Here is a 115,343-nt window from a genome sequence, read left to right as displayed (position 1 = left end):
AATATTTTTTGAATTTTTAAATTGGTTTAGATTAATACTCTTTTCAAGAGTTTTATCTTTTAAATTATAATTGTATGTTTTCATGTAAAATTGTAACATAACTTAATTTTTTTCAAAATTTTTTTCAAATTATTTTTTACGAGAAAATCCCATTTTATAGTTAAAGTAACAATTTTTTAAATTCGCGCTATATTCACGCTATACTCATGCTATATTCACGCTAAACTTTTTTTGTAGAATTTCTTTAAGAGAGAATTAGTACTTTTAATACTGATTTTTTCATAAATTTAATTTACAAAAGGAAAAACATGTCTGCAAAAATTTATGAAAAACCTAAATTTAAACCTCAATATGAGAATTTTATAGGTGGAGAGTGGGTTGCCCCAAAAAGTGGTGAGTATTTTGAAAATATATCTCCTGTTGATGGGGATGTTTTAACAAGAATTCCAAGATCAAATGAAGAAGATGTTGAGTTAGCTATTCAAGCTGCAAAAACAGCTTTTGAATCTTATAAACATACTTCAGTTATCCAAAGAAGTACAATGTTAAATAAAGTAGCTGATGCTATTGAAGCAAATTTAGAAGCATTGGCTCTTGCTGAAACTTTAGATAATGGTAAAACTATTAGAGAGACATTAAATGCTGATGTACCTTTAGTTGTTGACCATTTTAGATATTTTGCATCGGTAATTAGAGCTGAATCAGGAAGTGTTGCTGATCTTGATGAAGATACAGTTTCACAAGAGATTTATGAGCCATATGGTGTTGTAGCTCAAATTATTCCTTGGAATTTCCCACTTTTAATGGCAGCTTGGAAACTTGCACCTGCATTAGCAGCTGGAAATTGTATTGTTATGAAACCAGCAAGTGCAACTCCAAAATCAATTTTAATATTAATGGAAGTGATTCAAAATGTATTACCAAAAGGTGTTGTAAATATTATTAATGGTTCAGGTGGAAAAATTGGTAAATATTTGGCAACTCACCCAGATATCAAAAAAGTTGGATTTACAGGTGAAACTACAACTGGACAGTTGATTATGCAATATGCAACTGAAAATATTATTCCTTCAACTTTAGAGCTTGGTGGTAAATCTCCAAATATATTCTTTGAATCTATTATGGATGCAGATGATGATTTTTTTGATAAAGCAATTGAAGGTTTAGTTCTTTTCGCATTTAACTCAGGTGAAGTTTGTACTTGCCCTTCAAGAGCACTTATTCAAGAATCAATTTATGAGCCATTTATGAAAAGAGTATTAGAAAGAGTAAAAGCTATCAAATTAGGAGATCCACTTGATGTTGAAAATATGATGGGTGCACAATGCTCACTTAACCAAAAAGAGAAAATTTTAGATTATATTAAAATTGGTAAAGAAGAGGGAGCAGAGTGTTTAATTGGTGGAGATGTTTATGAGTCTAAAAAACATCCAAATGGATTCTATATTCAACCAACAATCTTCAAAGGACACAATAAAATGAGAATCTTCCAAGAGGAGATTTTTGGACCAGTACTTGCTGTTACAACTTTTAAAGATGAAGCAGAAGCAATTGAGATTGCAAATGACACTGTATATGGACTTGGTTCTGGTGTTTGGTCAAGAGATGCACACCAATTACATAAAGTATCAAGAGCTATTCAAGCAGGTAGAGTTTGGGTAAACTGCTATCATATGTACCCTTCACATGCCTCTTTTGGTGGATACAAAAAATCAGGAATTGGTAGAGAAACACATATGATGATGTTAAACTCTTATAGACATACAAAAAATATTTTAACTTCTTACAGCAAAAATGCTTTAGGATTTTTTTAATAGATATAGGGCATAGCCCTATATTAAAGGATATTAAAATGGATACAAGAAGAGTAGTTGTAACAGCTGAAGCACAAAAAGTTGTTGAGATGTTAAAAAAAGAGCATGGAGATTTAGTCTTTAACCAAAGTGGCGGTTGTTGTGATGGAACAGCACCTATGTGCTATGAGAAAGGCGATTTTTATGTACCTAGTAGAAATGTAAAACTAGGAGAAATCTGTGGTTGTGAATTTTTTATTGATAAAGATCAGTTTGAGTATTTCAGGCACTCTCAAATCATAATTGATGTAAGAGAGGAGAAAGCTGCCTTTGGAAACTCTTTTTCTTTAGAGATTGACCATGGATATCAATTTATAACAAGGTCTAGAATTTTTAGTGATGAAGAGTATAAAGAGCTTCAAAAACTTGAGGCTTAAAATACTATTTTTTTACAAGTAACATCTTAAATCTATCTCCCATTCCTGTAGGTTCAATTAAGGTTTTCACCTTTTGAGCCTCCCTTAAATAGGTTGTATCATCAACATTTTTTTGTAAAATTTCAAGAAGTTCAGTAATTCCAAACTCTATTAAAGCTTCAACTTGAGTTTTAAACAAAACTTTTTCTACTCCAAGAGCTTTAAAACAGTCAATTAAATGAACAAAAAAGACATCATAAGTAATATCTGCTTTTTTATAATACTTTTCTAAATCTAGCCCTTTTTCAAAGATAGGAAATACTTCATGTTTTGAATATATCCTAGTTGAAAAATCATTTCGTGGAACTCTATCTCCATAATCAAAAGTAAGAAAAACAAAATTATCTATATTTTCATAAAGAGTTTTTGCAAACTCTTCATAACCAACGGCGATTTCCCCTTTTTTGATTTTATATTTCTCACAGTGTTTTTTAATTATCTCATCATTACAAGGCTCAAATGTTATTTTGTGATTTTTTACATAAGCTATTTGAAGTTCTTTCTCTTTTGTAAAAACAAGTTCACAAGCAAAAGCATCAAAAATTTCATTTGCTACAATAAAAGCATTTGGTAATTTAACTTCAGAAATATCATTGTAGTGTTTTAATCTTATGGCATCACCAAAAGAGTCTTGCAAATATTTTTTCTGTTGAGTTTGAAGATTTTCAAATCTTTCAACGATTGCAAAATTTAGTGTTTCTAAAAGTGTTGGTTCTAAAGTATAAATAAATTGTATTATGTCTGCCAATAAATAACCATGATGTGCACCAATTTCCAAGATAGTAGTATCTTTTGGTAATTCTTTATTTTTTATTGTATCAACAATCTTTTTGCCAATGGTTCCACCAAAAAATGCTGAGGTTGAAACAGAGGTATAAAAATCTCCCTCTTTACCTATATTTTTATAGTTTGCATAGTAGCCATCATTGCCATAAAGCCAGTTGTTAAAATAAAAACTAAATTTTTCTCTTTTCATAAATGGAGTTTATCCAAATATATCTTTGTAAATCTATATGCATTTTTCTACCTATAAAACTTTAAAATAGATTTATTTTATAAATTAATATTTTAAATTAAGAATAAAATTTTTTTTAGATTTCTTTCTGATATGATTTTATTATAACAGGAAGAAAGGAGTTGAAGATGATGTTAAAAAACGGAGTTTAAGTATTGTTGACAGCAATGGTAATACTCATAGGAACGAGGTTTAAGAGGAGCAATTTTTTAAGACAAAATAATCTCTCTTAATCTATCAAAAAAGTATTTAGTTTTACTTGTCCATTTTGTTAAAAATATAAAGTATTAATAAAATCAATAATTATACAACTACTTAATAATAGACAAAATATTAACTCTAAAACGAGTGTAAAGAGATATAAGAACTCTCAAAATAATAATGGCAAGATGACAAGGAAGTTGATTATGTGACAGTTGTGACAATTTACTGCACATAAATTATTTTAGTATTAATCAATATAACCTTTTAGTAGGCAGTATAGTTATATTAGATTTACATTTTTTTGTATGATTTTAGGTGGAATCGTCGCTGTAAAAAAACTATCTTAAATTGTATTAAAGATTGTAGGGTTTACTAATTAAAGTTAAGTACTTAAATCCTAAAGAGTTTGTATACAAAAAGTATGGTTAGACCAGATTTACAATTTGGAAATAATGTATTTATTATAGGGAGAAGGTTCCCTATTTTATAAAATAGTTAAATGGAAATATAATGAAAACATTAAAATTATCAATTGTTGCAATTATGGCAATGGGAACATGTTCTTTTGCCTCTGAGTCTCTACAAGAGGCCTTAACAAGTGGTACATATGAAGGTGCTTTAAGAGCTTATTATTTTGATAGAGATATTGGACACGGGACATCAAAAGGTAGCATTATAAATCTAGGAATTGATTTAGATTATGAATCAAATTCATTTTATGGATTTAAAGTAGGATTTGGATTTCAAAGTTCAAATGCAGTAAATGCAGATGATGATGGTAAAAAAGCATTATCATGGGATATGTATGGTAATGGGGCAGTATTATCTCAAGCATATTTGAGTTACACATTAAGTAAAACTACATTAAAAGTTGGTAGACAATATATTCATTTACCATTAATGCAAAGTAGTGGTTCAAGACTTATTAGACAATCATATGAAGGTTCAACTTTAATAAGTAATGATATCCCAGACACAACACTATTTGTGGCATATGTAAATAAATATCAAAACAGAACAGATGGTGCTGGAAAAATTGCAGATTTTGCAGATTTAACAGGTGATTATGCTTATACTACAGGTGTTATAAATAAATCTATTCCAAATACAATTTTAACAGTAGCATATGGTGAATTAGATGAGTCATATGATATGAGCTATTTAGAAGCAAATTATAAAAATAAATATAATGATATCTCTTATGGTCTTTCAGCTCAATATAGTGAAACAGATTATGACAATAGTAACACAAAAGATGGAAATTTTTATGGATTAAAAGCTGATTTTGGTATTGGTGGAGTAAATGCATATGTAGCATATGCTGAAGTTAATGATGGCACCGCTCAATGGGGCGTTCTTGGAGGAGGAGGAAAGGTAGTACTTTATACTTCTTCTATAATTGATGCAGGGATATATTCTGAATCTGAACAATATGCAATAGATGTGAATTATACTTTTCAAGATTTAGGTTTAAAAGTTGGAGCAAGATATATTGATATAGATTTTGCAACTAACTATAGTGCAGATTATAAACTTGCATATACTGATTATAAATTCAAAGGTGCTTTAAAAGGTCTTACTGCATCTTTAGTTTATGAAGAGGAAAATCATGACTTGGACGCGAATGATTTTAAAGAATTATGGGCAAAATTAATATATAAATTTTAAAAAAAATAGAAGCTCATATATTATGTTATGGTAAGGTTCTCTCCTATCCTTGCCATAACAAACCCTAAGCTTTCTAGTAAATATAAATAGAATATTAAAAAATTTGTATGCAGGATTAGAAGCGATAAAATCAGTTCTATAAAATAAAAAAGCTACAGAGAGGCAGCTCTGTAGCTAATTGATTTAAATTTATTTTTTTTAATATAGTTAATGTGTTGTTTTATCGTTCAATAAAATATTTACTAGATAAGCCTAAATACTGAAAACAATTATTACACAAGGGTATAATTATTTAAAGATGTATGGATACTAATTCGTGTCGATGGAGAGAACTTTACCATACATCTTTAAAATAGATTTTATAATAGGGTTAAAAATCTATAAGAAATTGTAAAAAAAAATAGTGTGAAAAAAGTGAAATAAAAAACTCTTTAGAAAATAGTATAAATTATTAAAGAGTTTATATATTTTTTTTTGATAAAATCTTTATAGATATGTAGGAGTTTAATATGTTTGAAAATTTAACAGTTTTATATGCTGAAGATGAAGATTTTATTAGGGAAAATGTTGTTGAAGCATTGGAATTTATGCGTATCAATGTAATTGCAGTTAAAGATGGTTATGAAGCATATGTTGAATATCTAAAACAAAAACCTAATATTATAATTACTGATATAGAGATGCCTGGAATGAATGGTTTAGAACTTGCTGAAAAAATTAGAAAAGTCGATAATAAAACACCAATTGTAATTACCACTGCGTACACTAATGTAGAGTATTTTTTAAAAGCTGTAGAATTGCAGTTAATAAAATATCTTTTAAAGCCTATTACATTAATAGACTTAAAAAACACTCTTAATAAATGTATTGAAAATTTAAAAGACACTACATCTATAATATCTTTAAATAGCTGTTCTACTTATGATTTATATAACCATATTTTAATAGTTGAGGGTAAAGAAAAAAAATTGGATGCACATGAGCGACAACTCCTTGAATTATTATTAAAATATAGAAATCACGTAGTATCTTATGAACAAATTGAAAGTACTATTTGGGAAGATGGAATGAGTAATGCAGCCCTTAGATCTTTAGTTAGGAATCTAAGACAAAAATTACCAGAAGATATTATTTCTAATATCTCAAAAATGGGCTATAGAATTGATATAAAATAAACAATATGAGATTTTTATTATTATTTGTTGTACTATTTTTATTTAATTTAAAAGCTATAGATATTTCACCTTCAACTGTTCCTATTTATAAAGAGATTGGTCTTTCTTATAATATAGAGAATCTTAATGAAGCCTTGAATGATCCTTCTAAGTTTCAAGAGATAAAGAGATTTAGGAGAATCTTACATCGTAATAAAGATAATAATTTGTGGATGAAACTAGATTTAGAAAATAATAGTAGTACTCCTCTTGATAGAATATTTCTTTTTAGATGGGAAAGAGCTTCAATAAATTTTTATGTAGTTCATGGTAGTAAAACTATTTTAAAAGAGAATATTAATAATAATAAGTATATTAAAAAATCATCTATATTTACCATTCCAGCTTATGACAAAGTGACAATCTATATTCATGCTGAGACAAAAAAAATTCTTGATCAGTTTAGTTATATGTATATAATTGATAAAAATAGTGTTGATGATTTTATAATATCAAAAGAGAGGTTATATCATAACGGTTTGTTTTTTGGTATTTTATTAACTATGGCAATGTATAGTTTTTTTATGTATTTATCGATGAAAGATAAAGGGTATCTATATTTAGGTCTATATCAGACATGGGTTATTATTGTAACTTCTGATCTCTTTCAATATTTTTTTATTTTATTGAAAGATTATCCTAATTTAGGAAACTTCTTTTTAAAAGAGATGGTGTCTTATAGTATGATGCTCTTTTCAATAATTTTTACAAAAGAGTTTTTAAATACTAAAAGAGATATGCCAAAATTGAATTTATTTTTAAATTTTACAATGGTTTTATTAATACCACTAACTGAGATACATTCTTCTATTGACTACTCATCATTCCTTTATGTTGTTTATGTAATGGCAGGAATTTATGCCTTTACTCACAAAAACTATTCTGCACTTTTTTATACTTTGGGATTTTTAGGATTTACAATATATTTAATTGTATTAAATATCTCAAAGCTTTTAATGTTAGATTTTTATTTTGAATTTTTGTATGCAAAACAGATTTTTACGTGTATAGAATCTTTTGCTTTAACAATGGCTTTATACCTTAAAATACGTTCTATTATAGAGGAAAGAGAACAAGCAAAACAAGAATATATCAAACAAGAGAAAATAATGCTTACACAATCAAAGTTTGCAACAATGGGTGAAATGATAGCTTCTATTGCTCATCAATGGAGGCAACCCTTAAATCATTTAACCATGATACTTGCAAATCTTCAGTTAGCCTTTGAGACTAACAAATTAACAAATAATTATCTAAACAAGAAAGTTAATGAAGCAAATTTACAACTTAAATATATGTCTAATACTATTGAAGATTTTAGTAGTTTTTTCTCAAAAAAAGGTATAGTAGAACGCTTTAAGCTTGAAGACGTTTGTAAATATTCATTAGATTTGATAGATAATCGTTGTAAAAAGTATTCAATAAAAGTTTTTTTAGATATAAACAACTTTGATTATTATGAAAGCTATAAAAATGAACTAATTCAAATCTTGATTATTGTTTTGAATAATGCAATTGATGCTTTGATGCAAAATAGCGTAGAAAATAGACGAATAGATATAATGATTGAACAGAATAAAATTATAATAAGTGACAATGCTGGAGGTATTCCTGAAAATATTTTGCCCTATATCTTTGATCCATATTTTAGTACAAAAGATAAAAAATTTGGCACAGGACTTGGATTATATACTGCTAAAATACTTGCTAACAATCTTCTCAAAGGTAAAATAACCGTTGAAAATGGCCATGATGGTGCCATCTTTATAATTGAAATATAGCTTTATTTCAAAAATTAAAATTAAAATTTAAGAAAAAATTTTTTTTATATCTTTTTTTGATAAATTTATTACTCCTTTTGTTTATACTTTCATCATAATAGAAAAAAAGGAGTAAAAAATGATGTTAAAAAGAAAAGTAGGAGCATTGCTAATAACAGCAGTAGCACTATTAGGAGCGGATTTTCAAGAGGGAGTAAATTATACTAAATTAGATCAACCTCTAAATGTGGAAAAAAACACAATAGTAAAAGTATTTAGTTTTACTTGTCCGTTTTGTTATAAATATGATAAAGCAGTAACAGAACCAGTAATTACACAAGTACTTAAAGATAAACCAGAGGCAAGCTTTGAAGTATGGCATTTGTATTCAAAAGGTAAATATGGACAACAAGGTTCAAACCTAATGGCAGTAGCACGTGCAAGAGATATAAAAGCAGGAATCACAAGTGTGTTTGATAAACATGGATTACTTAAAAAAATGAAATTTACATACTATAAAGCATACCATGATAAAAATCAAAGATGGGATAGTGGTGAAGATGATTTCTATAAAGCAGGATTTGAGATTTTAGGGATTTCAAGTAAAGCAGATTTTGAGAAAGAAGTTGCATCACCAGAAGTACAAGAGTTACTAAAAAGATGGGAGCCTGCATACCCAATTGCAAAAATCCAAGGGATTCCAGCATTTGTAGTAAATGGTAAATATTTACTAAAAACACAAGCTATAAAATCAAGAGATTATATGGTTGAGTTAGTTGAATATCTTCTAAAAAAATAAGGAGATAAAAGATGAATTGTAAAATAACAGATTTTTGGAGAGATTTAAAAACCTCTCCAATAAATACCATTGCAAGATGGCAAGATGCAAGATTTTTGTGGATAGTTATGGCAGCAGCAGCGATGATGCTTCTTTTAACTGCACATAATCTTTTTCAACACTATGTATATATGGCACCTTGTGAACAATGTGTATATATAAGATTTGCATTTTTTTGTATGGTTTTTGGAGGGATTATTGCATCAATTAAACCTTCTCAAATTGTATTAAAAATAGTAGGTTATATCTTAGGTTTTTGGGGAATTATCCAAGGGATTATGTATAGCATTAAACTAAATACAATCCACCATGCAGCACATGGAGATGATCCATTTGGTGTGCAAGGATGTTCAGCAGAGCCAAGTTTTCCATTGGGATTGCCATTAGATAGTTGGTTTCCTGATTGGTTTTTACCAACTGGAGCTTGTGGATTTGATAATCCAATTCCACCAGAAGGTGTAGAGTTTAGTGCTTTACAACAATGGTTAATAGACTTTTATTCAGAGGGGTGGTATTTAATTCCATCTATGCATTTAGTAAATATGGCTCAAGCTTGTCTTTTTGCTTTTATTGTTTGTTTCATTTTACTTGGTGCTATGTGTATCTCTTGGATTATTAGAGATCTTTTTAGAAAAGATAATAATCAAACTATTGAAGATATAAATTAGTTATTTATATTTTGATTATAGAAATAATATTACAAAACAAAGGATAAAAAATGAAAATTTCAAAAATTGTTTCAAGTCTTGTACTTGCAAGTATGGTTGTAAGCGTTTCTCCAACTTTTAGTATGGCTAAAGGAGATTATGGACTGTATTTTGATGCAGAAAAATCTCAAGGGCAATTGGGAGCTATTATCTCAAATCCTTATGAAATGGCTCCGCAAACAGCTATTATTGGGTTAAATGGAAAAGCAATTACAGATGTTAGTGTTTCAATAGAACCTAAAAACGGAGGAGCGGCTCTTTCGTATAAAGTTCCACAACAAGCAATTAGAACACATGATGGGATTCCAGTATTTGGTCTATATGCTGATTACAATAATAAAATTAATGTAACATATAAATATCAAGGTAAAGAGATTAAAGAGACATATAAACTTTATATTAATCCAATTGTTACATTTCCAGGTGAGTATAGAACAAATAACACAACTACATATACTCCAGTTAAATCATCAAAAGAGTTTAAAGATAGATTATATTTTGTAAACAATATATATTATGAATTTCATCCTGACATTAATTGGAGAAGACCTGGTGGAGCAATGCCTTTCTCTTATCCAAGTACAGCAGAGATTATTGACCAAAATGGTGACATTAGATGGCATCTTGATACAACAAAATTATTTCAAAAAGATAGCTGGAATGTAGATAAATTAGGTTTCAGTATGTCTTATAGACAGCTAAAAAATGGAGATATTCTTTTTATGCAAGGTCAAAGATATATGAGATATGACATCATGGGAAGAAAAGTTTATGACAGAAGATTACCAAGAGGATTTTCAGATGGTGCTCATGAAATTGTAGAAGCATCAAACGGTGATGTATTTATTCGTGTTGGTAAACAAAACTATTTAAGACCAGATGGGAAAATTGTACATACTTTAAAAGATCATATTATTGAAATTGATCAAACAGGACAAGTTGTTGATGTATGGGATTTAAATAAAATTCTTGATAATGGTAGAGATGTTTTATTAAAAGCATTAGATCAAAGAGCTGTTTGTATGAGTGTTGATGAAAATGCAAAACATACTGAAATTGATGATAGTGCACCTTGGGGAGATGTACCTGGTGTAGGTGCTGGAAGAAACTGGGCACATACAAACTCTGTATACTATAATGATAGTGATGATAGTATTGTTGTATCTTTAAGACACCAAGGTATGGCAAAAATCACAAGAGATAAAAAAGTTAAATGGATTTTATCTTCTTTTAATGGATGGAAAGGTGAACTTGCTAAAAAAGTATTAATTCCTGTTGATAAAAATGGGAAAAAACTTGAATGTGGACCTAACTCTTGCGAAAATACAGATTTTGACTGGTCATTTACTCAACATACAGCTTATTTAAATCCTGAATTAGGAAAAGGATATTTGACTGTATTTGATAATGGTGAAGGTAGAGGAAATGAACAACCTGCAATGGTAGAAGATAAATACTCAAGAGCAGTTGCATATAAAATTGATGAAAATAATATGACTGTTAAACAACTTTGGGAATATGGAAAAGATAGAGGATTTGATTGGTTCTCTATTGTAACTGGAAATGTTAATTATGATAAAGAAAAAGATTCATTTCATGTTGCAAGTCTTAATACATATTTGATGAAATTCAACAAAGCAAATGGTGGTTTTATTGATGAAATTAAATTAGATAAAAATGGTAAACCATATTTAGCTAATGAGATTAAAGTTAATTACTCAAGCGCAAAAGAGTTTGGATATAGAACAGGAATTGTTAAACCAGATTTATTATTTGGAAAATAACCAACTTAAAATAGGGAATTAATCCCTATTTTAGAAAAATAATTAAATGGATACATTATGAAAACATTAAAATTATCATTAATTGCAATAGTTGCACTGGGAACTGTAAGTTTTGCATCAGATACTTTGCAAGAGGCTTTAACAACTGGTAAATATGATGGAGCATTAAATGCTTATTATTTTGATAGAGATATAGGGCATGGCACAAAAAAAGGTAGCATTTTAAATTTAGGGATTGATTTAAATTATGAATCAAATTTCTTTTATGGATTTAAACTAGGATTTGGATTTCAAAGTTCTAATGCAGTAAATGCAGATGATGAAGCAAAAAATGCATTTTCTAGTGATATGTATGGTAATGGGGCAGTTTTATCACAAGCATATTTGAGTTATACCTTAAGTAAAACTACATTAAAAGTTGGTAGACAATACATAGCCTTGCCCTTAATGAAAAGTAGTAGTTCAAGACTTATTAAACAATCTTTTGAAGGTTCAACATTAATAAGTAAAGATGTGCCAGATACAACACTTTTTATGGCATATATTGATAAGTTCCAAAACAGAACAGATGGTTTTGGAGATATAGCTGAGTTTAAAGATTTAAAGGGTGATTATGCCTATACTACAGGTATTATAAATCAATCAATTCCAAATACAACATTAACCTTTGCTTACGGTGAAGCTGATTTATCACATGACATGTATTATTTAGAGGCAAATTATAAAAATAAGTATGATGATATTACTTATAATTTAGCAGTTCAATATGGTGACACAGATTACAAAGATAGTGCTACAAAAGATGCGGACTTTTATGGTTTAAAAGCTGGAATTGGTCTAGGTGGACTAAATGCATATGTTGCATATGCAGAAGTTAGAGATGGAACTGCACAATGGGGTGTAGTTGGTGGCGGATCAAGACCAACAATCTTTACTACAGCAATAATCGAATCAGGGACATATTCTGAATCAGATCACTATGCAGTTGATTTAAATTATACTTTTCAAAATGTAGGTTTAAAAATTGGTGCAAGATATATTGATATTGATTATGCAACAAATTATGATGCAAACTTTAAAATCGCATATGCAGATTATAAATTTAATGGTGCATTAAAAGGTCTTAAAGCTTCTTTAGTTTATGAAGAGAGAGATCATGATTTAGATGCAAGTGATTTTAAAGAATTATGGGCAAAATTAGTATATAAATTTTAAAAAATAAAAACTTATGTACTCTGTTATGGTAAGGTTCTCTCCTAGCCTTACCGTATCAGATATAATCTTATTTATCGATTGTAATATATTTTCTATAATATAAAAAGAGATAAAAAAGCTACAGTGGGCAATTCTATAGCTAATCAACTTAAATTTATTTCCTAAAACTTTTTTATTGATTACTGCAAGTATCAATTACTGATTCAGTATTTGGATATAAATATATCTCCACTCTTCTATTTAATGCCATATCCTCTTTTGTTTTATTTGGAACTATTGGTTTGTTGTAAGAACACCCTTTTGAATATATTTGATTTTGGATGCCATTGTTATAAAAAATATCTCCAACACTTTTTGCTCTTTGTTCTGATAGTTTTTGGTTATATTCATAAGTTCCTCTACTATCTGTAAAACCTACAACTTGAACTATTGTATCTGGATATTTTGTTAATACATTAGAGATTTTTTCAATTTTTCTTGCAGCTTCTTGGGTAGGGATTGAAGAGTTTGTATCAAATACCATTTTATCTCTTAGCATGATTTTTACGTACTTTTGGGTATTTGAAATAACTATATCATTATCTGGATTTACCACTGCTTGAGGAGTATTATCAACTTTTTCATCAAGTTCTTTTGCTATTTGCCCAGCTTGTTCATCCATAGAGTAACCAATAGTTCCACCAAGTGCACCACCAACTACGCCACCTATTACAGCTCCTTTTGCGTGATTTCCCCCACTTGCTACTGCTCCAATAAGTGCTCCTAAAAAGGCTCCTATTCCCACACCTTTTTGAGTATTTTCATAGTTATTATATCGTTCAGGATCTTTTTGTGCGCATCCTGTAAATAGAATTGTTGAAGTTAATAAAACTACTGTAGCTTTTTTCATTGTATTTTTTTTCATAAAAAAACTCCTTTAATATTTGCAATTATACAACTGTAATATTAACGAATTGTGTAATTTTATTAAACACCACTGTAACTTTATTGTGGAATATTTTTAGGTATAATAAAAACCATTAAGCAAATAAGGAGAGAAGCCCATGAATAAAAAAACAAAAATAATAGCGACTTTAGGGCCAGCAAGTAATAGTATAGAGATGATAGAAGGGCTTATAAAAGCAGGAGCAAATGTATTTCGACTAAATTTTTCCCATGGAACACATGAATATCATAGTGAAACATTAAAAAATATTAGAATCGCAATGGATAGTTTAAATGCAACAATCTCTGTTTTACAAGATATTTCAGGTCCAAAAGTTAGAATTGGAGACTTAAAAGAGGAGTTTGAACTTTTTAGAGGTGATGAAATAACTTTTGTAAAAGAGGAAATAGTAGGACACAAAGTAGCAGATAAAAAATATATAGTATCTACAAATTACCCAGAACTATTAGATAAAGTAAAAGTTGATGAATATATCTATTTATACGATGGAACAATTAGAGCAAAAGTTATTGAAGTGGGTAAAGAGATTAAAGCACTTGTTGAAAATCAAGGAATTTTGAGTTCAAAAAAAGGTATAAATTTTCCAAATACAGTAATTGATATTGATGTAATAACTCAAAAAGACAAAGATGATATTGCTTGGGGAGTTAAAAATAAAGTTGATTATTTTGCAATCTCATTTGTTCAAAATGCAAAAGATATGCAAAATGCAAGAAAACTATTAGGAAACTATAAAGGGAAACTAATAGCAAAAATTGAAAAATTTGATGCTGTTGAGAATATTGATGAGATAATTGAAGCTAGTGATGGACTTATGGTTGCAAGGGGAGATTTAGGAATTGAAGTGCCATATTATGAGGTTCCTACTATTCAAAAAAGACTTATTAGAAAAGCAAATGAGGCTTGTATCCCTGTAATTACTGCAACTCAAATGCTTCTATCTATGACTCACAATGAAAGAGCAACAAGAGCAGAAATTTCAGACGTTGCAAATGCTGTTTTAGATGGTACTGATGCTGTTATGTTAAGTGAAGAGAGTGCTGTTGGTATTGATCCAGTTAATACAGTAAAAACTATGGCAAACATTATTGCAAAAACTGAAGAGATTTATCCTTTTGATAAACATGAAAAACTATCTTATCATGATCAGTTTGATGTTATTCAAGCAACTGCAACAAAACTTGCAGATGATATTGGTGCAAAAGGGATTATTGCCCTTACAAGTTCAGGATTATCTGGTATGAAAATATCAAGATATAGACCAAAAACAAATATCTTTGTATTTACTCACAAAAGAAGAGTTTTAAATCCAATGTGCGCACTTTGGGGAGTTGTTCCTGTTGCAAAAATAAAAGAAGCAGGAGCTTCAAGAATGATTCAAGTGATGTTAAAACATCTAGAAATTAGAGGGTATTTAGATAAAGAAGCAACATATATTGCAACTTTTGGATATCCAGTTGGTCAACCAGGAAGTACAAATACAATTAAAATATTAACTCCTTCAGAGATGGAGTATTATCTTAATCTATCGGAAACTAAGAAGAAGTAAAACTCTTCTTAGCTGATTTTTGAATAGAGTTCTAAAAGCTCTATTTGTTTTTCTAATTCATAGATTTTTAATTCAATAGATTTTATTTTTTGAGAGTTTTGTAAAATATCAACATCACTTTGTGTTTTTAGTTCTGCATTTTTTTCTTCAACTATGACTTGCAATAAAGAGTCATATAGTTTATAGTCATCTTGAGCAATTTTCTTTTTGTTTTCCAACATTTTAAGTTTAGAGAGTTTTGTTTTATAGTAGTTTTTCTCTTCAAGTTCTGAATTTTTTAGATTTAATTTTGAACTTAAATAGTTAATCTTTTCAACTTCAATATCATTTAAAGCCCTTATATCAAAAGGCATAGATACAGATAATCCATAACTATAGATATTTTCATTTGAAAGTTTCTCTTTTTTGTCTTGGTGATATTGGGTATGGTTTGCCTCAAAACTAACTGTTGGTAGATATTTTGCAACAGTCATATCACTAAAATAGTCATTTTTAGTAACATTTGCTTTTGCTTTTGATAACTCAAGGTTCCTTTTTAAAAAACTTTGTTCATCAACTAGGTTTAAAAATGGTAATTCAAAGCTTGTATATTCACCACTTGCAATATTTTCAAAATTGTTTACAAGTTCATCTTTTTCATAATATAAATCTGCAAGATTGTTTTTTATAACGTTTGCATCCAAAATAGCATTATCTAAAGTTGAAGTATCTATAAAACCATTTAATACTTGTTCTTTTTTTGTAAAAACATCAATTTGGGCATTTTTTAACAAAAGTTCATTTTTTTTGATATTCAAATCCAAAATGTGAAGATTAAAAAGCATTGTTGTTGCCTCTTTTATCAACTCTTTTCTTTGCTGTTCAATATCGTATTTTGTATAATCAAATGTTGCATTTGCATATTTTATAGCACTGTAAATCCCACCACTTTTAAAAATTGGCTGGCTTATATTAATGGCACTTTTTAGTGTGTCATTTGTATCTGATTTACTCTTTTCATATGAAAAAGTAATAGGGTTAATCCAATCTTTTCTTAACTTACTACTACTCTCTTCATTTTGTTTTTTACTATAATCAAATAGTTTTAGCCTATCATCTGAGAGAATCTTTTCATCAACTTTGTTCTCTTGTGAAAAAAGAAATAAAGGGCAAAAGATAGTAAAAAATACTATCTTAGCTGATTTTTGAAAGTGCATTATTTAATCTCTTGAATCCCTCATCAATCTCCTCTTTTGAGATTGTTAAAGGGGGAAGTAATCTTAGGGTATTTCTTCCAGCTTTTAAAACTAAAACACCCTCTTCAAATGCTTTTTTTATTACCTCTTTTAGGTGATCTGCATCTTTTACTCTAAGTCCTCTCATAAGACCAAGACCAACTTGCTCTGTAAAGATATTTTGATTTTTTTCAAAAGTCTCTTTTAATTTTTCACCAAAATAGATAATTGCCTCATCTAATTTTCCTGAATCTTTATAAGCTTCTAGAAGTTCTAAAACTTTGTTTGCACTTGCTGTACAGAGGTAATTTCCTCCAAAAGTTGAACCATGGTCTCCTGCTTCAAAAATATCTTTATGGGTAGTAATAACTGCCCCAATTGGAACACCACCACCTAGACCTTTTGCCATTGTTATAACATCTGGTTCTATCTCATAAAGATTTGAAGCTAAAAACTCACCTGTTCTATAAGCTCCCGTTTGAACTTCATCAATTATTAAAAGAATATCTCTCTCTTTTAAAAATTTTGCTAACTCCTGAACTGCCTCTTTTTTAAAAGGTTGAACTCCACCTTCTCCTTGAACAAGTTCAATCATAACTGCAACTGTTTCGTCATCAATTGAGTTGTAAATATCATCAATTGCTGAGTTATAAGAGAATCCTTCTGGATATGGAGCAAAGTTTGGACTGTGAAAAGAGCTTTGACCCGTTGCTTTAACTGTTGTTATTGTTCTTCCATGAAAAGAGTGCTCTAAAGTTATAACTTTATATCTTTTCCCATCATATTTAGTTTTTCCATATTTTCTTGCAATTTTAATTGCACCCTCATTTGCTTCCGCTCCTGAGTTTGCAAAAAATGTTCTAACATCCATATTAGAGAGTTTTGCTATCTTTTCACCAAGTTTTGCTTGTGGTTCTATTGCATAAAGATTTGAAATGTGCATGATATTTTGAGCTTGTTTGCAAATAGCTTCCGCAACCTCTTTATTACCATGTCCAACAGATACAACTCCAATCCCTGAAGTGAAATCTATATAATCTCTATCTTTATCATCAAAAAGTGTTGCATTTATACCTTTTTTAAAGTTTACATAATTTCTTGCATATGTGTGTAAAACGAACTTTTTGTCTAATTCTTCAATCATTTCATTTCCTAAATTTAAGTGCTAAGATTATATCTAATTTTCTTAAACACTTTATTAATAGATAATCAAAAAAAACAGCAAAAATTAGTTAGTTTTAAAGTGTAAAACTATATAGGCTATAATGTTATATGGAAAAGATGATTAATGAAGATATTAAAGTGCTTATAGTTGAAGATGATGAGATTGCAAGGGAAAATGCAGTTGAATATCTTCAAGACTATTTCTCAAATATTTTTGAGGCTTCAAATGCATTGGATGCTTTAAAAATTTATGAAACAAAAAAACCTGATATTATAATCAGTGATATACAAATGCCAAGATTAAATGGTTTGGAGTTTATTAAAAGGGTTCGTCAAAAAGATAAAAAAGTACAGATTATAGTCTTGACAGCCTTTTGTGACAAAGAGTATCTTTTAAAAGCAATAGAACTGCAACTTGTGAAATATCTAATAAAACCAATAAATGAATATGAGTTTGATATGGCAATTAAAAACTCAATTGAAGCCCTTAAAAATGATGAAACAAATATTATTAAACTTCAAGATGGATTGGTTTTTGATATGTTTAATTTGGTTTTGTTAAAAGATGGTGAGCTTATAAAACTAAGAATAAAAGAGGTTGATTTTATAAAACTTCTGTTAAAAAATAGAGGTAGATATGTTACATATCAAGAGATTGAAAATTTTGTTTGGGATGAACAAGTTATGACAAAAGATGCTTTGAAAACTTTAGTGAAAAACCTTAAGAAAAAGGTATCAAAGGATTTTATTTTGAACCTCTCTGGAATAGGGTATAAACTTGCATTTTAGTTATAATATTCTTTTTTATGGAATGACTTTTGGAATAGTTTTGATGACTATTGTTTACACTTTTATTAGATATGCCTACTCTAAAGAGATATTTTATATTAGTTATTGTTTTATGCAAATTTTTTCACTTCTTTATATTGTTCAATATAGTGGCTTTTGGGATATTAGTCTTCCTTTTAGAGATCTTTTTTTGATTTGTGCCAGTTTAAGTGCCTTTGTTTTTGCAATAAACTTTTTTCAAGGTAAATTTGTACCTATTATGAAAAATTACAAAGAATTGGTTTTTAATACTCTGTTATTAAATATAGTTATTTTAAGTTCATTTTATCACTATATGCTTTTTGAATATCTTCCTTATACTATTATTTATGGAATACTTTTTACCTCTATTATTTTTAATTTAAAGAGTAGTTTTAAACCAACTTTAGTCTATGTTTTAGGCTGGTCAATATTATGTTTACTCCTTTTTATTTTTGATTTTAAATCTTATTATGAACAAAAAAGTTTTATGGATTTGGTTTTACTTGCTTTTGCAATAGAGGCTATTTTGTTTACAGTTTCTGTTTCATATAAATATGATACTTTAAAGCAAGAGAAAAAAGAGTTTGAAAATATGCTTTTTCAGCAATCAAAACTTGCAAAATCAGGGGAAATGATTGCTAATATTACCCATCAATTTAGACAACCATTAAACAATCTTTCATATATCTTGATAAATTTAAAAAAGAGATTTTTAAAAGAGGGGTTAGATAAAGAGTATTTTGAAAAAAAGATTTCACAAGCAAATAACCAAATTGAGTTTTTATCAAAAACTATAAATGATTTCAAAGAGTTTTATTCCCCTTCTAAAAAAAGAGAGATTTTCTCCGTAAAGGAGGCAATCTTAAATGTTCAAACAATTTTACAAGCAGATTTAAAAAAGTACAATATTAGCCTTGATGTATCTTATAAGACAGATGAAAATATAAAAGTTTTTGGAATAAAAAATGAATTATCTCAAGTATTTTTGGCAATTTTATCAAATAGTAAAGATGCTCTTAAAAATGTAGAAGAGCCAAAAATAGAGATAGAAGTAAACTCTTCAAGTGCAGAGGTGACTATTTTAATATCAAATAATGGACCTAAAATAGAAGAAAATAATCTATCAAAACTTTTTAAACCTTATTTTTCAACAAAAGAGGAAGGCACTGGTTTGGGACTTTTTTTATGTAAGCAGATTATAGAAGAGAGTTTTAATGGAAAAATTGAAGTTTTTAACAACAAAAAGAGAGTTGTTTTCTCTCTTCTTATTGAAAAAGCAGTTATTTAAAAAGGCTCTCTCTTGGATAGATAAAAGATAGATCCCAAGTCTGTTTTTTATCTCTGTTTTCATTTGCAAAAATATCTACTTTTAGATTTAAAGCAGTATCTTTTGTATCAGATAAAAAGAGTCTTTTTTTGCTTTTTACCACAACTACTTTTTTTACTCTCTGATTTGGTTTTAATATAAAAGATTCAAATCTTTTAATCTCGAAATCTTTTTTATTTTCCAACTGCATATTTATCAAAAGCTCTTTGTCTTGGCTATTTGAAAAAGTAAAAAGATAGTTGTTTGAAACGGTTTTATCTTCTGCAATTTTATAAAGCTGTGTTGTTTTATTTATATTTACAATAAAATCCTTTTTTTCAACAAGCATTGCTGTTGCAAAAAAAACACAGACCAATAGACTTGCCATATAAGCTAGATTTCGTTTTGAGAATAGTTTTGTTTTAACTTTTTTTATAACACTATTTGTGCTTCCCCAAACAATAAGAGAACTCTTCCCAAGTTTTCCCATAACAGTGCTACAAGCATCAGAACACTCCAAACAGTTTATACACTCAACTTGCAAACCTTTTCTAATATCTATATGTGTAGGACAAACTTTTACGCAGGCTTCACAAGTGGTACACTCTTGATTTGAACTCCACTGTTTTACATCAAAAATAGATTTTTGATTGTTTTTATAAACCTCTCCACCTCTATTTGTATTATAAACAACTTGCACAGTATTATCATCATATAAAACTGATTGAATTCTTGAATAAGGACAAGTATATGTACAGAAATCCTCTTTCCAAAAAACAATATCATAAAAAAGAAAACCAGCAATAGTTATTACAAATAAAATCATAAAACTATGCTCTTTTGGACTTAAAATATAAGTAAAAAAATCTTCAGGAGGAATAAAATACCACATAAAATTAGAAGCAGCAATTAAACATAAAAAAGCCCAAATAATTAGTGCAATATATTTTTTGAATTGATTTGATTTTTTGCTGTAATCAATATCCTTTTGTTTGTTTTTCAATCTTCTTAAACCTAAAAGTTTTGTCTCAATTAAATCTCTAAATACAACTCTGAAAATTGTTTGTGGACATGCCCAACCACACCAAACTCTACCAAAAATTGTAGTAATGGCAAAGATACCAATAAACAAGATTATTAACAAAAATGGCATAATAAAAAGCTCATTAACGTCAAAAACAAATCCCAAAAAATGAAATTTAGAATATTCAAATGATAACATTAGCATATGTTTTCCATCTACTGTTATGTATGGCAAAATTAAAATAAACAGGGTGAAAATCCCATAAGTCAAATATCGTTTTTTTGTATAGCTCATATAAACTCCTTTAATTGATGAAAATATATTTTTAAAAAGTGTCATAAAAGTGTCACACTTAAAAAATTTATTAATTTTTATTTATTCATATTTTTTTATCTTTTTGATGTAGAATTAAAAAATAAAGGATTTGATATGGATATCTCTATTATAAACTCAAATGATGTGAAAGGTTTGGATAAATATATAGGTGATAATATTTTAATAATAGATATTAAATACAAAGAGAATTTACACTTTATTCAAATGAGTTCTGAAACAGAGTGTTTTAGAGGTATTTCAAGTAGTAGGAAAGGTGCTATTGCAAATACTTTAAAGGCAATAAAAAAAGTTTATTCTTAAATATTTTTTCTTCTTTTTTTTCTTCAAAAATTCTATTTTTTTCTTCCCTTACGTAAATAGTTATTAAACTGCATTTAGCTAAAATCAAAATCAAAATTAAAGGAAGAAAATGCAGCATTTGATTACAACAAGTGACTTTACAAAAGAAGAGATTCTTAAAATTTTTGATGATGCTAAAATCTTTTTAGATATGGAAAGTAGCCAAGTTTTAAAGGGTAAAGTTATTGTTAACTTATTCTTTGAAAACTCTACAAGAACAAGAAGTGCTTTTGAAATGGCTGCAAAAAGACTTGGTGCTCAGGTAATTTCATTGGATGTTGGTACAAGTTCAACAAGCAAAGGTGAAACTATTTTTGATACAGTGATGAATATTAATGCAATGGGACCAGATGCTATTGTTATTAGACACTCAGATTGCAACTTCCACAGAACACTAGTTGATTATGTAAACTGCCCAATTATAAATGCAGGTGCAGGTAAAACTGCACACCCAACTCAAGCTTTATTAGATTTATTTACTATAAGAGAACATTTTAATGGCGAAGTTGAAGGGAAAAAAGTTGCAATTATTGGTGATGTAAAATCTTCAAGGGTAGCTGGTTCTAATAAAAAACTTCTTCCTAGATTTGGAATGGAAGTATGTTTTGTAGCTCCTGATTGCTTTAAATATGAAACAGATGAGTTTAAACAATATAATAAAATCTCTGATGTAATAGATGAGGTTGATGTTGTAATGAGTTTAAGAACTCAACTTGAAAGACACAACGAAGTATATTTTCAATCTTTAAATGAGTATGCAGTTGATTATTGTATTACAAAAGAGAATATGCAAGATAGAGATATTATTCTTCTTCATCCAGGTCCAGTTAATAGAAATGTTGATATCTCTGATGAGATGTTATTAGATCCAAGAAGTAAAGTATTAGAACAAGTTAGAAACGGAGTTGCAGTTAGAATGGCAGTTCTTAAAAAACTTGTATTAAAGCAGTAGTTGAATATAGAAAACCTAAAAGAAAAACTAAATTATTATGGCTCTTTAAAAGAGCCATTTTTGTTTATAATCTCCTATGACTTATCAAACTTTTATGTAAAACCTTTAAAAGATTTACCCCCTCAAATAGAGTTTGCAATAGATAGTCAAACAACAAAATCTAAAAGAGAAGAAGAGTTAAAAAAATATCCAATCCCATTTGCAGAGTATAAAAAGAGTTTTGACATTTTACAAGAGCAAATAAGAGAGGGTAACAGTTATCTTCTAAATCTAACAGCAAAAACAAAAATTGAAACTAAACTAACTTTGGATGAGATTTATAAAAATGCAAAAGCAAAATACAAACTAAAATATTTTGATGAGTTTGTCTGTTTTTCCCCTGAAATATTTATTGAAATTAAAGAGAATAAAATCTATACCTATCCCATGAAAGGAACTATAGATAGCAGTATAAAAAATGCCAAAAAGAAAATTTTGGAAAATGAAAAAGAGATGGCAGAACACACTATGGTTGTTGATTTGCTAAGAAATGATTTGGGAATTGTGGCAAAAAATATTAGGGTTGAAGAGTTTAGATATCTTGATAAAATAAATGCAGGAAAAAAAGAGCTTTTACAAGTAAGCTCTAAAATAAGTGGAAAATTAGAATCTACTTGGAGTGAAAGAGTAGGGGATATTTTAGTTTCACTTTTGCCTGCTGGTTCTGTTACAGGAACTCCAAAAAGAAAAACTGTAGAGATTCTAAAAGAAGTAGAGACTTACAACAGAGGTTTTTACACAGGAGTGTTTGGCGTTTTTGACGGGAAAAGTCTGAATAGTGCAGTTATGATAAGATTTATTGAAAAAGAGAATGAAGAGCTGTATTATAAAAGTGGTGGAGGAATAACTTGTGATTCCAATGCTAAACTAGAGTATGAAGAGCTTCTTGATAAAATTTATTTGCCATTTTAATTTATCCCTCTTTTTCCCTTCTATATTTATTTATAATTTTTTAAACAGATAAAAAGGATTATAAATGGAAAAAACAGCACTACTTATTATTGATTTTCAAAATGATTATTTTTCAAGTTTCAAAGGAGCTAAATTTCCTTTGGTTGGATGTGAAGAAGCATCATTAAATGCTGCAAAAATATTAGCAAAGTTTAGAGAAAAGAAGTACAACATTGTTCATATAAGACATGAAAAAGATAGTGAAAATGCGACATTTTTTAAAAAAGATACACAAGGTGCCCTGATTCACAAAAATGTAGCTGCAAGAGAGAAAGAGAAAATTATCACAAAAAATTTTCCAAACTCTTTTTTAAATACTGAGTTAAAAGAGTATTTAGATAAACTAGGTATAAAAAAGTTAATAATAGTTGGGGCAATGTCTCATATGTGTATAGATGCAACAGTAAGAGCAGCAAGTGATTTTGGATATGATTGCACAGTAGTAAGTGATAGTTGTGCAACAAAAAGTTTGCAGTATGATACAGTAGAGATTCCTTCATTGTTTGTTCATGCAACTATAATGGCAGCATTAGAGTTTGCTTATTCAAAAGTGATTAATACTGATAAACTTTTAGAGGAATTGTGATAAATGAAATTAAATAATCTGCTAATACTTTATGTTTATGATAAACAAGGAAGTTGTAGTGAAGTTTTACCAATTTTGAATAATAATTTAAAAAAAGTTTTTACTGCAAATAGTATATCTTTAGCAAAAAAGTTTTATAAAAAATACTCTCCTTGCATAATTTTAGTAGATGATAGTTTTGTAAATAGCGAAGTTGTCTCTTTTTTAAAAGAGATTAGAGCAATTGATATAAAAACGGCAATTATTTTATTAACCAATAATAAAGAAAATAGATACGTTTTAGAGTTAATGGAGCTTTATATTACAAAATATATTTTGAAACCATTAAAAAATGAAGAGCTACTTTTTGCTTTAGAAAAGTGTTTAGAGGTAATAGAAACAAGAATTTATAGTAATGTTAAATTAGGTAAATCAATAATTTTTAATTTTCAAACACAAACCATTACTAAGGATTCTCAATTATTTGTTTTAAACAAAAAAGAGAGTATTCTTATTAATCTTTTTATTCAAAATCCAAATAGAGTTATAACTTATGAGGAGTTGGAATATCATATTTGGGATAATGAAAGCACCCAAGCTGCTTTAAAATCTTTGATTAGAGATTTTAGAAAAAAAACATATAAAACAATACTAAAAAACTATTCAGGGATTGGTTATAAACTTAACTTAGAAACGGAAAATTAGAGAAAGTGAAAGATAATATTTTTTTTGAAACAATAAAGTGTGAAGATTTTGAAGTTTTTAATCTTTTTTACCATGAACAAAGAGTAGCAAAAACTATTGGAATGAATTTAAATTTGCAAGATTATATATATCCCCCTTCAAGTAAACTTTATAGATGCAAAGTTATATATGATGAAAGTGGTATTTTAGATGTAAACTATTTTGTTTATAAAAAAAGAGAGATAAGAAGTTTTAAGATAATAATTGATGAGACAATAGAGTATTCAAAAAAAAGAGTAAACAGAGAAGAGCTAGAAAAACTTTTTGGAAAAAAAGAACTTGCTGATGAGATTATAATTGTAAAAAATGGTATTGTAACAGATACTTCAATAGCTAATATTGCAATTTTTGATGGAAGTAATTGGCTTACTTCAAAAAATTGTCTACTTCAAGGAACAACTAGAGCTAGATGCCTTCAAGAAGGATTTTTGATAGAAAAAGATATAACTTTACAAATGTTAAAAGATGCTAAAAAAATTGCACTTATGAATGCTATGATAGATTTTGATGTTTTAGAAGATTATTCATTTTTATTGTAGACTCTATCCAATAAAAGTTCCCATTTATTGACTTTTCCCCAATCGATTTTTACTCTTTTTTCTATTTTTTTATTTTTTAATTTATAGGCTATATTCTCATTAAAAATAACCTTTGGTTCCAATCTTTTCCTTTTATCAAAAGGGAGTATTTTAAAACTTAGATTATCCATAACAAGAGGCATTGAAGTTTTGTTTTCTATATATAAAAGTACCATATGATAATTTGTTTCACCACGCACTTTAACTATTGAAAAAAAGAGTTTGTCTTTTGGCACACCAACTTCTAAAAGAGTAAAATATTTTGCTATTGCATAATCTTCACAATCTCCATTTCCTTGTATTAAAAACTCTTTTGGAGTTGCCCAGTGGTCATCAACTTTATATTTTTGTGAATCTAAAACAGGAAGTATTCTATTATAAAAAGTGTTAACATAATTTAGTTTTTTTATTAGTTCAAAATCTTTTACTTTTTTCTTTAGTTTTATGTATTCTAAAAGTCTTAAGTAAATAGCTTTTTTATAGTAGCTTTCATTTATATTTTTTACATCATTGGGTGTTAAAATAATGCTTTTTGCACCAAGTAATGAAGATACTAAGAGAATAAGAAGAATTAACTGTTTCATAAGGTATAATACAAAAATCAAAATGAAGCTAGGATTAAATAATGATAAGTAAAATAATTGAAAATAGCGACTATAAAGAGCTAGTTTCTAAGCAAGTGAAAGAGACAATTGAATTTTTGTTAGCAGAAAATCAAGAGTTTGCAATAACTGCCAATATTGACCCTATTAGATTTGAGCCATCTTTGCCTAATACAATTTTTAATCAACTCTCAAAATTTTCGCTTTTTGTTTTAAGTAATTATACATACTCAACAGTTAAGTTAGATGAAGAGTTTATCTATTTTGAAGCTGGATTTGGAAGTGAGAATTTTGGCTCAAATGTAAAAATTCCATTGCACTCTATTTTTCAGATTATTGTGGATGAATCAATCCTTTTTATTAACTCTGTTGCAACAGTTGACAAGTTTAATAAAGATCCAAAATCAAAATCATTTAATGCTTTTAAAAATAACCCAAATAATAAAAATTTATTAAAATAAGAGTTTTTTTTGAAGTATAGTAGAGAGTTAAAAACAGCATTTAAAATATCAATTCCTGTAATGATGGGATATACAGTTTTGGGTTTTGCCTTTGGATTACTTCTTGTATCTTTTGGTTATGATTGGTACTTCGCACCACTTATGTCTTTGTTTATATATGCGGGAGCCTTACAGTTTGTTGCAATAAATTTTTTTAATGTAAAAGCAGGATTAATAGATATTGCAATTGCCTCATGGTTTGTAAATTTAAGACAATCTTTTTATGGGCTGTCTTTACTTAAAAGATTTAAAAAAACAGGTAAATTAAAACCCTATTTGATTTTTGCTTTAACAGATGAAACTTATGCTCTTCTTACAACCATAAAAGATGATGTACAATTAAAAAAGAGATGGTATTACTTTTTTTTATGTGCTTTAAATCAAAGTTATTGGTTTGTTGGTTCAACTTTTGGTGCAATTCTTGGTGCAAATATAAAGTTTGATACAGCAGGATTGGAGTTCTCTCTAACTGCACTATTTGTTGTTTTATGTATTGAGCAGTATAAAAACCTAAAAAATAGAGGTCCTTTTATAATTGGTGCCGTAACTTCAATTTTTGCCTTTTTATTAGTACCTACTGATAAGATGTTAATTACAGCTATAGTTTTATCTTTGATATTACTTTTTATTTTTAAAAGAAAGGTTGAAAATGAGTAATACAGAGATTATGATTGCAATTGCAGTAATGTCTTTGGTAAATTTATTTACAAGAATTTTTCCTTTTTTGTTTTTCAAAAAGGCTGAACTTCCCTCTTCTTTGGAATTTGTAGGAAAATATTTTCCTTCTATAATATTAACAATTCTGATTTTCTATACTTTAAAAGAGATTGATTTTTCCCTTTATCCTTATGGAATAAAAGAGCTAGGAGCAATTTTATTTACTATAGTTTTGCATTTGGGACTAAAAAACTATCTTATCTCTATATTTTTTGGAACAATTTTTTATATGGGATTAGTTCAGTATTTATAAGAAAGAGAGGTCTTATTTTCCCTCTTCTTTATTCCATAGTTTGTAAACTTCCTGAATAGAAGTAATTTCTTCTTTAGAAGGTTTTCTTCTACAAGAAAGATAACCTTTAGAACCATCACAACTTTCAAACGGATATATTGTGGCAAAAACCCAATAATATCCTCCTGATTTAGTAGCATTTTTTACATATCCTGTCCAAACCTCTCCTTTTTGTATTGTATCCCACAAAGATTTAAATGCCTTCTTTGGCATATCTTTATGTCTTACTTTACTATGTGGTTGTCCTATCAATTCATCCAAGCTAAACTCTGCTATTTTACAAAAATCATCATTTGCAAATCTTATTATACCTTTTTCATCTGTCTCACTAACTAAGAATGCGTACTCATCTAAAACTGTCTCTTGTCCTACTGCCATACTTTACTCCTTAGTTAAATTTCTTACTTTTAGCATCATTTACTAACTCTTGAGCTATTGTTGCAACTTCATTTGCAATTTTTTTCACTTGATTCGCTTCATTTGCATTCTCTTGTGTTACTCTATCTAACATTGTTACGGCATGATTTATTTGTTCTATACCACTCATCTGTTCTTTTGATGCCGTACTTACATCTTCTATTATATGTATTGTTTCACTTATATGGGTATTTAACTCTTTATATCCATCTTTCATTTTATCAGAGATTATTTTACCATCATTAGCTTTTTGATTTGCATCTTCTACCAAGGCTTTTATCTCTTTTGCTGCTTGGGCACTTCTACTTGCAAGGTTTCTTACTTCTTGAGCTACAACGGCAAATCCTTTACCTGCTTCACCTGCCGTTGCTGCTTCTACTGCTGCATTTAAAGAAAGGATATTAGTTTGGAAAGCTATTTGATCAATAACATTAATAGCTTCATTAATAGCTGTTACTTTCTCATTTATCTCATCCATTGAGAGGGCTGTTTTAGAAGCCAAATCTTCACCTATTGTAACAGAGCTTCTTACTGTTTTACCTAGGTTTGCCATTTTTGATGCGTTTTCTGCGTTACTTCTTGTTATTGAGGTTATCTCTTCTACTGCTGCTGCTGTCTCTTCTAGGCTTGCTGCTTGATCATTCGCTTTTTTTGCCAAGTTTTCCATTGAGCTTGTCATTATATTTGAGTTCTCTTCTAACACTTGTCCATTCTCTAGGTTTGTTTTTGCGTTCTCACTTAATGAGCTTCCTAATTTGTTAATTGATTCCATAACTGACAACATTGTAGCTTTTAGATCTTTATTAATTTTTACTCTTCTGGTGTAGTCGTGATTTTCATAGGCTTCTAGGCTATTTTTAATATTTTGCATTGTATTATCTAAAACATCTAACATCTTGTTTAAAGATTTTTTTAGTGTCATAATCATAGGATTTTTTGAATCCGAGTGTATTCTACAATTATAGATCCCTTTTTCAATTCTATCAGCTGTAAGTACAACTTCCCCCATAACTCTCATATCATCTTTTAATTTTTTATCAAATTCTATAGCTGTCTCATTTATCATTAAAAGAAGTTCATTTATCTCATCTTTATTTGTAACTGTTGCAGGAGTATATCTATTATTTTCCATACTTACAAATTTTAAAAATTGAGAGAAATACTCTTTAAATATATCTAGGGGTTTTTTCATTAATTGATTAAAAGCAAGTATCATTAGAAAATATGAAAGAACAATAATAGATAGAGTTAATAGGGTTATTTTAATAACTAAACTTTCTATTTTTTCTGAACTTCTTTTTTCCATATCTATTATATTTTTTTCTATATCATCCACATAAGCACCTGTTCCAATAACCCAACCCCAAGGTTCAAATAGAAATACATATGAAAATTTGTTTGTTGCTACTTTTTCTCCCGGTTTTGGAACTTTATATGAGACTATTCCCTCTTTTTTTTCTAATACTAATTTATTCATCTCTTTAAAGATATATAAACCATTTGCATCTTTTAAGTCTGATATATCCTTATTAGTTAAATCTTCCCTTGTTGGGTGCATAACCATTTTAAGATTTAGATCATGTATCCAAAAATATCCTGTATCACCAAATTTAATATTTTTTATCTGTTCAATTGCTTTAATCTTTTTGTCTTCACTATCTTGTTCATTTTTCTTTTCTAAAATACTTTTTATAATATCAGTGTAGTTTTTTAACTCTTTTGCTTTTTGAGATAATGCTTCTTTTTCAATTTGTGTTGTTTGAATTTTTGTTAAGGCATTGGTTTCATAAATTGAAAGAATAAGAATAATTATTGACATTGCAATTATAATTCCAACAATTAGCATAATAGTTTTAAATTTTATAGTGATTGATTTCATGTTTTTCCCTACAGATTAATGTAATATTTTAATTAAAAAATCTTAAATTTAGATTGTATAAAATCCCTAATTTATGCCTATATAAGAATATAAATTCATAATAATATTATTTTTTTAAATCCTTAAAAAGGTAGTTTAAATAAAGACCATAAAAAAGATGTTTTGCAAAGATATGTTTTTTGAGTTTTTAGTTATTTATTATTTTTAGATACTTGTAATTTTAAATTAATAATTAAAAGAATAGTATAAAGAGTTTAGATTATTTCTTAAAAGTATAAAAAGCTATTGCTTTTTTATACTCTATTTTTTAGGTGAAAATGGGAATAGTGCACTTCCCCAAGTAAGTCCTGCACCAAAAGCATCAAAAAGAATATTATCTCCTGCTTTTATTCTACCCTCTTCATAAGCATAATTCATTGCCATAGGTATTGATGCAGCTGAAGTATTACCATATTTATCAACTGTTACAACCGTTTGCTTATCATTTAATTTTAATGCATCACCAACAGCTTTGATAATTCTATAGTTTGCCTGATGTGGTATAAAGTGAGTTATATCTTCATTTGATAGATTATTCTTTGCAAGAAGCTCTTTAACATCTGATGTCAATGTTTTAACAGCAAGTTTGAAAGTTTCATTTCCTTTCATCCTAATACACGCCATTTTATTATCCAGAACCTCTTGTGAACAAGGATTTTTACTTCCTCCCCCTGGAGTTTGTATCAAATCATCGTAATTTCCATCACTATTACAAGATACATCAATTATAGCTTCCTCTTTTTTATCAGTAGCAGAGATAATTGCAGCACCTGCACCATCTCCAAAAATAAAACAAGTTGATCTATCTGTGTAGTCTAAAATAGAGCTATATTTCTCTGCTCCAATTATCAATACACACTTTTTCATACCTGATTCAATAAAAGCTTTTGCAAGTGATGTTGCATATACAAAACCTGTACATGCAGCACTTATATCAAAAGCTTGAACAGGTGGAAGTTCAAGTTTTGAAGCTATTAAGCAAGCTGTTGAAGGCATACATAAGTAGTCTGGTGTTACTGTTGCACAGATAACTAAATCAATCTCTTCTTTTGAAATTCCAGCTCTTTGTATTGCTTGTTCGGCTGCTCTTGCTCCTAAATCTGATGAAGCTTCATTATCCTCTGCCAGTCTTCTCTCTTTGATACCTGTTCTTTTTGTAATCCATTCGTCTGAGGTATCAATGATTTTTTCAAAATCAAAATTAGTCATGATTTTAGGAGGGATATAAGCTCCAATTGATCTAAATGCTGCATATGCCATTAATTTTCCTTAAAAAACAAAAGTCTTATAAACTGTAGTGTTTTAGTTTCTCTTCAATATCATTGTTCAAGTTAGAACTTGCACTATTTATTGCTTGAAAAATTGCGTTTTGAATCGCTTTAGGATTAGATTTTCCATGGGCAATAATAACTGGTGATTTTACTCCTAGAAGTGGAGCTCCACCATATTCTGCGTAGTCAACTTTAACTTTTAAGTTTTTAAAAACTTTTCTCATTAAAACTGCACCAGCAATTGATATTAGAGATCTTTTTAGATTTTTTTTGATTATTTTACCTATTGTATCTGCTACACCTTCTGCAGTTTTAAGTAAAATATTTCCAATAAATCCATCACAAATAACAACATCAACTGTTCCTTTAAATACATCACTTCCCTCAACATTTCCAGCGAAGTTTGGTATTTTTGAAATTAGTTTAAATGCCTCTTTTGTAACTTCATTACCTTTACTTTCCTCTTCACCATTACTAAGTAATCCAACTAAAGGTTCATCAAGTTGTAATACATCTTGTGCATAAACTTGTCCCATAACTGCAAACTCAAAAAGGTTTTTTGCCTCGCAATCAACATTCGCTCCAACATCCATAACCAAAGTATTTTGGTTTTCACTTGTTGGCATAAGTGTTGCAATTGCTGGTCTACTAACACCTTTTATTCTTCCAATTCTAAGTGTTGCTAAAGACATTGAAGCTCCAGAATGTCCTGCAGATACAATAGCATCAGCCTGTCCCTCTTTTACAAGTTCAATAGCTTTAAATATTGTTGATTCTTTTCTTTTTAGCGCATCAGTAGCAGAATCTGACATCTTAATTACATCTGTTGTATGTAAGATTTCAATTCTATTAGCAAGACTGTTTGGGATTAAAGGTTTAAGTTGATTTTCATCACCAACTGCAATAGCAGTGAAAGTATTATTGTTTCTTAGGGCTAGAATTAACCCCTCCATAATAGGTTCGGGACCGAAGTCCCCACCCATTGCGTCAATAGCTATTTTTAGCATTAGTTTTTATATTCACCAGTATTTGGATTAACCATATGAGGCATTTTCCAACTACCGTCACTATCTTTTACAGGTCTTTTTAAAGTAACTTTATAGTGAGTTCTTCTTTTAGCCGATCTAGTATGTGATACTCTTCTCTTAGGTACTGCCATTTTCTCTCCTTATTTAATATTCTTTTTCAACAAAGTCACCATCTTCACATTTTTGACAAATGTAATAGTCACTTTGTATAGATGAAATTTCACTCTCTAAAATTTCATCGAAGTCAATTAGACTCTCTTCAACTTCTATAACTAACTCATCACTATCAGAATTAGATTTATAAATGCCATCACTTAGTAGGAAGTTTAACTCATCATTTAATGATATAGTATGCTCTTCCCCGCATCTTGAGCAAACTATAGGAATCTCTCCTACAAGCTTTGCCTCAATTTTGACTAAAGATGGCGACATTTTACAAAAAGTACCTTCAATTTTAACTGAACTAAATTCATTAATAAACTCTTTAGGAGTTGTTGGTACTTTTTTAAACTCAATCTTCATTATTGAAAATCAAAATTCTTAACAAATTTCTCTATCAGAGAAGAAGAATTTAATTTCAACAGCCGCGTTTTCTAAAGAGTCAGAACCGTGAACTGCATTTGCATCAATAGAATCTGCAAAATCTGCTCTGATTGTTCCAGCAGCAGCTTCTTTTGGATTAGTTGCACCCATTAGCTCTCTATTTTTTGCCATTGCATTTTCACCTTCTAAAACTGAAACTACAACTGGTCCTGAGATCATAAACTCTACTAACTCACCAAAGAAAGGTCTTTGTGCGTGTACTGCATAAAAAGCCTCTGCATCAGCTCTTGATAGTTGAATTTTTTTAGTTGCTGCAATTCTTAATCCAGCTGATTCAAATCTGTCTAAAATTTTACCAACTACATTCTTTGCTACTGCATCTGGTTTGATTATTGATAATGTTTGTTCCATAGGTAAATTCCTCTTTTAATTTTTAAGCCGCGGATTATATCTAAAAAAATAAAAAAAGGCAAGTAGTTTGAAAAATACTACTTGCCTTCTTAAAATTTTAATTATATTTATAGATTAGTCTTCTACTACTGGTTGTCCGTCAACCGCACCATCAGTTGATGGGTTACTCCATACAATACACCCTTCAGTTGGACATGCATCAGCACATGCAGGAGAATCATTATCCCCAACGCACTCTGTACAAGTCTCAGGATTTACATAATAAATATCTTCACCAGTTGGGTTTTCATCATTATCAACGATTGATTCAGTAGGACACTCATCTAAACATGCGTCACAGTTAATACAAATATCAGTAATTCTTACTGCCATTTTTTGACTCCTTGTAAATTTTAGTAAACTTTATCACATAAAAAATTAAATTTTACTTTAAATTGTCCATACATAAGTTAAGTTAATATTAACTATTAACTATAATTAACACTTATTAAAAATTGACACTATTCTAGTAATGGATAATTTTTTTCCAAAAATAAAACATATCTTAAGTTTTGAAACTGGAATAATAAACTCTATTTTTTTTAAATTTATTATATTATAATTATTCCCACAAAACAAATTATAATAAAAGGAAATTACATGTTAGTAACAAAAAAAGCTCCAGATTTTACAGCAACAGCTGTATTAGCAGATGGTTCAATCGTTGAAGATTTTAATTTATATGATAATATTGGTGAAAAAGGTGCTGTACTATTTTTCTACCCACTAGATTTCACATTTGTTTGTCCATCTGAGATTATTGCATTCTCAAAAAGAATTGAAGAATTCTCTTCAAGAGGTATTCAAGTAATTGGTTGTTCAGTTGACTCTCAATTCTCTCACTTTGCTTGGAGAGAAACACCAGTTGAAAATGGTGGTATTGGAAGAGTTAAATTCCCATTAGTTGCAGACCTTTCAAAACAAATTTCAAAAGATTATGATGTATTATTTGGAGAATCAGTTGCTTTAAGAGGATCTTTTTTAATAGACAAAGATGGAACAATTAGACATGCAGTTATCAATGACTTACCATTAGGAAGAAATATTGATGAAATGATTAGAATGGTTGATACTATGATTTTTACTAATGAACATGGTGAAGTTTGTCCTGCTGGTTGGACTAAAGGTGACGAAGGTATGAAAGCTTCTACTGCTGGTGTTGCTGAATACTTAGGAAAACACGAAGCTGATTTATAATAATCTCTCTATAAATTAAACACAAGGTGTCTATTTTTAGACACCTTTTTTTATTTGTTTACTCTTTTTATTGACAAATTTAAAAATAAAGACTAAAATTACGCTACTTAAAAAACACTGAACGTTAACTACATAAAAAACTACATAACTTATATGTAATCTAAAAGGCAAAAAAATCTGATGGAAGAGTCAAAAACTCAAACTAAAACAAAAACTACGAAAGCTGTAAATGGTAGCAAGAAAAGTAGAACTCATGTGCCCGTAGAGGGATATAAGATTGAACAATTAAGAGAACTTCCCCTTGAAGAACTTTTAAAAATAGCAAAAGATTTAGATGTTGAAAACCCACAAGAACTAAAAAGACAAGACCTTATCTTTAATATCTTAAGTTCACAAATAGATCAAGGCGGTTTTATTCTTTTTACAGGTATTTTAGAGATAAAAGATGGTGGATTTGGATTTTTAAGAGCAATAGATGGAAACTTTTCTGATACTTCAAATGACTCTTATGTATCTGCAACACAAATTAGAAAATTTGCATTAAGAACTGGAGATATTGTAACTGGTCAAGTTAGACCTCCAAATAAAGAGAGTGAAAAATATAATGCACTTCTTAAGATTGAAGCGATAAACTATCTTCCTATAAATGAATCAAAAAACAGACCACTTTTTGATAACCTAACTCCACTATATTCAACAGAGAGATTCACTTTTGAATATGAACAAACAAGAATGACAGGTAGAATGCTTGATCTTTTTGCTCCAATGGGTAAAGGACAAAGGGGACTTATAGTTGCACCTCCAAAAACTGGTAAAACAGAACTTTTAAAAGAGTTAGCTCACGGTATTACGAGGAATCATCCAGATACTCACCTTATGGTTTTACTTATTGATGAGAGACCAGAAGAGGTTACAGATATGCAAAGATCTGTTAAAGGGGAAGTTTACTCATCAACATTTGACCTTCCAGCACACAACCATGTAAGAGTTGCAGAGATTGTAATAGAAAAAGCAAAAAGACTTGTAGAGATGAAAAAAGATGTAGTTATATTACTTGACTCTATTACAAGATTGGCAAGAGCATACAATACTGTAACTCCTAGTTCAGGAAAAGTACTAAGTGGTGGAGTTGATGCAAATGCATTACATAAACCAAAAAGATTTTTTGGAGCTGCTAGAAATATAGAAGAGGGTGGTTCTTTAACTATTATTTCAACTGCACTTATTGAAACTGGTTCAAAAATGGATGAAGTTATTTTTGAAGAGTTTAAAGGTACTGGTAACTCTGAGGTTGTACTAAGTAGAAATGCGGCAAATAGAAGAGTATATCCAGCCCTTGACATAATTAAATCAGGTACAAGAAAAGAAGAACTTTTATTAACACCAGATATTTTACAAAAAACTTGGATTTTAAGAAATGCAATTTCTCAAATGGATGAAGTTGAAGCTCTTAAATTCTTATACTCAAAAATGCAAAAAACTAAAAATAATGAGGAGTTTTTTGCTTCTATGAACGAGTAAAAAGCTTGATTTATCAAGCTCTTTTGCTCTTTCTCTTCGTTGAATAAAATTTTTTATTCAGTCACATACTATATGTATGCTCCTTCACAAAAAATTCTCTTCGCCTTGATTTATAACAAAATATCTTAATTCTCAAGCTTTTTAGGCTTTTACCTTTTAAATAGTTGTAAAATATTTTTACAAATCAATCCCTAACAAAAGCACTTACAATTCCACTTAAGATTGTAAATACAACAAGACCACACGCTACAAATATAGCAATCTCTGTAAGAAACATCTTTAGTCCTTTCTTCAAAATTTGTTTAGCTAAAGGAAGTATAAATCATTTTTGATTAGTTTATTTTGAAGTAATTTGAAGATTTTATAAAGATTGATTCTAAGCTATAATTTATAGATTTATATTGATACTTAACATTATCTTTATAAAAAATTTACTACCATAGCGTCCTTAATAAGGATGTTTTATGATAAGTATCAAAAAACTTAATAAATATTATGGAGAGTCAAAAGTTTTAAATGATATCTCTATTGATATAAAAGCTGGGGAAATTTTTGCTATTGTTGGTCATAGTGGAGCAGGTAAATCTACACTTCTTAGGTGCTTAAATGGGCTTGAAGAGTATAGTACAGGTTCTTTAGAAGTTGATTCAAAAGAGATAAAAGAGCTATCAAAAGAGCAGCTAAGAAGTTTTAGAAAAAATATAGGAATGATATTTCAACACTTTTCACTTATTCAAAGAAAGAGTGTGTATGAAAATATTGCACTTCCAATGCAACTTTGGGGTTATGAAAAAAGTGCAATTGAGAGAAAAGTTAGAGAGCTTTTATCTTTAGTTGGATTAGAAGATAAAGAGAAAGCCTATCCAAATCAGTTAAGTGGAGGGCAGAAGCAAAGAGTTGCAATAGCTAGAGCTTTGACTTTAGAACCAAAAATTCTTTTATCTGATGAAGCTACTTCTGCACTTGATCCAAATACAACTATTTCAATTTTAAATCTTTTAAAAAAGATTAATGAGAAGTTAAATATTACAATTGTTTTAGTTACCCATGAGATGGAAGTTGTAAAACAGATTGCAAAAAGAGCTCTTTTATTAGAACATGGAAATGTAATTGGTATTGATGATACTGAGGAACTTTTTTTGAAACCTGATGAAAAAATGAAAGAGTTTTTAGGTGAAGTTGAAGTTGTACCAAAAGAGGGAGTTAATATAAAATTGTATTTTCCTAAAGATAATGTATATCAAGCTTTTATAACCACAATGGCAAGGGAACTTGATATGGACTTTAATATTGTATGGGGAAAACTTGAAGAGATTAACACTCACATTGTTGGAAATATGGTAATAAACATTGATAAAAAGGATAAAGAAAAAGTTACAGAGTATATAAAACAGCATGATATTGTTTGGGAGGTTTTGTAATGGTTGATATTTTATTACCTGCCTTAGTAGAGACAATTTATATGTCATTTGTTTCAACTTTTTTTGCAGTTGTTATTGGATTTATTTTTGCAATAGTTTTAATTCTTACCTCAAAGGGTGGATTAAAAGAGAATTTGAAAATTTACTCAGTGTTAGATGTGATTATAAATACTTTTAGATCGTTCCCTTTTATCATTTTGATGATTGTTCTTTTCCCTTTAACTAAATTTTTAATAGGAAAAAGTATAGGAACAACTGCTGCAATTATACCTCTTACAATTGGTGCGGCACCATTTATCGCTAGACTTATTGAGAGTGCATTAAAAGAGGTGGAAGAGGGAGTAATTGAGGCTGCAAAATCTTTTGGAGCAAGTGATTGGCAGATTATTTTTAAAGTTATGTTAGTTGAAGCACTTCCTAGCATAATCTCTGCTATTACACTAACATTGATTACAGTTATTGGTTTTTCAGCTATGGCTGGAGCCGTTGGTGGTGGAGGTTTAGGAGATGTAGCTATAAAATATGGGTACTACAGATTCCAAACTGACACAATGATTTATACAGTTATTATATTAATAGTTCTTGTCCAGGTGGTTCAAACTTTAGGAGACTATTTATATAAAATTACTAAAAAATAAAGGATATATATGTTTAAAAATCTATTAAAAATCACAGCTGTGGGAGCATTAGCTTTAACTCTTACTGCTTGTTCAAATGAGAAAAAAGAAGAGAATAAAGTGGCTTCAGTTCCAACAAAAACTGTTATAAAAGTTGGAGCAACACCAGTTCCCCATGCGGAAATTTTAGAAGTAATTAAACCTCTTTTAAAAGAGAAAGGGTATGAGTTACAAATAGTTGAGTTTACTGATTATGTTACACCAAATATTGCAGTTGATGAAGGTGAGCTTGATGCAAACTTTTTCCAACATGAACCTTATTTAAATGAATTTAATGCAAATAAAAATACAAGTTTAGTAAAAACAGTTAATGTTCATTTAGAGCCAATGGGAATATATTCTAGAAAAATTACTGCAATTAATGAATTAGCTGATAATGCAGTAATTGCTGTTCCAAATGATCCAACAAATGAGAGTAGAGCTTTAGATATATTAGCTAAACAAGGTCTTTTAACTTTCAAAAATGTTCCTTTTAAAACAGCACTTGATATTGTTGAAAATCCAAAAAATATTACAATCAAAGAGTTAGATGCTCCTCAATTACCAAGAGTTTTAGAAGAGGTTGATGCAGCTGTTATTAATACAAATTATGCACTTCCTGCTGGATTAAATCCTTTAAATGATGCAATAGTACTTGAATCAAAAGATTCTCCTTATGCAAATATTGTTGTAGTAAAAAAAGGGAATGAAGATAAAGATTATATTAAAGCATTAGATGAAGCAATTACTTCAGAAACTGTTAAAAATTTTATTCAAGAAAAGTATAAAGGCGCTATTATAGAGGCTTTTTAATAGCAATAAAAAAAGTCCAGTCAAAAGTGTACGTACGACTGGACTTTAAAGTGGAGTAAAAATGAATTTAATTTAGTCTTGTTTTACAAAAAATGTAATTCCCCAAGAAACTAAAGTAAAAAGAGCCAATCCTGCAACCACGAATAACATTATTTCAGTAACATACATTGTTCTTCTCCTGCATATCTATAAATGAATAATCATTCATAATTTTAATAGAAAAATATTAAAAATATTCTTAAGTCTGATTTCAGTTATAAATTATTGAAGATATTTTTGTATTGATTTACTCTAAAATCAAAGGTTGAGTAGTTTGAATTAATTTTTCTTTTCTCTTTAAACTCTTGTGTTGAGCCAATATATCTATTTGCTGCATTTGAGGGAGAGGTTAGACTAATAGTAGTAATATTTCTATCTAATATAAACATATGTTTTTTAGGTGTTTCTTCTGATATTTTAAGATAAGTGATATTATTTTGTTTAAGTACTTGTCTAAAGAGATATTCAGGTGAATTTTTAGATAAACTTCCTGTAAATATAATTGTTTTTATCTCTTTATATCTGTTTAGAAAACCCAAAATATCTCTAAGCTCTATATCTTTCATTCCTAAATCACTGGCATCAATTTTTTCTCTATAACATGATTCAACAATATCACATATTCCTATTTTTTTCTTTATTAAAAACTCTTTTCTTTGTTCAATCGCTTCTTGTGAATTATCATAAAGAAGATTTAAAGAGTAGATTTCATCAAGAGCTTTCCACAAAAGATTATCTTTTGAACCATAACAAAACAGCACATCTTCCTCTTTATACTCTTTTGTACAAAATCTTGGAGGAGGGAGGGTTCCTACAATAATTGCTTTAGTATCATTATATAAAAATGGCTTATATGGATGGTAGTGGAAAAACAAAAGAATCCTTTTTTAAAAGAGCTTATTTTAACATATTAGTTATAACTTTTTTGATATAATTTTTCAAGTTTATATAAAGGTCTTTTTTTGAGAGTTGGTGTTTTTGATTCTGGACTTGGTGGTCTAACTGTTGTTCAAGCAATTACAAAATCTTTTAAGGGTGCAGATATTTTTTATGTAGCTGACACTAAATTTGCTCCATATGGTGAAAAATCAAAAGAACAGATTTTACAAAGAAGTATTAACATTACTGAATATTTAATTGCAAATTTTAAAATTGAAGTGTTAATTGTTGCTTGTAATACAGCAACTTCCGCAGCTATTAAAGAGTTAAGAGAACTTTTTAAGAATTTAATAGTAATAGGAACTGAACCAGGAATAAAACCAGCAGTAAAAGCAACAAAAAGTAAAAGAATAGGAGTTTTGGCAACTCCTGCGACACTTAGTGGCGATAAATACAAAGAACTTCTTACAAAACTATCATTTGAACATGATTTTTCAGTTTATGAAGTTGCATGTGCAGGTTTAGTTGAACAAATAGAAAATGGAAAAATATTCCATGAAGATACCTACAATATGCTTGAAAAGTGGCTTGGACCAATGAAAAAAAGATGTGTTGATACAATTGTTTTAGGTTGTACTCATTATCCTTTGGTTTCAGAGGTTATTTTACAAATTATGGGCAAAGATACCATTTTAATTGAAACTGGTGAAGCTATTGCTAGAAGATTAGATGAACTATGTAAAAAGAGTGGTTATTGTGATAATAAAGAGATAGAAGTGGAAGTTTATTACACTGGCGAAATAAAAAAAGATATGATTAATGTAATTTTAAATAGATGGAAAGATTGCGGAAAAATCTCAATAAAGGAAGTTAATGAGTGATGAACAAATAGTAGAGAAGAAGGTTTTAGCGCTAAAGTATAGGCCCAAGAGATTTGAAGATTTAGTAGGTCAAGCTACAATTTCTCAAACACTCTCTTTGGCTTTGGATTCTAGTAGATTATCTCATGCTTACCTTTTTTCAGGACTTAGAGGTTCGGGAAAAACAAGTACAGCAAGAATTATGGCAAAAGCTCTTTTATGTTCAAATGGACCCACATCAAAACCTTGTGATGTTTGTGAAAACTGTAAAAGTGCAAATTCAAATAGACATCTTGATATTATAGAGATGGATGCGGCTTCAAATAGAGGTATTGATGACATTAAAGATTTAATAGAACATACAAAATACAAACCAAGCAGTGCAAGATTTAAAGTCTTTATCATTGATGAGGTTCATATGCTTACGCCTCAAGCTTTTAATGCCCTTTTAAAGACTTTAGAAGAACCTCCAGGCTTTGTAAAATTTATTCTTGCAACTACTGATCCTCTAAAACTTCCAGCAACAATTTTAAGTAGAACGCAACATTTTAGATTTAATAAAATTGCACCAAGTGATGTTTTGCACCACCTTTCTCATATTTTACATGAAGAGAATATTGATTTTGAAACTCCTGCTTTAGAGATACTTACAAGAAGTGGACAAGGAAGTTTAAGAGATACTCTAACTCTACTTGATCAAGCTATTATCTTCTCAAAAGGAAAAGTAACTACAACAGCAGTTGTGGATATGCTAGGACTTATTGAACCAAAACTAATGGATGAACTTTTTGATATTATTTTAAAAAAAGGTGACATTTTAAAAGTTGCAAAAGAGTTGGAAAACTATGAGATTTCACAGGTTTGTGACGAAATGACAATCTATTTAAAACAAAAAATGCTTGAAAAAGATGCAAAATTTGATTTACTTTTATTTGATAGATTTTTTAGAATTTTAAGTGATGCAAAACATCTTCTATCAATGAACTCTGATGGAGGGTTTGTTCTTATCTTAACTTTAATGAAAATGGTTGAAGCAACAAATATTAGAACAATTGATGAGATTATTAACCATGTGGAAAACTTAGAAGTCCAAGCGGTTGTAAAAGAGGCTATCTCTGTTGAGAAAGTTATTGAACACTCTCATCATGATGTAAACCATGCCTATGATGATCAAGATGTAGTTTTAAATAAACAATATTTTGAAAATAAAAGAGCTGAAAACCAACCTTTACATGATGAAGTATCTTTGGATATTTTAGAAGGAGCTGTTGAAGTGGTCTCTCCAATTGAAGAGAGTATTGAACCAATAGTTAAAGAAGAAAAAGAAGAAGAGACAAACCAAACTTTACCTTTTCAGACACCTTTTGATGAGATAGCCCAAGAGGATAATTGTTATGTGGAAGAGGTAACAAAACAGCCTAAAGAAGAGGAACTTCAAGAAGTAGAAGATGAGATAGAAGAGGTGATTTATGAACCAATTCCTCAAATAGAAGAACCAAAAGAACAGGTGAAAAAACTTGATGCAAATGAGGTTTTATATAAAAAACTCATTGAAAAAGTGTATGAAAGGGATTATGAGTTAGGAGAGGTTTTTGAAACAAATTTTGTTTATAAAAATTTTGAAGACAAAAAACTTATAATTACTACTTTTGCCCAAGGGGAAGATAGAAAATTTCTTCTTAAACACTATGGGATAATTAAAGTTTTTATCTATGATATTTTTGGCAATGATATTGAAATAGAGTTTGTCAAAGAGGAAGATACTGAAAAAAAGTCTGATATCCAAAACAAAATAAAAGAGGAAGAACCTGCTGTTTTGGAAGAGAATGGAAATGATGAAGCGGGTTCAATGATAGAGGATGTTGAAATTGGTGCTGGTTGTGTTGCTGATATGAATAAAATAAACAATCCAGCACCTTCTCAAAAAGAGTTAGAGTTAAATGATATTCTTAATTCTGCCCAATTAAATGCAGCCAAAGAGCTTCTAAGAGTTAAGAAAATTACGGTTAAGACCAAAACTTAACATTTAAGTCTTTAAACATTATAATTAGCACGAGTTTAGATATGAATGAACTTTCAATGAGGATATTATTATGAAATTAATTAAAAGAGTTTCTATTATCTCTTTTGTTATTACAACAGCAGTTTTTGCAAATAACAGTATTGATAAAAGCGTTATAGAGTTTGAGAAAAGTAGGTTTTCAAAAAATGAGAGAGTTGAAATAAAAAATATCTCAATTAATATGAAAAAAGAGCTGCCTCAAAAGGGTTGGTATGGTTATATTGTTGATTTGGATATTAAATTTGCAGGGAAAGATGTAAAAGCAAAAGATGTAATTTTTTCAGATGGGAATGTTATATCGCCAGAGCTTTTTGATGTAAAAAGTGGAGACTCTTTAAAAGAGTTGATTAGACCTAATTTAAGTTCAAAATATTATGATAGTGGTAAGCTAATTGCAGGAAGTAGCAGTGCAAAAAACAAATTAGTTGTTTTTTCTGATCCTTTATGCCCTTTTTGTATGGATTATGTGCCAGATATTGCAAAATATGCAAATGAGCATAAAGATTCTATAGCACTATATTATTATCATTTCCCACTACTTAGAATTCATCCAGCATCAAATGCCTTAACAAAACTTATGGTTATTGGAAAGAAAAAAGGGATAAAAGATATTGAACTAAAAGTTTATAAAGCTGATTGGGACATCTATTTTGAACCAAAAGAGACAAATCAAAAAAAGATTTTAGATGCCTTTAACAAAGTATTTGAGACAAAAATTACCCTTGAAGAGTTAGATAGCAAAGAGATTTCAGCAGAAGTTGCACAAGATATATCTATGGGTGAAGAGGCTTTAGTTCAAGGAACACCTACAATTTTTGTAAATGGTGAATATGATAAATCAAAATTAAAATATCAAGAGTTAGGAATGTAATAAATGGAAAAACTAGTAATAGCGACAAGAAAAAGTAAATTAGCAATTTGGCAAAGTGAGTATATAAAAGCGGAATTAAACAAACACTATCCAGATTTAGAGATTGAGTTACAAGAGTTTTCTACAAAAGGTGATAAGATTTTAGACGTTCCTTTGGCAAAAATTGGAGGGAAAGGTCTTTTTACAAAAGAGCTTGAGGTTGCAATGTTAAATGGAGAGGCTCATTTAGCGGTTCACTCACTAAAAGATGTTCCTACACAATTTGAAGAGGGTTTACAATTAGCTGCTGTTTCAAAAAGATTTGATGCAAGAGACGCTTTTTTAAGTGATAAATATAGCTCTTTGGATGAGTTACCACAAGGTGCAGTAATAGGAACTACAAGCTTAAGAAGAAGAATGGAACTTAAAATTTTAAGACCAGATATTGAATTAAAAGATTTAAGAGGAAATATCAATACTAGAATTGCAAAGTTAAAAGCAGGTGAATATGATGCAATTATCTTAGCTGCAACGGGAGTTCAGAAACTAAAAATTGAGAATGAAGTAAATAATTTTCTTCCAATATCAACTGATAAAATGATTCCATCAATGGGACAAGCAATTTTAGGAATAGAGACAACTGGTAATAAAGAAGTATTAGAGATAGTTTCAGTTTTAAATGATAACAATGCACATATTGAAGCTACAGTTGAAAGAAGTTTTGTTGATACACTTCAAGGTGGATGTCAAGTTCCAATTGGAGTAAAAGCTACTATTGTGGATGAAAAATCAATTAGAGTTCAAGCAATAGTTGGAATGCCTGACGGTAGTGAATATATAGAAGAAGATATTACTGCAAATATTGAAGAGTATGAAACATTAGGTAAAAGTTTAGCACAAACTTTTATAGATCAAGGTGCAAAAGAGTTACTTGAAAGAGCTGAAAAAGTAGCATTCAAATAGCATTTTTAAGGGAGTTTGCTCCCTTATGAAAAAATCTTAAACAATTTAAAAAAATCACAGATAAATTTATCAATTTTACTAGACATTTTTGTTTTCATTTTGTATCATACATTTATTTCAAGGAGTAAAGTATGATAAAAGTGACTGGTAAAATAAAAGCTGAAGATTGTATTTTTGTACAAGTTGATATTCAAGAGAGACTTTTCCCTCATATATTAAATAATCAAGAGTTGGAAAAAAATCTTATCACTTTGGTAAAAGGGCTTAAACTTCACAATATTCCAATAATAGTAAATGAACAGTATAAAAAAGGTATTGGTGAAACAATTGCAAGTTTAAGAGAGCTTGTTGATGATTATCCTCATTTTGAAAAAACAACATTCTCTTGTTGTGGAAATGATGATGGACTATGCGCAATAAAAAATAGTGGGAAAAAGGTTGTAATACTTGCAGGGATAGAGACCCATGTATGTGTTTTACAAACTGCACTTGATCTTCTTGAAGAGGGATTTCAACCTGTTCTTGTAACAGATTGTGTAAGCTCTAGAAAAGAGAAAGATAGAGATGTGGCAATACAAAGACTTGTACAAGTAGGAGTTATTCCTACAACATATGAATCACTACTTTTTGAACTTACAGTAAATGCAAAAAATCCTGTATTTAAAGAGATATCTCAATTAGTGAAATAACTCTTATATCTTAACATTTAAACTAACTTTAAAGTTAGTTTAAATAATTTTTAATTTAAAAATGTCTTATTTGGAATTATTTTATTATTATATAATTTGATATGAAAAAATTATTTATATTACTATTTTTTGTATTATTATCAATTTTAGAAGCCTCTTCTGATCAAAAAGTTTATAAAGTCGCTATGTTAAAAGATTGGAAGCCATACTACTTTATCAATAAAAATAACAAAGTAGATGGTTATGCAGTAGAACTTTTTGAAAGAATTGCAAAAAATAAAAATATAAAGTATGAGTATGTAATATTGAATAATTTTAAAGAAGCACTTAGATATTTCAAAGAGGGAAAAGTTGATATTATTCCAAATATTGGAATAACCAAAAATAGAGAAGAACTCTTTTTATTTACCCAAACTACAGATACTTTTTTTGTAAATATTTACAAAAGAGAAGATGCTACTTTTATAAATAGAATTGAGGATTTGAAAAACAGAAGAGTTGGAGTAATTGCAACAAATGTTTGTAACAAACTGATAAATAGTGATATAAGTACTAAAAAAGTGCAATTTAATCATTTTTGGGAGTTAGTTTCTGCATTAAAAGCAGAACAAATTGATGCCTTTTGTTATCCTCTTCCACTAGTTCGTTCTCATATAGATGATCCTGAAATAGTACCTCTTAAAATGTCTCTAAAAGAGATTCAAAGGGGTGTTGGAATCTCAAAACAGTATCTTTTTTTATTACCAATTTTAGATGAAGCAATCACGGAATTAAAATTAAGTGGTGAGTTAGAGAAGATATATGATAAGTGGTTTAAAAAAGAGAGTTTTATTCAACTTTCTATGCAAGAGACTATTTTTATTATAGTTACAGTTATGGGTGCATCTTTTTCTATTCTTCTGCTTATCTTCTATTATTTAAGTAAGAAAAAATGGCTTGTGACTAAAGTTATGCTTGAAGAAGAGATTCGAAAAAAAACAAATATATTAAGAATTCAAAATAAGAGATTAAAAGTTATTCATAAAAGATTAAAAGAGCAAACCTATAAAGATGCCCTAACAAAAATATATAACAGAAAGTTTTTTAATGAAAAAATAGTTGAACTCTTCTCTTTTTACAAAAGATATAAATATACTTTCTCTTTTATGATTTTTGATATTGATGATTTTAAAATAGTCAATGATACCTATGGACATGTAATAGGAGACAAAGTATTAATAGAACTTACTAAATTGGTTACAAATAAAATTAGAGTAAATGATTACTTCTTTAGAGTTGGAGGAGAGGAGTTTGTATTGCTTTTATCTGAGACAAATATTGAAGAAGCAAAAGAGGTAGCAGAAAAGATAAGAGAGATTATTGAAACACAATTGAAAATAATCAAAGATAAAAAGATTACTATAAGTATTGGTTTAACAGAAGTTATGGAAAATGATAATAGTGAAACTATTTATAAAAGAGCTGATGAACTTCTTTATTTAGCTAAAAAAAGTGGTAAAAATAGGGTTGTTGATTGTAACTAAAGCATAAATTGCTTTAGTTACGTACTCTTAGTATAGTTTTTCCATATCTTGCAAACCAGAGCAAAAAGAGAATTATCCATAATCCTATACTTATAGATAAAGAAATAGAATATAGATTACTATCATTCATAAAACTAATAGAGACAGCAATTCTACTTAAGATTAATATTTGAGTAAGAGCAAAAAGAAATATAGTGAATTTGTCTGCAATAATAGGTTGAGGTGGAACTGAATGTCCCATTGCAACTCTAGAGCCAAAACCTATTAAAAGAGTTGTTACAAAACCTAATGCAAAGATATGAAGAGAGAGTTTTAAAGTGTAAATATTTAAAAGAGACTCAATAAATAAAATTATAAAACCAAATTCAAACCATAAAAATCCTAAAACCAATATTGATAAAATTGCAGGTGTTTTTTTGAAAAAATCAAGCTTATAAATTGTATAACCAAAAAATGAAGCAGATAAAAATGATGATATTTGAAGTAGAAGTTTAAGCTCAAACTGTAGTGAAATACCTATTGTAAAAAGAAGTATTACAGATAAAGGTTTGATAAACTTAGGTTTTTGCCAAGGGATTTCTTTGGTATAAGTAAAATAGAAAGCAGGAACCATTTTAAGAGCTATTATATAAACCATAGGTAAGATATATGCAAAAAATACTAACATTGATAAGTTATATGAAGTAACACTCTCAACTAAAAGAAAAATAGCACCTAAAAGTAAAATAGAGTTTATATAGATACTATCCTCTTTGATAGCAACTTGACTATTTTTTATTATTTTATAAAATATATAAACAAAGTATATTATTACAGAAGATACAATAAATTTACCCAAACTTACATTTATAAAAAGAGCAGAGAAAACTCCTATTTGATAAAATATCCAAGATAGAATATATTTGTTTGACTCAATTTCTCTTGAACCATTATATTTTGGCATTACTGTTATCAAAAAACCTAAAAAGGCATTTGAAAAAAGAGCAAAATTTAGACCAAAAGAGTGTACCAATACAAAGTCTAAATGACTTGAAAGCAATAAACTATATGCGCTTAGAGCCATAATAAGTAGTGCAAAGAAAATTGCAGAGCTAAAAAACAGCTGATGAGGTTGTGATGTAAATCGACTCAACCAAGGCTTTTTGACAGGTTTTTGGGTAAACGATGTTGAGAACTGCATAAATTATCCTATATTTTTTGCAGATTATGACATATTTGATAATTGTTATCATTGATTGCAATCAATAAATAATTGTTAAATTAGGATATTTTATTAAATTATAAAATTTTATAATTACATAAATAATTTTATTTTTAATATAGATTGTGATACCCTTATAAAGGTTAAAGTCATTAGGAGAAATTATGCATAAAATATTTAAACTATTGTTATTCCTTATATTTCAAGGTGTAGTTTGTGTACAATATTTACAAGCAGAGTTTGTAAATGGTGATGGATTTTATGAAGTAAAGAAAAATCAAAAAATTGAGTTGAATAAATTAAATAATTTATCAACAAAAAAAAAGTTTGATAATGTCACAACTTTTATAATAAAAAAAGATGCCAATGCTTTACAAAAGCAACCAGAAGTTGAGTATCAAGCCTATTTCTTTGATGATAATGAGATAGAGTTAAAGAGCTTACTTCCATCAAATATAAAAAAAATAAAAGGGATAAAGAGTCTAAAATTTAAAAATTTATTGATTATTACTCCCATTAATATGCAAAGTAAAAAACCTGAAATATCTTATAGTGCCACAATAAAAAAAGAGAATATTCCTAAAGATATAATAGATAAATTTGGAAAATGGAAAGATATTAAAGTTTCATCTTCTTCAAATGCAACTTTTAAAGCAATAATTGACAAAAAGATAAATGATGAGTTAGCAAATTTGCTTTCATTAGCAGGAATAGAACTCTCAACTTTTGATGCTACAGGACATTTTGCAATAAATCCTGTAAAAGTAGATGGTTATAAACCACCAACAATGCAGCCAGATGAATATATAAAAGATTTTACTCTTGAGATGGATTTACCAGTTGCAACAATAAAAGGGCTTGATAAATATATAAAATTAGAAGATGTTGTTTTAGGAGTAAATCTTTCTGATTATTCAACTTCTCCTTGGAATAAACTACCAGATAGTTTAAAACTACCAAGTGAATCAGATAGTTTAAACTATATGCTAACTGCAAATGGAAGAGTATCTGTTTTAAATCAAAGTCAAGAATCTGCATTTTTAATTGATTTTGGAAAAGCTGAAACAGATGGAACTTCTACAAAAAAAACACTTAGCCTTTTGAGTATGACTAAAGAGAGTATAGACTTCACAAAAATTGCAAGTTTAGATTTTTTGCCTTTTGCTGATGATTTAAAATCAAAAGTTCAACTAGGCTATCAAATAAAAATAAGTGAAACAAAAGAGGATAAAAAAACAAAAGATGCAAAGATTGATTTATCAGGTTTTGGAGGCATAAATATAAAAGGGAAAGATATAGATTTTATTATAGATTTTCTTTTAAACGGTACTCCTAATAGTTCAAAAACTGTAAAATTCAACTATGTAGAGTTAGATGATAATCTAAAATTTAGTGATATAGTTGGTTCATCAATAGATGGAAAAGAGCTTCCTAAGTTTATAAAAGATTTATCTTTGGAAAAAGTTAAAATTGCAAGTGGTGGCCTTGAAGTTGAGACAAAAATATTTGAGCTAGATTCTACTATGTATCTTTTTAAAGGAAAAGGAAAAGGGGTAAATTTTGCATTTGATTTAAAAGATTTCTCTTTATCTTCTCTTTTGCCTAGCAGTTCATCACTTAAAAATAATAGCCACATAAAAGAGATTACTCTTCCAAAGGCTGCAATAATATATAGTACACATGGTTTAATAGGAACAATAAATGATGTTTCAGCCGTTGCAAAAGATGCTGTAAAAGATGTGTTTGGTAAGAATTCAAATAAAATTAATATTGCAAGTGGACTTAGTCTTGCTGGACAATTCTCTTTGCAAGCTTCTGGAACTTTTGGGAAAAAGATTATAGGGATTGCTACAAAAGGAGTAAACCTTGGTTTTAGTGAAACTGCCTTTGTAATGGGCACTCTCCCTGGAGTTTTAGGAACTGATGGTGATTTTGGTATTAACTTAAATCTATTAATGGATACAAAAGTTGCTATAAAACCTCCCAAAGCTTTTAAACTAAATGCAGATGTTGCCCCTGGCTTTTTTATCAAAATTCAAACGGATGATTTTAAAATTGGAGTTGATTTAGATTTCTCTATTGATGATGGTAAAACAGTTTTAATGGTTGAGGGAGGACTTGGTGTTGGTGTAGATGAAGAGGGGGTTGATTTATTAATTTATGGTATTGTAAATGATAATTGGAAAAATCCTTTTGGTATTTATGAACAGTTAGAAATAGAAAATGTCTCTATTGATGGGATAATAAAAGATGATGGAACTATTCACTTGGGAATAGGTGGGAAAACCTCTATTAGTGATACGGAGCTAACTGTTGGGGCAGCACTAAATTTTAATGTTGTAGAGAGATTGCCAGATGGTGTAGCTTTAAAAGTTGGGCTTGATGATCTGGATTATTTAGGTTACTACTATTTGTATCTATTAGTATCTGGATATGAATCACCTATTAAGCCTTATTGTGCACAATCAACTTGTTCTCGTTACTTTCCTTCTGTAAGTAGTGAAGATGATGGTGATATCTCTGTTTATTACAGTGAAGATTGTGCAAGTGATTATTTAAATAATAAAACAATAAAAACAAAATATAGTTATTCAAAAATCACTTCACAAGAGATATCTTCAAAAGTTGACCAATGTATAAAAGATCAACCAGCAAAAAATGATTCTGCAAAAGGTTGGGCAAAAAAATGGGCAAAAAAAGATGCCAAAGTATTGACTATAAATGATACCTATTTATCTTTTGCAACTCCTGGTGCTGAAGATCCAATTTTAGGTATTGGTTCAGGTGTTAGTTTTGGAGCTGATTTAAATATACATGGAACAGAGCTTGGGAATCCTCATTTTTTTATGAAAAAGAAGTATGTAGATGCTCTATTTGAAAAGGTTAAAAGTGCAAAAAAAGATCTAAATTTACAAGCTACTGCTAATTCTGATATTCATTCACGAAGAGTTTCTACAATAAGAAAAAATTCAAAAGATAGAGAACTTACTTCTAGTTATTCAAAAGCAAAAAGTACAATAGATTTGTCAAAATATAATAAAACTAAAAAGATTAGCGATATCACACAAACTATTAATGATTTTAGTGTTGGTCCTATAACCTTTACAAATAACAAATTACATCAAGATCCTCTTTTAGTTGAGTCTAAAGTAAAACTTTTTGGGAATACTGCTTCACTTGGAGCAATAGTGAAATTAGAAAAAGATAAACTATTTTTCAACTCTACAATAGACTTTGATACAATAGGAAAAGCTGATTTAACCTTTAAATATGATAGTGATCAAAATGACTATTTAATAATTGGGGATTTAACAGAGAATAATGACCTACAAAAATTTCTTAAAAATGAGATTACCCAAGGTGTAAAAGAGATTTCAAATGAGGCTAAAAATCTCTATCCTACTTTACAAAAAGCCTACACTGATGCTAAAAAAGTCTCTGATGAGTTTTATAAGGAGCTTCAAGATGCAAAAAAAAATTATAAAGTTGCTGATGATACTTTAAAAAGATTGGGCTTGAGTCTTAAATCTGATATTCAAAAATTAAAACAAGATGCAGATAATACAAAAAGCAAATATGAAGAGTATAAATCAAAATGTAAAAATACAAGTAAGTATGAACACCCTTATGAAAAAGGCAAATATTGTACCAAAGAAGTTGCATATTATGGTGATTGGCAGATTAAAGAGAAGTCTTATGAAGCGGCAAGAGATGCTCTTACAACTGCACAAAATTTAGATAATAAACTTCAATCATTATTAAATATGTATAATGAAAAGGCAATTATTACAGCTGCAAAAAAAGCTGAAAGTGACACAGTTTCACAAGCTAAAGATATGATTGACAAACAAGCAACTAATTTTATAAATCAGGCTGAAGAAGCTGGAGATATGTTAGAGATTGAGCAAGTATTATTGGTTGGAAGTTACAATGATATAAAAAACAATCTTCCTTTTGTTGTGGATATCTCTTTTAAAATAAAAGATAAAGAGTATAAAAAATATTTTGCTTTTTATCCTGCAAATCCTGCTCAAAATGCAAAAAGCTTTGGTTTGTTACCTGCTTTAGTAATTGATAATCTAATAGAAGAAGAGTTTAAACAAAAATATCCAAAAGTGACAAACTGGATACATGCACATATATTTAAATTGCTTAATAATTTAAAAGAGAAAATGCAAGAGGATCTATCTCAAGAGGAAGAGAAATACAGTAGTATTTTAAAATCAATGGATGAGACTTCAGATCTATATGTTGATGGTTATAATGACGTAACGCAAGAGATTAATAATGCCTTTTCTTCTTATTCAATTGTTGATTTTATGCCTCAAAGTAAACTTTTCAATGATAAATATTTGGTTGTGGGACATAGCTCTTTATGTTTGGGAGTAGCATTAAATGGTGTAGATGTTTACCAAGAGAATTGTCAAGATGTTCAAAGTGAAAGATGGAGTGCAGTTGATGTGGGAAACGGATATATTCAACTAAAAAGTAAAGGTTTATGTCTAAAAGCAAAAACAACAGGAGATGGAACGTTTTCAGAAGAGTTTTTAGCTCTATCAGAGTGTAATGGCAAAGATGAACATGAAAAATGGAAAATTGTCTCTGAAGATGGATATTGGGATAAAATTGTAAATAAATATTCAGAAAAATGTTTGCACTTTGATATAGAAAGTGCCAATCCAAAAACTGCATATGCTACATGGACAGGATGTGTTGGTATGGCAAGTGAAATGTTTAGGGATATTGAAGATACACAACGACCTACTTATCACAATGTAGAAGATTTGATTGATGCTAAAAATGGAACTTGTCTTTCAACTAAAAAATCTTTTGATCAATACTTCTTTGAAGTAAAAAGAGTAGGAAATATATCTATTAAAGTTGAGTCAAAAAAAGGTAACTTGACTACAACAGCAAAAGAGTATGAAAAGATGATATCAAAAGAAGATAATGTTTTAATATCAACCGCTTGTGAGAGTGCTATAGAGGATAAATTTAATTATATTGAAGAGTTAAATGGTGATTTGAAACTAATTCATGCGCAATCTGGTTGGTGTGTTACTCCTAATCCAAAAGATAATAAGAGTTTGGTACTACAACCTTGTAATAAAGAGAAAAATATCCTTTGGACAAATATTCAAGAGGGAAATAGTTTTCAATTAAAAAGTAATGTTAACAATAAATGTATTACATTGGGTGTTGATTTAGATGGAAATAAAATTGGAAAAGCAGAACTTAGTCAGTGTGTTAATTCATCTGGGCAAGATATAGATTTTGTAAAATAAAAAAGGTATAAGCAGTGGGTTTTTATAGAAAAAGAGATATTTTAGGGTTGGCATTTTTTATCTTTGTATTAGGTGGATGTAGTGCACAAAATAGTAGTTTTGTTGAGCCACCAAATATGAAAGTTGCTAATTTGTTAAATGATATTCCTCAAAAAGATAGAATAACTTATGTAATAAAAGAGGGAATAAAAAATATAGAAAATGGTAAATATCAAAATGCTACCAAACTGTTCAATGAAGGCTTAAGACTAAGTCCTGATAATGCAAACTTACATTTTCTAAATGGATTATCTTATCACTTGCAATCTCTAAATGGCAACAGCAAAATGCTTGATTTAGCACAAACAGGTTATACCACTTCTTTAATGCTTGATGATACTAATTACTGGGCATCATACTTCTTGGGAAATATCTATTTTAAGAAAAAAGAGTATAGAAAAGCACAAAATGAGTTTGCCCATGGTCTTTTGTTTGAGGATAAAAATCCTTATCTTTTAAGAGGTTTAGCTGTAGCTTCATACTATTGCAATGATATTGCACTTAACTCTTGGGCTTCACAAAGGGCTTATGAGGTTGATCCCGAAAACTTGGCAAGTTTAAGAAATTTGCTTTTTTCACAAGCTGCATCTGGGAAAAATGAGATTGCAAAAGCGACATTACAACTTTTTAACAAAGTCTTAAATGAGAAGTACAAAGATAAAGACGAATATATGAGAAAACTTAGTTTTGATTTAGTATCAAATAGAGTTAATGATTGGAAAAATTACTATGCTTTAGCTGATAATTATCCAATTTTTGACAATGATGATACATCTACTACAGTTTCACAAGATTTTGATGACTCTTCCTCTTTATCAAGCGAAAATTCATTAAATACAATTGAACAAAAACAAAGTGATAATACTACTACAGTTACAGTAAATAAAAATCTGCCTAAAATGACCCTTGTTGATGTGGCAATAATTCAGACAAATGAAGTTAAATCTCAGTCAAAAGGAATAAACCTATTAGATGGTTTGAAAACAACTTTATCAGGTACAATGTATAGTAGAATCAAAACCACAGGAACAGGTGGAAGTAGTATGGAGATATACTCTCCTGAGTTTAGTTTTATGAATTTGGAGTATAACTTCAATATTTTTAATGATGATAATAATAAAGCTGAAATATTAGCAAGACCTTCTCTTTTGGCAGTTGAGAATAAACCATCAAAATTCTATTCAGGTTCTACTTTGCATGTTCAATTAAGTAGTTCCAATGCAGATGGTTCTATGGAAGATGTTCCAGTTGGATTAAACTTAAATATAATACCAAGGTTTTTAGGGGACGATACCCTTGAAATTTCTGTTGAAGCAAAAAGAGCTTTTTTGGAATCTTTATCTGAAAATGTTGGGTTTACAGCTTTTAGTCAGACTTCTCAAACCTCTGTTGAGGCAACTGCTGTTTTAAAATTTGATGAAACACTAATTTTAAGTGGTTTAACTGAAAGTACTTCTGATGATTCAGAGAGTGGAGTGCCAATATTACAAGATATTCCAGGAGTTCAATATCTATTTTCAAGATCAGAAAAGTCTGAGACAAGAAAATCGATTTTAATCCTTTTAACCCCAAGAAAACCAAGATATTATAATGAAATATTAAGTCATGAACAAGCAATTGAGTTAGAAGAAGAATCAGATAAAAAAGAGACCTATTACACAAAAATATTGATTAATAAAGAGAAAATAACAGTCTCTAATAGTGATGCAATACTTTCACATTTAGGAGAAAGCAAACTCTTTAGTCAGTTTAGAACTGGAGATTTAAAACTTGATGATTGGAATAATGATGATACTTTTGAAGGCTCTGTAAAAAGAGTATTAGGGTTTTTGTATTATTAGATGAAAAGAGTCTTGTTTATATTAATTCTTTTTAGTTTTGCACTTTTTGCTAATAGTATTGATAACTCTATTGCTTTAGTTGTAAATGACTCCAAAATTGGTTCAGGAGTATTAATTTCAAAAGATGCCGAAGTGCTCACAAACTTTCATGTAATTGATGGGAAAAAAAGAGTTAAAGTGGCTTTTAAAGATAATGCCACAAACTTTTATGAAGCAAGAGTTATTAAAGTAGATAAGAAAAAAGATTTAGCTCTATTAAAAATTGAGAACAAAACTTTTTTAAAAAATAAAAAACCGATAGAGTTTGCCTCTATGAGCAAGCTAAATTTGGATGATAAAATATACTATATAGGGCATCAAAATGAAAATTTATGGCAAAAATCAAATGGATATATTTATCAGATTCTAAAAGAGTATAAATGGAAATTTGAAGATAGTTTTGAACATAAACTTTCATATATCCTTGAATTAAAAATAGTAGGGAAAGAGGGAATATCTGGAGCACCAGTTCTTACTCAAAAAGATTTACTTGCAGGGTTAGTCTCTTTTGATAATCCAAAAAAAAGTGATATGGTTTATGCCATATCTATTTATGATATAAAGATGTTTTTAAAAAATAGATAAAAGGAAAGAGGCTCTTTCCTTTTATAAAAAGTAGTTTTATTTCATAGTATCAGCAGGTACATGAACATAACCATCCATGATTACCCTTGCACTTCTACTCATACTAGCTTTATCAACGCTATATTTTCCATTGTTTTGGCTTAGTGTTGCACCAACTTTTAGTGTTCCTGATGGGTGCCCAAAAGTAACTGAATCTTTCTCTCCACCACCAGCAGCAATATTAACCAAAGTTCCAGGAACACAAGCAGCAACTCCAATAGCAACAGAAGCAGTTCCCATCATAGCGTGGTGCAGTTGTCCCATAGATAGAGCTCTTACATTTAAATCAATATCTGAAACTGTAATCTCTTTTCCACTTGATGCAGCATAGTTTTGAGGTTTTGAAACAAAAGCAATTTTTGGAGTGTGAGCTCTTGTTTCAGCCTCTTTTACCTCTTTAATTAGTCCCATTTTAATTGCACCATAGGCTCTAATAGTCTCAAATTTCTCTAAAGCTTTTTTATCTGAGTTAATGTCACCTTGAAGTTCAGTTCCTTTGTATCCTAAATCTTCAGCATTTAAGAAGATTGTAGGAATCCCAGCAGTTATCATAGTAGCTTTAAAAGTTCCAATCCCAGGTACCTCTAAATCATCCACTAAATTTCCTGTAGGAAAAAGCTCTTCACTTGGATCAACTGGCTCTACAAACTCCAATTTAATCTCAGCAGCTTTAAATGCAACTCCATCAATCTCATAGTCACCAATCTCTTGAACTACTCCATTTTTAATTGGAACATAACAAAGAATAGTTTTTTTAATATTTGCTTGCCAAATTCTTACACAACAAATACCATCTTGAGGAACATTGTCAACTAAACCACATTTAATGGCAAAAGGACCAACAGCACTTGATAGGTTTCCGCAGTTTCCTGACCAATCCATAAAAGGTTTATCAATAGAAACCTGACCAAAGTAGTAATCCACATCATGGTTTGCAACTGTGCTTTTACCAACAAGTACAGTTTTAGAAGTACTTGAAGTTGCTCCTCCCATACCATCAATTTGTTTACCATAAACATCTGGGCTTCCAACAACTCTTAAAAGAAGTTTGTCTTTAGCCTCTTGATTTTCTAGTGCCTCTTTTGGTAAATCAGCAATATTAAAAAAAGTACCCTTACTTGTACCACCTCTCATATAGGTGGCTTTTACACTGATTTGTGGTTCGTAACTCATTTTATTCCTTAAAAATTGTCCCAATTTTTGAGGGACCTTAAATTTATATCTTCTTTTTAACGTAAAAAGTAAATTTTTACTAAAAGAAGCCAAATCTAAAGGAGCTGAAGAATCAGCTCTTAGCCTCTCTTATAAAAAGTCTATTTTAGGGCTTTTATACCCTAAAAGAGTTTTAATATTTGCTACTAAGCTTCTGCAACTACATCTTTTGCAAATTTTTGCAATATTCCACCAGCTTTATAAACTTCAACTTCAGCAGAAGTATCCAATCTACAAGTTACAGGAATTTCAACTTGTGCTCCATTAGCTCTTGTCATAACAACAGTTAAATCACATCTTGGAGTAATCTCTCCAACAACTTCAAAAGTCTCTGTTCCATCGATTGCATAGGTGTGTCTAGTCTCACCCTCTTTAAATTGAAGAGGAAGTACACCCATACCAACAAGGTTTGTTCTGTGAATTCTCTCAATTGATTCAGCAATTAAAACTTCAACACCAGCAAGTCTTACACCTTTTGCTGCCCAGTCTCTTGAACTTCCTTGTCCATAGTTTGTTCCAGCAATGATAATCAATGGTTGTTTTCTTTCCCTGTAAGTCTCAATTGCTTCCCACATTCTAGACTCAATTCCATCAGGCATAATTTTAGTTAAACTTCCTTGTTTAACATTTCCATTTTCATCTTTAACCATTTCATTAAATAGTTTTGGATTTGCTAATGTAGCTCTAGAAGCTGTATTATGATCTCCCCTATGGGTTGCATAAGAGTTTAAATCTTCTATTGGAAGTCCCATTTTAATACAATACTCTCCAGAAGCACTATCAGGCAAAATAGCATTTGATGGAGATAGATGGTCTGTTGTGATATTATCAGGGAAAACACCAAGAGGTCTTAGATTTTTAAGAGCTGGCATACTCATAAACTCATCTTCCCAATATGGTGGTTTTTGGATATAAGTTGATTTAGGACTCCATTTATAAAATGGTTCAACTTTAATATCACCTAAAGCACTTCTTGCAAACATAGGTTCATAAATCTCTGTAAACATCTCAGGTTTTAGTGAAGAGTTAAGAACTTCATCAATCTCTTTGTCACTTGGCCACAGATCTTTTAGTTTGATATCATTTCCATTTTTATCTTTTCCTAAAGAGTCATTTTCAATATCAAATCTAATTGAACCTGCAAGAGCATAAGCTATTACAAGAGCAGGACTTGCTAAAAATGCCTCTTTTACATATGGATGAATTCTTCCATCGAAGTTTCTATTTCCTGAAAGTACGGCTGTTGTGTAGATATTATTATCAACTGCCTCTTTTTGAATTTTTGGATCTAAAGCCCCACTCATACCATTACAAGTTGTACAAGCAAAACCAACAATACCAAATCCAAGTTTTTCAAGCTCTGGAAGAAGTCCTGCTTCTTTTAGGTAAACCTCTGCAACTTTTGAACCAGGAGCAAGTGAAGATTTAACCCAAGGTTTTCTTGAAAGTCCTAACTCATTTGCTTTTTTAGCCAATAGTCCAGCTGCAACAACATTTCTAGGGTTTGAAGTATTTGTACATGAAGTAATAGCTGCAATTAAAATTGCACCATCTGGCATTTTATCACCCTCTTGTACAAAATCTTTTACAATTCCCTCAGCTTTTAGTGTTGAAGTTGGAACTAACTTATGTGGTTTAGATGGTCCTGCTAAGCTTCTTGTTACTGTTGTTAAATCAAATTTTAGTGTTCTAGCATATGTTGCATTTGCAAAAGAGTCTGCCCATAGACCATTTGCTTTTGCATAAGCTTCCACAAGTTTTACTTGATTTGCTTCTCTCCCTGTTAGTTTTAGATAATCAATTGTTTGTTCATCAATTGCAAACATAGCTGCACTTGCTCCATACTCAGGAGTCATATTTGAAATAGTTGCTCTATCTCCTAAATTTAGGTATTTAATACCTGAACCATAAAACTCTAAATAAGCTGAAATTACATTGTTTTCTCTTAAAAATGATGTTAAAGAAAGAGCTATATCAGTTGCTGTAATACCTTCAGCTCTTGTTCCAACTATTTCTACTCCAATAATTTCAGGAACTCTCATATAAGATGGGTTTCCAAGCATTACATTTTCAGCTTCTAATCCACCAACACCAACTGCAATTACTCCTAAAGCATCCACATGTGGAGTGTGTGAGTCAGTTCCCACAAGGGTATCAGGACTTGCAATACCATCAATATTATGAACAACTGGAGACATTTTTTCAAGGTTGATTTGGTGCATAATACCATTTCCTGGAGGTATAACATCCACATTGTTAAATGCCTCTTTAGTCCAGTTTATAAAATGGAATCTATCTGCATTTCTTCTATCTTCAATATCTCTATTTTTTTGGAAAGCATCTGGGTCATACCCACCACACTCAACTGCCAAAGAGTGGTCAACTATAAGTTGTGTTGGAACAACAGGGTTTACCTTTTGAGGATCTCCTCCCTCTTTAGCAACAGCTTCTCTTAGCCCTGCAAGGTCAACAAAAGCTGTTAATCCTAGGATATCGTGACAGATTACACGGCTTGGATACCAAGGGAAGTCTTTATCTGTTCTTTTTTCTATTAACTGTATAAGTGAGTCTTTCAAATCTTCACTTGGACACTTTCTTATTAAGTTTTCCGCTAAAACTCTTGAGGTATAGTTAAGTTTTTCAAAAGAGCCTGGAGTAATATCCTCAACTGCACTCTTTACATCATAATATTTAACTTTGTCAACACCATCAAGCTTTTTTAGATATTTTTCGTTTGTCATTGTTTATACCTATTTAAAAATTTCTTTGTAAAAAAAAGCCATCAAAGACTTGATGGCTTTTACATATTGAGTAATAACTCTTACTCTCTCTCTGCTAACGGAACGAATTTTAAGTTTTCAGGACCTGTATAGTTTGCTGATGGTCTAATAATTTTTCCATCTTCTCTTTGCTCAATTGCGTGAGCTCCCCATCCTGTTACCCTTGAAATAATAAAGATTGGAGTAAACATATCTGTCGGAATTCCCATTTGGTTATATGAAACAGCTGAGAACCAGTCAAGATTTGGGAACATTTTTTTCTCTTCCCACATTACTGATTCAATTCTTTCAGCTACATCATACATCAACATATCGTTGTTTTCTTCAGATAGATCTTTTGCAACCTTTTTGATTACTACGTTTCTTGGGTCACAAATAGTATAAACTGGGTGTCCAAATCCAATAATAATCTCTTTTCTTGCCATTCTCTCTTTGATATCTTTTTCTGCTTCATCAGCACTTGAATATCTCTCTTGAATTCTAAATGCTACTTCGTTTGCTCCACCATGTTTTGGACCTCTTAGAGCTCCAATTGCACCAGTGATACAAGAGAACATATCTGAATTTGTTCCAGAGATTACCCTTGAAGTAAATGTAGAAGCATTGAACTCATGTTCTGCATAAAGGATTAGTGATACGTGCATAGCTTTAACCCAAGACTCTCTTGGTTTTTCACCATGTAATAGGTGTAAGAAGTGCCCACCTACTGAGTCATCATCAGTTACTACATCAATTCTTTTTCCATTATAAGCGAAGTGGTACCAGTAAGTTAAAATTGAACCAAAACATGCTAGAAGTTTATCAATAATATTTTGTGCTCCCTCTTTTGGGTGAGACTCATCTTCTGACATAATTGCACCTAAAACTGAACATCCTGTTCTCATAACATCCATTGGGTGAGCTGTTTTTGGAAGTTGCTCAAGGGCAACTTTAACCCCTTGTGGAATATCTCTAAGACTTTTTAGTTTTGCTTTATATGCTGCAAGTTCTGCTTTATTTGGTAATTTTTCATGAACAATTAGGTATGCAATCTCTTCAAACTCTGCTTGATTTGCGAATTCTAAAATATCATAACCTCTATAGTGAAGGTCATTTCCACTTTTACCTACTGTACAAATTGCAGTGTTACCTGCTGCGTGTCCTGACAATGCAACTGATTTTTTTGGTTTAAATCCTGTAGTCGTACTCATAATTTTCTCCTTTTGTAAAGTATTCCCTAGTTTTTACTTTTTTTCAATGTAAATTATAATTTTATAATTAATTATTTTGCTTTTCCCTTAGCAAATAGTTGGTCCATTTTTTGCTCATAATCATGGTATCCTAACATATCATATAGTTCCATTCTTGTTTGCATAGTATCAAGAACACCCTCTTGAGTACCTTTTTCTCTTAACTCTTGATATACATTTAGTGCAGCTTTGTTCATTGCTCTAAATGCTGATAGAGGATAAAGAACCATAGAGATTCCAACTGAACCTAATTCATCTACTGTAAACATTGGAGTAGCTCCAAACTCAGTAATGTTTGCCAACACAGGTACTTTCACAGCTTGAGTAAACTCTTTGTACTCTTTTAGAGTATGAACAGCTTCAGCAAAAATTGCATCTGCTCCTGCTTCAACATAAGCTAAAGCTCTATCAATTGCAGCTTGTTGCCCTTCACTTGCGTGTGCATCTGTTCTAGCAATAATATAAAAATCTGGATCAAGATCCATTTTAGCATCAACAGCAGCTCTGATTCTATCACACATCTCTTCTGTTGATACTAACTCTTTATTTGGTCTATGTCCACATCTTTTTGCAGCAACTTGATCTTCTATATGAAGTCCAGCAGCACCAGATCTAATAAACTCTTTTACAGTTCTAGCAACATTAAAAGCGTGTCCCCAACCTGTATCTGCATCTACAATTAGCGGTGTGTCACAAATAGATGTAACTCTTCTAATATCAATACAAACATCTTCTATCATAGTCATACCTAAATCTGGTAAACCATATGATGCGTTTGCAATCCCTCCACCTGAAAGATAGATTGCTTTGAATCCTACTTTTGTAGCTTGTAATGCTTGATAAGCATTGATTGTTCCTACAATTTGTAGTGGAGATTCTTCTTTAAGTGCTTCTCTAAATCTTTTTCCTGCGCTCATAAAAATCCTTCTTATATTTAATGGATTTAAATTATACTGCATAAAAGTTTTACTACAGTGTATAGTTTCTTTTTTAAAAAAACAACTTTTTGGAAAAAATTATAAAAATGTACAATATCTGTTCTTATGTATTGAAATGGTACAATACATAAATTTTACATAGGATAGGTAGATGACATATAAAAATGGAATAGAAAAATTTATAGAGATTTTTAAACGTTCAAACCTTAGTATATCTAAATTTGCTTCATTAATCCAAAAGGACAGAAGAACTGTTACTTCATGGATAGATAGTGTATCTGATATAGAACCAAATGAAGAGGTAAAAAATAGAATCTGTCAAATCTTTAGGTATCCAGATTTTATTTGGGAAGAGGGTTGTAGTGGAGAAGAATTTATAAAATCAATAACACAAATACCCCAAAAAGAGGTAAGAATTATTGATGAAGATTATCATGGAAGACTTAAATATATAATGGAGCTTGAAAAAAACAGAAGATTTGTTATTCAGTCTCAATTTCCTGGTCCTATGTATAGGGATACAGCAGTAAAAAGAGTATATAGAACAAGAATTTCTAATGATATAGAGGAGTTAAAACAGCTAAGAATTGAGCAGATGCTAAAGTATGATTATGATACAACTGAGTGGTACTCTATTAAATCAGTTCTTAGTTTCTGTTTTGCCTCTATTGGAAACTTCTATACAAAAGAGGAGAAGATAAAGATATTAGAGCTTATTTATGAACTTTTTAATAATAACTACAATAAAAAGCTTTTTTTATTTGACTCTTTTTCAAGGAAAATTTATGGGATGGAGACAACTTATATCTCTATAAATGTAAAACAAAAGATACTCTTTTTTAAATCCCCTATTGAGTCAGTTTTTATTGAGATTAGAAATAAAAATCTAGTTGAAAGGATGCATAAATATTACTCTTCTCCTGTTGAAGCACCAAGTCATGTGAATTTTTTAGAATCAGTTAAGATTATAAAAATTTTACAAGATGCAGTTAAATATAATAACACTTTAGCCCAAGCTTATGAAGAGATAAATAGAACAACTGATTATGGAGAACTTTTTTTTCATAATTTAAGTGTAGAGATGCAAAAACAAGTAACTCAACCAAAGCCAGGACAAAAAAGGAATTAATATGGATAACGCTTTATATTTACATCAATTTATAATATTAGCAGGGGCAATGTTTTTAGCACTTTTATCACCAGGACCTGATTTTGCAATGATTTTAAAACAAAGTGTTACCTATGGAAGAAGAGCTTCAATTTTTACAAGTATAGGTATAGCCATGGGAATCTCTGTACATATTATCTATTCTGTTCTTGGAATAGGGCTTATTATCTCAAAATCTATAATTCTTTTTAATCTTATAAAATTTTTAGGTGCAGCATATTTGATATATATTGGATACCATACCCTAAAAGCAAAACCTATAAAATTTGAAAATAATAAACATCTTATAAATAAACAGATAAGTGATTTTAAAGCTTTTAGATTGGGATTTTTATGTAATGCTTTAAATCCAAAGGCAACAATGTTTTTTTTATCTATGTTTTCTGTTGTAATAAGTGTTGATACACCTTTATATATCCAAAGTTTTTATGGAATTTTTTGTATTTTTGAAACAGCTTTTTGGTTTATCGCTTTATCTTTTATATTAAGTCAAAAAAGTGTTAGAAATTTTTTAAACTCTTTTGGTAAATGGTTTAATAGAGCAATCGGTACAGTTTTAATAGCCCTTGGGTTAAAAGTAGCATTTAGTAAATAAATATGCTTTTGCATATTTATTTATAAGTATCAAATCAACTCCAACTCTTCACTTATATCTTTTATAAGTTTTGAAAGAGGGCGTTTGTGTAAGTCTTCATCTTTTTTATAATTACCAAGTAAATATCTATAAATCTCATCTTCAGCAAAGCCAAAACTTTTTAATTCTTCTATATAACTTTTTGGATAATAGGCTTTTTTTATTAAAAGCTCTAAAACAATATCTTTATGTTGTTTGTATAACTCTTTTAATTTAAATGTTTCTATATTTTTATTTGCTGATACAAAATCTATTTCAAAACTATCAAAATCATATCTTTCCTTTTCAATATTAAAAAAATTAATATCATTTGGTGTGTAAGTTAGTTTAAAATCATTTTCTTTTATTTCATATGGATTAATTAAGTCTAAATCTATTTTTTCTTTTTTTGTATGGTTACAGATAGAACAACTTGGTATAAGATTATAGAAACTCATTGCTAAAAAAGGGTAAATTGACTTTGGATAAAAGTGGTCTATCTCAGGTCTTAACTTTCCATTTTCTTCATCTATTACAAAAGTATAATTTCTATTGCAATAAGGACAAGATTTTAAATTCAAATCTTGAACAAATTTATATGCACCATATGTTGTTCTTTTTGTCCAATTGTCATACTCTTTTCCGAAAATATCATTTCTTAGTATTTTATATATTCTTTTCCAATCTTCTTTTTTTGTATCCTTTTTTCCTATGCTATTAGGAAAATTTTTTTCAAAATATTTTATATATTCTTTCATTTTAGAGTTATTAGCTTCTAAAATATCTTTTAAATTATCTTTTATATAACTTAAGCACTCTTTATCGATTTGTTTTAAATCTGAATCATCTATATTTTCAAATAATTCTTTTATTTTATGCAATGTTTTATCTATATGCATATCAAAAAGTGTTTTATTAAATTTAATTTGAAGCATTTTTTAATCTTTTTATTTCATTTTCTAATTCTTTTATTTTTGCTTCATTAGATTTTGGAAATTTAATTTCATACATTCTTAAAAGTTTTTCTTTTAAAAAATCTTCTCCAATAAACCCAATAATAGGTTTTAAATTTTTTTCAAAAAAGTTATGTTCCACTTTTAGTGGAGGTAAAAATTTAACTTCTAAATCAATAAATTTATTCTCCCCATTTAAAAATTTCAATATTTTTGAAATTTTATTTTTTGCAAACTCACCCATAAGCCCATCTTGCATAAAAAAACCATGGGAAAGTAACGTATGTATATTTGCTCCAAATGGATTTATATCTACATTATTCGTATCATTTATACAGTTTCCATTTTCTTCATCTTTTTTTAAAAATACTACATTATCTTTTGGTAAGTCTGAAAGTATAAATGGAGAGTGTGAAGTAAAAATAATTTGAAAGTTTTTATTCTTAATTTCTTTTAAAAAGTAAACAAGATAACTTACAAAGTATTTTTGCCAATTTGGATGTAATCCAACTTCAAACTCATCTAACAAAATTAAAACCTTTTCAATATGATTAGGTTTGTTATGTCCATCCTCAATAACATCTAATTTTTGTGCATAGTGTAAAATTTTATTTAATTGAATTAAAAGTTGCCTCTCTCCAAAACTTAATGTTTGAAATGATTTTTTACCATCATAAAGTTCTATATCAAAAAGTAGTGTTGGAAAATCATCAATAAAATTATAAATATCTTTAGTTATTTCATCAATATCCCATTCATAAAAAACTCCTGAAGGTATATTTTTATCTTTTAATCCTTTAATGATTTCTTTATGTTTTTCTAACATTTCTTTACATTTATACTTACTTGCTAGATTATCATTATTATAAAAATTACCATTCTTACCAAAACCATTACTAAAATTATGTCCTACTCTTACAAAATCTCTTTTTTGACTCATAAAATTTTCTATATTTTCTATGAATTTTTTATAATTTTTATTTTCTAAATTTTCTTTTATGTCTTCTCTTGTTTTTTTGATTTTTTCTAAACTTTCAGCTGTATAGTTGCCATTTAGATTATATTTATCATTGATTGTTTCATCTTCGTTCAATTTTATGTATTTTAATTTTATTTGTACTTTATTTGGTATAAAAAATTTATTTATACTCCCTTTAAAATATGTATTTTTATCTTCTAAATAATTAGATAGAATTATTTTAGAATTAAAATTAATATCAAGTTTATTATTATCTACAAATAATTGTTTCGGTAAATTTTCTTTTGATTCAAATTCATTATCAACATTATTGATATAGGCACTAATAAAATTAGAAAACTTCTTAAATATATCATTATTAAGATGATGGTAGTTAAACTCATTAGTTTTTTTAACGGTTATTTTATTTTGATATAAATATTTAGTATTGTCATTTTGATATAATAGAAAAAAATTAACATTTAAAGTTGCTTCATTATAGAGAAAATTAAATATAATTTCAAGAACACTACTTTTCCCACTCCCATTTTCACCAATAATAGCAGTAACATTTATATTCTCAGGGAAAATACTTATATAATTTTTATTTTCTTCAATAATTAATTCACAATTGCCTTTTAATCTTCCATTTTCGTCATACTTATCTTTAAATTTACACTCAAATCTAGGAGAAAAATTAAACCCTTGATGATATATATTTTTATACTCTTCAACCCATAAATAAACTAATTCCATAATAACTCTTTAAATATAATATTTGCAAATATATTACAAGAATATTATTTAAATTCTATAATCTTTAATCTAATCTCTTTATTTATATCAACCATGCTATTTGATATCTTTTATTACCGTAATAAAATCTACAATTTTGTTTTATATGTAAATAGGAGTATAATATTTGCACCAAAAGAAGGAGGACGTTATGAAAAGTTTAGTAAAAATATCTGGCTTTTTAATTACGGCATTTAGTTCTTTGTTGATGTTGTCGATATCAGTAAATGCAGCAAATCTACCTGCAAGAGGACCTATTGCTTTTTCAGTATATGATGCAAATGGTGATGGAGTAATCTCTGAACAAGAGTTTTATGATATAAGAGCACAAAGAATTCAACAAAAAGTTGATCAAGGTATGCCAATGAGAAATGTTGGTAATTCTCCTGATTTTAAATACTTTGATACTAATGGTGATGGAAAACTAACTGAAACAGAGTTACTAAAAGGTCAAAATACAATGATGCAAAACAGACCAAATGGCCCAAAAGGTTATGGGAAAGGTATGATGCAACAACAATAAGATATGAGGGGTTTACCTCATATCTCCTCTTCCTGCATTAAAAAATTTAAGTAGAGAGTTATGATTAAAAAGATTTCGAGTTTTTTCCCTATATGGGCTATTTTATTTTCTATTTTTACATATAGTTATCCTAATAGCGTAGTAGATTTAAAAGGTTGGATTATCCCCCTTTTGATTCTAATAATGTTTTGTATGGGAATAACTTTGAAAATTTCTGATTTTAAAAGAGTACTTAAAAGACCAAAGATAGTAGCACTTGCAGTCTCTTTACAGTTTCTAATAATGCCCTTTGCAGCCTTTGTGGTCTCTAAAATCTTTAATCTATCAGAAGAACTTCTAATAGGAATGGTATTAGTTGGTGCTGTTTCAGGAGGAACAGCTTCAAATGTAATCGCATATTTAGCAAAAGCTGATGTTGCTTTATCAATTACAATGACTGTTGTTTCTACTCTTTTATCTATAGTTGTAACTCCTTATTTAACTCTTCTTTATGTTGGACAAACTGTTCCTGTACCTGCTTTGGATATGTTGTATAGTATATTTAAAATAGTATTTTTGCCAGTTGTTGCAGGATTAGTTTTAAATCAAATTTTTGATAAATATATTAAAAAAAGCCACGATATTTTTGCTTTTTTGTCAATTGTTTCAATAGTTTTTATTATAGGAATAATTATAGGAATAAATCAAGAGAAGGTATCTTCAATTGCAAGTTCTTTAATGTTATCAATTATTTTACATAATTTGATAGGATTAGTAAGTGGTTTTTACATAACAAAAAAATTGGGATTTAATCAAATAGAGGCAAAAACGGTTGCAATAGAAGTTGGAATGCAAAATTCTGGATTGGCTGTAGTTTTGGCAATGAAATATTTTACAGCTCTTAGTGCGCTACCAGGCGCGATTTTTAGTATTTGGCACAATATCTCTGGTTCAATTATTGCAGGGTATTGGAGCAAAGAAGAGAAAAAGGATTAATTTTGTTTTATGAAGATATAGATTTTAATGAGTTATACAAAATTCAAAAAGAGATAACCTCATTCAAAGCTAAAAAAAGCAAAGATTGGGATAAAAAAGCACAGAGTATGAATGAAAAAGTTCATAAATCAATCTACAATGATAAGTTTTTAGAGCTAATAAATTTAGATGGCATCTCAACAGTTTTAGATGTTGGATGTGGCGTGGGAAACCTCTCTTTAAAATTTGCAGAAAAAGTAGACAAAGTTTATGCTCTTGATTACTCTGATGCAATGCTTGAACTTCTAAAAGAGAATATGAATAATAAAAATATTACAAATATTGAACTTATAAAAAACTCTTGGTTTGACCCTTGGGATGAGGTGCCAAATGCAGATTTAGTGGTGGCTTCAAGATCTTTGGAAGTAAAAAATATGCAAAAAGCTTTAGCAAAACTAGATGAAAAAGCCAACAAAAAAGTTGTAATTTCATATAGAGTTGGAGGGTATTTTATTCCTGAAGAGATATTAAGAGTACTTAATAGGGAAATAATACAAAAACCAGATTATATATATTTGGTTAATATCCTTTTCCAAATGGGAATAAACGCAAGTGTTAGTTTTATCAAAAGTGAAGGGCAAAATAAATTTTATAGTTCAAAAGAGAAATTTATTGAGTCTGTCTCTTGGAGTTTAGATGGTATAAGTGACGAAGAGAGAGAAAGACTAGAAAAATATTTTGATAGTACTGACTTAACAAAAAAAGAGGATTATAACCTTTGGGCTATAATCTCTTGGGAAAAAGAGCTTTAAGCTCTTTTCCTTTTTAGTTTTTTTATTTTAAATTCACTTACAAAAACACCAAATAAAATTATAAAAGAAGCTAAAAGCTCAACAAAAGAGACTTTTTCATCTAAAATTAGATTTGCCAAAACTAGAGCAAATACAGGAATTAGATATATAAAAATAGCAGCTTTTGAAGCTTCAACTTTTGTTAAAGCATAGTTATAAAGTCCATACCCTGCAAGGGTTACAACAACACCTAAATAAAATAGAGCTAAAACTGAGTTTAGTGTAAAATTAATATCGTTAGTTGAGAACTCATAAATAAAAATTGGGAAAAAGAATATTGTTCCAATAAATACTTGAAAAGCTGTAATAAAAAGAGCAGAAAACTCTTTTGTCAAATATCTTGCAACAATTGTATATCCAGCCCCACATGCCATAGCTAAAAATTCAAGAAAATTACCCAATATTGGGTTTGGTGCACTTTGTGAAGCTGTTGCGTTTGAGCTTAAAATTACAGTTCCTAAAAGAGCAATAAATGAACCCAAAAGCAGTCTAAATGTTATTTTCTCTTTTAAAAAAAATCCAGCAGCTACACCAACAATAATTGGAAGTAATGAGGTAATCATCCCAGCTTGAGAAACAGAAGTTAATTGAAGAGCTTTTGCTTCAAAAATAAAATAGAGACAAGGCTCAAAGAATGCCAACAAAATAAGAAATTTGATATTTCTTTTAGTGAAATTGAACTTCATAAAATCCTTTATAAAGTACAAAAAACACAAAGAAGCAATAAGCATTCTAAAAAATATTACTGAAAAAGCTTGCATATCTATCATCGCTATTTTTAGGGCGATAAAAGAGCTTCCCCATATAAACATTGCAAAGGTTAAAAGTAAAAATCCAACGTAATTCATAGTTATTCTTTAAATAGTGATTGATTTGTTTTTTGAATAAACTTAACAAACAAAAGAGGTGAGATATTGTTATTTGTTGGTAGTCTATTTTAAAACGCAATTATATATGTACTTTGCTAAAAAGTTGTTATTTTCTTGAAACTTTTATAGAAGAAAATCTCTTCTATAAAATATTTAATTGATGGGCTAGGTCTGCTGCAATTCTTTTATAGTTTCTTACATCTAAAAGTCTATTTTGACCATTTATTCCAACTTGCGCAACTTCCTCTTTTGGAAGATCTAAGATATATTCAAGTTTCTCTTTTATGGCATTTTTATTAAATTCACAAAACCAAGCATCTCTATCTTTTTGGAAAATCTCACTATTGTTTGCATTATCTGTCATAATACAAGGAACAGCAGATGAGTAATAATCCATAATTTTAACAGGAGTAGAGGTGTTAAATAGTGGAATATCAGGTAGTATTGAAACTCCAATATCAGCTTTTGCAATTAAATCCAAAAGTTCATCTTTTGTTTTTGCATTTTGAATTTTTACTCTATCTTTTAGATTTTCAAAACTATCTATTACCTCTTTTGCATATTCTGGGTCTTTTGTTGAAATTGTTAAACTCCAATCACTGCTATGCAAAGAGTCAAAAGCCTCTAAAACTGTCTCAAACTCTCGCAACTTATCCAGTGTTCCAGCGTAAAAAAATCTTTTTTCACTGCTTTCATGTTGAATATTTTCATGCAGAATCTCAGGGTCAATCGCTGGAGGACAAATATATGTTCTTGTTTTTACATCAGAAAAATACTCTTCTTGCATCTGCTTAGAGCTTGGAAGAAAAAGGTCACACTGATTTATTAGTTTGGTCTCTGAAAAAGTTGTTAAAGTATTATTTAGATATTTTAAAAATGAGCCTTTGTTATTTGCAGAATCAACTTGCATTTTGGCTCTTCTTTTTGGAAAAGAGAGTCTATATCCAACTTTGTAGTCGTAAACTTTGCTATTAGCTAATACATCTTTTAATATCTCTCCACTATTTCTTACAAATACATAAGAGTAAGAAGAGAGATCAATACCAGAATTTTTTAACTCTTTTATAACTTTTGCTTTACATGCAATTGGTAAAACAAATCTTGTTTCATCTTTTTTTTCAAATTCTGCTTTGAACTGACTAAAATATATGATATTTACATCAAAATGCTCTTGCAGATATTTTTCAAATAAAGGCCCTATAAAACTGTGATCTGTGTACTCATCCTGATCAGTAATATATAAAAATTTTTTCATGCATATCTCCTTGAACAAGGTATGGGAAATTATATACCTTAATCGTTGCAATAAAAAAGCATTTATATTTTTTTTAATATTTTTACAAAAAAATTAGCTATTTAAAAAGAGTATTTAAGTGAGAAGGGATTAATATAAATTATAAATATAAAATAAAGGAATATGTTATGGCTCGTTTTACATTACCAAGAGATATTTATCATGGTGCAGGTTCTTTAGAAGAATTAAAAAATTTAAAAGGTAAAAAAGCAATCTTAATTGTTGGTGGAAATTCAATGAAAAAATTTGGTTTTTTAGATAAAGCAATCTCTTATCTAAAAGAGGCAAATTTAGAAGTTCAAACTATTGAGGGTATTGAACCAGACCCTGGAGTAGATACAGTTATGGATGGTGCAAAAAAAATGCTTGAATTTGAACCAGATATTATAGTATCAATGGGAGGAGGTTCAGCTATTGATGCTGCAAAAGCAATGTGGATTTTTTATGAATATCCAGATTTTACTTTTAAAGAAGCAGTTATCCCTTTTAATCTGCCAACTTTAAGACAAAAAGCTATATTTGTTGCTATCCCTTCTACAAGTGGTACAGCAACGGAAGTTACAGCTTTTTCAGTTATTACAGATTATAAAGAAAAAATTAAATATCCTATGGCAGATTTTAATATCACTCCTGATATTGCAATAGTTGATCCAAATATAGCAAAAACAATGCCTCAAAAATTAGTTGCTCATACGGGAATGGATGCTTTAACCCATGCAACAGAAGCATATGTTGCTGCACTTCATAGTAATTTTTCAGATCCTTTAGCTATAAAATCACTTCAAATGATAAAAGATACATTAATTGATTCTTATAATGGTGATGAAAAAGCAAAAGAGTTGATGCATGAAGCACAATGTTTAGCAGGTATGGCATTTACCAATGCTTTACTTGGAATTACACACTCAATGGCACATAAAGTTGGTGCAGTTTTTGGTATTCCTCATGGTTGTGCGAATGCAATATTTTTACCTTATGTTATCTCTTATAACAGAAAAGCTTGTGAAGATAGATATGCTGATATTGCAAAATCTTTAAAATTGGAAGGTGAAACTTCAAAAGAATTAGTTGATTCTTATATTGATTTTATTGATGGATTGAATGATAAATTAAATATTCCACATTCAATGAAAGAGTATGGAATAGATGAAAAGGAATTTGAAGAACATTTAGATTTTATTGCACATAATGCAGTGCTTGATGCTTGTACGGGATCAAATCCAAGAAAAATAGATGATGCAACAATGAGAGAGTTATTTATTTGCACCTTTACAGGTAAAAAAGTAGATTTTTAAATTTAAAACTAAAATAGATTTTTCTATTTTAGTTTTACTCTTTTTTTAGTTTTATTTCAGCAAGTAATACTGCAATTATAATTAAAGTAGCACCAAAAACTTGTATAGAAGTTAATATTTCATTCCCTACAAAATAGCCATAAACTCCTGCACTTACAGGTTCCATTGCAAAAATAATTGCTGTTTTTGTTGGGGTTGTAAATTGTTGCATATAAGTTTGAATTAAAAAGGCATAAACAGTGGCAAAAATTGAAGTTACAATTACAGCTTTCAAAAATGAGTTGTTTATTGAGATATTAAATGTAACATCATCTAAACTCAAAGAGAAAATCAGTGAATAGATTGTTACAGTTAGAAATTGAAAAAGCACAAGCATAAAAACATTTACTCTTTTTGAGTATTTATCTGTAAAAAGGATTTGTAGTGCAAATAGTGCAGAACAAATTAGTGATAAAAATTCACCATAACCTATGGTTAACTCTCCACTCATTGTTAATAAATATAATCCTACAACAGCAATAATCGAACCTATAAACACCATTCTTCTTACATGATCTTTAAATATTACATAAGCAAAAAAAGGAACTAAGATTACATTTAGTCCTGTTATAAATGCAACAATAGAACTTTTTGTATGAGAAAGTCCAAAAGTTTGTGTTGCAAAAGCAAAAAAGAGAAAACTTCCAAGGATAAAACCATAAAAGATGGTTTGTTTATTGATTTTGTCATAAAACTTGTAAGCAATTATTGCCATTAAAATAGTTGCGAATAAAAACCTATAAAATAAAAAAGCATAGACTGGAACTGTATTGATGGCTTCTTGAACCATTAAAAAAGTAACACCCCAAGCAATAGCAACTGTCAAAAGTAGAAAATCTGCCCTAAATTCAAGTAATTTTTTTCTATTCACCTATCTTCCCTATAATAAATATTGCGAATTATACAGCTTAGTTAATTAAACTTGCTGTTTTTAAAAAATTGTATAATTGTTACACATTTATATACAAGTTTAAATCTATTTATTATATTATAATCGTTTAGACTAAAAAAAGAGAGATAATGGATAGTAGTAGTAATATTATTAATATGAACAAAATTGATAAATTTTATGACGATTTTCACGTTTTAAAAGGTATTAATTTTTATGTAAAAAGAGGTGAAATTGTAGTTGTCTGTGGTCCTTCAGGCTCAGGGAAATCAACACTAATTAGATGTATCAATGGTTTAGAAGATATTGATTCTGGAACAATTATTGTTGATGGAATAGATATTAATGAGAGTAGAAAGAGTCTTCAAGCAATTAGAGGTGAAGTTGGAATGGTATTTCAACACTTCAATCTTTTCCCACATCTTACAATATTAGAAAATATCACATTAGCTCCTGGCTTAGTTAAAAAGGTTAAAAAAGAGGAAGCTAAAAAAATTGCAATGGAACTTCTTAAAAAAGTTAAATTGGAAAACAAAGCAAACGCTTATCCAGCCGATTTAAGTGGTGGACAAAAACAGAGAGTTGCTATTGCAAGAAGTTTAGCTATGAAACCAAAGGTAATCCTTTTTGATGAACCTACATCAGCCCTAGATCCTGAAACTATTGGAGATGTATTATCTGTAATGAAAGACTTAGCACATGAAAAATATACTATTGTTTGTGTAACTCACGAGATGGGTTTTGCTAAAGAAGTTGGTGACAGAATTGTATTTATGGACCATGGTGTAATCGTTGAAGAGAATTCACCAGAAGAGTTCTTTGCAAATCCAAAGAGCCAAAGAGCTAAAAACTTCTTAAAAGAGATTTTAACACATTAGGATAAGATAAAATGATTAAAAAGCTATTTTTACTATTTACATTACTTGTTAGTGTAAATATTTTATTTGCAGATGATATAAATGTTTGGAAAAAGTCTACACTTAACCAAATATTGGAAAGAGGCGAGTTAAGAGTTGGTTTAGAACCAGGTTACATGCCTTTTGAAATGAAAGATAAAAAAGGAAGAGTTATTGGTTATGATGTTGATCTTGCAAAAGAGATGGCAAAAGCAATGGGAGTTCAACTTAAAATAATCCCAACAGCTTTTGATGGAATTATTGCAGGACTATTAACAAATAAATTTGATGTGATTATTGCAGGAATGACAATAACTCAACAAAGAAATTTGAAAATCAATTTTTCAGAGCCATATTTAGTTGTAGGTCAAACAGTTCTTTTAAACAAAAACTATAAAGATGAGATAAAAGAGGCAAAAGATCTTGATAATGCAAAGTATACAATTACTGCAAAATTAGGTCAAACAGGAGAGATAGTTGCAAGGAAGTTCTTTAAAAATGCACAGATAAATACCTTTGATACTGAAGCAGAAGCTGTTGCTGAAGTTTTAAATAAAAAGGCAGTTGCTTTTATAAATGATCAACCTTATAATGCAATGTTTATGGATGCAAAAGGGAAAGATAAACTTATTCATATGGATAAACCTTTAACATATGAACCTTTAGCTTTTGCAATAAAAAAGGGAGACCCTGATTTCTTAAACTGGCTAAATAACTTTTTAAGACAAGTTAAAGAGGATAAAGTTCAAGATACATATCAAAGACTTTATGATAAATGGTTTATAGATACATCTTGGTTAGAAAAAGTACAATAATTAATCTTATAATAGGAGAAAAAATGAAAAAATTAGTTTTAGCGTTTATCGTGTTGTTTACATCAACTCTTTTTGCAGATGATATAAACTTGTGGAAAAAATCTACTCTTAATCAGATTTTAGAGAGAGGTGAACTACAAGTTTGTATGGAACCAGGATATATGCCTTTTGAGATGAAAGATAAAAAAGGAAGAATTATTGGTTATGATGTTGACTTTGCTAAACAAATGGCAAAAGATATGGGAGTTAAGCTAAAACTTCTTCCAACTGCATGGGATGGAATTATTGCAGCATTAGTTACTGGTAAATGTGATATTATCATGTCTGGTATGACAATTACTCAAGAAAGAAACTTAAAAATCAACTTTGCTAACCCATATATTGTTGTAGGTCAAACAATGATGATGAAAAAATCTTTAGAGGGTAAAATTAAAACTGCAAAAGATTTAGATAAACCTGAATATACAATTGTAACAAAACTTGGAGTAACTGGTGAAGTTGCTGCTAGAAAATTTTTCAAAAATGCAAAAATTATAACATTTGAATCTGAAGCGGATGCAGCTTCTGAAGTATTAAACGGTAAAGCAGATGCTATGATTTATGATCAACCTTATAACGTACTATTTATGTCTGACAAAGGGAAAGGTAAACTTATCCATTTAGATGCGCCACTTACTTATGAGCCATTAGGATGGGCTGTTAGAAAAGGTGATCCAGATTTCTTAAACTGGTTAAATAACTTCTTAAGTCAAATGCAAGAGGATAAAGTTGTTGGTTTCTCTGATGAACTTTACAAAAAATGGTTAGTTGATACTGACTGGTTACAAAGAGTTCAATAATAGATGGCTAGAAAAGAATCTTTAGCACAAAACAGAAAGTTAGGGCATCTTATTGCTCTAACTTTTTACCTGTTAGTTGGGTATTTCTTCTACTCTGCTGCTTCAAATATGAATTATGTTTGGAAGTGGAATTCAGTTCCTAAATATTTTGCATATCATGAAATAACAACAATTGAAGCACCTATAAATGGAAAACTACTGTTTGAAAATGATAAATACTATGTTGATGGTGATGAAAAAGTCGAACTTAAAAAATTAGATAGTAGTTTTTCATTTGATTATAAAGTTGGAGAAAAAGTATACGAAGGTGATTATATTGCAACAAAAGATAATCTAAGAGCAGGACCAGTTCTAAATGGACTTTCGACAACACTTAAAATCTCTTTTTTTGCTGCTATATTAACCTTTTTTATAGGTATTATTGTAGCTTTTATGAAACTCTCTTCTTACCAATTCTTAAAAGATATTGCAACTGTTTATATTACAATAGTAAGGGGAACTCCACTTCTTGTTCAAATTTTCCTATTCTATTTTATTATTGCAAATATTTTTGAATTGGACAGATTTGTAGCTGGTGTTCTCTCTCTTGGAATTTTCTTTGGTGCTTATATGGCAGAGATTTTAAGAGGAGCAATCCAATCTATAGACAAGGGTCAACAAGAGGCGGCTTCATCTTTAGGTATTACAAGATTTCAATCTATGAGATATATTATTTTGCCACAAGCTTTTAAAAGAGCTCTTCCAACACTTGTTGGAGAGATGATTGCTTTGGTAAAAGATTCATCTTTAGTTTCAGTGATTTCTATTACAGATTTAACAAAAGTTGGTAAAGAGATTGTTGCAAATACCTTTTCTCCTTTTGAGACTTGGATAGTTGTGGCACTTTTATATTTAACAATTACTTCAACTCTAAGTTTTATTGGGCATAGAATTGAAAAAAGAATGGCAGCAAAAGGTGGAATGAGTTAATTGGAACTTTTTCAAAACTTTCTACAGCAAACAATAACTCTTTTTGCTATTATGGACCCAATAGGAGTTAGTGCAATTGCACTATCTCTTTTAAGTCCAAATATCACTAAATCTCAAATTGCAACTATTGCTAAAAAGAGTACAACAACAATCTTAATAGCTTTTTTTGTTGTTCTAATAACAGGTGATTTAATATTAAAACTTTTTGGTATTCATGAAGATTCTTTAAAAGTTATGGGTGGAATTATTCTTCTTCTTATGGCAATAACAATGGTTAGAGGAATAGGAAGTGAAAAAAGAAGCAAAAATGAGAATAATAAAAATGATGAAGAGTTGGCAATTATTCCAATAGGGATTCCAATTGCTTTTGGAACAGGACTTTTTACTACAATTATCATTTTTAAAAATCAGCTCTCAACAAGTGTTGAGATATTCTCTTTGATAGTATCTTTTTGTATAAATGCACTTCTTTTTTATCTGGTCCTAAAAAACTCAATTTACATAAAAAAATATTTAGGTGTTACAGGACAAAATATTATTACAAAACTTATGGGGCTTATTGTTGGTGCTTTATCGGTACAATTTATAATCTCAGGAATAGTAAATTTAACTAAAAGTTATCTCTAATGGAATTTGAAATCTTTTTAAAAGGCTTCATTATTGCAATTTCTCTAATTGTTGCAATAGGGGCTCAAAATGCATATATTTTAAAACTTGGACTTTTAAGACAACATGTCTCAAAGGCAGTGCTTTTTTGTGTTTTATCTGATATTTTTCTTATTAGTTTGGGAGTTTTAGGGCTTGGTTTTTTTATAAAAGGTGAACAGCTTTTTATAAATGCAATTGCAATTTTTGGTATAGTTTTTTTGTGTTTTTATGCTTACACCTCTTTTAAATCAGCTTTAAATAATCAATCAATGAAGATTGATGATAAGATAAAAACAAACCCTTTAAAACAGGTTTTAACGCTTCTTTTTGTATTTACTTACTTAAATCCACATACTTATTTAGACACTATTCTTCTAATAGGGGGGATTGGTGCAAATATTGAAAGCTTTTATAAAATCTATTTTATATTAGGTTGTGCAACAGCTTCAACTCTTTGGTTTGTTACTTTAGGATATGGAGCAAGGGTTTTAATACCACTATTTAAAAAACCCCTTACTTGGAAAATATTAGATATCTCTATAGGAGTTTTAATGTTATATATTGCATACTCTTTAAAAGATTTAATTATTTTATAAAAAGGTTGGTTTTGGTAGAAAATATTGGATGCTTTAAAACAGTTTTAGACCCATATAATGGAATAACAATAGATTCGAAAGATTTACCAGATGATAAAAAGATATTTGAAGAAAATCTAGAATTATTGATTGAAAAAACTAAAAATAAAAGAAATCTCATTTGGATTTATATGGATATTTCCCAATCTCAGTTAATACCAAGTGCCACAAAAAAAGGTTTTTTCTTTCATACTTGTAGTGAAAAATTTTTACTTCTTGTAAAAAAACTAAAAGCTGATGCTATTATCCCAACTGCTGCAAACCATACTTTAGGTGTTGGAGTTGTAACAATAAATGATAAAAATGAAATTCTTGTAATAAAAGAGAAAATATCAGTTGTTGGATATAAAATCCCTGGGGGTCATATTGATGATGGTGAGATGATATCAACTGCAGCAAAAAGGGAAGTTTTTGAAGAAACTGGAGTTGAAGTTGAATTTGAATCTATTATCTCATTGGGACACTTTTATCCCCATCAGTTTCATAAATCAAATCTATATGTATTGTGTTTAGCAAAACCTTTAAGTAGTAAAATAGATATAAATGATACCCAAGAGATTGAAGATGCTAAATGGGTTGATGTACAAGAGTATCTAAATGATGAGAGTGTATTTCCTTACTCTAAAGAGATTGTTAAAACAGCTTTAGAATTTAAAGGTTTAAAAAGATCAAATCAAGAGATATTAACCCACTTAAAGAAAGATTTTGAGCTTTTTTTTCCAATTAAAAGTTAGATAGCAGTATAATAAATTTTTTAAATTTGAATCAAATATATAAATAAAAAGGGATAAAATGAAAGAGATAATTTCAACAAAAAAAGCGCCAGATGCAATAGGACCATATAATCAAGCAACATCTTTTGATAAGTTAGTATTTACTTCTGGTCAAATTGCCTTAGATCCAGAAACTATGGAAGTTGTATCTGGTGGAGTTAAAGAGCAAACCACAAGGGTAATGGAAAATCTAAAAGCTGTATTAGAAGAGGCTGGAAGCTCTTTTGAAAATGTACTTAAAACAACTTGTTTTTTAGCAGATATGGGTGATTTTGTTGCATTTAATGAAGTTTATGGAACATATTTTAAAGGTGAAACTGCTCCAGCTAGAAGTACGGTTGCAGTTAAAACACTTCCTAAAAATGTACTTGTGGAAGTGGAAGTAATAGCATATAAAAACTAGAAGAACTCTTCTAGTTTTTTAGACTTAAACTAATACGCTGTTTCTCTAAATCAACACCTATTACTTTTATACTCTCTAAATTTTGATTTATACTTAGAACTTCACTTGGATGAGAGACTCTTTTGTCACTTATTTGTGAAATATGAAGTAGGGCATCATTTTTTAAACCAATATCAACAAAAGCTCCAAAGTCTGTAATATTTCTAACTATTCCACTTAAGATATCTCCCTCTTTTAAATCCTCAAGTTTTGTAATAGAGCTTGAAAAGGTTACTTGGTTAAACTCTACTCTTACGTCATAACCTGGATTATTTAACTCGGTGATTATATCTTTTGCTTTTATATTTGAGATATCTAACTTTGAAGAAAGTTCTTCAAAGGTTGAAGTGTTAGGATTTTTTATATCAAAGGTTTTAATCTTTTTTGCTATCTCATAATCTTCTGGGTGAATAGAGGTATTATCAAAAATAGATTTCCCATCTTTTATACGTAAAAATCCAACGCTTTGTTCATAGGCTTTTTCTCCAATACCTTTTACTTTTAAAAGCTCCTCTTTAGTTGAAAACTTCCCTTTTTTTTCCCTTTGTTCAACAATATTAATTGCAAGTTTTTCTGAAATCCCTGAGATAAAAGAGAGTAGTTTAAAAGAGGCAGAGTTTAAATCAACACCTACTTTATTTACCAAATCTATTGTTATATTTTCTAGTTTTTGCGCCAACTCTTTTTGATTTACATCGTGTTGATATTGCCCAATTCCAAGAGATTTTGGATCTATTTTAACAAGGGCTGCCATAGGATCTCGCAGTCTACTTGCTATTGAAATTGCCCCTCTTATTGTAACATCCAAATTTGGATACTCCAAACTTGCTATTTTTGAAGCAGAATAAACGCTAGCTCCAATCTCACTAACAATTGCATACTTTACATCTAAAGAGTTTTTTTCTATCAACTCTCCTATAAAATCTGCACTTTCCCTTGAAGCCGTTCCATTTCCTATTGCAATTGCTGTAATATTATGTTTTTTTATTAAATCTTGTACTATTTTTGAAGAGCCTTCAATGTCCTCTTTTGGTTTAGTTGGATAGATAACAGCACTATCTAAATATTGCCCATCTTTATCAATAACTGCTAACTTACAACCAGTTTTGTAACCTGGATCAAGACCTAAAATAGTTTGATTTACTAAAGGTGCTGTTTGTAAAAGCTCTTTTAGATTTTTCCCAAAAAGTTCAATTGCTTCTTTTGAAGCTCTCTCTTTAAGTGTAGTTAAAACCTCTCTTTTTAAACTTGGAAGAAGAAGCCTTTTTAGTCCATCTTTATAGGCTTCAAAGACAAGTTCTTTTGAAGAGTTAGCACTTGAAGGGATTTTATATTTTTTTATATTTTCTAAAATATTATCTTCATCAATATCAATTTTTACACTTAGTTCTTTTTCATTTACAGCTCTTAAAATTGCCAAAACTCTATGGGACTTTATATATTTTATCTTCTCTTTTTGTCCAACAAAGTTAGCATATAAACCATCTTTTTTAAACTCTTTTGCTTCTTTTATCTCTAAAATCCCCCAGTTTAAAAGAAGATTTCTAACAATCTCTTTTGATTTGAAATCATCGGCATATCTTTGGGCGATAATATCTTTTGCACTAGAGATTGCCTCTTCAATAGTTTTTATATTTTCATTTAAAAAAGATTTTGCTTTTGCTTCAACTTCATTTTTAGAGTATTTCATTGATTGGATAATATTTGCCAAACCTTCAAGATTATTCTCTATTGCAAAAGTTGTTCTTGAAGATTTTTTCTCTTTAAAAGGTGCGTAAATATCTTCCAATGCTTGTAAGGTTGTGGCTTCTTCTAAACTTTTTAAGACTTTTTCATTTAAAAAGTTTTTCTCCTTTAAAAGAGAAATTATCTCCTCTTTTCTTTCAATCATTTTTTTTGAGTAGTTAAAAATCTCTTCAAAAACTCTCAACTCTTCATCTGTTGCACTATTTGTCAAATCTTTTCTATATCTAGCTATAAAAGGGATAGTACACCCTTCATCAAGAAGTTTTATGATATTTTCAATAACTCTTCTTGATAGCTTTGTTTTCTCTTCTAGTAGTTTAAAAAGGTCATTAGTCAAGTACTATTTCCTCAAAATCACTTCTAGTTCCTTTTATAGGTTTGTTGTTTTGTGCTTTTACTGTATAAACAAAAGAGATTTTAGGTTTTTCAGTTTTGTTTTTACTTGCATGGTGCAGAGTTTGACAATGAAATAAAACAATATCACCTTTTTCTAAATTTTGATGAACTCTTTTTTCTATTAGTTTTTTATTCTCTTCATGTTCATCTAAAAAGTTAGAAGCCTCGTCAAATCTGTCCTTTGGAAAGTTCATTTTATGAGTTTTTGGGATAAATTCCAATAGTCCATTTTCTAAATATTCATCACCTAAAGCAAGCCAGACTGAAACTAAATTATCGTTTTCAAAATTCCAATAACGTCTATCTTGATGCCAGAATGTTCTTGTACTTTCAAAAGGCATTTTTGTCATAATAGAGTTGTGGTGAGCAAGGGTTAAAACAGGAGTATCACCTAAAACTTGTTTTAGCATAGGTCTAATCTCTTTATATGTCATCCACTCTTTGAAAATCTCTTCTCTGTTAAAAACTTGTCTTAATCTTCTAACAGTGATTTTGTTTTCATTTAAATTCATATACTCTTGTTCACTCTCTATTGGAGCTTGTTTCTTTTCTAGATGCTTTTTTGCTTTTTCTAAAATTTTATCGCATAACTCTTTTGGTGCGAAATTTTTAATTATTAAAAAGCCATCATGATTGAATTTTTTTAGTTGTTCTTCTGTAAGTTGCATAATTTTTCCATATCATAAATTAGTTTGTAATTCTACTTTAGTTTTAATATTATGAAGATTAATTGTTATTATAATTTTTATAAGAGAAAGTTAGTTAAAAAGAGGGGAAACCTCTTTTTATGGGTGTACCTCTTTTAGTGCTTGAGCAATCTCTGTAATAGTTCTAACTGTTCTAACTCCAGCTCTCTCTAAAGCTGCATATTTCTCTTGGGCTGTACCTTTTCCACCACCATCAATAATAGCTCCAGCATGTCCCATTCTTTTCCCTTTTGGAGCTGTAACTCCAGCAATATAAGATACAACTGGTTTAGTGATATTTGATTTAATAAATTCAGCTGCTGCTTCCTCTTTAGCTCCACCAATCTCACCAATCATAACAATAGCTTTTGTCTCATCATCCTCTTCAAATCTTCTTAGAATATCAATAAAATCTGAACCAGGAACAGGATCTCCACCAATTCCAACACAAGTACTTTGTCCAAATCCAGCCAAAGTTGATTGATTAACCGCTTCATAAGTTAAAGTTCCAGATCTAGAAACTATTCCAACGCTTCCTGGCATATGGATTGATTCAGGCATAATACCCATTTTGCATTGATTTGGTGTTATAATACCAGGACAATTTGGACCAATAAGCGTTGAACCATTTAAATCTACTGCTGCTTTTACATCAAGCATATCAATTGTTGGAATACCCTCTGTTATACAAACAATAATCTCTATCCCATTTTCACTAGCTTCAATAATTGCATCTTTACAAAATGGAGCTGGAACATAAATAATAGAAGCATTTGCTCCTGTTAATCTTTTTGCACACTCAACAGTATTGTAAATAGGCAAATCTAAGTGTCTTTGACCCCTTTTGCCTGGAACAACACCACTTACCACATTTGTTCCGTATGCAAGTGCTCTTTGGGTATGGAAACTAGCTTGTGTTCCTGTTAAACCTTGAACTAACACTTTTGTATTTTTATCAATTAAAATAGCCATTAGTTAGCCCCTTTTGAAAGTTCAATGATTTTTTGTGCGGCTTTATCTAAGTTTGCCTCTTCATAAACTGATACATCTGAATTTCTAATCAACTCTAAGCCCTCTTTTGCATTTGTTCCTTCAAGTCTTACAACAATTGGAACTTTTATCTCCATTTTAGCTGCTGCTGCAATAATACCTGAAGCTATAATATCACATCTTACAATACCACCAAAGATATTTACTAAGATACCTTTTACTTTCTCATCAGAGAGAATTATTTCAAAAGCCTCAATAACTCTTTTTTCATTTACACTTCCACCAACATCAAGGAAGTTTGCAGGTTCTGCTCCATGGGTTTTGATTAAATCCATAGTTGCCATTGCTAAACCTGCTCCATTTACCATACATCCAATAGTTCCATCAAGGGTTACATAGTTAAGATCTAGTTTTTCAGCTTTTAATTCCCTTTCATCTTCTTGGGTTTCATCTCTAATTTCGTTTATTTTTGGTTGTCTGTATAAAGCTGAGTTATCAACAACAACTTTACCATCTAGACAGATAAGTTGCCCTTGTTTTGTTACAACCAAAGGGTTTACTTCAACCAATGAAAGGTCATTTTTTACAAACATTTTATAAATTTTTTGCATTAAATCAATCATTTGTGCACTTAAAGTTTTATCCAAACCTAAGTCATCACAAATCTGTCTACACTGAGCTGGCATAATACCAACAACAGGATTAATTGGATTTCTTAAAATCTTATTTGGATGGTTTTGTGCAACCTCTTCAATCTCTACTCCACCTTCACTTGAGGTAATAATCATAATCCTTTGAGAGGTTCTATCTACAATAAAAGCTAAATATATTTGTTGGATAATATCACAAGGTTGCTCTATGTAGATTGAGTTAACAGGTTGTCCCTCTTTTGTTGTTTGATATGTTACAAGTTTACTTCCAAGTAGTCTTCTAACCTCTTCATTTGCTTCGGCTTTTGAGTCAACTAAAACAACTCCCCCAGCTTTTCCCCTTCCTCCAGCATGAACTTGTGCTTTAATAACCCATCTATCTCCACCAAGTTTTCTTAAAATATCATCTAGTTGAGAAGGGTGTGTTAGAAGTTTTCCATTTGTTGTTGGAATATCAAATTTTCTAAATAAGTTTTTTGCTTGATACTCATGTAAATTCATAATTTTCCTATATTTGTTTTAAAAGTTTTGAATAAAAGCTTATACCAAAATATTGATATAAGTGTGCTTAAGTAAAGTGTAAGTATTAGAGAGAGAAAAGAGAAGGGGGGTGAGCCCTTTCCTTTAAGATATTATAAAATAGAAGATTTGATAACCATCATCTTAACATTAGACATTTCATCCATAACATGAGAGATACCACCAACTCCAATACCACTCTCTTTAGCACCACCAAATGGCATCCAGTCAACTCTAAATGCAGTGTGGTCATTTACCATAACTGCTGTTCCGTTTAACTGTTTAACACATTTTAAACAAGTATCAATGTTTTTACTAAATACAGCTGCTTGAAATGATACAGGAAGAGAGTTAGCTCTAGCAATAGCTTCATCTATGTCAGAATAAGAATAGATACAAACAACAGGACCAAATACCTCTTTTTTAGAAACTAAAGAATCCTCACTAGGATTTAATAATACTGTTGGTTCAAAACAAGATGCTGAGATTCTTTTCCCACCAACTAAAAGTTTAGCACCTTTTTCAACTGCTTCATTAACCCATTGCTCAACTCTGTCAACTTCACCATGATTAATTAGTGGTCCAACTTCTGTTTTAGGATCAAGTTGATTTCCAACAACAAGTTTTGAAGCAACAGCAGCAAGTTTAGAAGAAACTTCATCAACAATAGATTCATGAACATAAACCCTTTGAACAGAAACACAAACTTGACCAGCATGGTAAAAACCACCTTTAGCTAGATCTGGAATCATAGTTTCAATATCAGCATCTTTTGCAACAATAACAGGTGCAACACCACCATGCTCTAAAGCAACTCTTGTTCCTGGTGCAACTTTAGAACTTAAATACCAACCAACAGAAGCAGAACCAATAAATGTTAAGAAAGAAGTTTTAGGTGAAGTAGCTAAATATTCACTACCTTTTCTGTCACAAACAATACCTTGAGCCCAACCATCAGGAAGACCAGCTTCTTTTAACATCTCTACAACTTTAAGTGCAGACATAGGAGTTTGAGTAGCAGGTCTGATAATAACAGGACACCCAACAGCAACAGCAGGGATAACTTGACCAATAGCAAGGTTTAGAGGGTGGTTAAAAGCAGAGATAGCAACAGCAACACCAATAGGTTCTTTGAAAGTGTAAGCCATTCTGTTAACAGAACTAGCAGTTTGACCCATAGCAACCTCTTTACCTTCGTAAACACCTAAATGCTCAATTGCAAGTTTAACACTGTTGATAGCTCTTAAAGCTTCAACTTTAGAGTCCATGTAAGGTTTACCACCTTCGCTTGCACAAAGTTTTGTAAGATCTTCTACTTGAGAAGACATAATTTTAACAAGATTCTCTAATACTTCAATTCTTTTATGTTTAGGTAACCAATTTTTTCTATCTTGGAATTTTTCGTAAGCTAGGTCTAATGCTGCTTCTACTTCTTCCATTGTACTAAAAGGTACGTTTCCTACTACGCTATCATCATATGGTGATGTTACTTCTATTGTGTTCATTTTTTTCCTTATTTTGAAATTTAATTTAAAATTATTTAATCAGTTTTGTTCAAACTCTTTTACATTTAAAGATAAAGCCTCTGGAGATAATCGATAGATTCTTAAACTATCTATGCAATTTGCTCCCAATTTTTCATAAAATTTTATTGCTGGTTTATTCCAATCTAAACAAGCCCACTCTAAATATTCACAACCTATATCTTGAGAATATTTTGTAAGATATTGAAATATAATTTTCCCTAAACCCTTACCTCTTACACAGTCATCTACAAAAAAAGCATCAATATAAAGTCCCTTTCGACCTGTAAAAGCAGAACTCTTTTGGTGAAAATATGCAAAAGCAATAATATCACCTTGGTAGATACCAAAAATTGCTTCCCCTAATTTTTCTTTTAGAAGTTTTTCCATACGAATAGGAGTAGTGGTGATTAGATCTTCCATTTTTTGGTATTTAGCAAGTTTTTTAATGAAAGATACTATTAGATTGGCATCTTTAGGTGTAGCTATTTGTAAACTAAAGTCTGGGTTTTGAGTAGATATAGGAATCTTCATTTGATTATCCTTTTGTAAAATCAAGTTGTATATAAAACGTTTTAATAAAGTGTAAATTTAATTATGAATATTTGAATCTATTCATAAATTTGTTCTAAAATCAGTTAAATAAGTAAAGGGTAGATCCTTTACTTTTTAATTTGATATTAGTTTGTTTTTCGATTTTTATCTAATCTAATAACAAATACAGAGCATTTTGCATGACGAATAACTCTTTCAGCAGTGCTGCTAATAAAATAACTTCCTAATCCAGGTTTTGTTGCCATCATTACAATAGCATCAGCATTAAGTTTTTTTGATTCATTAAGAATCTCATCATGGATAACACCATCTTTTATTTTAAAAGATACTTTATCCAAAGGTAAAGAGTGTATATTTGCAATCTCTTTTAATTTATCCAAGGCTTCATGGTCATATATAGATTGACTATCCTCATATAATGCCATTGAAGAATGGATTTTATTCTGATTTACAAATAACAATGTCATTTTCCCATCATCATCCAATACTTCTAATGCACCTTCAAATAATTTTTTATGATTTTTTGAATATGCAATATGAATTGGTACTAAAATATTTTTAAACATTAAATAACTCCTTTATCCCATAATTAAGTTTGGTAACCAAGTAACAATATCTGGGAAAATCATACAAATAATTAAGACAATCAAATTGATTATAATAAATGGTGTTACTGATTTATAAATCTCACCCATTCCAACATCAGGAGGAGTAATCCCTTTTAGATAAAATAGTGCAAATCCATAAGGTGGTGTTTGTACTGCAACCAAAATATTAATAATCATTAATACCCCAAACCATATTGGATCAAATCCTAAAGATACGGCAATAGGTGTAAATAAAGGAGCACACATTAATACAATTACATAATCATCAAGGATAAAACCTAATAAAATCATTATAACTTGGAACATCATAATTATAACCATTGGTGGCAAATCTAATCCTTGTGCAAAATCAGAAATCATACCTTGAATACCCATAAGCAACTGGAAGTTACTAAATAATGAAGCACCAAAAATAATCAACATTGCAACACTAATTAAAGATGCCGCTTGTAAACCTGCTTTTTTAAAGATCTTAAATTTAAATCTTTTAAAGAACATTGCAAGAATAATAGCTCCACCAACTCCTAAAGCACCAGATTCTGTTGGAGTAGCAATACCTGCGATGATACTTCCTAAAACAACAAAAATTAAACCAATAGAGAATAAACCATCTATTGCAATTTTAAATTTCTCTTTTGTTTTTAAAACTGGTAAACCAATTGTTTCACTTAATAAAGGAGCCCTTTTTGGGTTTAGTTTTGTACTAATTAAAATGTAAATTACAATAAGTGAAATAGTTAATAATGCTGGCATTAAAGCACCAATAAACATTCTTCCAACTGAAGTATGTGTTGAAGCTGCGTACATAACCATTGGAATACTAGGTGGAATAAGGATACCTAAAGCACCCCCAGCCATAATTGTTCCAAGAGCCAATTTCCTATCATATCCAGCATCTAACATTGGTTTTAAAGCAATTGTTCCAGAACTCATAATTCCAGCACCAATAATTCCAACCATTGCACCAATCATTGAACAAATAAATACAACACTGATTGCCAATGAACCTCTAACCTTACCAATCATCAATTGACTAGCTTTAAACATTGCATCACCAATACCAGTGTGTGATAATAGTTGACCCATATAAATATATAAAGGGATAGCTAATAAAATATAACTAAAATATGTCCCTTCAATTGTTGTTGGAATTACATTAAAAATCCCTTCTCCCCATGAAAAATATCCAATTAACATAGCGATACCACCAAGTGCTAACCCTACAGGAGATCCTATTACAAAGGAGAGTAAAAGACAGATTAATAAAATTATAGAAAGGGTTTCAATTCCCATTTATTTGCTCCTTTTCTTCTAGTAATGGTGTTCCAGTAATTAAATAATAAAGATCTGCTAAAAAATCTCTAATTAATTGAACTGTAAAGATTGCACTTGAGATAGTAAACATAAGCCAAAAGTGCGACATTAAAGGAGCCCATTCAGTTTGTCTTCTAAAACCTAATTCATATGCTTCTGTAAATTTTGTATAACAAAGATAAGAAACAACAATAAGAAAAAATATACCTAATGCATATGTTATAAGATTAAATGTAGCTTTAACTTTAGGAGAAACTCTTATATAAAATATATCTACGTTAATATGAGCTCTTTTTTGTTGGGCATAAGCTCCTCCTAAAGCCGCAACATAACCAAATAAAAACAACGCTGTATCAAAAGTCCAGATTGGAGGTGCGTCAAACAAATATCTAGCTACTGTCCCATATATAACAACAAAAGCAAGAATGGGTACCATAATTGATACCCCCTTACCCAACTTCCTTACTACTGTATCAACAGATACACAGAATAGTTGTAAAATTTTTTTAAACATAATAATTCTTATTTAAAATTATTTGTCTTGTGTTTTTCTTAACACGTCAATTAATTGTTTGCTGTATTTATCTTTAGCAGCATATTCGTCCCAAAGACCAGCACCAGCTTTAGCCCAAGCATTTTTGTCAGTTTCAGAAGGCTCAGGAGACCATTGTAAACCTTTAGCTTCCATTTGAGCGATAGCTTCTTGTTCCCATTTTTTAGACATAGTTAACTGAGCATTTGCATGTGCAACAGTAGCGTCATAAACACCTTTTTTCTGTGCATCAGTTAATTTGTTCCAAGCACTTTTGTTAACTAAGATAGGTAAAACTTGAGCACCAGCTAAAGGAAGTCTATACATATATTTAGCAACTTCAACATGGTTTCCATCTCTGTGGTCAATCATATTTGAACCAATAGAACCATCAATAACACCAGTAGCTAAACTAGTATAAATTTCACTCCAAGCTAATGAAACAGGAGAGGCACCTAAGTTTCTTAAAAATTTACCATATGCACCAGGAGCTCTGATTTTAAGACCTTGGAAATCAGCAACTGATTTAATTGGTTTTTTAGTGATAATGTAAACTGGTGGTTGAATATAAGGTTCTAACCATACTAAACCTTGAGAAGCATAAGCTTCTTTAAGAATATCTCCAAAACCCTCTTTATGGAAAATATCATAAAGTTTGTTAGTATCAGCAGTACCACCAGGTAAACCTACTTCTACAACACCAGCTGGGAATTCTCCCGCATGCATTGGTTGGAAAGGTGCAATCATAGTAACTAAACCAGATTTAGCAGCTCCTAATAATCCAGATGTTCCAACACCTTCACCAGAGTAAAGAACTTGAACTTTAACCTCACCATTAGTATTTTTTTCAATATCTTTAGCTAATTGTTCATAAAGTGTACCAAATGCAGTACCTCTACCATAAAGATTTGCAAATCTCCAATGTTGAGCTGCTGAAGCAGTTTCAACAACTGACATAACACCTAGTAGTACAACTATTGCAGTCATTACCACATTTCTTTTAATGTTAGTTAATTTGTTTAACATAATTTTCCCTTCCCTTTTTATTAAGTTAAATAGCCTTAGGTTTTAAGGCTATTTTTTTTTAAGTTCTTGCTACGTTAGCAAAAAGCTCTTGAAATTTATCAAGACCTTCATTTACAATTTCATCACTAATGGTTAAAGCAGGTAAAAATCTAATAACGTTACTATTAAAACCACAAGATAATAAAATTAAACCATATTCAGTAGCTTTTGAAACAATAGCTTTAGTTAATTCAGCATTTGGTTTTTCAAAATCACCATCTTTCATTAACTCTAAAGCTATCATAGCCCCTTTGTTTCTAACATCACAAATTAGATTTGGGAATTGCTCTTTAAGCTCATTTAATCTTCTATTAAATATATCCCCAATTTGATTTGCTCTATTAACTAAATCTTCCTCTTCAATTATCTCTAATACAGCTAATCCAGCTGCACAACCAACAGGTGAACCACCATAAGTTCCACCAAGTCCACCAGGAATAGCAGAATCCATAATTTCAGCTTTTCCAACAACACCAGATAAAGGATAACCTCCAGCAATACCTTTAGCCATTGTCATTAAATCTGGTTCAATCCCAGCATATTCAATGTTGAACATTTTACCTGTTCTAGCAAACCCAGTTTGGATCTCATCAATAACTAATACAATTCCATGTTCATCACAAATTCTTCTAAGTTCTTGTAAAAGTTCAACAGGAGTTTGGTAAAAACCACCTTCCCCTTGGATTGGCTCAATGATAATTGCTGCAACATCTTCTGGTAAAATATCCACTTTAAATAGATTTTTTAATGCAGTTAATGTATCTTTAACGCTAGTTCCATTAAATTTTGTTGGATATGGTAAGTGATAAATCTCAGCTGGAAATGGTCCAAATCCTTTTTTATATGGCATTGTTTTACCTGTTAGAGCCATTGTCATATTAGTTCTTCCATGGAAACCACCATTAAATGCAATAATACCTCTTCTTCCTGTGTGCGCTCTTGCTATTTTCACACAGTTTTCAACAGCTTCTGCACCAGTTGTTACAAAAATAGCTTTTTTTTCAGTTTCACCTGGAGCTACTTTAGTTAATTTTTCTGCTAATTCTACAGCTACTTCATATGGAGTAACTGTAAAACAAGTGTGGCTGAAGTTTTCTATTTGAGCTTTTACTGCTTCAATGATTTTTGGATGAGAGTGTCCTGTATTACATACAGCAATACCTGTTCCAAAGTCAATTAGTCTATTCCCTTCAACATCCCAAACTTCAGAGTTTTTAGCTCTTTTTATATATACAGGATAAGCATTCCCTTGTCCCCTTGCAAATGCTTTATCTTTTCTTTCTTGTAAGTTTTTATTACTTACCACTTCTACTTGTTTATTCATTCTTTGAACCTTTTGTAAATTAGTAAATTATTTGTCTTGTGTTTTTCTTAACACGTCAATTAATTGTTTGCTGTATTTATCTTTAGCAGCATATTCGTCCCAAAGACCAGCACCAGCTTTAGCCCAAGCATTTTTGTCAGTTTCAGAAGGCTCAGGAGACCATTGTAAACCTTTAGCTTCCATTTGAGCGATAGCTTCTTGTTCCCATTTTTTAGACATAGTTAACTGAGCATTTGCATGTGCAACAGTAGCGTCATAAACACCTTTTTTCTGTGCATCAGTTAATTTGTTCCAAGCACTTTTGTTAACTAAGATAGGTAAAACTTGAGCACCAGCTAAAGGAAGTCTATACATATATTTAGCAACTTCAACATGGTTTCCATCTCTGTGGTCAATCATATTTGAACCAATAGAACCATCAATAACACCAGTAGCTAAACTAGTATAAATTTCACTCCAAGCTAATGAAACAGGAGAGGCACCTAAGTTTCTTAAAAATTTACCATATGCACCAGGAGCTCTGATTTTAAGACCTTGGAAATCAGCAACTGATTTAATTGGTTTTTTAGTGATAATGTAAACTGGTGGTTGAATATAAGGTTCTAACCATACTAAACCTTGAGAAGCATAAGCTTCTTTAAGAATATCTCCAAAACCCTCTTTATGGAAAATATCATAAAGTTTGTTAGTATCAGCAGTACCACCAGGTAAACCTACTTCTACAACACCAGCTGGGAATTCTCCCGCATGCATTGGTTGGAAAGGTGCAATCATAGTAACTAAACCAGATTTAGCAGCTCCTAATAATCCAGATGTTCCAACACCTTCACCAGAGTAAAGAACTTGAACTTTAACCTCACCATTAGTATTTTTTTCAATATCTTTAGCTAATTGTTCATAAAGTGTACCAAATGCAGTACCTCTACCATAAAGATTTGCAAATCTCCAATGTTGAGCTGCTGAAGCAGTTTCAACAACTGACATAACACCTAGTAGTACAACTATTGCAGTCATTACCACATTTCTTTTAATGTTAGTTAATTTGTTTAACATAATTTTCCCTTCCCTTTTTATTATTTGACTTTTTGTAAATTGTCCTATCTAAAATATTCTATTAGATTGTTTCTTGCGGAGTTAAAGATAATAAACAAAAAACAAAATATGAATACTTTAGATAATTTTATTATTACTGAAAAGAGTAGTCAAAAAGTAACCGTATGAGCTATTTTTATGTTTTTAAAATCTAAATAGTGTATGGAAAATATACAGAAAATATCTATTTGAAAGATGTAGTGTTTTTTGAAAATAAGTTTATTTTATCGGGATATAAATAGAAAATTCAACCCCTTGATTGTTATTTTTAACAGTTAATTGGCCTTGCATATTTTGTTCAATAATTATTTTACTCATATATAAACCAAGCCCTGTGCCATTGTAACTGTCTTTTGTAGTAAAATAAGGTTCAAACACTTTGTTTATAATAGAGTTACTAATCCCCCCTGCATTGTCTGAAACTAGAATCTTCATATGGGTTTCTATTTTTTTAGTTTTTATTACTATTTTAGGTTCATTGATTTTATTTTCAATAAAAGCATCTTTTGAATTTGTTAGTATATTTAATAGAACTTGGGAAAGTTCACTCTCAAATCCATAAATGATTATATCATTTGCTATTTGACATTCAATTTTTATACTGTTACTTTTAAAACTATCATCTATTAAAAAGATTGTTTTATCTATGGCATCTTTTATTGAAAAATATTGTTTCTCTTTGTTTGGTTTAAAAAAGTTTCTAAAATCATCTATTGTTTTTGACATCTTTTCTGTTAGGGCATTACTTAAAATTCTTTGTTTATCAATATATTCATCATCAAGTTTTTTTAAAGAGTGTCTCAAATGGATATTTTGAATAATAGTTCCTAAGGCACTTAATGGTTGTTTCCATTGGTGGGCAATCATACTAATCATTTCACCCATCTCTGCTAGTTTTGATTGCTGTATTAAAAGTTGTTCTTGTTTTTTTCTGCTGTCTATCTCTTTTTTGATTCTTATATCAAGGGTATTATTAAGGTATTCTAGTTCAGAAGTTTTTAGTTTTAATTCTTTATTTGAAAGCTCTAATTCTTGGGTTCTTTGTTGTACTTTTTCCTCTAGGGTGCTATTTAATAGTTCAATCTCCTCTTTTACTTTTGTTAGTTTTCTAATATATCTTCGTTGTAATATATATGTATAAAGGATCAATAAAAGAATAAAAAATAAAAAGGTGATAATACTCCAAAATAGTTTGTAATCTATACTTTTTTCATATTTGATTGAGACCCATTTATTGATAATACTTTGTTTTGTTTCATCACTTATAGAATCAACAACTTTTTCAAATATATTTAATAGTATCGGATCATCTTTTCTAACTCCAACAGACAAATGCCATTGTTCATCAAATTTACCTGCTATTTGTAAACTTCCATAAAACTCCTCTTGAAAAGCATATGCCACATTTAAATGAGTAGTAACTTGACCAAAAATTTCTCCCCTTTCAACTTTTTTAAGTCCTTCCCTTAAATGATTTACATCCACAATTTGTAGATTAGGGTATTTCCGTCTTATTATCTCATTATATGCAAAGTTTTTTTGTATACCTATCTTTTTATCTTTTAAAGATTGCAAATCATTTATAAAACTTACATTTCTTTTAGTAACCAATACTAAGGGTGTATTTACATAGGCTTTTGTAAAGTTCATATAACCTTGTCTTGATTTAATATTCATAACAAAAGAGAGAACATCACACTTTTTCTCTTTCATATATTCTAAAGATTGAGTCCAATCTTTAGTCTCCACCAATTTTAATGGAACACCGATTTTTTTCTCAAAATCTTTCATATAATCGGCAACTATACCAATATGTTTGTGATTTTCTATTTTTTCATAGGGCATCCAATCTGGATCAACACACAAATTTATATGTGATTTTTTATCTAAATAGTCAATCTCTTTTTTTGTAAATATTATAGGCAGTGTTGCTAAATCTTTTAAAAACCATTTATCAAATAGTTCTTTTTCCTCTTTTATTGAAATAGAATTTAAACCTTTTTCTATAATTGATTGAAGTAGGGGATTTTTTTTATTTGTAAAGATAAACATTTTTGAGGGTTCAAAACTAATTGAGGGGATAGCTTTTAGATCAACTATAAGATTATCTTCAAGGTACTCTTGTATGATTATTGGGGAAGCAATTAAAGCATCAACATCACCAGCAAGAAGCTTTTGCACAGATTCTTTCATATTATTAGTTCGTTCAACTTTTATCTCTAATTGGTTTTTTTTAATATCGGGGATGGCACCTAGTTGATTAACTATTGCAACTTTTTTATTTTTTAAATCATCTAAAGTTTTGATTTTATTTTGTTCTTTTTTAACAAATAAAACCCTTTTTATTTGTAAAATCTCCGATGAATAAACTCCAAGGTTATTTTCAACACTATTTCCTGCTACTAAAGGGGCAATATCTATTTTGTTCTCTTTTATTGCAAGGGGGATGGATGCTTGTTTAACACTTACAACTGTAGTTTTCAAATCATATTTTTTAATTATTAGTTTTAATAGATCACTAACAAATCCATCCATTTGATGATCTTTATTAATGTGCGTAAGGGGATAAAGTTCAGATAATCCTATTCTAATTTTATTGTTTTCTATCCAAGTTTTTTCCTCTTTTGTTAAGTCAGATGTGTCACCATAAAGAATTGAAAATAAGATAAAAACAGCAAAAAGGAATCTCAAATATCTACTCCATAAATTTTCGTAATTATATCATACAGATTCCAAGATTATAGAAAAACAAACACCCCCTTTAGTATTTGATACATATATTTTCCCATTATGATTATTTTCAATTATAATTTTAGACATATAAAGACCAATGCCAGTTCCATTTTTCTCTTTTTTTGTAGAAAAATAAGGTTCAAAAATAAAATCAATATTCTCTTTTTCTATCTCTCCACCATTATCATAAATATCAATTTTTACACTATTATCTAAATCTTGTGTTGATATTTCTATTTTTGCATCATTTGCATTTTTTTCTAAAAATTTGTCTTTTGCATTTTTTAATATATTTATAAATACATGGGTAATCTCATTTTCACATACTCTAATATTTTTTTTACTTTTATGGTTTAAAATAACCTCTATATTATTTGCTTGTAGATCTTTTTGGATTATTTTTAAACTATTTTGTAGAGGTTTTTCAATATTTGTATCAATAAATATTTTATCTGTTTTATAAAAATCTCTAAAATCATCTATTGTAGCTGTTAGATTTTGAACATAAAACTCTATCTCATCTAGTTTATTTGTAAAAAAAGAAGTTTGTTCCTCTCTGCCCTCTTTTGTAGTTAGGTCAAATTTCCCAGATAAAAGTTTATATTTTAAGTTAAAAGAGGCTGTTCCTATAGAAGCTAAAGGTTGTCTCCATTGATGGGCTATCATACTTATCATTTCACCCATTGCTGCAAATCTTGATTGGATCTCCATAACTTTTTGTTTCTCTTCATTCTTTTGAATCTCAATTTGAAGTTTTTTATTTTTTTCTATTAATTGCTCTTTTAAAACTTTTGGTTCAATGGCTTTAATTAAATTATCTTGAAGTTTATATATATCTATTGGTTTTAAAACATAAGCACTAATATTTAGTTCAATTGATTGCATAAGAAAAGTTGTTTCTTGGTGTGCTGTTGTAATAATAACTGGGATATCTTTATCAATCTCTCTTATCTTTTTAATCATCTCCAAACCATCTAGTTTTGGCATCTTAATATCTGTTAAAATAAGATCAATTTTTTTATTAGAGGATTTAAATATAGATAAGCCTTCTTCACCATTTTTTGCACAAATTACATTTAGTTCAAAAAGATTCAGAGTTTCAGTGATTCCATTTTGTATAGCCTCTTCATCTTCCGCATAAAGAACAGTTAGATCTTTTAGAATTTGTTTATCTATCATAGTCCCTCTTTTAGATTTTTCAATAGTATATCTATAAATAGTAGTCAAATAATAACATAGAATCTATGATAATAATTATATAGAAACTTTATTTATTAATATAAGTAACAAAATGATAATATTGCATTATAATAAGAGCCTTGAAAATTAGGATTAAATTTGTTCCTTTTGTGCTCTTAAAATATCAAAATAATTAATTATTTTTAAACTCATGTTTTTATGTTGAAAATGAATAATATACTTTCCTATTTGGTTAATACATAAATGTATAAAGGATTTTAATGGATTATGCAGTATTAAAAAAATATACTAAAAATTTAAATATACTTTTTGTAGAAGATGATACAGATTTTAGAAAAGAGTTTTCAGAATTACTTTTAGATATATTTCCCAATGTAACTACTGCTGTTGATGGGTTAGATGCCTTTAATAAATATAAAGAATTTTATCTAAACAAAAACAAATATTATGATTTGATTATTTCAGATATTAAGATGCCAAATTATGATGGAGTACAATTGGTTGATTCCGTTTATAAAATAAATAAAGACCAATTAGTAATAATCCTTTCTGCTAGAAATGAGTTTGAGTATCTTTTACCTTTGGTAAATTTAGGGATACATCAATTTTTCACTAAACCTATTGATTATAACTATTTCTTAGAAGATATTTATAAGTTATGCAATCAAATCTATCATACAAATCTAAATAAAAATAGTGATCTAATAAGAATCAATGAAACTTTGTTTTGGGATAAAAATAAAAGAAAACTGTTAAGGGAAGAAAAATCAATTGAATTAACTAAAAATGAGATTCGTTTTGTTGCCACTATCTTAAATAACAATGGAACGATTTGTACAGTTGATAAACTTATTGATATTATTTGGGAAGAGGATTTTGATTTAAATCCTGATATTACTCATCTTAAAAGTTTAATATATAGATTAAGAAAAAAAGTTCCAGACTTATATATAAAAAATATTTATGGAATGGGATATATCCATGAGGCTGAATAGTTTAAAAAAATAAGAAGAGAGAAAAGAGAAGGGGGGTGAGCCCTTTCCTTTAAGATATTATAAAATAGAAGATTTGATAACCATCATCTTAACATTAGACATTTCATCCATAACATGAGAGATACCACCAACTCCAATACCACTCTCTTTAGCACCACCAAATGGCATCCAGTCAACTCTAAATGCAGTGTGGTCATTTACCATAACTGCTGTTCCGTTTAACTGTTTAACACATTTTAAACAAGTATCAATGTTTTTACTAAATACAGCTGCTTGAAATGATACAGGAAGAGAGTTAGCTCTAGCAATAGCTTCATCTATGTCAGAATAAGAATAGATACAAACAACAGGACCAAATACCTCTTTTTTAGAAACTAAAGAATCCTCACTAGGATTTAATAATACTGTTGGTTCAAAACAAGATGCTGAGATTCTTTTCCCACCAACTAAAAGTTTAGCACCTTTTTCAACTGCTTCATTAACCCATTGCTCAACTCTGTCAACTTCACCATGATTAATTAGTGGTCCAACTTCTGTTTTAGGATCAAGTTGATTTCCAACAACAAGTTTTGAAGCAACAGCAGCAAGTTTAGAAGAAACTTCATCAACAATAGATTCATGAACATAAACCCTTTGAACAGAAACACAAACTTGACCAGCATGGTAAAAACCACCTTTAGCTAAATCTGGAATCATAGTTTCAATATCAGCATCTTTTGCAACAATAACAGGTGCAACACCACCATGCTCTAAAGCAACTCTTGTTCCTGGTGCAACTTTAGAACTTAAATACCAACCAACAGAAGCAGAACCAATAAATGTTAAGAAAGAAGTTTTAGGTGAAGTAGCTAAATATTCACTACCTTTTCTGTCACAAACAATACCTTGAGCCCAACCATCAGGAAGACCAGCTTCTTTTAACATCTCTACAACTTTAAGTGCAGACATAGGAGTTTGAGTAGCAGGTCTGATAATAACAGGACACCCAACAGCAACAGCAGGGATAACTTGACCAATAGCAAGGTTTAGAGGGTGGTTAAAAGCAGAGATAGCAACAGCAACACCAATAGGTTCTTTGAAAGTGTAAGCCATTCTGTTAACAGAACTAGCAGTTTGACCCATAGCAACCTCTTTACCTTCGTAAACACCTAAATGCTCAATTGCAAGTTTAACACTGTTGATAGCTCTTAAAGCTTCAACTTTAGAGTCCATGTAAGGTTTACCACCTTCGCTTGCACAAAGTTTTGTAAGATCTTCTACTTGAGAAGACATAATTTTAACAAGATTCTCTAATACTTCAATTCTTTTATGTTTAGGTAACCAATTTTTTCTATCTTGGAATTTTTCGTAAGCTAGGTCTAATGCTGCTTCTACTTCTTCCATTGTACTAAAAGGTACGTTTCCTACTACGCTATCATCATATGGTGATGTTACTTCTATTGTTGTACTCATATATACTTCTCCTTAGTAAATTAATTTTTTATTATAATATACATTGTTTTTTAGCTAAAAGTTCATTTAAAATAGAGTGATTTAAAGAATAATCAACTGCTAAATCGATTAAATGAACACCTTTTCCATTTACACATTTTTCAAGTGTTTCAGCGAACTCTTCACAAGATTGTGGTCTATGTCCAGTTGCTCCATAAGCTTCTGCATATTTAACAAAATCTGGATTTTGTAAATCAAGACCAAAGGTATCAAAGCCCATACCTGTTTGTTTCCATTTGATCATTCCATAAGCATTATCATTTAGAATTATAACAGTTAAATCTAAACCAAGTCTTACAGCTGTCTCTAACTCTTGTGAATTCATCATAAATCCACCATCTCCACAAACTGAAACAACTTTTCTATCTGGATTTACCATTTTTGCTGCCATTCCAGAAGGAAGACCAGCACCCATTGTTGCAAGTGCATTATCAAGTAATAGTGTATTTGGTTTTGCACATCTATAGTTTCTTGCAAACCAGATTTTATATACACCATTATCAAGTGTAACAATATCCTCTTCACCTAAAGTTTGTCTAATTGTTCTAACAGCTCTTTGAGGTAAAATTGGGAATCTTGTATCACCAAAATATTTAGAAAGTCTTGTTCTAATCTCATCTGCCACTCTTACATAATAGTCAAAATCCCAATGCTCTTGTTTTGAAATAGCATTTGTGATTTGTTGCATACTTGTAGCAATATCTCCAATTAAATCCATTTGTGGGAAGTAAGTATCATCTACTTCTGATGGGAAAAAATTGATATGTAAAACTTTTGTTGCATCTGGTCTATTTTCCATAAAAAATGGTGGTTTTTCAATTACATCGTGTCCTACATTGATGATTAAGTCAGCTCTTTCAATTGCGCAGTGTACAAAGTCATCTTTTGATAATGCTGCTGTTGAAAGACAAAGTTTATGATTTTCATCAATTACACCTTTACCCATTTGAGTAGAGAAAAAAGGAATTCCTGTCTCATTAACAAAATCAGTTAAAGCATTACCAATTCTTGTTCTATTTGCACCTGCTCCAATTAATAAAAGTGGTCTTGTTGCTTTTTCAATCATTTTTACAGCTTCTAAGATTGCACCTTTATCCGCAGATGGATATTTGAAAGAGTGCACTGGATATACATGCATATTGTCATCAACTTCTTCATCTGCAATATCTTCAGGTAATTCTAAATGAACAGCTCCTGGTCTCTCTGTTGTAGCAATTTTAAAGGCATCTCTTACCATTGAAGGGATGTTATTTCCATTTACAATCTGTTTTGCATATTTTGTCATTGGTTTCATCATACCAACAATATCAACGATTTGGAATCTTCCCTGTTTAGATTTTTTAATTGGTTTTTGCCCTGTAATCATAAGCATAGGCATACCACCAAGTTGAGCATAAGCAGCAGCAGTTGCAAAGTTTGTAGCTCCAGGTCCAAGTGTAGAGATACAAACTCCAACTTTTCCTGTAAGTCTTCCATATGTTGCAGCCATAAAACCTGCACCTTGTTCGTGCCTTGTTAAAATAAGTTTGATTTTTTTAGAATTCCTAAGTGATTCTAAGAAGTCCAGATTCTCTTCACCTGGGATACCAAAAATATATTCAACACCTTCATTTTCTAACGCTTTTATAAATAAGTCAGATGCTTTCATCTTATCTCCATTTTTTTTTTAAATTATACTTGGATTTTCACACAATTTATTTTAAATTGATGTTAAGTATTACAATTATGTTACTACTTTGAGTCAATTTAATTACAAGTGCGAATAATCGACACAATCGATGTTGTAATATTATATTTCCTTTAAATTATCAATCTAAACTTCATATATAATATTGAAAAAATGTTATTTTGCTTTACATATAATTATGGAAAAATTATATGTAAAGTTTTAGTTTTATATCTCTTTTTGAATTAGTTTTATATCTTCAATTTTTTGAATATATTCAAGTTTTTTTGATTTAACAAATTCAATTCTATCTTGGTTGATTTCTAAATATTGATTTTTTGAATACTGAATAATCTTAAATAGATAATTTCTTTTTGAGGTTAAAAAATCCTCTATTTTTTCAAATCCAAAGTTTGCTTTTAATTTTGTAAGAATTTCATCTTCCCTTGGGTGATAGATATTAAATTTTGTTGGTTCTTTTTCATACAATAATACCGATTCAGCTATTTGTTGTTCAAAATGTGCAATAGTTGCTTGTGTTGTTTGGATATATGAATATGATAAAGCTCCATTAAAATATGCAAATTTTTTTCTAAGTGCTGAGATATTCTCTAATATTGCCCTATGAAAACTTCTTAATACATTTTCATAAACTTTTGCTGCAAAGTGTCTAGTAGAAGAGAATTCCAAATCTGAAGAGATTTCCCTATGTTTCTTAATCTGCTCATAGGGTTCTTGCCATCTATGGATTTTTTGTTTAATATTTCTATATACATTTCTATAGGCTTCAGTGCTATCAAGTTCTACTTGTTTTAACTCTTTAATAGCTCTTTTAAACATTTTATCTATTGTTTGGTCATCGTAGAATAGACTTTTATATACATTATCTGAGTCAATCCAATAGGTTTCATACTCTATTTTTTCATAACTATCTTTATGAAGAAAACCTTTTCTCTCTTCAAATCTAGCAGCTTTTTGTCTTTTGATATTTTTAAAAGTATCGTGTGCCATCTTTTCCATAATAGATTCTAAAGAGTTATATACAGAAAATAGCTCTTTTGAGTAGGTTTTATGAATATCTTCAAAGGTTTCTAAAATATCTTGTTCTGCATTTTTTAGAATCTCAATTAAAGAGTCATATACAGCTATGATGGTTTCATACTCTTTTATCAAAATCTCGCAGATTCCTTTTAAATCCTTTTTAATTGCATACTCTTTTGATTCAGCAGCTTGTGGTCTAATGGTATTTTCTATAAACTCTAAAACATCTTGAATATTTGACTCTTCTAAAAGTTTTGTATTTCCAGATGAGTCTGTGTCTCTAATTGTTTTAAGTCTGTTTTTATACTCATTAAAATCTTTTTCAAAGAACTCTAAAGAGTTAACATCATTGTTTTTTAAATCCTCTTTGAATTTTTTAATAAATTTTTCATACTCATCGTGAATTAGAATATCACTATGGGCAGATCTTGACTCTAATGCCATTTTAGCTGATATTGGAACTACTTTTGCAAAATATTTACCAAATTTATCTTGAATATATTTTGTAGTTGTCTCTATTTGTTCTTGTGAGAATTTATCCTTTTGGTTTAAAACACATAAAGATTTGTTTTTGAAGTGTTCCATATACTCTTCTAAAACCTTTGCTTCACTCATTTTCCCTGCATTATCTATTAAAGTAAGCCAGATAATTCCACCCACATCTCTTAAAACTCTTCTTGTGGTGTCTGTATCACTTTGAGATTGTGAGTTAAGTCCTGGAGTATCCACAAAAGATATCTCTTTTAATATATCCATTGGAGCATATAATGTAAGATATTTTATATCACTCATTTCATCTTTTCTTTGATCTGTAAAATCTGCAATTGCTTCAATTGGTGCGTACTCTTGCGCCCCTGAGTAATAAGTGATTTTTAGTTTATACTCTTCCCCATAATTTATAAAGTTTACCTTTGAAGTTACAGGAGTAATACCTGTTGGAAGAATGTTTTTAGATAACAAGGCATTTAAAAAAGTTGATTTTCCAGATGAAAACTGCCCTGTAATTGCAACTTCCATAGGGTATCTTGCTCTTCTTATTTGTTTATCTAAGATATTTCTTAACTGAATTGATGGAAGAAACTTATCATCTAAGAGTTTTGCTCTTACTTTTTTAATATCTCCAACTAATCCCTCTTCAAAAATTTCCTCTTTTTGAGTAAATTTTTCGTTATACTCTCTTACAAAATTACTTAGAATACTCATTATTTAAGTCCTTTTACAATAGCTTCTAATCTTTTTATTTTTTTATGTATATCTATTGTTACAACTTCTTTATTCTTTTCTCTCTCTTCAAAATTCTCTATTCTATCTTCTAATAGTTTTTCATCTTTTTTTAGTTTATGCTCAAAAACCTTTAGTGGTTCTGCAATTGTATTAAAGAAGTTTTCAATCAACAATTCAGAGATTTTTTTTGCCTTTTGTTTGATTGTATTTTCAATTGAAGAGAATTCATCTTTTATAAAGCCTTCTAAATTTCTATCTAGTTCAGGAAGTTTATTTGCTTTACTATCTTCTACTTCATGTATGATTTTACTTATTAGTACTTCATTTGAAGAGGTTAAAAATCCAGATTTAAAGTCATCTTGAAAAAATCCTCTAGCATCAAAGTTGTCATTTTTGTGCCCAATTACAAAACCAAGTTCTTGATATTTTTGCTCACAAATCTCTCCAATATTTTGACTTTTTTTGATAAATTTGTATCTATAATCTCTTATGATATCAATAATTCCATCTTTTATAGCAGTCTCAACAATAGTTTTTATTCTGCTACTTTCAGGTCTCTTTTTTGTCTTTTCAAAAGAGTATTTTACATCATTAAAGACTCTTTGTTTTATTATATTTTGAAGTTCAATAAGTTCTGTTGAAAGAAAAGCCTCTAAAGTTTCTAAGTAGTTTTTTGCATCATTTTTATATAGATTTATATCTTCACTTAATGATGCAAAGATCCTTTTATTTGTATCTTTTTTCTTTGTAAACTCTTCCAAGTCAGCTATTAATTCATCTTTTGATTTTGATAGAAGTACTAACTCATAGTTAAAAGATTTTAGCTCTTTTGAGATAGTTTTTTTCAATTGAGATTTTGCACTTTTTATAATAAGTTCAGATTTAGATGAGTTGCTTCCAAAAAGTGTCTCATTTAGATAATCTTCAATCTCCAAAATTCCTGTATTTTCAATATAAAAACCAGCTTTTATAGCCTCTTCACTTCTTCCAGTTCTGTGTAAAAGTGCCATTCTTCCAGAGATAGGAATAAATTTGATATGCTCTAATATATAGTTTAGTTTATTATCTTTATTTTGAGCTTTTAACTGTTTTTCAATTGAACTTTTTGTGTAATCAATTACCTCTTGAAGTTGTTGTTGTGAAACTGTATCTGCTCTAGTTATTACAATTAAAAGTTTTGTAATATTTTGATAGAGTAGGGCATCAATTATAAACTCTACATCTTTTAACGTTGCACTTTGAGATACATTCATTAAATGGAGCATTAAATCGCATTGGGCTAAATACTCTTTTGTAATCTCTTCCCTTTGAATAACTGGGTCATCAAGTCCTGGAGTGTCAACTATCTCAATACCATCACTTAAAAAATTTAGTTCTGATTTTAGTTCAACATATTTAACTAAGTTACATTTTTTGCCACTAGCTTCAGCTGAAGTATAAGCTGCAAGATTATTTACATCAACATTTTCTGTAAGGGATTCTTCTTTGATTATCTCAGTTAGTTCATCTTTAAAGATACTTTTTGTCTCTTCAACAAACTCTTTAATTGATTCAATCTCTTTTGCACTCTGTTCTATTCTTTCCCACTCTTCTTTATTCCAGTAAAAAACTTTTGCTTCAGGTTTTCCATATTTTACAATGGTTAAGTTCGCTGTTTCAGGTACAACTGCACTTCCAAGTATCTCTTGTCCCATTAAAGCATTTAACATTGTAGATTTACCAGCATTCATAACACCAGTAATACCTATTGAGAATTTTTGATTTGAAAGATAGTTTGAAGTCTCATTAAGCTCTTTTTTGAAATCATCTGTTATAAAAAGCTCTTTTAGCTCATATAATAGTTCATCAAGCTCTGCTTTTGCCTCTTTAAAAGGTTTTTTATCATCAACTTGAAGTTCGTCTTCAACGGCAATTTCATCATCACAAGAGGCTAACTCTTTTGGATCAAAGAGTGAAATTAGTTTATTATATTCAAAGTGCCCAATAATGTTCTCATTTTTAAGATACTCAAAACTTTCATGCATCTTCTCTATATTACAGTTTCTTGTATCATTCTCTATTGCGTTAACTATTGATAGTTGCAGTTGGTACAATTCATCTAATGTATTAACTTTTTTATCACTTATTTTTGAAATAAGTTTTTTAAAACTATCAAGAGATATAAATTTTTCATAATCTTTTCTTGTAGCACTAAGAGCAAGAGCAGCAATATCAAAGTACTCTTCTTTCTCTTTGTTCTCTTCTGTACCATAAGAGATTGTTAATGTAATATCACTGATACCATGGTATAATAAAAAATAATCACCTATTAAACTCAAATTATTAACCTTTCTTTTTTATATCTTATAAATAAAGTCATAACAATATCCTAACTAAATGACTTTAGTAGGGCTTTTTTATTTAAAATGTAAAAATGTTAAAGTAAAGTAAAGTTTTAAAACTAATTTTTTTTTCTCTAAAATAGAAAAAGTCAATTACTTCAACAAGTAATTGACTTTTTTTATTTGGTTTTATAAGAGGGAAAACCCTCTTATATCTATCTAAGTGCTACTAGTTTTCTTCTTAAGTAAGCAATCTTATTTTGTAGTGGTAAATGTTTTGGACAATGGTCTTCACAAGCCATAAGTGACATACAACCAAAAATTCCATCATCATCACCAATTAATTCATAGAAATCATCCGCTGTTCTTTTATCATGTGGGTCAATTTCAAATCTTGCAACTCTATTTAATCCAACAGGACCAACAAAGTTTGGTCTCATAAGCATAGTACCACAAGAAGCAACACAGATACCACACTCAATACATCTATCAAGTTCAAATGTATCATTTGCTACATCTGGGTCAATTCTATCTTCAAGTTTTGAGATATCAACTTGATGATCAGAAATAATCCAAGACTCAACTCTTTTACTCATTCCATCCATCCATTTACCAGTATTTACTGATAAATCTTTGATTAGTTCAAATGCTGGCATTGGAAGTAGTGTTAAAACTCCATCTGGGTAGTTTGCTATAAGTGTTCTACAAGCAAGTGTAGGTTTCCCATTTACAACCATTCCACAGCTACCACAAATACCCGCTCTACAAACGAAGTCAAAAGATAAATCTGCATCTAGATTTTCTCTAATGTATGTTAATGCAATAAAAAGAGTCATACCTGGAGTCTCTTCTAATTTGTACTCTACATAGTGAGGTTTTGACACCTTACTTCTTGGATTAAATTTAAGTACTCTAATTGTAATTTCTCTACCTTTTTGTGTACTCATTACTTATCTCCTGCTCTTTCATTTTTCTCTTTATAATTCATAGGCAAATCAAAATGCATAAGTGCCTCTTGAATCTCAAATCTATCTTTACCTTCAGCTTCCATTTTTTCTCTAATAGAATCAACTTCATTTTGTCTAGTTGCAGATAGTTCATTTTCGATAATCATACCTTTTGCCCCATATCCTCTAAATGCTGGTGGCATCTCCATTTTCATAATATCTAAATCAGCATATTCTAATGTTGGTTCAATATCATCTTTATTTGGCCAAGTACAAAGGGTTCTTTTCATCCAGTTAGCATCATCTCTTTTTAAGAAATCTTCTCTATAGTGTGCCCCTCTACTTTCAGTTCTGTCCCTTGCTCCTTTAGCTACACAAAGTGCAATTTTTAACATTTTTGGAACTCTATAAGCCTCTTCAAGTTCTGGGTTACCAGCTCTCTCTTTAGATTTTACAGTGATATGTTTTGTTTTTTGTAGTAACTCTTTTAACTCTTCAACTGCTTCAGCTAATGGACCACCAGTTCTAAAAATACCAACTTTTTCATCCATTAGAGCTTTCATTCTATTTTTGATTTTGAAAATATCTTCTTTCCCATTGTAAGCTAAAATCTCGTTTAGGTACTGATCTTGTTCATCAACAAATCTTTGAATAGTTGATGTAGGAATAGTAACATCATTTGCTAAACAGTAGTCTGCAAAGTAGTTACCAATAATCATACCAGCAACAACAGTTTCAGAAACTGAGTTTCCTCCAAGTCTGTTAAATCCATGCATATCCCAACAAGCAGCTTCACCACAAGCAAATAGACCAGATAGTCTTGTAGATTCACCAGTTGGTTTCGTTCTAATACCACCCATAGAGTAGTGTTGCATTGGAAGAACTGGAGCCCAACCTTTTGGACCCTCATCTGCTGGATCTATACCGTTGAAAATTTGACAAATCTCTTGAACATCTCTTAAGTTTCTTTCAATATGTTCTCTACCTAAAATAGAGATATCTAACCATACGTGGAAACCATAAGGTGAAGGAACACCTTTTCCATTTCTAATATGTTCAATCATTCTTCTTGAAACAACGTCTCTAGAAGCTAATTCTTTTTTCTCTGGCTCATAATCTGGCATAAATCTATGTCCATCAACATCTCTTAATACTCCACCGTCACCTCTACAACCTTCAGTTAATAGAATTCCTGATGGTACGATTGGTGTTGGGTGAAATTGTACAGCTTCCATATTTGATAGTGTTGCAACTCCAGTTTCAAGAGCAATTGCAGCTCCAATACCTTCACAGATAACTGCGTTTGTTGTTTGTTTAAAGATTCTTCCATATCCACCTGTAGCTATACAAGTTCCTTTTGCAACATAAGCTTCAAGTTCACCAGTGATAAGATCTCTTACAACTGCACCAAAGCATCTTCCATTCTCATGTATAATAGAGATTGCTTCTTTTCTATCTCTAATATCAACATCATGTTTTAAAGCTTCATTTGCAACACCAAATAGCATTGTATGCCCAGTTGCATCAGCTGTATAACATGTTCTCCATTTTTTTGTTCCACCAAAATCTCTTGAAGTGATTAGACCATGTCTATCTTCATCTTCAGTAATAGTTGTTTTTTTAGCATTGATAACTGCTTCATGTGTTCCAGCTTTTACCCTAGACCAAGGCACACCCCAAGATGCTAACTCTCTAATAGCTTTTGGAGCAGTTGTAACGAACATTCTTGCAACCTCTTGGTCACATCCCCAGTCTGAACCTTTTACAGTATCTGCAAAGTGTAAATCTTCATTATCACCATCACTCATTTTAGCGTTACCTAAAGAGGCTTGCATCCCACCTTGTGCAGCAGCACTGTGTGATCTTTTAACAGGAACAAGTGATAAAACGATTGTACTAAGACCTTTTTTTTGTGTAGCAACAGCAGCTCTAAGTCCTGCTAATCCTCCACCAATAACTAATGCATCACAGTAATTAATCTTCATTATGCAACTCTCCCACTATTAATATTATAATCCATCATAATTTGTGCTGTTGGAGTATATCTTTCACCAACTTTGCCAGCTTGTTTATGTTCATAACCAATTTTCATATAAGCTGCAAGTGTAGCAAATCCAAGAATTAGGAAAAACCAAGTTAATGCTTTTTTATACATTTTTAATTTTTTTCTTGTTGCTTTTGGATCACTTCCGTCAAACCATCCCCATTTTACTGCAAGTCTATATAGACCAATTGTTCCATGGAATTCAACAGCTAATAATAAAAGGATATAAAGAGGCCACATCCATGCTGACCAAACTCTATCTGCACTACCATAAGGTCCAATTGTATCTGCATTTGTCATCATAATATATAGGTGAACAGAACCTAAGAAAAACATTGCAAAACCTGTAAAGGCTTGAATAAACCAAAGTTTTGTATCTTCATGCCCCATACTATCCGCATGTGCTTTAATTACTTGGTATTGTTTAAAATTAGAAGGAAGTTTTCTCATTCCCATTGCTGCGTGAACTATAAATACAATAAATACAAATAGTACAATTGCAGAAACAATAATTGGCTCTCCACCATCAAAAATAAAGCTTGCTTCAAAGAATTTTGTAATTGTATACATAAAATCTTTGCTAACTAAAATTGATGAAACAAATAACATATGTCCCCACATAAAAAGACCTAGAAATAATCCAGTTGCACTTTGAATATAATCAAGTTTTGCTGGAACTCTACTCTTTTTTCTCTCTACAGTCTTACCTAAATAACCTTCTATTAGGTCACTCATTTGACATCCTTTCATTATAAATTTATTTAATTTATTCTAAACGTAATCATAGCTTAAATCCCCTTATATAGGCTTATCCAATTATATCAAAGTTATGTACAATTTTTGTACACAATGTACATTCTAAAAAATGGAAAGCCCATTTAAGGGAATTTGGCTAAACCATACATATATGCACAATTTTTAAAAATTATGCATATATGTTACATATTAACACATCACTATTTTATAAATAGTGACTGAATTGAAACCTGAGTTAAGTTTATTAAAGTATCAATATTTAGTACAGGTATAAAGAATACAATTGCACTACCAATACCACCAACAACTGTAATAATTGCTAAAAAAGCAATCGCATAAGTAGAAACTCTTTTATCATTAAAGTCATTTGATACACATTCTCCTTTTGTTGGATAGAAATACATCATAGCTATAAGTTTAAAATAGTAGTAAACAGATACAAAAGTAGCAATAATTGCTAAGATTGCTAAGGCAATATATCCTGCATGTATAGCTTCAGTAAATACATAGAATTTACCCATAAATCCAATTGTTGAAGGGATACCAGCAAGAGAGAACATAAATACCGTCATCATTGCAGCTAAAAATGGTCTTTCGTGAGCTAAACCTTTAAAATCATCATAGGTTACTCTTACTTTTGTTTCAGAGATTATATGTGAAACAAGTCCAAAAGAACCAAGAGCTGATAAAAGATATGCTATAAGATAAAATACTACAGAGTATGCTGCATCCATATTTTGTCCAATCGCAATAAATCCTAATAGTAAGTATCCTGTATGAACTATTGATGAAGCTGCAAGCATTCTTTTAACAAGTTTTTGAGAGACTGCTAACCATGTTCCAAATACTAGAGTTAAGACAATTACAACATAAATTATAGAATCCCAGAAATTTACAATTGCTTGTAGATCTTGTAGCATTGCTCTTAAGAAGAAAGAGAAGATTGCAATTTTAAAAGTAGATGCCATAAATGCAGTAATTATCATAGGTGCTCCCCTATAAACATCTAGTACCCATTGTTGGAATGGGAAAGCAGATATTTTAAATAGGAAAGTAAATAAAATTAGTGTTAATCCTATATATAAAAGTGGTGCATCACTTAAATTTGTTGTTGAGATAAAGTTAGAAATCTCTGTTAAATTTGTAGTTTGAGTAGCTCCATAAACTAAAACAACACCAAGTAGATAGAATGCTCCAATAAATGAACCTAAAACTAAATATTTAAAGATAGCTTCAACTCTTCTTGAATCCTCAGAGTTATAACCAACCATAATATATACAGAAAAAGATGCAATTTCAAGTGCAATATAAGCAGTTATTAGCTCATTTGCATTTGCTAAAATCATCATACCAAATAGTGCAAATAATAAGATTGAGAAAAATTCACCTTTAAAGTAATCTCTATGTTGAAAATAGTGTTCACCAATTAAAAGAGTTAATAGTGTTCCACCAATTAGTAAAACATAAAAGAAGTTTGAAAAAGTATCAAATATTAAAACATTATTAAAAACTGAGTTGTATGGTTTTATTGAAAAAGACTCACCAAAAGGAATAAAAACAAATATTAGTGCAGCAACTAATACTATAGATGAAACACCAATATAAGTTTTAACAGAAAATTTGTCTGTATACATACTCATAAACATCAAAGCAACAGCTGCTATAAGTACTGTTATTACAGGTAATATGTGAATAAATTGACTCATTTTGTTGCTCCAATTTGTAAAATATCATTTAAGTAGTGGGTAACAGTTGGTTCAAATTTATCTATGAAAATTTCTGGATATATACCCATTAAAAATACTAAGATAATCCAAGGAGTTAAACCTAGAATCTCTTTGATTTTTAAATCTCTAAATTTAAGATCTTCTCCAGAAGTTCTTTTAACTAAAATTGCTCTTTGGAACATCCATAACATATATGAAGCTCCAATAATAACTGTTAGAGCTGAGATATAACCTAATGTATGATTAAATTCATAAATCCCAAAAATTATAAGAAGTTCAGACACAAATCCATTTGTTCCAGGAAGTCCCACATTTGCAAAAAGCATAATTGCAAAAATAGTTGTAAAAATTGGAGACTGTTTTGCAAGTCCTCCTAAATCTTTGATTGTTTTAAATCCAGTTTCATCATGGATAATACCAACAAGTAAGAATAGTGCCCCTGTTGCAATTGCGTGAGCAATAATTAAATATAAAGCTCCATTAATACCAAACTCATTTAGAGAGAAGATACCAGCAGCTATAAAACTTAAGTGTGAAGCTGAAGAGTATGCAAACATTCTTTTAATATCATCTTGCATTAGTGCAGCTACACCAAAATATATAAGACCAAATAGTCCAATAAATACAAACCAAGTAGAGAACTCTACATAAATATCAGGGAAAATTGGAATCATAAATCTAACAATTGCGTAAACCCCAAGTTTTGCCATTATTGATGATAGTAAAAATACTGCACCTGTAGGGGCATTTTTATATGTTTCCATAATCCAAGTATGAAGTGGAAAAATTGGAATTTTAATAGCAAATGCTGAAAGAAATGCTAAAAATAACCAAATTTTTTCATTATAACTTAGTGTTGTAATTTGAGTTAGAGAGTCATATTGAAATGACCATTGTCCAAACTCATTAAAGTAACTAACACCAAGGTATAAAATAGCCACAAACATAAGTAATGATCCAAGCATTGTATATACTGTAACTTTAATAGTTGTAAATACTTTTTCACCAAATCCATAAATACCAATCATTAAGAAAACTGGTAAAAGCATAACTTCCCAAAAGAAATAAAACAAAATTACATCTAAAGATAATAAAGCTCCAGTTACACCTGTTTGAACTAAAAGCATATTTATCCAGTAACCTTTTGTTCTTCCTTCCCATAAAAGAAGGTAAGCAGTTGGAATTAATATAGCGATCATCATTAAAATTGTAAGAGAAAAACCATCAACACCTATATAGTAGTTAATACCATATGAACCAATCCAAGGCACATTTGTAACAAACTGCATTCCAGAACTTGGTTCAAAGTCAATATAGATTTTAAGAACAAGTGCTAGTATAACTGTAGTAGTTAAGAAAGCTATGTTTCTTACAGTCTCTACATGTTTTGTTGTAATCATTAAACCAAAGCCAACTATTGCTGGTAAAAAGATAATAAACGATAATATATCTGCACTCATATTACAATCCTAAAGAAATATATAGATAGATAAATACGCAGCTCATACCAATAAGCATAAATCCTGCATAGAATCTAACATTTGCATTTTGAATTGTTGCAACTTTTTTACCTAAGGCAATAAACTGATTACAACCACTCATAATAAGTCCATCGATAATTTTCATATCAATTGTTTTGTCAATAAAAGATGAGATTTTTTTAGCACTTTTTACAAAAACTGCGTCATAGATTTCATCAATATAAAATTTGTTTGCTATTAAACCTTTTTCGTCTTCTGGAGCATAAACATCAAAGTTTGCATACTTTTTGTATGCTACAACAATACCAGAAGCTGCAATAAGAACTGATACAACCATTAGTATATACTCTGTTGTATGAGACATATGAACTTGTGTTGAGTTAGTTTGAGCTAACCAAGTGTCAACCATATGTTCTCCTCCAAGTGCACCTGGAAGGTTTAGAAAACCAGCCCCAACTGCTCCAACTGCTAAAATTAGTAATGGAAGAGTAATTGTTTTTGAAGTATACACATAGTGTTTAGTATGTTTATTTGGTGCAACAAATAGAATAAAATACATTCTAAACATATAAAATGCTGTTAAAAATGCTGTAAACATTCCAATTGCCCAAATTCCATATTGACCCTCTTGGAAAGCTGCAGCTAAAATTGCATCTTTTGAAAAGAATCCAGAAAATGGTGGAATACCAGAGATAGCAATTACACCAATTAAAAAGGTAATCCCTATGATTGGAAGTTGAACTCTGTGTTGAGCCATTTTAAAGATATTTTGCTCATGGTGTAGGGCAATAATCATACCTCCAGCTCCCATGAATAACATAGCTTTAAAGAAAGCGTGAGTTAATACATGAAACAGTCCTGAACTATAAAATCCAAGTCCAACAGCTATAAACATATACCCAAGTTGTGACATTGTTGAATATGCAAGAATCTTTTTAATATCTTGTTGTCTTGTAGCAATAATAGCTGCAAATAGGGCAGAAAATGCACCAATATAAGCTATAAATGTTCCAATCTCTTCAATTCCACTATATAAGAAGTGAAATCTAGATACCATATAAACCCCTGCTGTTACCATCGTTGCAGCATGAATTAAAGCAGAGATTGGTGTTGGTCCTGCCATTGCATCAGGAAGCCAAACATAAAGTGGAATCTGTGCAGATTTACCCATAGCCCCAACAAATAGTAAAAACCCTGATAGTGCTAAAAGTGATGTTGAAGCATTTGAGATATTTGTTTCAAGAGAACCAAAACTTAAATCAACTCCACCTAAAGCAAAGAATAGGGTAACAATACCTAAAATAAATCCAAAGTCTCCAACTCTATTTGCTATAAAAGCTTTATTACCTGCAAGAACATTCTCCTCTTCAGAGTAATAAAAGGCAATTAGTAAATATGAACAAAGTCCAACCCCTTCCCACCCAATAAATAAAATTACTGGGTTATCTGCTAAAACTAAAATAAGCATTGAAGCTAAGAATAGGTTGAAGTATGCAAAAAACTTACCAAAACCTTCATCTTTTGTCATATAACCAATTGCATAAATATGGATTAACCAACCAACAAAAGTTACAAACAATGACATAAAAATTGCTAAATGGTCTCCTAAAAATGCCATTGAGATATTTAGACTTCCAATATTAACCCAAGTAAAAAGCTCTTGTCTAAAAGTTGTATTACCATTAAGCATATCTAAAAATAGACATAGTGTTATTAAAAAAGCAATAAGTGGAGTCATTGTTCCAATTATTGAGAAAACTATTTCAGGAACAGGCTTTCTTTTTATATGGTAGAAATAGAATCCACCATTTAATATAGCACCAAGTAATGGAGCTAAAACAATCCATACAAGAAGTGAAGTATCAACCATTATTTCTCTCCTTGTGTTAGGGTTGTAAAAATATCTGTATCAAGAGATCTTTTTGATCTAAATAATAAAATGATAACTGATAAGAATATCGCTGCTTCCGCTGCAGCAATCGATATAACCATAATTGTAATAATTTGTGGATCCATATTAAAATGGTATCTAGCAAATGTTATAAGGAAAAGGTTAACTCCGTTTAACATCAACTCAATAGACATATAGATTACAAATATATTTCTTCTTGCAATTACACCTATAACTCCAATTGAGAAAAGAATCATAGAGACAAAAGCGTATGATGTTAAACTAATCATGAGTTTTCCTTATTGATTTTTTTTCTTTTTGCTAAAACAATTGAACCAACTAAAGCAACTAAAAGAAGAATAGAGATTAACTCAAATGCCAAAATCCAATCATTATATAGTAGCGTTCCTATTGGTTTAATATCACCAAAACTACTCTCAACTACACTCATATTTGCATTTGGTAAATTTGAAACCGCTTTCAAAATTACAATGTTAAATGGAATCATAATAAGCACACCAAGACCAATCAAAAAGAACTTTTTAGGCTCTTTAGGAAGGTGTTCCTCTTTAATATTAAGAAACATAAGTAAAAAGAGAATTAGTGTCATAATTGCACCAGCGTAAACAATAATTTGTACCATAAATAAAAAAGTTGCATTTAACAAGGCAAAAAGACCAGCAACTGACATAATAGATACAAGTAGTCCTAATGCAGAGTACATAGGATTTTTGTACACTAACATTGCAATAGCACCTGTTATTGCAAAAAAACTAAGTCCTATAAAAATTATTTCATTCATTATCAAAATCCTTTGAACGCTCATGAGACATAAGTCGATCTTTATCTACTACAAAATCTTCTCTTTTACTTGCAGTGAAGCTAAAAATTCCAGTATCCATTCTAATTGCATCACAAGGACAAGCCTCAACACAATATCCACAAAATACACACTCTAAAAGGTCAATTTTAAACTGTTTTGGTCTTTTTTCAGCAACTCCATCAAATCTCTCTTCTGCATCTATAAAGATACATTGAGCAGGACAAGCTGTTGCACACATATAACATGCAACACACTTTTCACTTCCATCTTCCCACTTTGTAAGTCTATGTACACCTCTGTATCTATCAGTAATATCTGTAGGTTGTACTTCAGGATATTGCATCGTTCTTAAGTTTGATACATCACCTAAATTCTTTTTAAAGTGAGAAAATGTAGTCTTCATACCACCAACAATTGCTGGTATATATAGTTTATCTTTTAAAGACTTTCCGTGTCTTTCTACTATTTTAATTCCCATATTAACTTCCTGTTGCTACTACAATAATTGCAGTTATTACAATATTTAATATTGATAATGGAATAAGTACTTTCCATCCAAGCATTTGTAGTTGGTCATATCTAAATCTTAATAGAGTCCATCTAATCCAGATGAATACAAAGTTCATAAATAAAAATTTACCTACAAATACTACAACTTGAATAACTGTTGTTGCTATATTTACACCATTTTCACCAAGACCTGTTGCAATTAAAGCAATTAAAGCTAGTGAAACTATAACGGCAATACCCCAGAATCCTCTAATAAGAATATTTTTTTCTTTTTCTCTTTTATCATTTTTATCTAACCAATTATAATTTCTATTCATCCATTTAGTAAAGAAAAATGCTTTTATAGGGAAAAGAATTATTAGTGCAATTAGTACATAATTGATATTTCCTTGGATTGTTTGTGTATCCATCCAAGGGATTTGATATCCACCTAAAAATAAAGTTACAATAATTGCTGATGATGCTGACATTGCTGCATATTCACCAACTTGGAAAAGACCAAATCTCATTGCAGAGTATTCAGTATGATAACCTGCAACAATTTCTGATTCACCTTCTGCTATATCAAAAGGAGTTCTATTTGACTCTGCAAATGCAGTTACTACAAATATTAGAGCAGCAAGTGGTTGCATAAATAGTCCCCATGCAGGTATTATTCCCCAAAAAGTATCTCCTTGAGCTTGAA

The 115,343-nt window shown here is 29.8% G+C and carries 104 protein-coding genes (2 of these 104 only partly in view); 50 read left to right on the top strand and 54 right to left on the bottom strand.

The annotated features are described in order from the left end of the window. Positions 1–84 carry the 5' end (the start) of an FIST N-terminal domain-containing protein gene (locus AEBR_RS13345; RefSeq protein ID WP_129087451.1) on the bottom strand. 1,812 nt of this gene lie to the left of the window's left edge, so only the first 84 of its 1,896 coding nucleotides appear in the window; it begins with the start codon at positions 82–84; its stop codon lies off the left edge, out of view. Positions 85–308: 224 nt separating this feature from the next. Between AEBR_RS13345 and AEBR_RS13340 the strand changes: the two genes are divergently transcribed. Beyond that, entirely contained in the window at positions 309–1,814 is a 1,506-nt protein-coding gene (locus tag AEBR_RS13340; protein ID WP_129087452.1) for an aldehyde dehydrogenase family protein, read from the top strand. Between the two features lie 38 nt (positions 1,815–1,852). Then, positions 1,853–2,230, top strand: coding sequence for a DUF779 domain-containing protein (locus AEBR_RS13335; protein ID WP_129087453.1), 378 nt, complete (start codon positions 1,853–1,855; stop codon positions 2,228–2,230). Between the two features lie 4 nt (positions 2,231–2,234). On the opposite strand, the gene AEBR_RS13330 is transcribed toward AEBR_RS13335, so the two are convergent. After that, on the bottom strand, positions 2,235–3,245 hold the full coding sequence (locus AEBR_RS13330; RefSeq protein ID WP_129087454.1) for an SAM-dependent methyltransferase: 1,011 nt from the start codon (positions 3,243–3,245) through the stop codon (positions 2,235–2,237). 753 nt (positions 3,246–3,998) lie between these two features. Between AEBR_RS13330 and AEBR_RS13325 the strand changes: the two genes are divergently transcribed. The 7 genes from AEBR_RS13325 (at position 3,999) to AEBR_RS13295 (ending at position 12,674) form a co-directional block, all read left to right on the top strand. Beyond that, positions 3,999–5,156: an OprD family outer membrane porin gene (locus tag AEBR_RS13325; protein WP_129087455.1), complete on the top strand. Its 1,158-nt coding sequence runs from the start codon at positions 3,999–4,001 to the stop codon at positions 5,154–5,156. A gap of 509 nt (positions 5,157–5,665) precedes the next feature. Next, complete coding sequence (locus AEBR_RS13320) at positions 5,666–6,331, top strand: response regulator transcription factor (protein WP_129087456.1); 666 nt, start codon at positions 5,666–5,668, stop codon at positions 6,329–6,331. A gap of 5 nt (positions 6,332–6,336) precedes the next feature. Beyond that, positions 6,337–8,151, top strand: a complete 1,815-nt coding sequence (locus AEBR_RS13315; RefSeq protein ID WP_129087457.1) for a sensor histidine kinase — start codon at positions 6,337–6,339, stop codon at positions 8,149–8,151. 118 nt (positions 8,152–8,269) lie between these two features. Beyond that, positions 8,270–8,929, top strand: a complete 660-nt coding sequence (locus AEBR_RS13310) for a thiol:disulfide interchange protein DsbA/DsbL (RefSeq protein WP_129088460.1) — start codon at positions 8,270–8,272, stop codon at positions 8,927–8,929. Between the two features lie 11 nt (positions 8,930–8,940). After that, complete coding sequence (gene dsbI, locus AEBR_RS13305) at positions 8,941–9,636, top strand: protein-disulfide oxidoreductase DsbI (protein WP_129088412.1); 696 nt, start codon at positions 8,941–8,943, stop codon at positions 9,634–9,636. 50 nt (positions 9,637–9,686) lie between these two features. Then, positions 9,687–11,459, top strand: coding sequence for an aryl-sulfate sulfotransferase (locus AEBR_RS13300; protein ID WP_129088413.1), 1,773 nt, complete (start codon positions 9,687–9,689; stop codon positions 11,457–11,459). 57 nt (positions 11,460–11,516) lie between these two features. Further along, positions 11,517–12,674 (top strand): OprD family outer membrane porin, encoded by a 1,158-nt coding sequence (locus AEBR_RS13295; RefSeq protein WP_129088414.1) that lies wholly within the window; start codon positions 11,517–11,519, stop codon positions 12,672–12,674. 172 nt (positions 12,675–12,846) lie between these two features. Here the strand turns inward: AEBR_RS13295 and AEBR_RS13290 are convergent, their stop codons facing one another. Next, complete coding sequence (locus tag AEBR_RS13290) at positions 12,847–13,578, bottom strand: YiaD family glycine zipper/OmpA-like lipoprotein (RefSeq protein WP_172658909.1); 732 nt, start codon at positions 13,576–13,578, stop codon at positions 12,847–12,849. A gap of 139 nt (positions 13,579–13,717) precedes the next feature. On the opposite strand from AEBR_RS13290, the gene pyk reads away from it, so the two are divergent. Beyond that, on the top strand, positions 13,718–15,169 hold the full coding sequence (gene pyk, locus AEBR_RS13285) for a pyruvate kinase (protein WP_129088415.1): 1,452 nt from the start codon (positions 13,718–13,720) through the stop codon (positions 15,167–15,169). 8 nt (positions 15,170–15,177) lie between these two features. Here the strand turns inward: pyk and AEBR_RS13280 are convergent, their stop codons facing one another. Then, positions 15,178–16,365, bottom strand: coding sequence for a TolC family protein (locus AEBR_RS13280; RefSeq protein WP_129088416.1), 1,188 nt, complete (start codon positions 16,363–16,365; stop codon positions 15,178–15,180). Next, positions 16,343–17,527 carry an aspartate aminotransferase family protein gene (locus tag AEBR_RS13275; RefSeq protein ID WP_128983627.1) on the bottom strand — a complete coding sequence of 395 codons (1,185 nt, stop codon included), beginning with the start codon at positions 17,525–17,527 and terminating at the stop codon, positions 16,343–16,345. Before AEBR_RS13275 ends, AEBR_RS13280 begins: the two co-directional genes overlap by 23 nt. Before the next feature lie 128 nt (positions 17,528–17,655). On the opposite strand from AEBR_RS13275, the gene AEBR_RS13270 reads away from it, so the two are divergent. Continuing rightward, entirely contained in the window at positions 17,656–18,336 is a 681-nt protein-coding gene (locus tag AEBR_RS13270; protein ID WP_129088417.1) for a response regulator transcription factor, read from the top strand. Beyond that, on the top strand, positions 18,326–19,645 hold the full coding sequence (locus tag AEBR_RS13265; RefSeq protein ID WP_228712213.1) for a sensor histidine kinase: 1,320 nt from the start codon (positions 18,326–18,328) through the stop codon (positions 19,643–19,645). Before AEBR_RS13270 ends, AEBR_RS13265 begins: the two co-directional genes overlap by 11 nt. Here the strand turns inward: AEBR_RS13265 and ccoG are convergent. After that, positions 19,638–20,981, bottom strand: a complete 1,344-nt coding sequence (gene ccoG / locus AEBR_RS13260) for a cytochrome c oxidase accessory protein CcoG (RefSeq protein ID WP_129088418.1) — start codon at positions 20,979–20,981, stop codon at positions 19,638–19,640. The two genes, AEBR_RS13265 and ccoG, sit on opposite strands and share 8 nt — an antisense overlap. Positions 20,982–21,116: 135 nt before the next feature. Between ccoG and AEBR_RS13255 the strand changes: the two genes are divergently transcribed. From AEBR_RS13255 to AEBR_RS13230, 6 genes are all read left to right on the top strand, one after another. Continuing rightward, positions 21,117–21,323 (top strand): hypothetical protein, encoded by a 207-nt coding sequence (locus AEBR_RS13255; protein WP_129088419.1) that lies wholly within the window; start codon positions 21,117–21,119, stop codon positions 21,321–21,323. Between the two features lie 109 nt (positions 21,324–21,432). Further along, entirely contained in the window at positions 21,433–22,314 is an 882-nt protein-coding gene (locus AEBR_RS13250) for an aspartate carbamoyltransferase catalytic subunit (RefSeq protein ID WP_129088420.1), read from the top strand. Beyond that, a complete protein-coding gene (locus AEBR_RS13245) occupies positions 22,315–23,265 on the top strand; it encodes an aminodeoxychorismate synthase component I (protein ID WP_129088421.1) in 951 nt (316 codons plus the stop codon). Positions 23,266–23,329: 64 nt separating this feature from the next. Next, positions 23,330–23,890 (top strand): cysteine hydrolase family protein, encoded by a 561-nt coding sequence (locus AEBR_RS13240; RefSeq protein WP_129088422.1) that lies wholly within the window; start codon positions 23,330–23,332, stop codon positions 23,888–23,890. A gap of 3 nt (positions 23,891–23,893) precedes the next feature. Next, on the top strand, positions 23,894–24,574 hold the full coding sequence (locus AEBR_RS13235) for a response regulator transcription factor (protein ID WP_129088423.1): 681 nt from the start codon (positions 23,894–23,896) through the stop codon (positions 24,572–24,574). 5 nt (positions 24,575–24,579) lie between these two features. Then, positions 24,580–25,152: an aminotransferase class IV family protein gene (locus AEBR_RS13230; RefSeq protein ID WP_129088424.1), complete on the top strand. Its 573-nt coding sequence runs from the start codon at positions 24,580–24,582 to the stop codon at positions 25,150–25,152. On the opposite strand, the gene AEBR_RS13225 is transcribed toward AEBR_RS13230, so the two are convergent. Then, positions 25,134–25,775 carry a transglutaminase-like cysteine peptidase gene (locus tag AEBR_RS13225; protein ID WP_129088425.1) on the bottom strand — a complete coding sequence of 214 codons (642 nt, stop codon included), beginning with the start codon at positions 25,773–25,775 and terminating at the stop codon, positions 25,134–25,136. The genes AEBR_RS13230 and AEBR_RS13225 overlap by 19 nt on opposite strands. Positions 25,776–25,816: 41 nt before the next feature. Between AEBR_RS13225 and AEBR_RS13220 the strand changes: the two genes are divergently transcribed. From AEBR_RS13220 to AEBR_RS13210, 3 genes are read left to right on the top strand one after another with little or no spacing between them, the layout of a single operon-like run. Further along, positions 25,817–26,254: a hypothetical protein gene (locus AEBR_RS13220; protein WP_129088426.1), complete on the top strand. Its 438-nt coding sequence runs from the start codon at positions 25,817–25,819 to the stop codon at positions 26,252–26,254. A 9-nt stretch (positions 26,255–26,263) separates the two neighbouring features. Next, the gene (locus AEBR_RS13215) at positions 26,264–26,950 is read left to right on the top strand and encodes an AzlC family ABC transporter permease (protein ID WP_129088427.1); all 687 of its coding nucleotides are present in this window, start codon (positions 26,264–26,266) and stop codon (positions 26,948–26,950) included. Beyond that, the gene (locus tag AEBR_RS13210; RefSeq protein WP_129088428.1) at positions 26,943–27,263 is read left to right on the top strand and encodes a branched-chain amino acid transporter permease; all 321 of its coding nucleotides are present in this window, start codon (positions 26,943–26,945) and stop codon (positions 27,261–27,263) included. Before AEBR_RS13215 ends, AEBR_RS13210 begins: the two co-directional genes overlap by 8 nt. A 12-nt stretch (positions 27,264–27,275) precedes the next feature. Here AEBR_RS13210 and AEBR_RS13205 read toward each other — a convergent pair whose 3' ends face one another. The 8 genes from AEBR_RS13205 to AEBR_RS13170 all read right to left on the bottom strand — a co-directional run bounded on the left by AEBR_RS13205 (position 27,276) and on the right by AEBR_RS13170 (position 33,262). Next, positions 27,276–27,680 carry a PAS domain-containing protein gene (locus AEBR_RS13205; RefSeq protein ID WP_129088459.1) on the bottom strand — a complete coding sequence of 135 codons (405 nt, stop codon included), beginning with the start codon at positions 27,678–27,680 and terminating at the stop codon, positions 27,276–27,278. 10 nt (positions 27,681–27,690) lie between these two features. Continuing rightward, positions 27,691–29,598 (bottom strand): methyl-accepting chemotaxis protein, encoded by a 1,908-nt coding sequence (locus AEBR_RS13200; RefSeq protein ID WP_172658908.1) that lies wholly within the window; start codon positions 29,596–29,598, stop codon positions 27,691–27,693. A gap of 300 nt (positions 29,599–29,898) precedes the next feature. Continuing rightward, positions 29,899–30,897 carry a beta-ketoacyl-ACP synthase III gene (locus AEBR_RS13195; RefSeq protein WP_129088174.1) on the bottom strand — a complete coding sequence of 333 codons (999 nt, stop codon included), beginning with the start codon at positions 30,895–30,897 and terminating at the stop codon, positions 29,899–29,901. 25 nt (positions 30,898–30,922) lie between these two features. Next, positions 30,923–31,915 carry a phosphate acyltransferase PlsX gene (gene plsX, locus AEBR_RS13190; protein ID WP_128983563.1) on the bottom strand — a complete coding sequence of 331 codons (993 nt, stop codon included), beginning with the start codon at positions 31,913–31,915 and terminating at the stop codon, positions 30,923–30,925. Beyond that, the gene (gene rpmF / locus AEBR_RS13185) at positions 31,915–32,067 is read right to left on the bottom strand and encodes a 50S ribosomal protein L32 (RefSeq protein WP_128983565.1); all 153 of its coding nucleotides are present in this window, start codon (positions 32,065–32,067) and stop codon (positions 31,915–31,917) included. Before rpmF ends, plsX begins: the two co-directional genes overlap by 1 nt. 13 nt (positions 32,068–32,080) lie before the next feature. After that, entirely contained in the window at positions 32,081–32,458 is a 378-nt protein-coding gene (locus tag AEBR_RS13180) for a DUF177 domain-containing protein (RefSeq protein WP_129088175.1), read from the bottom strand. Positions 32,459–32,476: 18 nt separating this feature from the next. Then, positions 32,477–32,890, bottom strand: coding sequence for a nucleoside-diphosphate kinase (ndk, locus tag AEBR_RS13175; RefSeq protein WP_128983569.1), 414 nt, complete (start codon positions 32,888–32,890; stop codon positions 32,477–32,479). A gap of 114 nt (positions 32,891–33,004) precedes the next feature. Continuing rightward, positions 33,005–33,262, bottom strand: coding sequence for a 4Fe-4S dicluster domain-containing protein (locus AEBR_RS13170; RefSeq protein WP_128983571.1), 258 nt, complete (start codon positions 33,260–33,262; stop codon positions 33,005–33,007). Between the two features lie 267 nt (positions 33,263–33,529). Here AEBR_RS13170 and AEBR_RS13165 point away from each other — a divergent pair, with 267 nt between their 5' ends. From AEBR_RS13165 to AEBR_RS13145, 5 genes are all read left to right on the top strand, one after another. Then, positions 33,530–34,126: a peroxiredoxin gene (locus AEBR_RS13165; RefSeq protein ID WP_128983573.1), complete on the top strand. Its 597-nt coding sequence runs from the start codon at positions 33,530–33,532 to the stop codon at positions 34,124–34,126. A 180-nt stretch (positions 34,127–34,306) separates the two neighbouring features. After that, positions 34,307–35,647 (top strand): transcription termination factor Rho, encoded by a 1,341-nt coding sequence (gene rho / locus AEBR_RS13160; protein WP_172658907.1) that lies wholly within the window; start codon positions 34,307–34,309, stop codon positions 35,645–35,647. 464 nt (positions 35,648–36,111) lie between these two features. Beyond that, a complete protein-coding gene (locus tag AEBR_RS13155; protein WP_129088177.1) occupies positions 36,112–37,068 on the top strand; it encodes a methionine ABC transporter ATP-binding protein in 957 nt (318 codons plus the stop codon). After that, positions 37,068–37,706, top strand: a complete 639-nt coding sequence (locus AEBR_RS13150; RefSeq protein ID WP_128983579.1) for a methionine ABC transporter permease — start codon at positions 37,068–37,070, stop codon at positions 37,704–37,706. Before AEBR_RS13155 ends, AEBR_RS13150 begins: the two co-directional genes overlap by 1 nt. Positions 37,707–37,715: 9 nt before the next feature. After that, positions 37,716–38,537 (top strand): MetQ/NlpA family ABC transporter substrate-binding protein, encoded by an 822-nt coding sequence (locus tag AEBR_RS13145; protein ID WP_129088178.1) that lies wholly within the window; start codon positions 37,716–37,718, stop codon positions 38,535–38,537. A 254-nt stretch (positions 38,538–38,791) separates the two neighbouring features. Here the strand turns inward: AEBR_RS13145 and AEBR_RS13140 are convergent, their stop codons facing one another. Beyond that, positions 38,792–39,451, bottom strand: a complete 660-nt coding sequence (locus AEBR_RS13140; RefSeq protein WP_129088179.1) for a uracil-DNA glycosylase family protein — start codon at positions 39,449–39,451, stop codon at positions 38,792–38,794. Positions 39,452–39,538: 87 nt separating this feature from the next. Between AEBR_RS13140 and murI the strand changes: the two genes are divergently transcribed. From murI to AEBR_RS13110, 6 genes are all read left to right on the top strand, one after another. After that, complete coding sequence (gene murI, locus AEBR_RS13135) at positions 39,539–40,336, top strand: glutamate racemase (protein WP_129088180.1); 798 nt, start codon at positions 39,539–39,541, stop codon at positions 40,334–40,336. Beyond that, positions 40,329–42,338, top strand: coding sequence for a DNA polymerase III subunit gamma/tau (locus AEBR_RS13130; protein ID WP_129088181.1), 2,010 nt, complete (start codon positions 40,329–40,331; stop codon positions 42,336–42,338). Before murI ends, AEBR_RS13130 begins: the two co-directional genes overlap by 8 nt. A gap of 70 nt (positions 42,339–42,408) precedes the next feature. After that, positions 42,409–43,248 (top strand): DsbA family protein, encoded by an 840-nt coding sequence (locus AEBR_RS13125; protein ID WP_129088182.1) that lies wholly within the window; start codon positions 42,409–42,411, stop codon positions 43,246–43,248. 3 nt (positions 43,249–43,251) lie between these two features. Continuing rightward, positions 43,252–44,190, top strand: a complete 939-nt coding sequence (hemC, locus tag AEBR_RS13120) for a hydroxymethylbilane synthase (RefSeq protein ID WP_129088183.1) — start codon at positions 43,252–43,254, stop codon at positions 44,188–44,190. Between the two features lie 131 nt (positions 44,191–44,321). Continuing rightward, entirely contained in the window at positions 44,322–44,879 is a 558-nt protein-coding gene (locus AEBR_RS13115) for a hydrolase (RefSeq protein WP_129088184.1), read from the top strand. Positions 44,880–44,980: 101 nt separating this feature from the next. Continuing rightward, complete coding sequence (locus tag AEBR_RS13110; protein WP_129088185.1) at positions 44,981–46,402, top strand: GGDEF domain-containing protein; 1,422 nt, start codon at positions 44,981–44,983, stop codon at positions 46,400–46,402. Between the two features lie 13 nt (positions 46,403–46,415). Here the strand turns inward: AEBR_RS13110 and AEBR_RS13105 are convergent, their stop codons facing one another. Continuing rightward, positions 46,416–47,582: an NnrS family protein gene (locus tag AEBR_RS13105; protein WP_129088186.1), complete on the bottom strand. Its 1,167-nt coding sequence runs from the start codon at positions 47,580–47,582 to the stop codon at positions 46,416–46,418. A 185-nt stretch (positions 47,583–47,767) separates the two neighbouring features. Here AEBR_RS13105 and AEBR_RS13100 point away from each other — a divergent pair, with 185 nt between their 5' ends. The 3 genes from AEBR_RS13100 to AEBR_RS13090 are packed head-to-tail and all read left to right on the top strand — an operon-like array spanning position 47,768 to position 55,392. Then, positions 47,768–52,888, top strand: a complete 5,121-nt coding sequence (locus AEBR_RS13100) for a ricin-type beta-trefoil lectin domain protein (RefSeq protein ID WP_129088187.1) — start codon at positions 47,768–47,770, stop codon at positions 52,886–52,888. A gap of 14 nt (positions 52,889–52,902) precedes the next feature. Continuing rightward, positions 52,903–54,768, top strand: a complete 1,866-nt coding sequence (locus tag AEBR_RS13095) for a type II and III secretion system protein (RefSeq protein WP_129088188.1) — start codon at positions 52,903–52,905, stop codon at positions 54,766–54,768. Beyond that, complete coding sequence (locus AEBR_RS13090) at positions 54,769–55,392, top strand: trypsin-like peptidase domain-containing protein (protein ID WP_129088189.1); 624 nt, start codon at positions 54,769–54,771, stop codon at positions 55,390–55,392. It begins immediately after the preceding gene. Positions 55,393–55,428: 36 nt separating this feature from the next. On the opposite strand, the gene prpF is transcribed toward AEBR_RS13090, so the two are convergent. The 4 genes from prpF to prpB form a co-directional block, all read right to left on the bottom strand. Further along, the gene (gene prpF, locus AEBR_RS13085; RefSeq protein WP_129088190.1) at positions 55,429–56,604 is read right to left on the bottom strand and encodes a 2-methylaconitate cis-trans isomerase PrpF; all 1,176 of its coding nucleotides are present in this window, start codon (positions 56,602–56,604) and stop codon (positions 55,429–55,431) included. 185 nt (positions 56,605–56,789) lie between these two features. After that, a complete protein-coding gene (gene acnD / locus AEBR_RS13080; protein WP_129088191.1) occupies positions 56,790–59,384 on the bottom strand; it encodes a Fe/S-dependent 2-methylisocitrate dehydratase AcnD in 2,595 nt (864 codons plus the stop codon). 80 nt (positions 59,385–59,464) lie between these two features. Then, the gene (gene prpC, locus AEBR_RS13075; RefSeq protein ID WP_129088192.1) at positions 59,465–60,613 is read right to left on the bottom strand and encodes a bifunctional 2-methylcitrate synthase/citrate synthase; all 1,149 of its coding nucleotides are present in this window, start codon (positions 60,611–60,613) and stop codon (positions 59,465–59,467) included. 71 nt (positions 60,614–60,684) lie between these two features. Then, positions 60,685–61,569, bottom strand: coding sequence for a methylisocitrate lyase (prpB, locus tag AEBR_RS13070; protein WP_129088193.1), 885 nt, complete (start codon positions 61,567–61,569; stop codon positions 60,685–60,687). 172 nt (positions 61,570–61,741) lie between these two features. Here prpB and AEBR_RS13065 point away from each other — a divergent pair, with 172 nt between their 5' ends. Together AEBR_RS13065 and AEBR_RS13060 are read left to right on the top strand one after the other, a co-directional pair. Then, positions 61,742–62,719 carry a hypothetical protein gene (locus tag AEBR_RS13065; RefSeq protein ID WP_129088194.1) on the top strand — a complete coding sequence of 326 codons (978 nt, stop codon included), beginning with the start codon at positions 61,742–61,744 and terminating at the stop codon, positions 62,717–62,719. Between the two features lies 1 nt (position 62,720). Then, positions 62,721–63,353 carry a LysE family translocator gene (locus AEBR_RS13060; protein ID WP_129088195.1) on the top strand — a complete coding sequence of 211 codons (633 nt, stop codon included), beginning with the start codon at positions 62,721–62,723 and terminating at the stop codon, positions 63,351–63,353. Positions 63,354–63,382: 29 nt separating this feature from the next. On the opposite strand, the gene AEBR_RS13055 is transcribed toward AEBR_RS13060, so the two are convergent. Together AEBR_RS13055 and AEBR_RS13050 are read right to left on the bottom strand one after the other, a co-directional pair. After that, entirely contained in the window at positions 63,383–64,306 is a 924-nt protein-coding gene (locus AEBR_RS13055; protein WP_129088196.1) for a hypothetical protein, read from the bottom strand. After that, a complete protein-coding gene (locus AEBR_RS13050; RefSeq protein ID WP_129088197.1) occupies positions 64,293–66,038 on the bottom strand; it encodes an AAA family ATPase in 1,746 nt (581 codons plus the stop codon). Before AEBR_RS13050 ends, AEBR_RS13055 begins: the two co-directional genes overlap by 14 nt. Before the next feature lie 190 nt (positions 66,039–66,228). Between AEBR_RS13050 and AEBR_RS13045 the strand changes: the two genes are divergently transcribed. From AEBR_RS13045 to AEBR_RS13035, 3 genes are read left to right on the top strand one after another with little or no spacing between them, the layout of a single operon-like run. Beyond that, positions 66,229–66,600 carry an EF-hand domain-containing protein gene (locus AEBR_RS13045; protein ID WP_228712203.1) on the top strand — a complete coding sequence of 124 codons (372 nt, stop codon included), beginning with the start codon at positions 66,229–66,231 and terminating at the stop codon, positions 66,598–66,600. A gap of 60 nt (positions 66,601–66,660) precedes the next feature. Next, complete coding sequence (locus AEBR_RS13040; RefSeq protein ID WP_129088198.1) at positions 66,661–67,575, top strand: bile acid:sodium symporter family protein; 915 nt, start codon at positions 66,661–66,663, stop codon at positions 67,573–67,575. A gap of 2 nt (positions 67,576–67,577) precedes the next feature. Further along, a complete protein-coding gene (locus tag AEBR_RS13035; RefSeq protein ID WP_228712204.1) occupies positions 67,578–68,366 on the top strand; it encodes a class I SAM-dependent methyltransferase in 789 nt (262 codons plus the stop codon). On the opposite strand, the gene AEBR_RS13030 is transcribed toward AEBR_RS13035, so the two are convergent. Together AEBR_RS13030 and AEBR_RS13025 are read right to left on the bottom strand one after the other, a co-directional pair. Then, positions 68,363–69,253 carry a DMT family transporter gene (locus tag AEBR_RS13030; RefSeq protein ID WP_129088200.1) on the bottom strand — a complete coding sequence of 297 codons (891 nt, stop codon included), beginning with the start codon at positions 69,251–69,253 and terminating at the stop codon, positions 68,363–68,365. The genes AEBR_RS13035 and AEBR_RS13030 overlap by 4 nt on opposite strands. A 163-nt stretch (positions 69,254–69,416) precedes the next feature. Next, positions 69,417–70,529: a glycosyltransferase gene (locus tag AEBR_RS13025; protein ID WP_128983671.1), complete on the bottom strand. Its 1,113-nt coding sequence runs from the start codon at positions 70,527–70,529 to the stop codon at positions 69,417–69,419. Positions 70,530–70,696: 167 nt separating this feature from the next. Between AEBR_RS13025 and AEBR_RS13020 the strand changes: the two genes are divergently transcribed. Next, entirely contained in the window at positions 70,697–71,863 is a 1,167-nt protein-coding gene (locus tag AEBR_RS13020) for an iron-containing alcohol dehydrogenase (RefSeq protein ID WP_129088201.1), read from the top strand. Positions 71,864–71,897: 34 nt separating this feature from the next. Here AEBR_RS13020 and AEBR_RS13015 read toward each other — a convergent pair whose 3' ends face one another. After that, complete coding sequence (locus AEBR_RS13015; RefSeq protein ID WP_228712205.1) at positions 71,898–72,773, bottom strand: DMT family transporter; 876 nt, start codon at positions 72,771–72,773, stop codon at positions 71,898–71,900. A 167-nt stretch (positions 72,774–72,940) separates the two neighbouring features. On the opposite strand from AEBR_RS13015, the gene AEBR_RS13010 reads away from it, so the two are divergent. From AEBR_RS13010 to AEBR_RS12975, 8 genes are read left to right on the top strand one after another with little or no spacing between them, the layout of a single operon-like run. Continuing rightward, positions 72,941–73,669: an amino acid ABC transporter ATP-binding protein gene (locus AEBR_RS13010; RefSeq protein ID WP_420370944.1), complete on the top strand. Its 729-nt coding sequence runs from the start codon at positions 72,941–72,943 to the stop codon at positions 73,667–73,669. An 11-nt stretch (positions 73,670–73,680) separates the two neighbouring features. Then, entirely contained in the window at positions 73,681–74,502 is an 822-nt protein-coding gene (locus AEBR_RS13005; protein ID WP_228712037.1) for a transporter substrate-binding domain-containing protein, read from the top strand. A gap of 23 nt (positions 74,503–74,525) precedes the next feature. Beyond that, positions 74,526–75,341 carry a transporter substrate-binding domain-containing protein gene (locus AEBR_RS13000; protein WP_129088203.1) on the top strand — a complete coding sequence of 272 codons (816 nt, stop codon included), beginning with the start codon at positions 74,526–74,528 and terminating at the stop codon, positions 75,339–75,341. A gap of 3 nt (positions 75,342–75,344) precedes the next feature. Continuing rightward, on the top strand, positions 75,345–76,310 hold the full coding sequence (locus AEBR_RS12995; protein WP_129088204.1) for an amino acid ABC transporter permease: 966 nt from the start codon (positions 75,345–75,347) through the stop codon (positions 76,308–76,310). Continuing rightward, positions 76,311–76,937, top strand: coding sequence for a MarC family protein (locus AEBR_RS12990; protein WP_129088205.1), 627 nt, complete (start codon positions 76,311–76,313; stop codon positions 76,935–76,937). It abuts the gene before it with no gap. Continuing rightward, entirely contained in the window at positions 76,937–77,554 is a 618-nt protein-coding gene (locus AEBR_RS12985) for a LysE/ArgO family amino acid transporter (RefSeq protein ID WP_129088206.1), read from the top strand. The genes AEBR_RS12990 and AEBR_RS12985 overlap by 1 nt, the downstream gene beginning before the upstream one ends. 11 nt (positions 77,555–77,565) lie before the next feature. Beyond that, positions 77,566–78,327 (top strand): NUDIX hydrolase, encoded by a 762-nt coding sequence (locus AEBR_RS12980; protein WP_228712206.1) that lies wholly within the window; start codon positions 77,566–77,568, stop codon positions 78,325–78,327. A gap of 58 nt (positions 78,328–78,385) precedes the next feature. Beyond that, on the top strand, positions 78,386–78,769 hold the full coding sequence (locus AEBR_RS12975) for a RidA family protein (RefSeq protein WP_129088208.1): 384 nt from the start codon (positions 78,386–78,388) through the stop codon (positions 78,767–78,769). A 10-nt stretch (positions 78,770–78,779) separates the two neighbouring features. Here AEBR_RS12975 and AEBR_RS12970 read toward each other — a convergent pair whose 3' ends face one another. From AEBR_RS12970 to AEBR_RS12905, 14 genes are all read right to left on the bottom strand, one after another. After that, the gene (locus AEBR_RS12970) at positions 78,780–80,891 is read right to left on the bottom strand and encodes a helix-hairpin-helix domain-containing protein (RefSeq protein ID WP_129088209.1); all 2,112 of its coding nucleotides are present in this window, start codon (positions 80,889–80,891) and stop codon (positions 78,780–78,782) included. Continuing rightward, positions 80,884–81,618 carry a phytanoyl-CoA dioxygenase family protein gene (locus tag AEBR_RS12965; RefSeq protein ID WP_129088210.1) on the bottom strand — a complete coding sequence of 245 codons (735 nt, stop codon included), beginning with the start codon at positions 81,616–81,618 and terminating at the stop codon, positions 80,884–80,886. Before AEBR_RS12965 ends, AEBR_RS12970 begins: the two co-directional genes overlap by 8 nt. A 117-nt stretch (positions 81,619–81,735) precedes the next feature. Further along, complete coding sequence (gene sucD / locus AEBR_RS12960; protein ID WP_129088211.1) at positions 81,736–82,608, bottom strand: succinate--CoA ligase subunit alpha; 873 nt, start codon at positions 82,606–82,608, stop codon at positions 81,736–81,738. Next, positions 82,608–83,777, bottom strand: coding sequence for an ADP-forming succinate--CoA ligase subunit beta (gene sucC, locus AEBR_RS12955; protein ID WP_129088212.1), 1,170 nt, complete (start codon positions 83,775–83,777; stop codon positions 82,608–82,610). The genes sucD and sucC overlap by 1 nt, the downstream gene beginning before the upstream one ends. Before the next feature lie 131 nt (positions 83,778–83,908). Continuing rightward, positions 83,909–85,300 carry an aldehyde dehydrogenase family protein gene (locus tag AEBR_RS12950; RefSeq protein WP_172658906.1) on the bottom strand — a complete coding sequence of 464 codons (1,392 nt, stop codon included), beginning with the start codon at positions 85,298–85,300 and terminating at the stop codon, positions 83,909–83,911. A 39-nt stretch (positions 85,301–85,339) separates the two neighbouring features. Further along, on the bottom strand, positions 85,340–85,852 hold the full coding sequence (locus AEBR_RS12945; protein WP_129088431.1) for a GNAT family N-acetyltransferase: 513 nt from the start codon (positions 85,850–85,852) through the stop codon (positions 85,340–85,342). A gap of 146 nt (positions 85,853–85,998) precedes the next feature. Then, a complete protein-coding gene (locus AEBR_RS12940) occupies positions 85,999–86,439 on the bottom strand; it encodes a universal stress protein (protein WP_129088432.1) in 441 nt (146 codons plus the stop codon). A gap of 12 nt (positions 86,440–86,451) precedes the next feature. Continuing rightward, complete coding sequence (locus AEBR_RS12935; protein WP_129088433.1) at positions 86,452–87,774, bottom strand: TRAP transporter large permease; 1,323 nt, start codon at positions 87,772–87,774, stop codon at positions 86,452–86,454. Further along, positions 87,764–88,231 (bottom strand): TRAP transporter small permease subunit, encoded by a 468-nt coding sequence (locus AEBR_RS12930; protein WP_228712214.1) that lies wholly within the window; start codon positions 88,229–88,231, stop codon positions 87,764–87,766. The genes AEBR_RS12935 and AEBR_RS12930 overlap by 11 nt, the downstream gene beginning before the upstream one ends. A gap of 96 nt (positions 88,232–88,327) precedes the next feature. Beyond that, a complete protein-coding gene (locus AEBR_RS12925; protein WP_129088435.1) occupies positions 88,328–89,353 on the bottom strand; it encodes a TRAP transporter substrate-binding protein in 1,026 nt (341 codons plus the stop codon). Between the two features lie 58 nt (positions 89,354–89,411). Beyond that, the gene (gene gabT / locus AEBR_RS12920) at positions 89,412–90,716 is read right to left on the bottom strand and encodes a 4-aminobutyrate--2-oxoglutarate transaminase (RefSeq protein WP_129088436.1); all 1,305 of its coding nucleotides are present in this window, start codon (positions 90,714–90,716) and stop codon (positions 89,412–89,414) included. A 27-nt stretch (positions 90,717–90,743) separates the two neighbouring features. Next, positions 90,744–91,769: a TRAP transporter substrate-binding protein gene (locus tag AEBR_RS12915; RefSeq protein ID WP_129088435.1), complete on the bottom strand. Its 1,026-nt coding sequence runs from the start codon at positions 91,767–91,769 to the stop codon at positions 90,744–90,746. A 258-nt stretch (positions 91,770–92,027) separates the two neighbouring features. Continuing rightward, positions 92,028–94,499 (bottom strand): transporter substrate-binding domain-containing protein, encoded by a 2,472-nt coding sequence (locus tag AEBR_RS12910; RefSeq protein ID WP_129088437.1) that lies wholly within the window; start codon positions 94,497–94,499, stop codon positions 92,028–92,030. 30 nt (positions 94,500–94,529) lie between these two features. After that, a complete protein-coding gene (locus AEBR_RS12905; protein ID WP_129088438.1) occupies positions 94,530–95,720 on the bottom strand; it encodes an ATP-binding response regulator in 1,191 nt (396 codons plus the stop codon). A 281-nt stretch (positions 95,721–96,001) separates the two neighbouring features. Here AEBR_RS12905 and AEBR_RS12900 point away from each other — a divergent pair, with 281 nt between their 5' ends. Further along, positions 96,002–96,736, top strand: coding sequence for a response regulator transcription factor (locus tag AEBR_RS12900; RefSeq protein WP_129088439.1), 735 nt, complete (start codon positions 96,002–96,004; stop codon positions 96,734–96,736). Positions 96,737–96,793: 57 nt separating this feature from the next. On the opposite strand, the gene AEBR_RS12895 is transcribed toward AEBR_RS12900, so the two are convergent. The 14 genes from AEBR_RS12895 to AEBR_RS12830 form a co-directional block, all read right to left on the bottom strand. Next, positions 96,794–98,188: an aldehyde dehydrogenase family protein gene (locus tag AEBR_RS12895; RefSeq protein ID WP_172658905.1), complete on the bottom strand. Its 1,395-nt coding sequence runs from the start codon at positions 98,186–98,188 to the stop codon at positions 96,794–96,796. A 31-nt stretch (positions 98,189–98,219) separates the two neighbouring features. Beyond that, positions 98,220–99,875, bottom strand: a complete 1,656-nt coding sequence (locus tag AEBR_RS12890; protein WP_129088365.1) for an acetolactate synthase large subunit — start codon at positions 99,873–99,875, stop codon at positions 98,220–98,222. A gap of 246 nt (positions 99,876–100,121) precedes the next feature. Further along, positions 100,122–102,137, bottom strand: a complete 2,016-nt coding sequence (locus AEBR_RS12885) for a dynamin family protein (RefSeq protein ID WP_129088366.1) — start codon at positions 102,135–102,137, stop codon at positions 100,122–100,124. Next, entirely contained in the window at positions 102,137–104,476 is a 2,340-nt protein-coding gene (locus tag AEBR_RS12880; protein WP_129088367.1) for a dynamin family protein, read from the bottom strand. Before AEBR_RS12880 ends, AEBR_RS12885 begins: the two co-directional genes overlap by 1 nt. 218 nt (positions 104,477–104,694) lie before the next feature. Next, positions 104,695–105,426, bottom strand: a complete 732-nt coding sequence (locus AEBR_RS12875; protein WP_129088368.1) for a fumarate reductase iron-sulfur subunit — start codon at positions 105,424–105,426, stop codon at positions 104,695–104,697. Next, a complete protein-coding gene (locus AEBR_RS12870) occupies positions 105,426–107,411 on the bottom strand; it encodes a fumarate reductase flavoprotein subunit (protein ID WP_129088369.1) in 1,986 nt (661 codons plus the stop codon). Before AEBR_RS12870 ends, AEBR_RS12875 begins: the two co-directional genes overlap by 1 nt. Beyond that, positions 107,411–108,205, bottom strand: coding sequence for a fumarate reductase cytochrome b subunit (locus AEBR_RS12865; protein ID WP_129088370.1), 795 nt, complete (start codon positions 108,203–108,205; stop codon positions 107,411–107,413). The genes AEBR_RS12870 and AEBR_RS12865 overlap by 1 nt, the downstream gene beginning before the upstream one ends. A 221-nt stretch (positions 108,206–108,426) precedes the next feature. Continuing rightward, positions 108,427–109,932 carry an NADH-quinone oxidoreductase subunit N gene (locus AEBR_RS12860; RefSeq protein ID WP_172658904.1) on the bottom strand — a complete coding sequence of 502 codons (1,506 nt, stop codon included), beginning with the start codon at positions 109,930–109,932 and terminating at the stop codon, positions 108,427–108,429. Then, a complete protein-coding gene (locus AEBR_RS12855; protein WP_129088372.1) occupies positions 109,929–111,413 on the bottom strand; it encodes a complex I subunit 4 family protein in 1,485 nt (494 codons plus the stop codon). Before AEBR_RS12855 ends, AEBR_RS12860 begins: the two co-directional genes overlap by 4 nt. Position 111,414: 1 nt before the next feature. Continuing rightward, positions 111,415–113,304, bottom strand: coding sequence for an NADH-quinone oxidoreductase subunit L (nuoL, locus tag AEBR_RS12850; RefSeq protein WP_129088373.1), 1,890 nt, complete (start codon positions 113,302–113,304; stop codon positions 111,415–111,417). Further along, positions 113,304–113,615, bottom strand: a complete 312-nt coding sequence (gene nuoK, locus AEBR_RS12845; protein ID WP_128983416.1) for an NADH-quinone oxidoreductase subunit NuoK — start codon at positions 113,613–113,615, stop codon at positions 113,304–113,306. Before nuoK ends, nuoL begins: the two co-directional genes overlap by 1 nt. After that, a complete protein-coding gene (locus AEBR_RS12840) occupies positions 113,612–114,127 on the bottom strand; it encodes an NADH-quinone oxidoreductase subunit J family protein (RefSeq protein WP_129088374.1) in 516 nt (171 codons plus the stop codon). The genes nuoK and AEBR_RS12840 overlap by 4 nt, the downstream gene beginning before the upstream one ends. Next, a complete protein-coding gene (locus AEBR_RS12835) occupies positions 114,120–114,626 on the bottom strand; it encodes a NuoI/complex I 23 kDa subunit family protein (RefSeq protein ID WP_129088375.1) in 507 nt (168 codons plus the stop codon). Before AEBR_RS12835 ends, AEBR_RS12840 begins: the two co-directional genes overlap by 8 nt. Before the next feature lies 1 nt (position 114,627). Then, positions 114,628–115,343 carry the 3' portion of a complex I subunit 1/NuoH family protein gene (locus tag AEBR_RS12830; protein ID WP_129088376.1) on the bottom strand. 568 nt of this gene lie beyond the right edge of the window, so 716 of the gene's 1,284 nt are visible here — the last part of the coding sequence; the start codon falls outside the window, past its right edge; its stop codon occupies positions 114,628–114,630.

Source organism: Halarcobacter ebronensis, from assembly GCF_013201825.1.
Lineage (GTDB): Bacteria > Campylobacterota > Campylobacteria > Campylobacterales > Arcobacteraceae > Halarcobacter > Halarcobacter ebronensis.
This window is presented reverse-complemented; position numbering and strand designations above follow the sequence as displayed.

Coding starts and splice junctions, on each gene's coding strand:
- AEBR_RS12875 (WP_129088368.1), bottom strand. CDS start 105,426: ATGAGTACACAAAAAGGTAGAGAAATTACAATTAGAGTACTTAAATTT.
- AEBR_RS13165 (WP_128983573.1), top strand. CDS start 33,530: ATGTTAGTAACAAAAAAAGCTCCAGATTTTACAGCAACAGCTGTATTA.
- AEBR_RS13020 (WP_129088201.1), top strand. CDS start 70,697: ATGGCTCGTTTTACATTACCAAGAGATATTTATCATGGTGCAGGTTCT.
- AEBR_RS12840 (WP_129088374.1), bottom strand. CDS start 114,127: ATGAATGAAATAATTTTTATAGGACTTAGTTTTTTTGCAATAACAGGT.
- AEBR_RS13335 (WP_129087453.1), top strand. CDS start 1,853: ATGGATACAAGAAGAGTAGTTGTAACAGCTGAAGCACAAAAAGTTGTT.
- AEBR_RS13065 (WP_129088194.1), top strand. CDS start 61,742: ATGACATATAAAAATGGAATAGAAAAATTTATAGAGATTTTTAAACGT.
- AEBR_RS12860 (WP_172658904.1), bottom strand. CDS start 109,932: ATGAGTCAATTTATTCACATATTACCTGTAATAACAGTACTTATAGCA.
- AEBR_RS13000 (WP_129088203.1), top strand. CDS start 74,526: ATGAAAAAATTAGTTTTAGCGTTTATCGTGTTGTTTACATCAACTCTT.
- AEBR_RS13150 (WP_128983579.1), top strand. CDS start 37,068: ATGGTTGATATTTTATTACCTGCCTTAGTAGAGACAATTTATATGTCA.
- AEBR_RS12915 (WP_129088435.1), bottom strand. CDS start 91,769: ATGTTAAACAAATTAACTAACATTAAAAGAAATGTGGTAATGACTGCA.
- AEBR_RS13270 (WP_129088417.1), top strand. CDS start 17,656: ATGGAAAAGATGATTAATGAAGATATTAAAGTGCTTATAGTTGAAGAT.
- AEBR_RS12865 (WP_129088370.1), bottom strand. CDS start 108,205: ATGAGTGACCTAATAGAAGGTTATTTAGGTAAGACTGTAGAGAGAAAA.
- AEBR_RS13300 (WP_129088413.1), top strand. CDS start 9,687: ATGAAAATTTCAAAAATTGTTTCAAGTCTTGTACTTGCAAGTATGGTT.
- AEBR_RS13115 (WP_129088184.1), top strand. CDS start 44,322: ATGATAAAAGTGACTGGTAAAATAAAAGCTGAAGATTGTATTTTTGTA.
- gabT (WP_129088436.1), bottom strand. CDS start 90,716: ATGAATAAACAAGTAGAAGTGGTAAGTAATAAAAACTTACAAGAAAGA.
- AEBR_RS13210 (WP_129088428.1), top strand. CDS start 26,943: ATGAGTAATACAGAGATTATGATTGCAATTGCAGTAATGTCTTTGGTA.
- rpmF (WP_128983565.1), bottom strand. CDS start 32,067: ATGGCAGTACCTAAGAGAAGAGTATCACATACTAGATCGGCTAAAAGA.
- AEBR_RS13255 (WP_129088419.1), top strand. CDS start 21,117: ATGGATATCTCTATTATAAACTCAAATGATGTGAAAGGTTTGGATAAA.
- ndk (WP_128983569.1), bottom strand. CDS start 32,890: ATGGAACAAACATTATCAATAATCAAACCAGATGCAGTAGCAAAGAAT.
- AEBR_RS13330 (WP_129087454.1), bottom strand. CDS start 3,245: ATGAAAAGAGAAAAATTTAGTTTTTATTTTAACAACTGGCTTTATGGC.
- AEBR_RS12975 (WP_129088208.1), top strand. CDS start 78,386: ATGAAAGAGATAATTTCAACAAAAAAAGCGCCAGATGCAATAGGACCA.
- AEBR_RS13060 (WP_129088195.1), top strand. CDS start 62,721: ATGGATAACGCTTTATATTTACATCAATTTATAATATTAGCAGGGGCA.
- AEBR_RS13195 (WP_129088174.1), bottom strand. CDS start 30,897: ATGGCATATGCAGCATTTAGATCAATTGGAGCTTATATCCCTCCTAAA.
- AEBR_RS13040 (WP_129088198.1), top strand. CDS start 66,661: ATGATTAAAAAGATTTCGAGTTTTTTCCCTATATGGGCTATTTTATTT.
- AEBR_RS12995 (WP_129088204.1), top strand. CDS start 75,345: ATGGCTAGAAAAGAATCTTTAGCACAAAACAGAAAGTTAGGGCATCTT.
- AEBR_RS12950 (WP_172658906.1), bottom strand. CDS start 85,300: ATGAACACAATAGAAGTAACATCACCATATGATGATAGCGTAGTAGGA.
- prpC (WP_129088192.1), bottom strand. CDS start 60,613: ATGAGTACGACTACAGGATTTAAACCAAAAAAATCAGTTGCATTGTCA.
- AEBR_RS13220 (WP_129088426.1), top strand. CDS start 25,817: ATGATAAGTAAAATAATTGAAAATAGCGACTATAAAGAGCTAGTTTCT.
- AEBR_RS12905 (WP_129088438.1), bottom strand. CDS start 95,720: ATGATAGATAAACAAATTCTAAAAGATCTAACTGTTCTTTATGCGGAA.
- AEBR_RS12895 (WP_172658905.1), bottom strand. CDS start 98,188: ATGAGTACAACAATAGAAGTAACATCACCATATGATGATAGCGTAGTA.
- AEBR_RS13025 (WP_128983671.1), bottom strand. CDS start 70,529: ATGAAAAAATTTTTATATATTACTGATCAGGATGAGTACACAGATCAC.
- prpB (WP_129088193.1), bottom strand. CDS start 61,569: ATGAGCGCAGGAAAAAGATTTAGAGAAGCACTTAAAGAAGAATCTCCA.
- hemC (WP_129088183.1), top strand. CDS start 43,252: ATGGAAAAACTAGTAATAGCGACAAGAAAAAGTAAATTAGCAATTTGG.
- AEBR_RS13170 (WP_128983571.1), bottom strand. CDS start 33,262: ATGGCAGTAAGAATTACTGATATTTGTATTAACTGTGACGCATGTTTA.
- AEBR_RS13295 (WP_129088414.1), top strand. CDS start 11,517: ATGAAAACATTAAAATTATCATTAATTGCAATAGTTGCACTGGGAACT.
- plsX (WP_128983563.1), bottom strand. CDS start 31,915: ATGCTAAAAATAGCTATTGACGCAATGGGTGGGGACTTCGGTCCCGAA.
- AEBR_RS13275 (WP_128983627.1), bottom strand. CDS start 17,527: ATGATTGAAGAATTAGACAAAAAGTTCGTTTTACACACATATGCAAGA.
- ccoG (WP_129088418.1), bottom strand. CDS start 20,981: ATGAGCTATACAAAAAAACGATATTTGACTTATGGGATTTTCACCCTG.
- AEBR_RS13320 (WP_129087456.1), top strand. CDS start 5,666: ATGTTTGAAAATTTAACAGTTTTATATGCTGAAGATGAAGATTTTATT.
- AEBR_RS13125 (WP_129088182.1), top strand. CDS start 42,409: ATGAAATTAATTAAAAGAGTTTCTATTATCTCTTTTGTTATTACAACA.
- AEBR_RS13205 (WP_129088459.1), bottom strand. CDS start 27,680: ATGGCAGTAGGACAAGAGACAGTTTTAGATGAGTACGCATTCTTAGTT.
- AEBR_RS12965 (WP_129088210.1), bottom strand. CDS start 81,618: ATGCAACTTACAGAAGAACAACTAAAAAAATTCAATCATGATGGCTTT.
- AEBR_RS12890 (WP_129088365.1), bottom strand. CDS start 99,875: ATGAAAGCATCTGACTTATTTATAAAAGCGTTAGAAAATGAAGGTGTT.
- sucC (WP_129088212.1), bottom strand. CDS start 83,777: ATGAATTTACATGAGTATCAAGCAAAAAACTTATTTAGAAAATTTGAT.
- AEBR_RS13005 (WP_228712037.1), top strand. CDS start 73,681: ATGATTAAAAAGCTATTTTTACTATTTACATTACTTGTTAGTGTAAAT.
- nuoK (WP_128983416.1), bottom strand. CDS start 113,615: ATGATTAGTTTAACATCATACGCTTTTGTCTCTATGATTCTTTTCTCA.
- AEBR_RS13155 (WP_129088177.1), top strand. CDS start 36,112: ATGATAAGTATCAAAAAACTTAATAAATATTATGGAGAGTCAAAAGTT.
- AEBR_RS13325 (WP_129087455.1), top strand. CDS start 3,999: ATGAAAACATTAAAATTATCAATTGTTGCAATTATGGCAATGGGAACA.
- AEBR_RS13315 (WP_129087457.1), top strand. CDS start 6,337: ATGAGATTTTTATTATTATTTGTTGTACTATTTTTATTTAATTTAAAA.
- prpF (WP_129088190.1), bottom strand. CDS start 56,604: ATGAGTTACGAACCACAAATCAGTGTAAAAGCCACCTATATGAGAGGT.
- nuoL (WP_129088373.1), bottom strand. CDS start 113,304: ATGGTTGATACTTCACTTCTTGTATGGATTGTTTTAGCTCCATTACTT.
- sucD (WP_129088211.1), bottom strand. CDS start 82,608: ATGGCTATTTTAATTGATAAAAATACAAAAGTGTTAGTTCAAGGTTTA.
- AEBR_RS13130 (WP_129088181.1), top strand. CDS start 40,329: ATGAGTGATGAACAAATAGTAGAGAAGAAGGTTTTAGCGCTAAAGTAT.
- AEBR_RS13250 (WP_129088420.1), top strand. CDS start 21,433: ATGCAGCATTTGATTACAACAAGTGACTTTACAAAAGAAGAGATTCTT.
- AEBR_RS13145 (WP_129088178.1), top strand. CDS start 37,716: ATGTTTAAAAATCTATTAAAAATCACAGCTGTGGGAGCATTAGCTTTA.
- AEBR_RS13240 (WP_129088422.1), top strand. CDS start 23,330: ATGGAAAAAACAGCACTACTTATTATTGATTTTCAAAATGATTATTTT.
- rho (WP_172658907.1), top strand. CDS start 34,307: ATGGAAGAGTCAAAAACTCAAACTAAAACAAAAACTACGAAAGCTGTA.
- AEBR_RS13050 (WP_129088197.1), bottom strand. CDS start 66,038: ATGGAATTAGTTTATTTATGGGTTGAAGAGTATAAAAATATATATCAT.
- AEBR_RS13280 (WP_129088416.1), bottom strand. CDS start 16,365: ATGCACTTTCAAAAATCAGCTAAGATAGTATTTTTTACTATCTTTTGC.
- AEBR_RS12940 (WP_129088432.1), bottom strand. CDS start 86,439: ATGTTTAAAAATATTTTAGTACCAATTCATATTGCATATTCAAAAAAT.
- AEBR_RS12835 (WP_129088375.1), bottom strand. CDS start 114,626: ATGGGAATTAAAATAGTAGAAAGACACGGAAAGTCTTTAAAAGATAAA.
- AEBR_RS13045 (WP_228712203.1), top strand. CDS start 66,229: ATGAAAAGTTTAGTAAAAATATCTGGCTTTTTAATTACGGCATTTAGT.
- AEBR_RS13340 (WP_129087452.1), top strand. CDS start 309: ATGTCTGCAAAAATTTATGAAAAACCTAAATTTAAACCTCAATATGAG.
- AEBR_RS12985 (WP_129088206.1), top strand. CDS start 76,937: ATGGAATTTGAAATCTTTTTAAAAGGCTTCATTATTGCAATTTCTCTA.
- AEBR_RS13225 (WP_129088425.1), bottom strand. CDS start 25,775: ATGAAACAGTTAATTCTTCTTATTCTCTTAGTATCTTCATTACTTGGT.
- AEBR_RS12885 (WP_129088366.1), bottom strand. CDS start 102,137: ATGAGTATTCTAAGTAATTTTGTAAGAGAGTATAACGAAAAATTTACT.
- AEBR_RS13100 (WP_129088187.1), top strand. CDS start 47,768: ATGCATAAAATATTTAAACTATTGTTATTCCTTATATTTCAAGGTGTA.
- AEBR_RS13310 (WP_129088460.1), top strand. CDS start 8,270: ATGATGTTAAAAAGAAAAGTAGGAGCATTGCTAATAACAGCAGTAGCA.
- AEBR_RS13110 (WP_129088185.1), top strand. CDS start 44,981: ATGAAAAAATTATTTATATTACTATTTTTTGTATTATTATCAATTTTA.
- pyk (WP_129088415.1), top strand. CDS start 13,718: ATGAATAAAAAAACAAAAATAATAGCGACTTTAGGGCCAGCAAGTAAT.
- AEBR_RS12855 (WP_129088372.1), bottom strand. CDS start 111,413: ATGAGTGCAGATATATTATCGTTTATTATCTTTTTACCAGCAATAGTT.
- AEBR_RS13235 (WP_129088423.1), top strand. CDS start 23,894: ATGAAATTAAATAATCTGCTAATACTTTATGTTTATGATAAACAAGGA.
- AEBR_RS13090 (WP_129088189.1), top strand. CDS start 54,769: ATGAAAAGAGTCTTGTTTATATTAATTCTTTTTAGTTTTGCACTTTTT.
- AEBR_RS12870 (WP_129088369.1), bottom strand. CDS start 107,411: ATGAAGATTAATTACTGTGATGCATTAGTTATTGGTGGAGGATTAGCA.
- AEBR_RS13055 (WP_129088196.1), bottom strand. CDS start 64,306: ATGCTTCAAATTAAATTTAATAAAACACTTTTTGATATGCATATAGAT.
- AEBR_RS13180 (WP_129088175.1), bottom strand. CDS start 32,458: ATGAAGATTGAGTTTAAAAAAGTACCAACAACTCCTAAAGAGTTTATT.
- AEBR_RS12900 (WP_129088439.1), top strand. CDS start 96,002: ATGGATTATGCAGTATTAAAAAAATATACTAAAAATTTAAATATACTT.
- AEBR_RS12945 (WP_129088431.1), bottom strand. CDS start 85,852: ATGAAGATTCCTATATCTACTCAAAACCCAGACTTTAGTTTACAAATA.
- AEBR_RS12930 (WP_228712214.1), bottom strand. CDS start 88,231: ATGGTACCCATTCTTGCTTTTGTTGTTATATATGGGACAGTAGCTAGA.
- AEBR_RS12925 (WP_129088435.1), bottom strand. CDS start 89,353: ATGTTAAACAAATTAACTAACATTAAAAGAAATGTGGTAATGACTGCA.
- AEBR_RS12935 (WP_129088433.1), bottom strand. CDS start 87,774: ATGGGAATTGAAACCCTTTCTATAATTTTATTAATCTGTCTTTTACTC.
- AEBR_RS13290 (WP_172658909.1), bottom strand. CDS start 13,578: ATGAAAAAAAATACAATGAAAAAAGCTACAGTAGTTTTATTAACTTCA.
- dsbI (WP_129088412.1), top strand. CDS start 8,941: ATGAATTGTAAAATAACAGATTTTTGGAGAGATTTAAAAACCTCTCCA.
- AEBR_RS13200 (WP_172658908.1), bottom strand. CDS start 29,598: ATGAAATCAATCACTATAAAATTTAAAACTATTATGCTAATTGTTGGA.
- acnD (WP_129088191.1), bottom strand. CDS start 59,384: ATGACAAACGAAAAATATCTAAAAAAGCTTGATGGTGTTGACAAAGTT.
- AEBR_RS13030 (WP_129088200.1), bottom strand. CDS start 69,253: ATGAATTACGTTGGATTTTTACTTTTAACCTTTGCAATGTTTATATGG.
- AEBR_RS13105 (WP_129088186.1), bottom strand. CDS start 47,582: ATGCAGTTCTCAACATCGTTTACCCAAAAACCTGTCAAAAAGCCTTGG.